This is a genomic window from Prosthecobacter sp. (genome assembly GCF_044222565.1).
Classification (GTDB): domain Bacteria; phylum Verrucomicrobiota; class Verrucomicrobiia; order Verrucomicrobiales; family Verrucomicrobiaceae; genus Prosthecobacter.
This window is the reverse complement of sequence record NZ_JBGANA010000006.1, coordinates 286,763-393,896: the sequence shown is the minus strand read 5'-3', so window position 1 is coordinate 393,896 and position 107,134 is coordinate 286,763. Positions and strand designations below refer to the sequence as shown.

At 59.9% G+C, this 107,134-nt stretch carries 95 protein-coding genes and 1 other RNA gene; 46 read left to right on the top strand and 50 right to left on the bottom strand.

The window, feature by feature from the left end; genetic code table 11:
* Positions 1 to 141: 141 nt before the first annotated feature.
* Positions 142 to 2,268, bottom strand: a complete 2,127-nt coding sequence (locus ACILSR_RS11785) for a M3 family metallopeptidase (RefSeq protein ID WP_395749968.1) — start codon at positions 2,266 to 2,268, stop codon at positions 142 to 144.
* Positions 2,269 to 2,411: 143 nt separating this feature from the next.
* On the opposite strand from ACILSR_RS11785, the gene gcvT reads away from it, so the two are divergent.
* From gcvT to ACILSR_RS11755, 6 genes are all read left to right on the top strand, one after another.
* Positions 2,412 to 3,527 (top strand): glycine cleavage system aminomethyltransferase GcvT, encoded by a 1,116-nt coding sequence (gene gcvT / locus ACILSR_RS11780; RefSeq protein ID WP_395749967.1) that lies wholly within the window; start codon positions 2,412 to 2,414, stop codon positions 3,525 to 3,527.
* Positions 3,528 to 3,548: 21 nt separating this feature from the next.
* Positions 3,549 to 3,929, top strand: coding sequence for a glycine cleavage system protein GcvH (gene gcvH / locus ACILSR_RS11775; protein ID WP_395749966.1), 381 nt, complete (start codon positions 3,549 to 3,551; stop codon positions 3,927 to 3,929).
* Between the two features lie 84 nt (positions 3,930 to 4,013).
* A complete protein-coding gene (locus tag ACILSR_RS11770) occupies positions 4,014 to 4,838 on the top strand; it encodes an aspartyl/asparaginyl beta-hydroxylase domain-containing protein (protein ID WP_395749965.1) in 825 nt (274 codons plus the stop codon).
* A gap of 54 nt (positions 4,839 to 4,892) precedes the next feature.
* Entirely contained in the window at positions 4,893 to 7,721 is a 2,829-nt protein-coding gene (gcvP, locus tag ACILSR_RS11765) for an aminomethyl-transferring glycine dehydrogenase (protein WP_395749964.1), read from the top strand.
* A 245-nt stretch (positions 7,722 to 7,966) separates the two neighbouring features.
* Entirely contained in the window at positions 7,967 to 9,502 is a 1,536-nt protein-coding gene (locus ACILSR_RS11760; protein WP_395749963.1) for a sulfatase, read from the top strand.
* Between the two features lie 44 nt (positions 9,503 to 9,546).
* Positions 9,547 to 10,017, top strand: coding sequence for a DUF3828 domain-containing protein (locus tag ACILSR_RS11755; protein WP_395749962.1), 471 nt, complete (start codon positions 9,547 to 9,549; stop codon positions 10,015 to 10,017).
* A gap of 75 nt (positions 10,018 to 10,092) precedes the next feature.
* Here ACILSR_RS11755 and ACILSR_RS11750 read toward each other — a convergent pair whose 3' ends face one another.
* Positions 10,093 to 10,542 carry a hypothetical protein gene (locus tag ACILSR_RS11750; RefSeq protein WP_395749961.1) on the bottom strand — a complete coding sequence of 150 codons (450 nt, stop codon included), beginning with the start codon at positions 10,540 to 10,542 and terminating at the stop codon, positions 10,093 to 10,095.
* Positions 10,543 to 10,651: 109 nt separating this feature from the next.
* On the opposite strand from ACILSR_RS11750, the gene rnpB reads away from it, so the two are divergent.
* An RNA gene (rnpB, locus tag ACILSR_RS11745) (RNase P RNA component class A) lies at positions 10,652 to 11,076 on the top strand.
* Positions 11,077 to 11,161: 85 nt separating this feature from the next.
* On the opposite strand, the gene ACILSR_RS11740 is transcribed toward rnpB, so the two are convergent.
* From ACILSR_RS11740 to ACILSR_RS11705, 8 genes are all read right to left on the bottom strand, one after another.
* Complete coding sequence (locus ACILSR_RS11740) at positions 11,162 to 12,136, bottom strand: hypothetical protein (RefSeq protein ID WP_395749960.1); 975 nt, start codon at positions 12,134 to 12,136, stop codon at positions 11,162 to 11,164.
* Positions 12,137 to 12,313: 177 nt separating this feature from the next.
* The gene (locus ACILSR_RS11735; protein ID WP_395749959.1) at positions 12,314 to 12,787 is read right to left on the bottom strand and encodes a hypothetical protein; all 474 of its coding nucleotides are present in this window, start codon (positions 12,785 to 12,787) and stop codon (positions 12,314 to 12,316) included.
* Positions 12,788 to 12,800: 13 nt separating this feature from the next.
* Complete coding sequence (locus tag ACILSR_RS11730) at positions 12,801 to 13,208, bottom strand: MotA/TolQ/ExbB proton channel family protein (RefSeq protein WP_395749958.1); 408 nt, start codon at positions 13,206 to 13,208, stop codon at positions 12,801 to 12,803.
* A 110-nt stretch (positions 13,209 to 13,318) separates the two neighbouring features.
* Positions 13,319 to 15,043, bottom strand: a complete 1,725-nt coding sequence (locus ACILSR_RS11725) for a DUF1549 and DUF1553 domain-containing protein (RefSeq protein WP_395749957.1) — start codon at positions 15,041 to 15,043, stop codon at positions 13,319 to 13,321.
* Positions 15,044 to 15,054: 11 nt separating this feature from the next.
* Positions 15,055 to 15,633 (bottom strand): hypothetical protein, encoded by a 579-nt coding sequence (locus tag ACILSR_RS11720; RefSeq protein WP_395749956.1) that lies wholly within the window; start codon positions 15,631 to 15,633, stop codon positions 15,055 to 15,057.
* A 5-nt stretch (positions 15,634 to 15,638) separates the two neighbouring features.
* Positions 15,639 to 17,012: a DUF1501 domain-containing protein gene (locus ACILSR_RS11715; RefSeq protein ID WP_395749955.1), complete on the bottom strand. Its 1,374-nt coding sequence runs from the start codon at positions 17,010 to 17,012 to the stop codon at positions 15,639 to 15,641.
* Positions 17,013 to 17,269: 257 nt separating this feature from the next.
* A complete protein-coding gene (locus tag ACILSR_RS11710; protein ID WP_395749954.1) occupies positions 17,270 to 17,761 on the bottom strand; it encodes a GNAT family N-acetyltransferase in 492 nt (163 codons plus the stop codon).
* Positions 17,762 to 17,955: 194 nt separating this feature from the next.
* On the bottom strand, positions 17,956 to 19,548 hold the full coding sequence (locus ACILSR_RS11705) for a trehalase family glycosidase (protein WP_395749953.1): 1,593 nt from the start codon (positions 19,546 to 19,548) through the stop codon (positions 17,956 to 17,958).
* 136 nt (positions 19,549 to 19,684) lie between these two features.
* On the opposite strand from ACILSR_RS11705, the gene ACILSR_RS11700 reads away from it, so the two are divergent.
* From ACILSR_RS11700 to ACILSR_RS11675, 6 genes are all read left to right on the top strand, one after another.
* Positions 19,685 to 21,196 (top strand): trehalose-6-phosphate synthase, encoded by a 1,512-nt coding sequence (locus ACILSR_RS11700; RefSeq protein WP_395749952.1) that lies wholly within the window; start codon positions 19,685 to 19,687, stop codon positions 21,194 to 21,196.
* A complete protein-coding gene (otsB, locus tag ACILSR_RS11695; protein ID WP_395749951.1) occupies positions 21,193 to 21,969 on the top strand; it encodes a trehalose-phosphatase in 777 nt (258 codons plus the stop codon). Before ACILSR_RS11700 ends, otsB begins: the two co-directional genes overlap by 4 nt.
* Positions 21,970 to 22,128: 159 nt before the next feature.
* Positions 22,129 to 23,208 (top strand): Gfo/Idh/MocA family protein, encoded by a 1,080-nt coding sequence (locus tag ACILSR_RS11690; RefSeq protein ID WP_395749950.1) that lies wholly within the window; start codon positions 22,129 to 22,131, stop codon positions 23,206 to 23,208.
* 102 nt (positions 23,209 to 23,310) lie between these two features.
* Positions 23,311 to 24,420, top strand: coding sequence for a sialidase family protein (locus tag ACILSR_RS11685; RefSeq protein ID WP_395749949.1), 1,110 nt, complete (start codon positions 23,311 to 23,313; stop codon positions 24,418 to 24,420).
* Positions 24,421 to 24,588: 168 nt separating this feature from the next.
* A complete protein-coding gene (locus ACILSR_RS11680; protein ID WP_395749948.1) occupies positions 24,589 to 25,137 on the top strand; it encodes a DUF6924 domain-containing protein in 549 nt (182 codons plus the stop codon).
* A gap of 92 nt (positions 25,138 to 25,229) precedes the next feature.
* On the top strand, positions 25,230 to 26,552 hold the full coding sequence (locus ACILSR_RS11675) for an RNA polymerase sigma factor (protein ID WP_395749947.1): 1,323 nt from the start codon (positions 25,230 to 25,232) through the stop codon (positions 26,550 to 26,552).
* A 46-nt stretch (positions 26,553 to 26,598) separates the two neighbouring features.
* Here the strand turns inward: ACILSR_RS11675 and ACILSR_RS11670 are convergent, their stop codons facing one another.
* From ACILSR_RS11670 to ACILSR_RS11660, 3 genes are all read right to left on the bottom strand, one after another.
* Positions 26,599 to 27,825, bottom strand: a complete 1,227-nt coding sequence (locus ACILSR_RS11670; RefSeq protein WP_395749946.1) for a Gfo/Idh/MocA family protein — start codon at positions 27,823 to 27,825, stop codon at positions 26,599 to 26,601.
* 230 nt (positions 27,826 to 28,055) lie between these two features.
* Positions 28,056 to 28,901, bottom strand: a complete 846-nt coding sequence (locus ACILSR_RS11665) for a helix-turn-helix domain-containing protein (RefSeq protein WP_395749945.1) — start codon at positions 28,899 to 28,901, stop codon at positions 28,056 to 28,058.
* A gap of 497 nt (positions 28,902 to 29,398) precedes the next feature.
* Positions 29,399 to 30,727, bottom strand: coding sequence for a LysM peptidoglycan-binding domain-containing protein (locus ACILSR_RS11660; protein ID WP_395749944.1), 1,329 nt, complete (start codon positions 30,725 to 30,727; stop codon positions 29,399 to 29,401).
* 106 nt (positions 30,728 to 30,833) lie between these two features.
* Here ACILSR_RS11660 and ACILSR_RS11655 point away from each other — a divergent pair, with 106 nt between their 5' ends.
* The 3 genes from ACILSR_RS11655 (at position 30,834) to ACILSR_RS11645 (ending at position 33,129) form a co-directional block, all read left to right on the top strand.
* Positions 30,834 to 31,547, top strand: a complete 714-nt coding sequence (locus ACILSR_RS11655; RefSeq protein ID WP_395749943.1) for an N-acetylmuramoyl-L-alanine amidase — start codon at positions 30,834 to 30,836, stop codon at positions 31,545 to 31,547.
* Between the two features lie 87 nt (positions 31,548 to 31,634).
* Positions 31,635 to 32,402 carry an amino acid ABC transporter permease gene (locus ACILSR_RS11650; RefSeq protein ID WP_395749942.1) on the top strand — a complete coding sequence of 256 codons (768 nt, stop codon included), beginning with the start codon at positions 31,635 to 31,637 and terminating at the stop codon, positions 32,400 to 32,402.
* Positions 32,392 to 33,129, top strand: coding sequence for an amino acid ABC transporter ATP-binding protein (locus ACILSR_RS11645; protein WP_395749941.1), 738 nt, complete (start codon positions 32,392 to 32,394; stop codon positions 33,127 to 33,129). The genes ACILSR_RS11650 and ACILSR_RS11645 overlap by 11 nt, the downstream gene beginning before the upstream one ends.
* Positions 33,130 to 33,184: 55 nt before the next feature.
* On the opposite strand, the gene ACILSR_RS11640 is transcribed toward ACILSR_RS11645, so the two are convergent.
* Together ACILSR_RS11640 and ACILSR_RS11635 are read right to left on the bottom strand one after the other, a co-directional pair.
* Positions 33,185 to 35,158, bottom strand: coding sequence for a hypothetical protein (locus ACILSR_RS11640; RefSeq protein ID WP_395749940.1), 1,974 nt, complete (start codon positions 35,156 to 35,158; stop codon positions 33,185 to 33,187).
* A gap of 12 nt (positions 35,159 to 35,170) precedes the next feature.
* Positions 35,171 to 35,578 carry a hypothetical protein gene (locus tag ACILSR_RS11635; protein WP_395749939.1) on the bottom strand — a complete coding sequence of 136 codons (408 nt, stop codon included), beginning with the start codon at positions 35,576 to 35,578 and terminating at the stop codon, positions 35,171 to 35,173.
* Between the two features lie 106 nt (positions 35,579 to 35,684).
* On the opposite strand from ACILSR_RS11635, the gene ACILSR_RS11630 reads away from it, so the two are divergent.
* Complete coding sequence (locus ACILSR_RS11630; protein ID WP_395749938.1) at positions 35,685 to 35,906, top strand: hypothetical protein; 222 nt, start codon at positions 35,685 to 35,687, stop codon at positions 35,904 to 35,906.
* Positions 35,907 to 35,920: 14 nt separating this feature from the next.
* On the opposite strand, the gene ACILSR_RS11625 is transcribed toward ACILSR_RS11630, so the two are convergent.
* Positions 35,921 to 36,229, bottom strand: a complete 309-nt coding sequence (locus ACILSR_RS11625; RefSeq protein WP_395749937.1) for a hypothetical protein — start codon at positions 36,227 to 36,229, stop codon at positions 35,921 to 35,923.
* Between the two features lie 314 nt (positions 36,230 to 36,543).
* Between ACILSR_RS11625 and ACILSR_RS11620 the strand changes: the two genes are divergently transcribed.
* Complete coding sequence (locus ACILSR_RS11620) at positions 36,544 to 37,089, top strand: DUF6702 family protein (RefSeq protein WP_395749936.1); 546 nt, start codon at positions 36,544 to 36,546, stop codon at positions 37,087 to 37,089.
* Here the strand turns inward: ACILSR_RS11620 and ACILSR_RS11615 are convergent.
* The 6 genes from ACILSR_RS11615 to ACILSR_RS11590 form a co-directional block, all read right to left on the bottom strand.
* Positions 37,052 to 37,336 (bottom strand): DUF6882 domain-containing protein, encoded by a 285-nt coding sequence (locus ACILSR_RS11615; protein ID WP_395749935.1) that lies wholly within the window; start codon positions 37,334 to 37,336, stop codon positions 37,052 to 37,054. The genes ACILSR_RS11620 and ACILSR_RS11615 overlap by 38 nt on opposite strands.
* Positions 37,231 to 37,683 (bottom strand): hypothetical protein, encoded by a 453-nt coding sequence (locus tag ACILSR_RS11610; RefSeq protein ID WP_395749972.1) that lies wholly within the window; start codon positions 37,681 to 37,683, stop codon positions 37,231 to 37,233. The genes ACILSR_RS11615 and ACILSR_RS11610 overlap by 106 nt, the downstream gene beginning before the upstream one ends.
* A gap of 24 nt (positions 37,684 to 37,707) precedes the next feature.
* A complete protein-coding gene (locus ACILSR_RS11605) occupies positions 37,708 to 38,622 on the bottom strand; it encodes a sugar phosphate isomerase/epimerase family protein (protein WP_395749934.1) in 915 nt (304 codons plus the stop codon).
* 399 nt (positions 38,623 to 39,021) lie between these two features.
* Positions 39,022 to 39,678 carry an ATP-dependent Clp protease proteolytic subunit gene (locus tag ACILSR_RS11600; RefSeq protein WP_395749933.1) on the bottom strand — a complete coding sequence of 219 codons (657 nt, stop codon included), beginning with the start codon at positions 39,676 to 39,678 and terminating at the stop codon, positions 39,022 to 39,024.
* 76 nt (positions 39,679 to 39,754) lie between these two features.
* Complete coding sequence (gene sugE / locus ACILSR_RS11595; protein ID WP_395749932.1) at positions 39,755 to 40,084, bottom strand: quaternary ammonium compound efflux SMR transporter SugE; 330 nt, start codon at positions 40,082 to 40,084, stop codon at positions 39,755 to 39,757.
* 147 nt (positions 40,085 to 40,231) lie between these two features.
* Entirely contained in the window at positions 40,232 to 42,025 is a 1,794-nt protein-coding gene (locus ACILSR_RS11590) for a serine/threonine protein kinase (protein ID WP_395749931.1), read from the bottom strand.
* Between the two features lie 135 nt (positions 42,026 to 42,160).
* On the opposite strand from ACILSR_RS11590, the gene ACILSR_RS11585 reads away from it, so the two are divergent.
* From ACILSR_RS11585 to rpsF, 4 genes are read left to right on the top strand one after another with little or no spacing between them, the layout of a single operon-like run.
* The gene (locus ACILSR_RS11585; RefSeq protein WP_395749930.1) at positions 42,161 to 43,099 is read left to right on the top strand and encodes a ribose-phosphate diphosphokinase; all 939 of its coding nucleotides are present in this window, start codon (positions 42,161 to 42,163) and stop codon (positions 43,097 to 43,099) included.
* Between the two features lie 59 nt (positions 43,100 to 43,158).
* Positions 43,159 to 43,857, top strand: a complete 699-nt coding sequence (locus tag ACILSR_RS11580; RefSeq protein ID WP_395749929.1) for a 50S ribosomal protein L25 — start codon at positions 43,159 to 43,161, stop codon at positions 43,855 to 43,857.
* 57 nt (positions 43,858 to 43,914) lie between these two features.
* The gene (pth, locus tag ACILSR_RS11575; RefSeq protein ID WP_395749928.1) at positions 43,915 to 44,496 is read left to right on the top strand and encodes an aminoacyl-tRNA hydrolase; all 582 of its coding nucleotides are present in this window, start codon (positions 43,915 to 43,917) and stop codon (positions 44,494 to 44,496) included.
* A gap of 23 nt (positions 44,497 to 44,519) precedes the next feature.
* Positions 44,520 to 44,810 carry a 30S ribosomal protein S6 gene (gene rpsF, locus ACILSR_RS11570; RefSeq protein WP_395749927.1) on the top strand — a complete coding sequence of 97 codons (291 nt, stop codon included), beginning with the start codon at positions 44,520 to 44,522 and terminating at the stop codon, positions 44,808 to 44,810.
* Positions 44,811 to 45,369: 559 nt separating this feature from the next.
* On the opposite strand, the gene ACILSR_RS11565 is transcribed toward rpsF, so the two are convergent.
* From ACILSR_RS11565 to ACILSR_RS11505, 13 genes are all read right to left on the bottom strand, one after another.
* A complete protein-coding gene (locus ACILSR_RS11565; protein ID WP_395749926.1) occupies positions 45,370 to 46,593 on the bottom strand; it encodes an aspartate kinase in 1,224 nt (407 codons plus the stop codon).
* A gap of 143 nt (positions 46,594 to 46,736) precedes the next feature.
* The gene (locus ACILSR_RS11560; protein WP_395749925.1) at positions 46,737 to 47,309 is read right to left on the bottom strand and encodes a pseudouridine synthase; all 573 of its coding nucleotides are present in this window, start codon (positions 47,307 to 47,309) and stop codon (positions 46,737 to 46,739) included.
* Between the two features lie 8 nt (positions 47,310 to 47,317).
* On the bottom strand, positions 47,318 to 47,860 hold the full coding sequence (locus ACILSR_RS11555) for a hypothetical protein (RefSeq protein ID WP_395749924.1): 543 nt from the start codon (positions 47,858 to 47,860) through the stop codon (positions 47,318 to 47,320).
* 72 nt (positions 47,861 to 47,932) lie between these two features.
* A complete protein-coding gene (locus ACILSR_RS11550; RefSeq protein ID WP_395749923.1) occupies positions 47,933 to 48,637 on the bottom strand; it encodes a lysophospholipid acyltransferase family protein in 705 nt (234 codons plus the stop codon).
* A gap of 122 nt (positions 48,638 to 48,759) precedes the next feature.
* A complete protein-coding gene (locus ACILSR_RS11545) occupies positions 48,760 to 49,209 on the bottom strand; it encodes a DUF3592 domain-containing protein (protein WP_395749922.1) in 450 nt (149 codons plus the stop codon).
* A 76-nt stretch (positions 49,210 to 49,285) separates the two neighbouring features.
* Positions 49,286 to 50,947, bottom strand: a complete 1,662-nt coding sequence (locus ACILSR_RS11540; RefSeq protein WP_395749921.1) for a SpoIIE family protein phosphatase — start codon at positions 50,945 to 50,947, stop codon at positions 49,286 to 49,288.
* Positions 50,940 to 52,151, bottom strand: a complete 1,212-nt coding sequence (locus ACILSR_RS11535; protein ID WP_395749920.1) for an MlaD family protein — start codon at positions 52,149 to 52,151, stop codon at positions 50,940 to 50,942. Before ACILSR_RS11535 ends, ACILSR_RS11540 begins: the two co-directional genes overlap by 8 nt.
* Entirely contained in the window at positions 52,148 to 53,011 is an 864-nt protein-coding gene (locus tag ACILSR_RS11530; RefSeq protein WP_395749919.1) for an ABC transporter ATP-binding protein, read from the bottom strand. Before ACILSR_RS11530 ends, ACILSR_RS11535 begins: the two co-directional genes overlap by 4 nt.
* On the bottom strand, positions 53,011 to 53,757 hold the full coding sequence (locus ACILSR_RS11525; RefSeq protein WP_395749918.1) for an MlaE family ABC transporter permease: 747 nt from the start codon (positions 53,755 to 53,757) through the stop codon (positions 53,011 to 53,013). The genes ACILSR_RS11530 and ACILSR_RS11525 overlap by 1 nt, the downstream gene beginning before the upstream one ends.
* Before the next feature lie 18 nt (positions 53,758 to 53,775).
* Positions 53,776 to 54,126, bottom strand: coding sequence for an STAS domain-containing protein (locus tag ACILSR_RS11520; protein WP_395749917.1), 351 nt, complete (start codon positions 54,124 to 54,126; stop codon positions 53,776 to 53,778).
* Positions 54,127 to 54,135: 9 nt separating this feature from the next.
* Positions 54,136 to 55,638, bottom strand: a complete 1,503-nt coding sequence (gene xylB / locus ACILSR_RS11515; protein ID WP_395749916.1) for a xylulokinase — start codon at positions 55,636 to 55,638, stop codon at positions 54,136 to 54,138.
* A gap of 98 nt (positions 55,639 to 55,736) precedes the next feature.
* Positions 55,737 to 56,180, bottom strand: a complete 444-nt coding sequence (locus ACILSR_RS11510; RefSeq protein WP_395749915.1) for a hypothetical protein — start codon at positions 56,178 to 56,180, stop codon at positions 55,737 to 55,739.
* 27 nt (positions 56,181 to 56,207) lie between these two features.
* The gene (locus ACILSR_RS11505; protein WP_395749914.1) at positions 56,208 to 57,875 is read right to left on the bottom strand and encodes an ABC1 kinase family protein; all 1,668 of its coding nucleotides are present in this window, start codon (positions 57,873 to 57,875) and stop codon (positions 56,208 to 56,210) included.
* A 92-nt stretch (positions 57,876 to 57,967) separates the two neighbouring features.
* Between ACILSR_RS11505 and ACILSR_RS11500 the strand changes: the two genes are divergently transcribed.
* A complete protein-coding gene (locus ACILSR_RS11500; protein ID WP_395749913.1) occupies positions 57,968 to 58,549 on the top strand; it encodes an NADPH-dependent FMN reductase in 582 nt (193 codons plus the stop codon).
* Between the two features lie 152 nt (positions 58,550 to 58,701).
* Here the strand turns inward: ACILSR_RS11500 and ACILSR_RS11495 are convergent, their stop codons facing one another.
* A complete protein-coding gene (locus ACILSR_RS11495; protein ID WP_395749912.1) occupies positions 58,702 to 60,561 on the bottom strand; it encodes an FHA domain-containing protein in 1,860 nt (619 codons plus the stop codon).
* Between the two features lie 353 nt (positions 60,562 to 60,914).
* Here ACILSR_RS11495 and ACILSR_RS11490 point away from each other — a divergent pair, with 353 nt between their 5' ends.
* Positions 60,915 to 61,556 (top strand): DNA-3-methyladenine glycosylase family protein, encoded by a 642-nt coding sequence (locus ACILSR_RS11490; RefSeq protein WP_395749971.1) that lies wholly within the window; start codon positions 60,915 to 60,917, stop codon positions 61,554 to 61,556.
* A gap of 68 nt (positions 61,557 to 61,624) precedes the next feature.
* Positions 61,625 to 63,073 carry a DEAD/DEAH box helicase gene (locus ACILSR_RS11485; protein WP_395749911.1) on the top strand — a complete coding sequence of 483 codons (1,449 nt, stop codon included), beginning with the start codon at positions 61,625 to 61,627 and terminating at the stop codon, positions 63,071 to 63,073.
* A 49-nt stretch (positions 63,074 to 63,122) separates the two neighbouring features.
* Here ACILSR_RS11485 and ACILSR_RS11480 read toward each other — a convergent pair whose 3' ends face one another.
* The gene (locus ACILSR_RS11480; protein ID WP_395749910.1) at positions 63,123 to 64,373 is read right to left on the bottom strand and encodes a hypothetical protein; all 1,251 of its coding nucleotides are present in this window, start codon (positions 64,371 to 64,373) and stop codon (positions 63,123 to 63,125) included.
* Positions 64,374 to 64,572: 199 nt separating this feature from the next.
* On the opposite strand from ACILSR_RS11480, the gene ACILSR_RS11475 reads away from it, so the two are divergent.
* The 3 genes from ACILSR_RS11475 (at position 64,573) to ACILSR_RS11465 (ending at position 68,751) form a co-directional block, all read left to right on the top strand.
* Positions 64,573 to 65,847 (top strand): MFS transporter, encoded by a 1,275-nt coding sequence (locus ACILSR_RS11475; protein ID WP_395749909.1) that lies wholly within the window; start codon positions 64,573 to 64,575, stop codon positions 65,845 to 65,847.
* A 98-nt stretch (positions 65,848 to 65,945) separates the two neighbouring features.
* Positions 65,946 to 67,256: a xylose isomerase gene (gene xylA, locus ACILSR_RS11470; RefSeq protein ID WP_395749908.1), complete on the top strand. Its 1,311-nt coding sequence runs from the start codon at positions 65,946 to 65,948 to the stop codon at positions 67,254 to 67,256.
* A 103-nt stretch (positions 67,257 to 67,359) separates the two neighbouring features.
* Entirely contained in the window at positions 67,360 to 68,751 is a 1,392-nt protein-coding gene (locus ACILSR_RS11465) for a maltokinase N-terminal cap-like domain-containing protein (protein WP_395749907.1), read from the top strand.
* Between the two features lie 5 nt (positions 68,752 to 68,756).
* On the opposite strand, the gene ACILSR_RS11460 is transcribed toward ACILSR_RS11465, so the two are convergent.
* A complete protein-coding gene (locus tag ACILSR_RS11460; RefSeq protein WP_395749906.1) occupies positions 68,757 to 71,111 on the bottom strand; it encodes a M1 family metallopeptidase in 2,355 nt (784 codons plus the stop codon).
* Positions 71,112 to 71,230: 119 nt separating this feature from the next.
* Between ACILSR_RS11460 and ACILSR_RS11455 the strand changes: the two genes are divergently transcribed.
* From ACILSR_RS11455 to ACILSR_RS11430, 6 genes are all read left to right on the top strand, one after another.
* Positions 71,231 to 72,241, top strand: coding sequence for a sugar phosphate isomerase/epimerase family protein (locus ACILSR_RS11455; RefSeq protein ID WP_395749905.1), 1,011 nt, complete (start codon positions 71,231 to 71,233; stop codon positions 72,239 to 72,241).
* The gene (locus tag ACILSR_RS11450; RefSeq protein ID WP_395749904.1) at positions 72,238 to 73,020 is read left to right on the top strand and encodes a TSUP family transporter; all 783 of its coding nucleotides are present in this window, start codon (positions 72,238 to 72,240) and stop codon (positions 73,018 to 73,020) included. Before ACILSR_RS11455 ends, ACILSR_RS11450 begins: the two co-directional genes overlap by 4 nt.
* A gap of 53 nt (positions 73,021 to 73,073) precedes the next feature.
* Positions 73,074 to 74,243, top strand: coding sequence for a hypothetical protein (locus ACILSR_RS11445; RefSeq protein WP_395749903.1), 1,170 nt, complete (start codon positions 73,074 to 73,076; stop codon positions 74,241 to 74,243).
* A 52-nt stretch (positions 74,244 to 74,295) separates the two neighbouring features.
* Positions 74,296 to 75,039, top strand: a complete 744-nt coding sequence (locus ACILSR_RS11440) for a methyltransferase domain-containing protein (protein ID WP_395749902.1) — start codon at positions 74,296 to 74,298, stop codon at positions 75,037 to 75,039.
* A gap of 48 nt (positions 75,040 to 75,087) precedes the next feature.
* A complete protein-coding gene (locus ACILSR_RS11435; protein ID WP_395749901.1) occupies positions 75,088 to 76,272 on the top strand; it encodes an FG-GAP repeat domain-containing protein in 1,185 nt (394 codons plus the stop codon).
* A gap of 134 nt (positions 76,273 to 76,406) precedes the next feature.
* Complete coding sequence (locus tag ACILSR_RS11430; protein WP_395749900.1) at positions 76,407 to 76,955, top strand: L,D-transpeptidase; 549 nt, start codon at positions 76,407 to 76,409, stop codon at positions 76,953 to 76,955.
* Positions 76,956 to 77,001: 46 nt separating this feature from the next.
* On the opposite strand, the gene ACILSR_RS11425 is transcribed toward ACILSR_RS11430, so the two are convergent.
* Positions 77,002 to 78,216: a glycosyltransferase family 4 protein gene (locus ACILSR_RS11425; RefSeq protein ID WP_395749899.1), complete on the bottom strand. Its 1,215-nt coding sequence runs from the start codon at positions 78,214 to 78,216 to the stop codon at positions 77,002 to 77,004.
* A 129-nt stretch (positions 78,217 to 78,345) separates the two neighbouring features.
* Here ACILSR_RS11425 and ACILSR_RS11420 point away from each other — a divergent pair, with 129 nt between their 5' ends.
* From ACILSR_RS11420 to ACILSR_RS11400, 5 genes are all read left to right on the top strand, one after another.
* Complete coding sequence (locus tag ACILSR_RS11420) at positions 78,346 to 79,683, top strand: hypothetical protein (protein ID WP_395749898.1); 1,338 nt, start codon at positions 78,346 to 78,348, stop codon at positions 79,681 to 79,683.
* A 246-nt stretch (positions 79,684 to 79,929) separates the two neighbouring features.
* Positions 79,930 to 83,202: a carbamoyl-phosphate synthase large subunit gene (carB, locus tag ACILSR_RS11415; protein WP_395749897.1), complete on the top strand. Its 3,273-nt coding sequence runs from the start codon at positions 79,930 to 79,932 to the stop codon at positions 83,200 to 83,202.
* Positions 83,203 to 83,442: 240 nt separating this feature from the next.
* Complete coding sequence (locus ACILSR_RS11410) at positions 83,443 to 84,834, top strand: hypothetical protein (protein WP_395749896.1); 1,392 nt, start codon at positions 83,443 to 83,445, stop codon at positions 84,832 to 84,834.
* 71 nt (positions 84,835 to 84,905) lie between these two features.
* Positions 84,906 to 85,283: a hypothetical protein gene (locus ACILSR_RS11405; RefSeq protein ID WP_395749895.1), complete on the top strand. Its 378-nt coding sequence runs from the start codon at positions 84,906 to 84,908 to the stop codon at positions 85,281 to 85,283.
* A gap of 140 nt (positions 85,284 to 85,423) precedes the next feature.
* Complete coding sequence (locus ACILSR_RS11400; RefSeq protein ID WP_395749894.1) at positions 85,424 to 87,940, top strand: c-type cytochrome; 2,517 nt, start codon at positions 85,424 to 85,426, stop codon at positions 87,938 to 87,940.
* 108 nt (positions 87,941 to 88,048) lie between these two features.
* Here ACILSR_RS11400 and ACILSR_RS11395 read toward each other — a convergent pair whose 3' ends face one another.
* Together ACILSR_RS11395 and ACILSR_RS11390 are read right to left on the bottom strand one after the other, a co-directional pair.
* Positions 88,049 to 88,924: a sugar phosphate isomerase/epimerase family protein gene (locus ACILSR_RS11395; protein ID WP_395749893.1), complete on the bottom strand. Its 876-nt coding sequence runs from the start codon at positions 88,922 to 88,924 to the stop codon at positions 88,049 to 88,051.
* A 118-nt stretch (positions 88,925 to 89,042) separates the two neighbouring features.
* Entirely contained in the window at positions 89,043 to 89,825 is a 783-nt protein-coding gene (locus ACILSR_RS11390) for a DUF1080 domain-containing protein (protein WP_395749892.1), read from the bottom strand.
* A 129-nt stretch (positions 89,826 to 89,954) separates the two neighbouring features.
* Between ACILSR_RS11390 and ACILSR_RS11385 the strand changes: the two genes are divergently transcribed.
* The gene (locus tag ACILSR_RS11385) at positions 89,955 to 91,049 is read left to right on the top strand and encodes a dihydroorotase (protein ID WP_395749891.1); all 1,095 of its coding nucleotides are present in this window, start codon (positions 89,955 to 89,957) and stop codon (positions 91,047 to 91,049) included.
* Between the two features lie 7 nt (positions 91,050 to 91,056).
* Here ACILSR_RS11385 and ACILSR_RS11380 read toward each other — a convergent pair whose 3' ends face one another.
* Positions 91,057 to 91,947 carry an alpha/beta hydrolase fold domain-containing protein gene (locus ACILSR_RS11380; RefSeq protein ID WP_395749890.1) on the bottom strand — a complete coding sequence of 297 codons (891 nt, stop codon included), beginning with the start codon at positions 91,945 to 91,947 and terminating at the stop codon, positions 91,057 to 91,059.
* Positions 91,948 to 91,998: 51 nt separating this feature from the next.
* Positions 91,999 to 93,321, bottom strand: coding sequence for a hypothetical protein (locus ACILSR_RS11375; RefSeq protein ID WP_395749889.1), 1,323 nt, complete (start codon positions 93,319 to 93,321; stop codon positions 91,999 to 92,001).
* A gap of 70 nt (positions 93,322 to 93,391) precedes the next feature.
* Here ACILSR_RS11375 and tsaA point away from each other — a divergent pair, with 70 nt between their 5' ends.
* The 4 genes from tsaA (at position 93,392) to ACILSR_RS11355 (ending at position 98,266) form a co-directional block, all read left to right on the top strand.
* Positions 93,392 to 94,066 carry a tRNA (N6-threonylcarbamoyladenosine(37)-N6)-methyltransferase TrmO gene (gene tsaA / locus ACILSR_RS11370; protein WP_395749888.1) on the top strand — a complete coding sequence of 225 codons (675 nt, stop codon included), beginning with the start codon at positions 93,392 to 93,394 and terminating at the stop codon, positions 94,064 to 94,066.
* Between the two features lie 22 nt (positions 94,067 to 94,088).
* Positions 94,089 to 94,961 carry a phosphotransferase gene (locus ACILSR_RS11365; protein WP_395749887.1) on the top strand — a complete coding sequence of 291 codons (873 nt, stop codon included), beginning with the start codon at positions 94,089 to 94,091 and terminating at the stop codon, positions 94,959 to 94,961.
* A gap of 65 nt (positions 94,962 to 95,026) precedes the next feature.
* A complete protein-coding gene (locus tag ACILSR_RS11360) occupies positions 95,027 to 96,664 on the top strand; it encodes an RNA polymerase sigma factor (protein WP_395749886.1) in 1,638 nt (545 codons plus the stop codon).
* Between the two features lie 45 nt (positions 96,665 to 96,709).
* Positions 96,710 to 98,266, top strand: coding sequence for a DUF3592 domain-containing protein (locus ACILSR_RS11355; RefSeq protein ID WP_395749885.1), 1,557 nt, complete (start codon positions 96,710 to 96,712; stop codon positions 98,264 to 98,266).
* Between the two features lie 5 nt (positions 98,267 to 98,271).
* Here ACILSR_RS11355 and ACILSR_RS11350 read toward each other — a convergent pair whose 3' ends face one another.
* Positions 98,272 to 98,865 carry a hypothetical protein gene (locus tag ACILSR_RS11350; RefSeq protein ID WP_395749884.1) on the bottom strand — a complete coding sequence of 198 codons (594 nt, stop codon included), beginning with the start codon at positions 98,863 to 98,865 and terminating at the stop codon, positions 98,272 to 98,274.
* Between the two features lie 105 nt (positions 98,866 to 98,970).
* Between ACILSR_RS11350 and ACILSR_RS11345 the strand changes: the two genes are divergently transcribed.
* Complete coding sequence (locus ACILSR_RS11345) at positions 98,971 to 99,657, top strand: family 16 glycoside hydrolase (RefSeq protein WP_395749883.1); 687 nt, start codon at positions 98,971 to 98,973, stop codon at positions 99,655 to 99,657.
* A gap of 75 nt (positions 99,658 to 99,732) precedes the next feature.
* Here the strand turns inward: ACILSR_RS11345 and ACILSR_RS11340 are convergent, their stop codons facing one another.
* On the bottom strand, positions 99,733 to 100,602 hold the full coding sequence (locus ACILSR_RS11340; RefSeq protein WP_395749882.1) for a sugar phosphate isomerase/epimerase family protein: 870 nt from the start codon (positions 100,600 to 100,602) through the stop codon (positions 99,733 to 99,735).
* A 67-nt stretch (positions 100,603 to 100,669) separates the two neighbouring features.
* A complete protein-coding gene (locus tag ACILSR_RS11335; protein ID WP_395749881.1) occupies positions 100,670 to 101,113 on the bottom strand; it encodes a YiiD C-terminal domain-containing protein in 444 nt (147 codons plus the stop codon).
* A gap of 91 nt (positions 101,114 to 101,204) precedes the next feature.
* Here ACILSR_RS11335 and ACILSR_RS11330 point away from each other — a divergent pair, with 91 nt between their 5' ends.
* On the top strand, positions 101,205 to 102,950 hold the full coding sequence (locus tag ACILSR_RS11330; RefSeq protein WP_395749880.1) for a sialate O-acetylesterase: 1,746 nt from the start codon (positions 101,205 to 101,207) through the stop codon (positions 102,948 to 102,950).
* A 14-nt stretch (positions 102,951 to 102,964) separates the two neighbouring features.
* Here the strand turns inward: ACILSR_RS11330 and ACILSR_RS11325 are convergent, their stop codons facing one another.
* From ACILSR_RS11325 to ACILSR_RS11310, 4 genes are all read right to left on the bottom strand, one after another.
* Complete coding sequence (locus ACILSR_RS11325) at positions 102,965 to 103,642, bottom strand: histidine phosphatase family protein (protein WP_395749879.1); 678 nt, start codon at positions 103,640 to 103,642, stop codon at positions 102,965 to 102,967.
* A 62-nt stretch (positions 103,643 to 103,704) separates the two neighbouring features.
* Positions 103,705 to 105,315, bottom strand: coding sequence for a right-handed parallel beta-helix repeat-containing protein (locus ACILSR_RS11320; RefSeq protein ID WP_395749878.1), 1,611 nt, complete (start codon positions 105,313 to 105,315; stop codon positions 103,705 to 103,707).
* A 29-nt stretch (positions 105,316 to 105,344) separates the two neighbouring features.
* Positions 105,345 to 106,289 (bottom strand): prolyl oligopeptidase family serine peptidase, encoded by a 945-nt coding sequence (locus ACILSR_RS11315; protein WP_395749877.1) that lies wholly within the window; start codon positions 106,287 to 106,289, stop codon positions 105,345 to 105,347.
* A gap of 21 nt (positions 106,290 to 106,310) precedes the next feature.
* On the bottom strand, positions 106,311 to 107,060 hold the full coding sequence (locus ACILSR_RS11310; RefSeq protein ID WP_395749876.1) for an alpha/beta fold hydrolase: 750 nt from the start codon (positions 107,058 to 107,060) through the stop codon (positions 106,311 to 106,313).
* Between the last annotated feature and the right edge of the window lie 74 nt (positions 107,061 to 107,134).

Sequence of the window (107,134 nt, the reverse complement as noted above, 5' to 3'; positions counted from 1 at the left end):
GGAGCTGGCGGGAGTTGAAAACGGGGTGCAATGTCCCCTGCATCGTTTGGTGCATGGTCGTCGGGTGCTTTTTGTGTCGCAACTCCAAGTAACCACGCTCTCAGCTCCAAACGATGCTTCTTTTAACTTCGGTATCCGGGCTTAAGCGAGTCCGGCACGAGCGAGGAGGGCCATGGCGTCGGGGTCGCGGCCCATGAAGTTCTGGAAGAGTTTGGCGGGGTCTTCCGAATTGCCCTTGCTGAGAATGGTGTCGCGGAATTCGCGGCCGACGGCGGGATTGAGGACGCCCTCCTGCTGGAAGCGGGTGAAGGCATCTGCATCGAGCACTTCGGCCCACTTGTAGCTGTAGTAGCCGGCGGCGTAACCGACCGGGCTGCTGAAGAGGTGGCCGAAGCGGCGCGCCATGGTGGGCTGCTCGGTTTTGAGCTCCATGACGTAGCCTTTGAGAATGGAGCGAGCGAGCTTGTCGAGGTCCACACCTTCATCGGTGGCGTGGTGCATGTGGAGATCGAGGTCGAGCTTGCCAAAGGCGAGCTGGCGCATGATGTCGCTGGCACTGCGGTAGTTTTTGGCGGCGAGCATCTTCTTGAAGAGACGCGGCGGGATGGTCTCTCCAGTTTCGTGATGGCGGGCGAAGAGATCGAGGCTCTCGCGCTCCCAGCAAAAATTCTCCATGAGCTGGGAGGGCAGTTCGACGAAGTCCCAATAGACGCTGACGCCATTGAGGGAGGGGATTTCGACGTTGCCGCAGAGCTGGTGCAGGAGATGACCGAACTCGTGGAAGACGGTGGTGACTTCGTCATGGGTGAGCAGCGCAGGCTTGCCATCCACGGGCGGGGTCATGTTGCCACAAATGAGGCCGAGATGCAGGCGGCGGTCGCGTTCGCCGTTCGCGCTTGGGGGCACGCCCATGCGGAGGTAGTTCATCCAGGCACCGCCGCGCTTGGAGTCACGCGGATGCCAGTCGGCGTAGAAGGAGCCGATGTGTACGTCCTTCTCGTTGCGCACTTCATAGAACTTCACCTCGGGGTGCCAGACTTCCACGGGGCCGGGCTTGCCGGGACGGGTGCTGACATTGGCGGGGGCTTCCGTGCCGGGTGCGACGTAAACGACTTCGCGGCTGACGATGCGGAGATCGAAGACTTTTTCCGCGAGCTGAAACATGCCGTTGAGGACCTTGTCGATGGGGAAGAACGGGCGCAGCTCTTCTTCATCGAAATCGTACTTCGATTTGCGCTGACGCTCGCTCCAGAAGGCGACTTCCCAAGGCTGGAAGAGGTCAACGGTCTGGTGGGCGTTGTCGGCGCGGAACTCCTGGAGCTCGATGGTCTCGCGTTGGAAGGCCTCGTGCACGCGCTCGTAGAGATCGGTGATGAAACGGTAGGCGCTCTGGCCGTTTTTGGCCATGCGGTGGTGCAGGATGTGATCGGCGAAGTTTGCCTTTCCCATGATCTGGGCCTTTTCATGGCGCAGGCGCAGGATATTCCAGACGAGGGCGGTGTTGTCGTGCTCGCCGCTGCGGCCGATGGTGCAGGAGCCTTCCCAAACCTGGCGGCGGATGGCTTCGTCTTCAATGTACTCCATGACAGGAATCATGGATGGGGCCTTCAGGGTGAAGCGATAGACCGGCTGCTCGGCCGTGCCGAGACCCTTGGCCAGGGCGTCTGCCTTGGCGGCGTCAATCGCTGTCTGAGGCAGGCCTTTGAGCTGGTTGACGTCGTGAATGATGAGCTCCCACTTGTTCGTGGAGTCGAGAACGTTCTCAGAGTACTTCTGAGTGCATTTGGAGAGCTCGGCCTCGATCTCCTCGACGCGCTTCTTTTTCTCGGGTGGAAGATCGGCGCCGGCTTCGATGAAGCCCTGCATCGCTTCATCGAGGGCGCGCTTGCGCACGGGCGGAAGCTTGCGTGCCTCCTCGGTCTTGCTGTAGGTGACGAAGAGGTCCCACAGGTCCTCATTGAGAGGGATCTTGGCGAAGAAGGAGCTGACCTCCGGGAGCATCTTGTTGTGCGCCTCCCTCAGGGCTGGGGAGTTGCAGAGGGAGTCGAGGTGGGTCACGAGGCCCCAGGCTTCATTTAGCTCCCGGGTGCATTCGTCCAAGCCTAAGACGACGCTGTCGAAAGTGATTTTGCCGCGGTCCTGACCGATGACGGCATCCAGATTTGCCTGCGCTTTTTCAAGGGCGGCACGGATGTCGGGTTCGATGTATTCAGGAGTGAGGGTGGACCAGCGGACGTGCAGGTCTTGAGTGAGAAAAGGTGCTGCCATGGTTGGAGGTTTTTTTGGCGGGCGTGGGGACGCGGAGTATGGACGAAATGTGTGGAGCTGCAAGATGACATTGGCGGGATGATCTTTGCTCAAAATGCCGAGCGAATTGACAAAGCGCGCATGCTTCACAACATGCGCGGACTGTGTCCGATTCCTCCCCCCTTCGCCGCACCCCCCTGCACGCCGTGCATGTGGAGCTGGGTGCGCGCATGGTGCCCTTTGCCGGATGGGAGATGCCTGTGCAGTACACGGGCATCGTGGACGAGCACAAGGCGGTGAGGCAGAGCGTGGGAGTCTTTGACATCTCGCACATGGGTCAGTTCATTGTGAGCGGGACGGGCGCCGAGGCGTTTCTGAACCGGGTGCTGACGAACAACATCGCCAAGCTGCAGCCGGGCCAGGGGCAGTACACGCTGCTGCTGAACGCGCGGGGCGGAGTGATCGATGACCTGATCGCCTACCGAACCAGCGAGCGAGAGTTTTACCTAGTGGTGAATGCCTCGCGCATCGACCAGGACTGGGCACACCTGGAAGCTCAGCTGACAAAGGATGACGAGGTGCTGATGGCGAACGCGAGTGATTTCACCGCGGGTCTGGCCATTCAGGGACCGAAGGCACGGGAAGTCGCCACCGCGATTTTTGGCGATGCAAAATCTTTTCCCGAGCACAACACGATCCTGGTGACCATGAGCGAGAGCGGGCCGATGTGGCTGTGCGGCACGGGCTACACCGGAGAGGAAGGCTTTGAGTTTTTCATGCCGATCGAGACGGCTGAGGCGTGGTTCCGCAAGATCGTGGATGCGGTGAAGGCGGCGGGCGGCATGCCTGCCGGTCTGGGCGCACGCGATACGCTGCGGCTGGAGATGGGCTATCCGCTGAACGGCAACGATCTTTCTGAAGAGCGCACGCCGCTGCAGGCGGGGCTGGGTTTTTTTGTGGATCTGGACAAGGGAGACTTCACCGGGCGCGAGGCGCTGGTGGCGCAGAAAGCGGCCGGACTGCCGGACAAGCTGGCAGCCTTCCGCATGACGGGCGCCGCGCCGCCGCCGCGTCCGCATTATCCCGTGGCCTTTGGCGGGGAGATCGTCAGCGAAGTGGGCAGCGGCACTCAATCGCCCAGCCTGGGTGCGGGCATTGGCATGGCCTATGTGCCGGTGAGCGCGGCCACGATTGGCAGTGTGCTGGAAATCGAAATCCGCGGGCGCCGTTTCCCTGCGGAGGTGGTAAAGAAGCCGTTTTATCGCAAGCCGTCCGTCTAATTTTCAACCGACATCCTCATCATGAGCAACGTTCCCGACAATCTCCGCTACCGCGACTCCCACGAATGGATCGATCCCACGCAGGACCCCTCTCCGGTGGGCATCACGGATCATGCGCAGGCGGAACTGACCGACGTGGTGTTCGTGGACCCGCCGAAGGTGGGTGCGCAGGTCAGCGCGGGTCAGCAGGTGTGCGTGATCGAGTCTGTGAAGGCCGCGAGCGACATCTATGCCCCGGTGGCAGGCGAGATCGTGGCGATCAATGAGGCGCTCAGCAGTGATCCGGGGCTGCTCAACCGTGATCCGTACGCCGCCGGGTGGATCTTCAAAATCAAAGCGTCGAATCCGGCCGACACCGAGGCGCTGATGAACGCCGAAGCCTACCGCAAGCACATTGCGTGAGCCGGGCGGTGCGCGCATGATTTACCGCTGATTTTTTCGGCTGCAATGTGTGACGAATTCGTTACTCATCCCAGTCCCCAGACCATGTCTTCCGAAGCTTCCCCTTCCATCGCCACTGTCCCTGCTGGATTCCAGCTCAAGCCGATCGACGCCTATCACCGCCGGCATCGCACCTTTCCCGCGAATGGGTGGATTGAGCGCATCACCAACAAGCTGCAAGACGTCGTCGAGGCGGTAATTGCGCACTGCTCCGTGCAGGGCGATCCGCCGATCTATGACTCGAGGCATTTTCCCTGGGTGAAAGACATCGAGGCCGACTGGCGGAAGGTGCGCGCGGAGCTGGACTCGATCATGAAGTACCGGGATGCGATGCCGAGTTTTCAGGACATCGTGAAAGAAGTGGGGATGATCCAGGGAGACGACCAGTGGAAGACCTTCTTTCTGAAGGGCGTCGGGATGGATTGCGAAGAAAATGCGCGCCACTGCCCTGAGACGATGAAGGTGCTGGAAAAGATCCCCGGCTGCACGACGGGATTTTTCTCGATTCTTTCGCCGCAGAAGCACATCCCGCATCATCGCGGACCGTGGGCTGGAGTGCTGCGGATGCACCTGGGGCTGATGGTGCCGGAACCTCGCCACCAGTGCCGCATCCGCATCGCCGATCAGGTCTATTCGTGGGAGGAGGGCAAGGCGGTAATCTTTGACGACACTTATAATCATGAAGTGTGGAATGATACGGACGGCTATCGTGTGGTGCTGTTTGTGGATTTTGAGCGCCCTCTGCGCCCGCCGTTCAACTTCCTCAACCATTGGATCCTGAATCTGGCGTCGCTGGCTCCTTTCTTGCGTGAAGCGAAGGGCAAACAAAAAGCGTCAGAGAAAAAATTCTGGGCGCTGTTTGGCAAGTGACAGCGGCCCCCGGCTTGATACCGTGGCGGCCTCCTCAAAACCGCTACGATTTCAATGCCCACGAATTTTTCCCGCCGTCATATTGGTCCCTCCGCCGCCGAGGCGGAGAGCATGCTGCAAACGCTCGGATTCAAAACGCTCGATGAGCTGATCGACCAGGTGGTGCCGGAAGGCATCCGCGTGCGGGAGCCGCTGAACCTGGCGCCACCGCTGAGCGAGGAACAGGCGCTGCGCCGGATGCGCCAGATCATGGGGCTGAACAAGGTGCTGCGCTCGTTCATCGGGCTGGGATTTCATGACACCTTCACGCCGCCGGTCATTCAGCGGAACATCCTGGAGAATCCGGGCTGGTACACCGCCTACACGCCGTACCAGGCGGAGATCGCGCAGGGGCGACTGGAGGCGCTGATCAATTTTCAGACGATGATCCGCGACCTCACGGCGCTGGATGTGGCGAATGCTTCACTGCTGGACGAAGGCACCGCATGCGCCGAGGCGCTGGGCCTGGCGGTGGCGCAGGTGGCGGGTGCGTCGCGGGTGTTTGTCTCGGACAAATGCCATCCGCACAATCTGGAGGTGGTGCGCACACGCATGGAGGCGCTGGGCATTCGCGTGGAAACGGGCGATGTGATGAAGTGGAAGCATGACGGAACGAAGGGGCTGGCCGCCGTGCTGGTGCAGTATCCGGACACGCTCGGCACCATTCATGATTATTCTGAGCTGGCTGCTGAAGTGCATCAGGCGGGTGCGCTGCTGGTGGTGAGCGCCGATCTGCTGGCCCTGACAGTGCTGCGGCCACCGGGCGAATTTGGTGCGGACATCTGCGTGGGGAACAGCCAGCGCTTTGGCGTGCCGCTGGGCTTCGGAGGACCGCATGCGGCCTTCATGGCGGTGAAGGATGCTCTGAAGCGCCGCCTTCCCGGAAGGCTGATCGGGGTGTCGAAAGATGCCTCCGGCAAACCCGGCTACCGCCTTTCTTTGCAAACACGCGAGCAGCACATCCGCCGGGAGAAGGCGACGAGCAACATCTGCACAGCGCAGGTTCTGCTGGCGGTGATGGCATCGATGTATGCGGTGTATCATGGTCCGGAAGGTTTGAAGGTGATCGCCCGGCGTGTGCATGGAGCGGCGGTGTGGCTGGCGGGGGAACTGCTGCGCGCAGGCATGGATGTGCTGAGCGACGATTTTTTTGACACGCTGAGCGTGCGTGTGCCGAATGCGGATGACCTGATCAAGCGTGCGCTGATTTTTGGCATCAACCTGCGCAAGGTGGATGCGGTCACTGTGAGTGTTGCGCTGGACGAGCGCGTGAAAGAGGAGGAACTGCTCAATCTGCTGACGGCGTTTGGCATTTCCAAGGCTCAGCAGCCACCGGTGCTGAATGACAGGCACCCGCTGCACTGCTCGGCGCAGCACCATCGCAAGTCGGAGTTTCTGACGCATCCGGTGTTCAACTCCTACCACTCGGAGACGGAGATGATGCGCTACCTGCATCGTCTGGAGTCGAAAGACATCGCGCTGAACCGCAGCATGATTCCGCTGGGATCGTGCACGATGAAGCTGAACGCGGCGGCGGAGATGATGCCGCTGAGCTGGCCGGAGGTGGGCGGGCTGCATCCGTTTGCACCTGCGGACCAGTCGGAAGGCTATCGTACAATGTTCAGCGATCTGGAAGCGTGGCTGGCCGAGTGCACCGGCTTTGACGCGGTGTCCTTGCAGCCAAATGCGGGCTCACAGGGTGAATACGCGGGCCTGCTGGCGATCAAGCGCTTCCATGCTGCGCGTGATGAGGACCACCGTGATGTGTGCCTGATCCCGACTTCGGCGCACGGGACCAACCCTGCGAGCGCGGTGATGTGCGGTTTCAAGGTGGTGCCGGTGACGTGCGACAGCCAGGGCAACATCGCCGTGGATGACTTGAAAGCGAAACTGGAGGCGAACAAGGACAAGGTGGCTGCGCTGATGGTCACGTATCCCTCCACGCACGGGGTGTTTGAAGAGTCCATCGTGGAAATCTGCCGTGCGGTGCATGACCATGGCGGGCAGGTGTACATGGACGGGGCGAACATGAACGCGCAGGTGGGGCTGACCTCGCCGGGGCGGATCGGCGCGGACGTGTGCCATTTGAATCTGCACAAGACGTTCTGCATTCCGCATGGCGGCGGGGGGCCGGGTGTCGGTCCCATCGCTGTGGCGGCGCATCTTCGGCCGCATCTGCCGGGGCACCACACGTGGCGGCCGGAGCAGCGTGAAGGCGCGGTGTGCTCCGCGCCCTGGGGCAGCGCGAGCATTTGCACCATCTCGTGGATGTATATTGCGATGATGGGGCCGCGGCTGGTGGACGCGACGAAGATGGCCATCCTCAACGCGAACTACGTGGCGAAGAAGCTGGAAGCGAATTTCCCCACGCTGTACAAAGGCAGCAAGGGACTTGTGGCGCACGAGTGCATCCTGGACTTCAGCCATTTCCACAAGGTCACGGTGGAAGATGTGGCGAAGCGGCTGATGGACTTCGGCTACCATGCGCCGACGATGAGCTGGCCGGTGACGGGTACGCTCATGATTGAGCCAACGGAGAGCGAAAGCAAAGCGGAGATCGACCGCTTCTGCGAGGCGATGCAGTGCATTCACGCGGAAATGATCGGGGTGGAGAGCAACCAGTATCATCCCACGGACAACACTCTCAAGCAGGCGCCGCACACGGCCGCCTCGGTGACGAAGAGCGACTGGCCGCATGCGTATACGCGTGAAGCCGCCGCCTTCCCGCTGCCTTGGGTCCAGGAGAGCAAGTACTGGCCGCCGGTGTCGCGCATCGACAACGTGTATGGTGACCGCCATCTGATCTGCACCTGCGTGAGCGTGGAAGAAGCGGCTGCGGGGTGAGAGCAGGCTTGTTCCCGCCTAGCGCATCCCTCTGGTCGTAGGTTTGGTGTGTTTGGCGTCGAGAGTGTTGGGATACTCCAACGTGCTCTCCGCCAAACCGCCCGACTGCGAGGATGCTCGTACGCCACAGTGCTTGCGGCACGCTGGCAGACGGGCGGGCTGTCGCCACGCCCATCCTACGATCACCTGCGTGAGCGTGGAAGAAGCGGCTGCAAGTTGAGGCATTCTGCGTCGTTTCACGGCGCATGAGATTTCCAACGTCCGTTGTCTTTGCCGCACTCGCTTTTGTTTCCAGCCTGCAACTGCGGGCTGCGGATGCGCCGCGTCCGAATGTCCTGTTCATCATTTTTGACGACTGGGGCTGGCAGCATGCAGGGGCGTATGGCTGTGACTGGGTGAAAACGCCGAACTTTGACCGGGTGGCGAAGGAGGGAGTGCTGTTCAAGAATGCGTTTACCTCCAATCCGAAGTGCAGTCCGTGCCGGGCGACAATCCTCACGGGACGCAACAGCTGGCAGCTGGAGGAAGCGGTGTGTCATGGCGGCATCTTCCCGCCGAAGTTTGCGGTGTATCCGGACCTGCTGGAAAAAAGCGGCTACACCGTGGGCCTGACGGGCAAGGGCTGGGGACCAGGGGAGTACAAGCTGGAGGGACGCACGCGAAATCCCGCCGGGCCGGCGTTTGATGAGTTCAAACAAGAGGTGCCGGCGAAGGGAATCACCACCACGGACTATCCGCGCAACCTTGAGGCTTTTCTGACGAAGCGCGACAAGGCGCAGCCTTTCTGTTTCTGGATGGGATTCAAGGAGCCGCACCGTGGCTATGAACTGGACAGTGGTGTGCGACTGGGGAAGAAACTCGATGATGTGAAGGTGCCTGGCTATCTGCCGGACAATGCGACCGTGCGTGGTGATCTGGCGGATTACGCGATCGAGGTGGAGTGGGGTGACAAGCAGATCGGGCGTGCGATGGAGGTGCTGGAGAAGGCCGGTCTGCTGGAAGACACTTTGATCATTGTGACGTCGGACCATGGCATGCCGTTTCCGCGTGTGAAGGGGCAGATCTATGAAGACGGCTACCACCTGCCGCTGGCGATGCGCTGGGGCAAGGGAATCAAGCCGGGACGTGTGGTGGAGGATTTTATCAACGTTCGCGATCTTGCGCCGACGTATCTGGAACTCGCGGGACTGCCCAAGCATGAGCAGATGAGCGGCAGCAGCCTGGCGAATCTTTTGCGCAGCGAGAAGAGCGGCTTTGTGGAAGACAGGAAGGTCATGCTCGCAGGCAAAGAGAGGCATGACATCGGCAGGCCGAATGACTGGGGGTATCCGGTGCGTGCCATCCGCACGCCGGAGTTTTTCTACAGCCACAACTACCACCCGGAACGCTGGCCCGCGTGCAACCCTGAGACCGGCTACGGCAACTGCGATGATGGCCCGACGAAGTCATGGATCGTGGAGAACAAGGGGCTGTTTTATGATCTGGCGTTCAACTACCGGCCGGAGGAGGAGCTCTATGACATCGTGAAAGATCCGGAGTGTCTGAGAAATCTGGCCAAGCTTCCCGAGTTTGCCGCCAAGAAGAAGGAACTGCGCACGAAGATGGAGGGCATCCTGAAGGAGGAAAAAGATCCGCGTGTGCTGGGCCATGAGGCGATCTTTGACACGTACAAGTACCTCGGCAACCGCAGCAAGAAGGGCTATGCGGAATGGGAGGCAAAGCAGAGGGGCATCCCGCTGCCGGAGGCACCCAAGAAGGGCAAGAAAGACGCGGATGAGTGAGATGGGGAACTCGACTTTGGAGCGTTTGCGGCGATAAGAGCTGCATGCGCCCACTGGCTCTGCTCCTGCTGTTCTTCTGCCTTGGTCTGAATCTGCACGCTGCTGACAAAGCGGCCAGCACGCCGGAGGCGCTCGTGGCCGAGCTTTACAAGGCGGAGAAGAAAAAAGCCTCGCCGTTTTTCCAGACCAAGAACCGGGCGCTGGTGGACCACTACTTCACCAAAGAACTGGGAGATCTGATCTGGAAAGATGCCATCACATCCAAAGATGAAGTCGGCGCGATCGATGGCGATCCGCTTTATGACGCCCAGGACATGGAGATCAAGGACTTCATGATTCATCCGGGGAAGTCCGAAGATGGCAAGGCGACGGTGCAGGTCACTTTTTTGAATTTCGACAAGAAGACCCGTATCACCTTCCACTGCGTGCAGAAGGAAGGGGCGTGGAAAATCAGCGACATTCAGTATGCCGAGTGGGCGATGCTGAAGCTTCTGAAGGAGAGTGTGGGGAAGTGAGCCGGAAGTGATGCAGGTGCTACTGACTGCGAGGCGAGAGCCACAGGCCGTTCGCTGCGGGCAAGAGTGGCTACATCACTTCGAACTTCCTTCCTTCGGCGCTTCCGGTGGGCGGCGGAATTTGCTGCCACCTTCGGAGGCGGGAGGGCCGGCACCGGGGATGCCGCCAGATTTGCCTTTGCGGTCCTGCATGGCTTTCATGGCGGCTTCGCGCTCTTCGGGATCAAGGACGCCGTTCTTGTTGGCGTCGAATTTTTGCAGGAGCATGGCCTGCATGGGACCACCGTCTTTGCCGGCTTCGCCGCCCTTGGGGGTGCCACCCTTGCGCTCCTGCATGGCTTTCATGGCTGCGGCTTTTTCATCGGGGTCGAGGGTGCCGTTTTTATTGGCATCAAACTTCTGGAGCAGCATCTCCTTCATCATTTCGCGGCCCTTGCCGCCGCCGGGGCCTTTGGGAGCGTCTTCGGCGCGAATCAGTGAAGCACTGACCGCAAGGGCGAGGAGGAAAGCTGGCAGCAGTTTCATGGGTAAGATGGGGTTCGGCTGCAGAAACAGCGGGACCGGAGGAAAGTTGCATGACTTCTTCTGCCAAGGCGCGGCTTGCCCTTTGCTCTGATGGCTGTACTCTAAGGGCGGGTCGGTCGGAGTGATCGCTGGTATTTTGCCGCAAGGTGCGATGCCAGAGGAAAGTCCGGACACCACAGGGCAGCATGCCACGTGAAAGCGTGGGGGCTGCGGTGCAAGCCGCGGTCACAGAAAGTGTCACAGAAAACAAACCGCCTGCGTGAAAGCGCGGGCAAGGGTGAAACGGCGGGGTAAGAGCCCACCGCCCCAACCGCGAGGAAGGGGGCACGACAAACCTCATGCGGTGCAAGACAGAACAGGAGAAACGGCCCGCCTGGCCGCAAGTCCCGCAAGGGATGGATAGCTCCGGGTAATAGTCGCACCACTGCGCAAGCAGGGGCAGGCTGGTCGCTCAGCCTGACAGATAAATGATCACAGCCAGGTGCCGAAGGGCATCGGGGACACAGAATCCGGCTTATGAGGGCCGATCCACAATGAAGGCGTCGGGAGAGATCCCGGCGCCTTCGCCTTTGTTAGATGCTGAATCCTGGATGCTAGATTCTAGATGCTGGATAGTGACTTATAGGCCGAGATCGCCTTCGGCCATGATGGTGTGCTTGGGGGCCTCGCGCAGGGCGGTGGGAAAGAGGAAGAAGTGGCAGACCCGCTGGGTGCGGCGGAAGAGGGACGGGGTGGCGTCCCAGCTGTGGTCCGCGGGAAATTTGGCGCCGGTGACGAGCCAGGCACCGCCGGGGAGGATGCGGGGTTCTTTGACCAGCAGTCCGGTGAGGGCGTGCAGCTCGCACTGGTCATCGCTGGCGGTGAAGCTCTCCACTACATCCCATGCCGGCAGCCCGCGGGTGAGGCGGCAGGTGACCAGCAGGTAGGAGCTGAGGGTGCCGCTGCCATCCACGAGGCCGAGGAAGTGATGCGTGCGGGTCAAAGAGCGGCAATACCAACGCAGGTATTCCGGGGTGATCCACTTTTCGATGCGATCAGCACGCTGGTAGCCGCGAGTGATGGCGGTGACTTCGGCGGGATCGGTGATCAGCCGCTTGTCCTGCGGCAGGGCAGGCCACCAGGAGCGTCCGCGCAGCCGGGAGGCTGCTCCCGCAGGGAAAAAGTGACGTGTCACCGTCTGCTCTGCCCGTGCGCCGAGCTTGAACAAGGCAGTCTGCACGCGGGGATTGGGGGTGGTGTGAGCGATCATGCAGTGCTCCGCCACTTCCCGCTGCTGCAGGAAGACCAAGGCTGCGGCTTTGGGAAACTGAGGATCCACGCAAAAAGTCGTGCTGTAAATCGTTGGGCAGGGGCTGGTCTGCCAAGTGTGAAGGGCAGGGATGGAGCCCCCATAGGCCACCAGACGCCCGTTGGCGTGTACCCAGCGCCCGCGTTCCGGGTTGACCGCTGCAGCGGGGTTTTCATCCCACCAGAAGCGCATGCGTTCCTCCCAGGTGTGGCCAGGTGGTGGCGGCAGATGCTGCGCCAAAAACGCCACCAGCTCTGCCCGTGCGGCGGCAGTGTCGGGGTAGGCGCTGATTTCGAGAGCAGGCATGATTAGTTATGGAAAACATGATTGTTCTCTGAATGTATCGTAAATTCAAGTGGAGGGGGCTAAAGCAAGCGCGGTTATGATATGTCGTGGTAAAAACCACAGATGGTCCCGACTATCTCTGCCACTGAGTGATATTGTGTGAGAAGCGAGGGAGGCGAGCGCGGGTGAAGACCCGTTTTAGTCGTCGAGCTTGTAGCAGGAGGGGAGCTTGTGCCTGACCGGGAGAGCCCGCATGAACTCATCCTTCTTCACGTGGGAAAAGATGAGGAAGAACAAGCCAAAGGGCAGGTAAAGACTGATTTCGAAATGCCCGAACACCAGAGGCAGCAGACTCAGAACCAAGCTCAGGGCACCAAATGAGCGCAGAAACTTGAACATCCACTTGGAACGAAAGGCGCAGACGGTGATCGTGCCGGTCACGAGCACAAGTCCGCTCAAGGCCAGCAAAGCCGCGACCTCAATGCAGGTGGTCATATCTCCTATGGCCGCAGTGAGTCTCACAGGATCGCCCGCACCGCTGGTTTTGAGTACGTCGAATGCCTCAATCACACCGAACATGGCGGCCACAATGCCGAGCACGGGAGCCGCTTGAAGCCAGGCGCCCAGCTTGGCGACGAAGGCTACTAGGGGCGATGGTGGCGTTTCGGTCATGAGCACGAAATCTTCAAGCAGCCATGGCGGGTGCCTGGGGTCGCAAGAACTCATCCTTTTTCATCAGAGCGAAGATGAGGAAAAACAGGCCGAAAGGGAGGAAGTAGCTGAAAGTGATTAGGCCGCCGTAAAGACAGAGAAACCAGAACATCCACACGGCACGGTAGCGGCACGCGGTGATGGAGAAGAGCACCAGCAGGACACCGATGAACGAGATCGCAATGCCGACGGCAGATGAGATGAGCACTTCGCCGATGGCTCCGCTGAGCACTTCAGGGTCGCCGCCGCCTGTGGTTTTGAGTGAGTCGAAGGCGGCCATCATGCCTTTCACCGTTCCCGCGAGGCCGATGAACTGGGCGAGCTGCAGCCAGGCTCCGAGCTTGGCGATGAAGGCTCCGCTTTGAGAGGGGGATTCGTTCATGGTGCGGCGGATTTAAACGGGCGGCGTTGGGTTTAGCAAGGCTTTCAGCAGCACGGGCGATCCTACCCTTGGCGAACGCGCTCGTCTCGGGCAGGATTGCCCGAGCTACTTCAGTCGAGGTAGACAAACTCGTTTGAGTTCAGCAAGGCCAGGCAGTAGTCGGCCAGGGCTTCACGGAAGCCGGGTGTGAGGACGGTTTGTTTTTGCAGGAACTTCTGGCCGATGGCGAGTTCCTGTTGCGTGGGATTGCGGGAGAGGCAGCGCAGGGTGGCGGCGGTGATGAGGGCGGTGGCATCGGAGCCATGCTGCTGGTTCAAGTCGGTGGCGAGTTTGGCGGCGATGCCGTGGGTGAACTCGGAATTGAGCAGCATCAGGGACTGCGGAGCGGTGGTGGAGGCATTGCGGCGGGCGCAGCTCATCTGGGCATCGGGGCGGTCGAAGAGTTCGAAGAGTGGGTTGCGAAGATTGCGGCGGGCAAAGGTGTAGATGCTGCGGCGGGTGTGCTCGGTCACGTCCTTGGTGGATTCTCCTTGGTTTTTGAGGAGCGTACTGGCGATCTCTTTGGGCAGGGGGAGTTTGACGCCGGGGCCGCTAGTTTTGAGATTGAGCTGGCCGCTGATGCTGAGCATGGAATCGCGCAGCATTTCTCCGGTGAGGCGTATGGGCTGGGCGGCTTTCTGCTGATAGGCCTTCGACATGACGATGACCCTGTGCAGCTTTTTGAGGCTCCAGTTTTGGCGAGGGAGTTCGGCGGCGAGCCAGTCAAGAAGTGCAGGATTGGTGGGCGCTTCGCCTTGATGACCGAGATCGCCGGGAATGGCGGCGAGAGGGGTGCCGAAGTGCTGCTGCCAGAGGCGGTTGGCCATGGTGCGCAGGAAGAGGGCGTTGTCCTTGCTGGTGAGCCATTGCGCGAGCGCGAGGCGGTCGGCCTGCGGCGGCGTGGCACCAAAGACGCGAGGGAAGGCGGGCTGGATCGCGGGGCCGGGGCGTTTGAAGTCGCCGCGCACAAAGACGGTGCTGGCGGGAATTCCTTCGGTGAAGACGCGCACGGCGGGGCCGAGGGGCTTGCTGTTCTTGGTCAGCACGGTGTTATCAAAGAAGGCGCGCAGGCGGTAGAAGTCGGCCTGGCTGATGGGATCGTAAGGATGGTCGTGGCACTGCGCACAGCCGACGGTGAGGCCCAAGCCCACGGAGCCGACGGTGGTGGCGATGTCATTGAGCAGCACGTGGCGGCGCTCATCCTGATTGTTGAGGTCCGGCATGTCCGGGCAGGCGAAGAGGAAGCCGGTGGCGACTTCATCGCCCATCAGATCTCCGGCGATCTGATGCTGTACGAAGGCATCGAAGGGCATGTCGCTGTTGAGCGCGTTGATGACCCAGTCGCGATACTGCCAGGCGCGGTTGCGTTCGGCGTCGTACTCGAAGCCGTCGGTGTCCGCGTAGCGCGCAAGGTCGAGCCACCACTGCGCCCAGTGCTCGCCGTAACGTGGGGATGCGAGAAGGCGGGTGGCTAAATGCTCGATGCTGGATGCTGGATGCTGGATGTGCTCTCGCGTGAAGGCCGTGACTTCTTCGGGAGTGGGTGGGAGGCCGGTGAGATCGAAGGTGAGGCGGCGGATGAGCGTGGCAGGATCGGCGGGCTGTGAGGCGGGTTTGGCGAGATCGTCGATGCCGGTTTTTTCGGGAGCGGGCTGGAGAGGTTTGAAGGCCCAGTGTTCTTTGTCTTCGGCCTTGATGGGGCGTTCGTCTTTGACTGGATCAGCGGAGGCACGGATGGAGACGGCGTGGGCGCAGGGCGCGATCAGCAGCAGCGTGAGGAAGAAGACGAGTTTCATTTCTTCAATGTCTATCGAGTCCAGGCCATGGAGGCCAAAATGAATTCCGCCTTCTCCGTGGAGCCGAGTTCAGAAACCATTCGATTTCGCGCACTTTCGATGTGCTGAGGTTGAATCATGTCGTCCTCGTCTGTGAGTTGGTCGGGATTCCTGGCAACAATATGTCCGAGGGTCGCAAAACAAAACACCATGTCACCAAGACGGTTGAAGATGGGTTCTGGATTCCATGACCCCTCTCCATGATACGCATGCAGGATGGTCTTCGCCGAGAGCGAGAAAATAAATGGGTCACCGCCTTCGTCGGCCACAACGAGCCAGTCTGCGTTCCAATCCGGGAATGTTTCGCCTGATTGAGGATGATATCGATAGCCGGCTTGGAAGCTCCAAAGTCTGGCCAATGAAGGGAGGAAATAGGGATTCCCATACCCTGCGATGTTCACGTCAACCGGCCCAAATGTTTGATAGTAATCGAGGATTTCCACCGGAAGCTCAAACGGGCCTGTCCATTCTGCGGCTGTCTGGGATTTAAAAAGGGCCTCGGGATAAGCCTCCTGAATATGCTGCCGGGCATTTGGATAAGAAGTGCTCATAGCAGCTACGCCAGTATTCCTTTGACGACCTCGCTGCCATCGACGCCCGTCAGTTTTTGGTCGAGGCCGTTGAGGCGGAAGGTGAGGCGTTCGTGATCGAGGCCGAGGAGGTGGAGGATGGTGGCGTGGAGATCGCGGATGTGGACTTTGTCCTGGGCGGCGCGCAGACCGAATTCATCGGTGGCGCCGTGGACGTGGCCGTGCTTGACGCCGGCGCCCATGAGGACGGTGGTGAAGCCCCAGGGATTGTGATCGCGGCCCACGCCTTTTTCGCTCATGGGCATGCGGCCGAATTCTCCGCCCCAGATCACGAGGGTGTCTTCGAGGAGGCCGCGTTGTTTCAGATCCATGAGCAAACCGGCCACGGGCCTGTCGGTGCGGGCGCAATATTCGGAGTGATTTTTGAGCACGTTTTCGTGCGCGTCCCAGCCGTTGGTATCGCCGGAATAAAGCTGCACAAAGCGGACGCCGCGCTCGATCATGCGGCGGGCAAGGAGGCAGCGGGTGCCGAACTCCTTGGTGGTGGGATCGTCGATGCCGTAGAGATGCTTGGTGGCCTGCGTTTCGCGGGAAATGTCCACGGCTTCAGGCGCGGCGCTTTGCATGCGAAAGGCCAGTTCGTAGCTGCGGATGCGCGCGTCGAGTTCGCTGTCCGCTGCGTGCTGCGCGAGGTGCTGCGCATTCATCTGCTGGATGAGATCCAGCGTGGCGCGCTGGCGGGCGCTGCTGTGCGGGCTTTGCAGATGGAGGATGGGATTGTTCCCGGCTCGCATGGTGGTGCCCTGGTAGGTGGCGGGCAGGTAGCCACTGCCCCAGGAGGGCGGGCCGCCTTTTAGGCCGCCGCCGGGATCTGGCATGACGACGAAGGCGGGCATGTCGGCGTTTTCAGAACCGAGGCCGTAAGAGACCCAACTGCCCACACTCGGCTTGCCCATCTGGATGGAGCCGGTGTTCATCTGATAGACGGACTGCGGATGATTCACGCTGTCGCCATGGCAGCTGCGGATGACGCACATCTCATCGGCGAGCTGTGCCATGTTGGGCAGGAAGTCGCTGATCTCGATGCCGCTCTGGCCATGTTTGCGGAAAGATTTGACCGGCGCGAGGAGGGGATTTTGCGCGACCTTGCGCCGCGTCTCGACTGCGCCGTAGCTCTCTGGCAAAGGCTTGCCGGCGTGACGGATGAGATCAGGCTTGGGATCGAAGAGATCGAGGTGGCTCGGGCCGCCGTGCATGAAGAGCCAGATGACGCGCTTGGCCTTTGCGGGAAAGTGCGAGCGTGTGTCCGCCATCAGATGGGACAGCGCGACGCTGGACAAGCCCATGGCCGAGCTGCCGAGAAAGCGGCGGCGGGAAAGGGTGTCGAACTCGCGGTGCATGGCATCAAGACGATGGTACGAGGGCGGTTCTAGCGGGTGGGGCGGAAAAGGTCAAGAGTGGCGGGGAGGGCATCTGGAGCGTGACGGGTTAGCGCAGGGTGCTCGGGAGCGCTCTTTGGCTTGTATATGTTACCGGCTTGCGGAAAGCGGTAGCTGCGCTCGTGCCTCGCTGCGCGACCGCACTCCAAAAGGTCTGCTTTGCCGAGTTGCTTATGCGGGTGGGAAGGCTCCAGTTGCGGCGCAACTGGGCAACTTGGCTACAGCATCTTCTGCATCCACAGTACATCGAGCCAGCGGCCGTGCTTGTGGCCGACTTCCTTGAGGTGGGAGACTTTGACGAAGCCGAATTTGGCATGGAGGGCGATGCTGCCTGCCTGGTCGGCATCAATGCCACCTAGGACGGTGTGGTGGCCGAGTTCTTTGGCGAGGCGCAGGAGCTCGCCGAGGATAAGGCTGCCGAGGCCTCTTCCCTGATGCTCGTGATGAAGATAAACGGAGTCCTCGACGCTGTGGCAGTAGGCCTGGCGGGGATGAAAGCGGCTGAGAGAACCCCAGCCGATGATGGTGCCGTTTTCCTCCGCGACGATCACAGGATGCTCGGGGCCGTGGGCGTCAAACCAGTCCTGCCGTTCCTGCGCGGTGCTGGGGACGGTTTGATAAGTGCAGGTGCTGTGCTCGACGTAGTGATTGTAGATGGCATTGATGGCCGGGAGGTCTGCGGCGGTGGCGGGTCGTAGGGTGGCGGGCATGGGGCGTCGTCCTTCTGATGATGGGATGATTAAGGAAGGACTGAAAACTGCGAACTGAAAAATGAAAACTGCAAATTGGAGGTGTGGGGGACGAATGGCACTGCCCGACCAATACGCCTAAACTCCCTGAACCCATTTATGTCAGAGCGCAGCGACTTGACCGAGGACGAGTTCGAGCAGGACGACAAACGACCTTACGCCGCGGGATTTACCGTGCGTGGAGGGAGGGTGATTTTCGACGTAAAGGTCTGCTCGGTGTCGAGGTCGCCGAGGCAGCCGAGGTAGTCGAGGAGTTCCATGGTGCAGGCGTTGGTCCAGCCAAAGCCGGGTTCGTTGGTGGGGTAGCCAAACTGGATCTTGCCGGTGACGTCGCTGGTCATGCCTTCGAGGTCGTATTTTTCAAAAAGCATGCCGGTGCGGCGGAACTCGGAGGCGACGAGGGTGACGAAGCGGCGGGCGATGCGGCGCGCCTCATGGCGGTAGCCGTAGCGGTGAAGGCCCATGACGGCGAGATAGTTCAGGGGAGCCCAGCCAAAGGGTTTGTCCCACTGGCAGCCGCTGGGGTGCAGGCTGGTGAGGAGGCCGCCGGGGGCTTCGAAGTCTGGCAGGCGGGCAACGATTTTGGCTGCCTGCTCACGTGTGGCGAAACCTGCCCAAAGCGGCCAGAAGGTGGTGGCAAAGGGGTAGGCGCGGCGGCGTCCGGAGCGGCCATCGAAGTCATAGAAAAGGCCAGCCTCTTCGTCCCAAAGGTGCTCATTGATGGCGGCTGCGCGCTGATGGGCGCGCTCCTGCCAGACATTGAGAGAGGCGGTGGCATCGAGGAAGGCGCGCACTTTGGCGATGTCCACTTCCAGCCGCCAGAGGAGGGTGTTGAGGCAGGCGGGCATGATGTCGAGCACGTCGAGATTGGCGAAGCCAAAGCGACCGCTGACGTCGAAGCCGGACTCGCGCATGCTGCGGTCTGCGTGGTAGGCGCGGGTGGTGAGGGCGCCCGTTTCGGGATCGAGAAAGTCGCTGGCGTCCTGCACGTATTCACCGCCGGCGGCGAGGTTGAGGCGCAGGCGTTCGTAGTGGTTGCGGCCATGCTCGTCCACCTCCCCCAGAGCGACTTCGGGAGCGGGCCCCTGCGCGAAGTCATAGTAGCGTGAGAGATTCATGCCGGAGACCAGGTGGGGCGGCACCGTCCAGTAGTAGTAGAATTTTTCCAGCAGCGGCAGGGTGCGCTTGAGCCAGACGAGATCCCCGCTGGCGCGATAGACTGCCAGGACCAAGCGGCCAAGAAAAGGGGGATGAGAGCGGGTGAGGTAGTAGGTGCGGTTGGCAGTGAGCACCGTGCCGTAGTGCTCCACCTGGTAGAGGCATTGATCGGCAATGGCCCGGGCCATGGCCACGCGGCCCTGACGCAGCAGGCCGAGGGCGATGAAGTAGCTGTCCCAGCCATACATTTCATTGAAGCGGCCGCCGGGCACCACGTAGCGGCCGGGGAGGAAGAGCAGGCCATGCTCGTCGATGCGCGCGGGGTCTGAGGGCAGCACTTTGAGGCGCAGGGTGGTCATCTGATTGGAGGACAGCGATTTTTCAAAAATGCGCTGTACGCGGGGCAGATCCTCCGAGCGGGAAATGTAAATGGGGCAGCCTTGAGAACCTGCCTCGCCGAGTTTCACATCGCACACGGCTTCGGCCACCTGGCGCAGGCCGCGGCTGAGTCCAGGCCATTCGTTTTGAATGTGGTGCACGAGGCGGGCGATGTCGCCTGTGGAGGGAAAGGGGTGTTCTTCCTTGTTCACGGATCGGGTGGTTTTCTACCGCCTGGTGTCATGCGAGGTGCGATTCATCAGGCGTACCCCTTATTCGGCTCACGGGCGGGCGGCAGCCGTGGGTTTAATCAGAAATCACCGACAGCCGCTCAACCGGGATGCCACTATGATCACCAGCCGCACATGGACGAAAGAACTGCTGCGGGAACTGATCGAGACGCGGCTCAGCGGGGTGAAGTTCATCGTGGTGTCCAACCGTGAGCCGCACATGCACCGTTATGGAGAGGGCGGAGAGATGGAGTGCATCGAGACCACAGGCGGTCTGGCCACGGCGCTGCGGCCGATCATGGCGGCCACGAAGGGCACGTGGATCGCCCATGGTGCAGGAAATGCCGACCGCGATACGGCGGATGAGCAGGGCCGGCTGGCGGTGCCGCCGGAGAATCCGAGCTATACCCTGCGCCGGGTGTGGCTGACGCCGGAGCAGGAGGAGGGGTATTACTATGGCTTTGCCAATGAAGGGCTGTGGCCGCTGTGCCACATCGCTTTTAAGCGCCCCATTTTTCGGCTGGCCAATTGGGAGACATACCAGGAAGTGAACCGGATTTTTGCGAAAGCGGTGATCGAAGAGGCGGCAGGTGAGCGCGCCATCATCTTCATCCAGGATTACCATTTCTGCCTGCTGCCACGCATGGTGAAGGAGTTGGGCGGGAGCAACCTCGTGGTGGCGCAGTTCTGGCACATTCCCTGGCCGAACCGGGAGATGTTTCGCACCTGCCCGTGGTCACATGAACTTGTGGACGGGCTGCTGGGAAACGACCTGCTGGGCTTTCACATTCGCAACCACTGCCAGAACTTTTTTGAGACGGTGGACAGCTCTCTGGAGGCGATGGTGGATCGCGAGGGGTGGCGCGTCACGCGCGGGGGACATGTGACGAACGTGCGTCCGTTTCCCATCAGCATTGACTATGAGGCCAACGAGACGCTGGCAGCGAGCCCGGAGGTGGATGCGGTCATGGAAAAGTGGTGCCGCAGGCTGCGGCTGGGCGACAGGCTGCTGGGAGTGGGCATCGAGCGGCTGGACTACACCAAGGGCATTCCCGAGCGCCTGCGCGCCCTGGATTTTTTCATGGAGGCGCACCCGGAGTGGCGGGGCAAGTTTTCGTTTGTGCAGATCGCCGCTCCGAGCCGGTCTCACCTGCCGGAGTATCAGGCGGTGGAAGATGAGATCGACAAACTGGTGGAGAAGGTGAACTGGCGCTGGGGGCGGATGGACTGGCAGCCGGTGACGCTGATCAAGAAGCAGCACGGGTCCGTGGACATGGTGGCGCTGCATCGGCTGGCGCGCTTTTTCATCGTGAACTCGCTGCACGATGGCATGAACCTGGTGGCGAAGGAGTTTGCCGCCAGCCGTGCGGACAACGATGGCGTGCTGATTCTGAGCAAATTCACCGGGGCCTCACGGGAACTGGACACGGCACTGGGCGTGAATCCCTTCTCCATTCATGACACGGCGCAGGCGATGCACCAGGCGTTGACTATGGAGCCTGAGGAGCGGCAGAGGCGCATGAAAAGCATGCGTGAAAAAGTGGCGGACAACAATGTGTACCGCTGGGCGGGGAACATTCTCAGCCATCTGATGAAACTGGAAATTTCCGAAGCCACTGTGAACGAATGATTCCCCACTGGACTGAACAACGCGAAGCCCTGCGGCACTGGCTGCTCACCCAGCCGCACATCATGATCGGCTGCGATTTCGATGGCACATTGGCACCGCTGGTCTCGCATGCGGATGATGCGTGCATGGCGGAGCGTACCCGGGCGGCGGTGCAGCGGCTCATTGCAAAGCCGGGAGTCATGTTTGCTTTGATCTCGGGGCGCTCCATTGCTGATTTGCAACAGAAGGCGTCTGTGGATGGAGCGCTGTATGCGGGCAATCACGGACTGGAGATCGCGTATGAAGGCGTGACGACGGTGGCCCCCGGCACAGCTGAGGCCGGGCCTGCGCTGCGTGCGGTGCTGGAGCAGCTCGCGCCAGCTATGGCACGCATTCCCGGAGTGTGGATCGAGGACAAGACCTGCAGTGCCTCCATTCATTTCCGGCTGGCTGCGGATGATGCCCACGCCGAAGTGGAGGAACGGGTGAGGGCCGCACTGAGGGAGGTGGCCGCGCTGAGGCTGCGGCCCGCCAAACGCATCTGGGAAATCCGGCCCGCCACCGAGTGGGACAAAGGCAAGGCGCTGCGGTGGTTCATGGAACGCTGCGAGATCCCCACCCGTGCGGCCGCTTTTTTGGGAGATGACATCACCGACCTAGATGCTTTCCGCGAGCTGCCCGATGGCTGGACCTTTCTGGTGGGAGATGAGGTGAAATGCGACGCGAGAGCGTGGCTGCGTGATCCGGAGGATACTGCGGAGCTCCTGGAGTGGATGGCGGGAGTGAGGGGGTAGTGGGGAAGCGAATATGTTGGGACGCTCGGCCTGCGGGCAGGAGTGCTCACATCACTTCGGAGAGGCGCGGCCATTTCGCGCCTTGACTCTGCGGCTCTGAATCTCCATTCTCGCGCCCCTCGGACAAATTTACCAACCACACCTTAGAAAATCACCTTTATGGCCATCAAAGTAGGAGTCATCGGAGTCGGCGGCATGTTGCAGTATCACGCGGCAGGATTCCGCAAAGCAGGGGCGGAAATCATCGCCGTGTGCGACGCGGCTCCCGGAGCAGCGGCCAAGGCGGCGGCGAAGTGGGGCATCACCACCCCATATGAAACGGTCGAGGCCATGCTGGCCGCGCCGGATGTGGACGCCGTCAGCGTCATCGTGCCAAACAAATTTCACAAATCCCTGGCCATTCAGTGCCTGGAGGCCGGCAAGCACGTCTTCTGCGAAAAGCCCCCGGCGCTGCACGCGGATGAAGTGAAGGAAATCATCGCCGCTGCGCAGAAGGCGAACAAGCAGGTGCTCTTCAACTTCAACAACCGCGCCCGCCCGGAATCGCAGGCCATGATGAAGTACATCAAGCAGGGCGCCGTGGGCACCATCAACTCCGCACAGGCGAAGTGGATCCGCCGAACGGGCATCCCTGGCTTCGGCGGCTGGTTCACTACCAAAGAACTGGCCGGTGGCGGCTCGCTCATCGACCTCCTGCACATGGTGGACCTGGCGATGTACTTCATGGGCTATCCTGAGCCAGCGCATGTGCTCGGCCAGACCTTCTCCGACTTCATCACCGACAAGCAGTTCAAGGGCCCCTGGGGCATCCCGGACCGCGTGGGCGGCATCACCGATGTGGAAAACGCAGCGCACGGCTTCGTCACCTTCAAGAGCGGCCAGGTGCTCTCACTCCAGGTTTCCTGGGCGGAAATGGTGAAGCGCGAGGAAGTGTCCGTGGTCTTCCAAGGCACCAAGGCCGGCGGTTGCGTGCAGCGCCTCTTCGGCATTGACGGCCTGGACAACACCGCCATCGACGCCTGCGAATTGTACGTGCAGGAAAACGGCCACAGCGTGAACCGCAGCATCACCACTCCTGCGTGTGAAGACATGGGCCGCATTGATTCCGCCGCGAACTTCATCGAAGTGCTGGAAGGCAAGGCCGAGCCGCTGAACACGCTGGAACAGGCGCTGCGCCTGATGCAGGTGATTGATGCGATCTATGCTTCTGCAACAAGCGGGAAGCCGGTTTCGATCTGAGAAGGATCGATTGAATGATTGAGCGGGGAGAATGAGCGATGGTGCTTGTTCTCCCCGTTTTGTTGGACTGAGCAGGATCCCTGAAGTTATCCGCCCCTCACCATGAAGCGCGCCGTCTTTGTCATCTTGCTTGCATCCTCGTTCGCGCCGTGGGCTGCTTCTGAGAGCGTTAGCCCAGTGCCAGCCGTGACTGTCGTTGAGCGTTCAGGAATAACTGGTGCAGGCTGGGCGGTGGTCGCGGGTGAAACGGAAGTCCGAACGGTGGCATTGATCTACGCCAACCATCCCGATGATTTTGGCGGCACGGCCGGGACAGGCTCCAGCCATTCCATTGATGGCGGAAAAACTTGGACCCAAGGTCCGGATGACTGGCCGATCCCGCAATGCATTGACCTGTGGCAGGATCGCATGAGCGACGGAAGCCTGGTGGCCTTTGGCATCTGCTGGGCGCCGGATCCGAAAAAGCGTGGTGAGCAAACGGGTGCGGATGTGCCTGCGGATGCTTATGCCATCGCCATCTCAAAGGATCAGGGACGTAGCTGGACCACCTCTGCCGCGGCGTTGCATTGTCCGCCGGAGCTTGAGATCATCGCGCGGCCGCTACCGCATCTCTTTGAGGATGGCAAGGGGGCGTGGCTGATGCCTGCGTATGCGTGGGGAAAGGGTGGCACAAGGGCGCTGCTGCTGCGTTCGGAGGATCGAGGGCGGAACTGGTCGGTTCTCTCCACCATCACCACTGCAGCAGATATTCAAAAATCCGGCGTTGCTGTTACCACACCCTGGCTTGAGACCAGCGTGGCACGCACCGCAGATGGATCGCTGCTGGCTGTCGTGCGCACAGGCAGCAGCGAACTCTCGGCCCTCGTCGCAGCGCGGTCGGTGGATGAAGGGACTACTTGGACGCCGGTGGAGAAAATCGTGGCAGGTCCGCAGAGGCAGATAGTGGCGGGAAAACTGCCAAGCTTGTTGCTGATGCGCAATGGTACTCTTGTTTTGCTGACGGCACACACGAAGCTTGGCTGCTTCATTCATGTCTCGCATGACGGCACTGGGCGCGAGTGGAGCGCAGCACAACTCGTGACGAAAGTCAGCGGGGGAAACACCAGCATGGCTGCACTTGATGCGAGCACCGTGCTGATTTTCACTCCCAGCAGCAAACGCATCTCGTGCTGGCAGGTCACGCTGCCGCCGGTATTGTCTGCGCGGCCATGAAAAAGCTGATACCGCTCCTCCCCATGGTTCTGCGCCCATTGAAGGATTGGAAGAGAGCCGCGGTCGCGATGCTCGTACCGGTGGCTGTTCTTTTAAAGTGCGGCGGGCTGACTTTGACAAGAAATCCTGATGACTGGCGGTGTTCTTTGGCCTTATCATTTTTCACCCATGAAACCACTGCCCGACGCCAAGGACCCCATCGTCCTGCGCACTGACTTCAGCGATGATGATGCGTGGAGCCGGTTGTGCGCTCTGATCAGCAGCCCGATCGGCAGGGATGGTTTCGAGGCTCACGTCGTCTTTGTGGATGATGCCAGTTTTGCCAACGTCACCCCGGAGGCCTTGTGCGTGAGCAATTCCGGCAAGCAAGGCCATTCCTTTATTGTTCTGGCGGATGCGCGGACATTTTCAGAGCGTGAGCAAAGCCTGCTGGTGATGGATCTCCGGGACGAACCTGGCCGGACGTTTCGTGCGTTACCGACGCGGATTCAGGCGATCGAGAACAACCTCTCCATCGCGAACATGGACTTCGCGGAATTTGCCGATGCTGCGGAAGGGGACACCTTCCGCGGGTTTCCAGGAGAAAACAAAGAAACCTATGAGGTGTCATCTGCGCCGCGTCCTCCAGTGCGGAAAAAGCCCTCTCCGCCGAAGACGCTCCTTGGCCGGGCGCTCATCTATTCCTACAAGATGCTGCGTGGCAGGCCGAGGGCCTGAGCAGATTTTCAGGGGGATTTTTTCACTCCGGTGCATGAAGCACACAGGACCGGTGTCTTCCATGTACAACGAACAACCTTCTCCGGCTCCGCATGAATTCACAACGGCATCTGCTTCTGCGCTACCTTTCCGATGGGGACGCCGAGGCATTTGCGGCCCTGGTGAGGGAGCATGGGGGAATGGTCCTGGCAACGGCGCGACGTATCACTGGAGATGCGGCGCTGGCGGAGGATGTGGCGCAGGAGACATTTCTGGAACTGGCACGCAGCGCGCAGGGGAATGTGGAGTCCGTGGCGGCATGGCTGCACCGGGTGGCGTGGCGCAAGGCCTGCAACGCCCTGCGTGGCGAGTCGCGCCGCAGAAGGCATGAGGTGCGGGCTGCAGCGGAAGACGAAACTCAAGCAGGGGCCACCGAGCCTGCCTGGGAGGAACTGGAGCCGCAGATCGATGCCGCTTTGAATGACCTGCCGGAGGAGGTGAGAGAGCTGCTGGTGGCGCATTATCTGGAAAGCTGCACGCAGCAAGAACTGGCGTCCCGCCTTGGGGTGAACCAGTCCACGGTTTCGCGTCAGCTAGAGTCGGCTGTGAGGGAATTGCGCAAGCTGCTGCGGGGCCGCGGAGTGCTGTGCGGTTCGGGGCTGGCCATGGTACTGAGTGCGCAGAAGGCGGAAGCGGTGCTGCCCGCGAAACTGGGCAGTTCTCTGGGCAAGCTGGCCTTGAGCGGTGCGGGCAGCAGCGGCGCCGCTGCGCCTGCCACGACTTTCACGACGACCACCATCCTAGCCATGACCACGACCACGAAAATCCTGATAGCCACTGCCACAGCGGCCGCGGCACTGAGTGTGCCGCTGGTGCTGCACGATGATGTTGAGAGGCCATCTGCAACTCCCCGCCGGACTTCGGTTCAGCCTTTACCCGTGGCGGGCAAAGTGCAGGCGTCCGCCGCTACAGCCACCGTAGTGCCGCACTACCGTCCGGCGATGGTTTCACCCCAGGTTCAGCAAAAGGTGGAGGGCATCGTGAGACGCCACGCCGGGATGAGCAAGGAGCAACTCAGCAAGAGCGTGGAACTCAACAAGCTGATGGAACGCTTTATTGCCGCGATGGAAGCTCCGGAGTTTGAAGAGCAGATCTTGAAGCGGATTTCCGCACTGCCACCCACAGGGCACAATGGCATGGTGAAGATGGACTTTGAAATGCTGGATGACGCCAAAGGCCGGGCATGGCTGGAGGCTGCCGTGGCGGACGATGCGGAACTCATGCGCGACTGGGTGCTCAACACCCTGGACGGCGCGATCTTTGAGTTTGCCTTTGATCCGAACCTGGAGCGAAGCAGCAACGGTGTGAGCCTGCACCCAGGGAATTTACCGGCGCAGACCCAACCGGCTGCGGCGCCGGACCGGCCAGATGAGTGATGCCCACCTGTGCGAGCATCACTCCATTATTTCATTGCCAAGTCGATTACGACAGGCCGCCGCGGTCGCTGCTCAGCGTGGCATCGCCATACTTTGCGCGGGTCGTGGGCGTGTAGTCCAGCGGGGTCCAGGCGGCGTTGTTGGCCGAAGAGGCAACGACGGCCTCGATGAAGGCCATGCCGGCGACGCCTTCCTCGATGGAGGGGTAATCCATGTCGAGGGGATTGGGCTGGGTGCCCGCATTCACGGCGCGGATGTGGTTGGCGAAGTTGCGGTAGATGTTCGCAAAGCCTTCCAGGTAGCCTTCTGGATGGCCGGAGGGGGTGCGGGTGGCGGCGGCGGCGGCGCTGCCGAGGTAGCCGAGGCCAGTGCGATAGATCTGCTTGGGTTTGTCCAGGGAGGTGACGATCATCGTGTTGGGATCGAGCTGGGACCACTCGATGCCACCCAGGGAGCCATAGACGCGGAGGCTGAGATTGTTTTCACAGCCGACGCTGATCTGGCTGGAGTGCAGCACGCCCTTGGCGCCATTGGTGAAGCGAAGGAGCACATTGCCATCGTCTTCGAGACGGCGGCCTTCTTTGGCGAGGAAGATGGTGAGGTCTGCGGCGAGTTCCTTGATGTGCAGGCCGGTGACGTATTCAGCGAGATTGATGGCGTGGGTGCCGATGTCTCCCATGCAGCCGGCGGCGCCGCAGATGGCGGGGTCCACGCGCCAGGAGGCCTGCTTCTGCCCGGTGTTTTCCAGCATGGTGGCGAGCCAGCCCTGGGGATATTCGACCACGACTTTGCGGATTTCGCCGAGCTTGCCTTCCTCGATCATCTGGCGCGCCTGGCGCATGAGGGGGTAGCCGGTGTAGTTGTAGGTGACGCCGTAGAGCTTGCCGGTGGCCTTGACGATGCCTGCCAGTTCTTTGGCCTGGGCGAGATTGAAGGTGGCGGGCTTGTCAGAGAGCACGTGGAAACCGGCTTCGAGTGCGGCCTTGGCGGCAGCGAAGTGGACGTGGTTGGGGGTGACGATGGAGACGAAGTCCATGCGCTTGTCCGCCGGGAGGGCGGATTCCGTGCGGAGCATTTCTTCAAAATTGCCGTAGCAGCGCTCGGCGGGCAGGAAGAAATCCGCGCCGCTGTCCTTGGAGCGTTGGGGATCGGAGGAAAACGCGCCGCAGACAAGCTCGATCTGCTGATCGATCGAAGCTGCAATGCGATGGACGCCGCCAATGAAGGCGCCGCGTCCGCCGCCGATCATGCCATAACGAATTTTCCGGCTCATAAAGAAGTGTTCGGGTTTTCTAGTTTCTCGGTTCTGGGTTGGGGAAGAGTGAAGCGCGAGTGTGCGCAGAGGGTGCGGGGGGTCAAGTGCATCTGCGCATGAGCTGGGAGCAGACGATGGCGAAGTCTGGACACAAAAAACCCCGGAAAGGGTGGCCCAACGCGCTCAGGCGTCCTTTCCGGGGCTATGTCGTCGAAACACCGCAGTGCGGTGCACATGGCGACAAAGGGTTAAGCGGCCATCAAGGCCGGTCCGCTGTGCTTCATGCGGCTGCGGAATTCCGTGGGGGATTCATCAGCGATGCGGCGGAAGCTGCGGTTGAAGTGAGAGAGGCTCTGGAAGCCGACGTCGTAGGCCACTTCGGTGATGCGTGCGGCGGGCTTCATGAGCATGCGCTTGGCTTTTTCCACACGGGCGCGGTTGACGAAATCCGTGAAGGTCAGGCCGGTGGAGCGCTTGAAGAGCTTGCAGAAGTGGAAGGGGCTGACATTGACCGCGCTGGCGACGGCCTCAAGGGACATCGGCTCGGCAAGATGAGAGTGGATGAAGGTTTTGGCATTGCGCACGGCTTCAGGCTCATGAGTAGCGGTGGCAAAGAGAAGGCGGTGTGCGCTTTCTCCCAGCTGAAGGGCAAAGGACTGGAGGATTGCCAAAGCAGCTTCGTAGCGTTCAGGAGACATCACCGGCACCTGGTCAAACTGAACCTTGGCACCGCGGATCTCCGCAGCGGTGCGGTCCTCATCCAGCAGGGCCTTGGCGACCGGAGCAAAGGTGACTGCGTTTGCAGGCTGAAGGCGGACGCTGCCGGTGAGCATGGTGGCGATGGTGTTTTTCCCCACGCGGACCGGCACCTTTGACTCGACCACGCCGGCCACTCCTTTGCGGGTCAGGACGACTTCGATGTGTTCATCTTCGCTGGCGGCTTCCAGACTCAGCGGCAGGCTGGTCAGCGTGTGGAAGGCCTTCTGGTAGTGCCGAAACAACTCGCTGTCCGCGAGGTTTTGGATGAAACGTTGGCGGGGGGTGATCTGGGCGGAAGCAGTGTGGTTCATAGCGCGTTCGTGGTTTGTGTTCACGGCTGCTAGGATGCCCCGAAGAAAAGAATCCGATATTGTCGTCCGCTACGGTACGCATGCTGGTGAAGCACCGCAATTTAGGTGTAGTGGTTTCCAGTAGTGAGGACGGCAAAGTAGCTGCGCTACGAAGGAAATGTGAGTGGCGGACGGACGGCGAGTTTTAGACCAACTCTCAAAAACCTTGTCACATTGCCCGCACGGCGGAGCGGCCCCATTGGCTGCGTTAGTCGCTTGCCTGTTATCTTCAAATAGCAGACGGCGCTCCCGCCTTGCCACTGGGGCCGCTGCGCTCGCCGGTCAAAATGACAATCTTTTCGAGAACTGGTCTAAGCGTCCTGACAGCAGCTGCGCAGTGTCTGCGCACCCGGCATCAAAGCCACGCGGAGGCTTGTCTGGTTCAGAATCTCACAGACTTCCCGGACGGCAGCAAGGAATGACAAGGGCGTGCTTGTCGTTCTGTCCGGCCGAGCCGCAGTGTGTGGTGGAACCGCGTGATTTCAGCGATTGCTCACTGAGACCGCGCCCATGGCTGGCACCATGATTTCATCTCCAGCTTTGAGTACAGATCCGGGAGCAAGGCGGTTCATTTCGCGGATGTGATCCGGGGTGGTGGTGAACTGGGTGGCGATGGTTTCGATGGTGTCGGAGCGGTCCACGCGGTAGGCGAGAATGCCGCGGTGGGAGTCGGACAGGTCAGGCCCTTTGGGAGCAGCGGGAGGTGGAGCAGGCTGGGGGGGCGGCTGCTGCATGGGTGGTGGAGGTGCCATGCCCAGGCCTGCGGCAGGCGGGGGTGGTGCGCCAGGGACGCCGTAGCCCGGAAGAGGTACGGTGTCAGGGTATTCCGGACGAGGGGCTGGTGACTTGGATGCCACGGTGACCGTGGTGGTGCGGCCGGGGATCTTGAGGCGCTGACCGATGGTGATTTTGTTGACGTCCTTGATCTTGTTAGCGCTGGCGAGCGTGACGGCGGTGATCTTGTGCTTGAGGGCGATCGCTTTGAGGCTGTCGCCTTTTTTCACTGTGTAATAGAGAGGAGAGGTCACCACTCGGGTGGTGGTAACCGGGGCGGAAGCAGGGCCGGCATGGCCGCCCGGAGTGGAGGGTGTATAGTTGACCTGTGTGGTGGGAGGATCGAGGCGATGAGGTGAGGGGATGAGCAAAGCCTGGCCCACACGGACTTCCTCTTCGGTCATGCGGTTGAGCTGCTGGATTTCACCGACGCTGACACGGTGGGTGGATGCGATGCGCCAGAGGGTGTCCCCCGGTCGGGCGATGTAGGTGGTGTGGGCGGCGAGGTCGGACCCGCCGTCGTAGCGGGTGGTGCCTTTGCCGCCTCGCTTGATGCTGCTGACATCGCGTTCAAGCTCGCCGATGCGGATGTTTTGCACCTTGTCGCTCTCACGCAATTTGGTGACCTGATTGGTCAGGTCGCCAGTGGGACCGTAAACTTTCGGCTGCGGCGGTGCGGGCGGAGGTGTGGGGGATTTTTTCGCCGAGGTTGTTTTTGAGCCGGGCTTTGTGGCAGCCGTTTTAGGCGCCGCGCCTTTGGGTGGCAGCCCGTAACCGGGAGGCGGGTAGGTGTAACCAGCGGGTGGTGGGTAGGTGGGGGGATACTGGGTCACCGGAACCTGAATAGCAGCGGCAGACTGCCGGGTGGCTCGGGTGGAAGGCTGTTTGAGTCCAGTGCCCGCAGCCGGATACCCGGGAGGAGGCGGCTGGTTGAAAGTATGAGACACCCCCTGTGCCAGGAGTGGCGATGCAGCAGCGATTCCCAAGGAAAGCACGAGAAAACTCAGCACGCGTGATGCAGGACAAGGCGTCTTCATAATATGGTTATTGTAGAAAATCCTGTTGTTAATTCAATCAAATATTTTATATTTCCGAACATATTTTTTGAAATTTTGTCGATCTATCGCTCTGAGTCTGCAAACCTTGGCCGCCTTTTCGGCCTTGGGTGGCAGTGCCTATTCGCTGGTCTGGCTGCATCAGGAGCAGGAATCTGCGCCTCTGCCGAGGGAGGCCGTATGGAGTGAAACTGCTCCGCTCGTCGTGGTGGATGCGGGACATGGCGGGCATGACGGCGGGGCGGTGTCTCACGGGGTCATTGAAAAAAATCTGAGCCTGGACATTGCCATCCGCCTGAAAAAGGAGCTTCAGGCCGCTGGACTGCGGGTGGTGATGACCCGCAGCAGCGACTGCTTTCTATCGCTGGACGAACGGGCGGCGCTGGCGGGCGCGCACCGGGCAGACGCCTTCGTGAGCGTGCACCTCAACACGGATGGGGAGGGGAGCGAGGCCGAGGGGATAGAAACGTATTTTGCCGAAAACAAGGGGCTATCCGCCCGGCTGCTGGCACCGACGGAAGGCGCCAAGGAGCAGGCTGACGAGAGCGGGGCTGAGTTTGCCAAGGTGGTGCAGAGACTGGTCTGCGGAACGACCCGTGCGGAAAATCGCGGAATCAAGGCCCGCGACTATGCCGTGGTGGCGCGAGCTGCCTGTCCGGCCGTGCTGGTGGAGTGTGGCTTCATCACGAGCGCGAGCGAATCGGTGCGGCTGAAGAAGGAGGGATACCGGGACCAGATTGCGAACGGGATCGCCCGCGGGGTCGTGCTTTTCCTGCAGGCGCGTGGGGAGCAGGGGAGCTGAGGGTGACTTCGCCCGCCGGTCTTTGTCTTCTGGATCTTCAAAATTGGGCGGGACAAAAAGGGGAATCGTGGCGTAAGTCATGGCGTCTTGCCTGAATCTCATGCCAGTTCTGTCTCGAAGACGCGCTACGCGCTTTATGCGGTGGGGCTGTTTGCTTTTTTGTCGGCGGCCTTTTACGAACTGTTTAAGGCAGTGGAATATCCGTGGAACTGGAGCGGGGTGTGGCAGTACCGCGGGCAGTTTGGCTACGGCTGGCTGATGACCATGGGGCTCTCTCTGGTGGCGATGATCGTGAGCGTAGGCTTTGGATTTTTGCTCATGCTGGGCAGGCGTGCCGCGTGGATGCCGGTGCGGATGATTTGCGGAGGTGTAGTGGAGCTGGTGCGCGGATCTCCGCTGCTCGTGCAGCTGCTCATCGGCCATTACATCATTGCTCAGAGGCTGCACGTAGATAACCCCATCTTTACCGGCGTGATTCTGCTGGGCTGTTTTGAAGGAGCGTATCTGGCGGAGATTTTTCGCGGGGCGGTGGAAAGCATCAGCGCCTCGCAGCTGGAGGCAGCGCGTGCGGTGGGCTTCAGCAAGGCGCAGACGTATCGGTTTGTGATCATCCCGCAGGCGCTGCGGCGCGCGCTGCCAGGAACGACGGGGCAGCTGGTCTCGCTAATCAAGGATTCCTCGCTGCTGTCGGTGATCGGGATTGAGGAACTGGTGCAGAAGGTCAAAATCTTGAATGCGGCGAACTACACTCCGCTGGAGGGCTACCTGCCGCTGGCGCTGGCGTACATAGTCGTGACGCTGCCGCTCTCGCACCTGGCACGGCGGCTGGAAGGGAGGTATGCGTATGAGACTTGAAACGCATGGTGTGACGAAACGCTATGGAGCGCACGCGGCGCTGGATGGTGCCTCTTTGTGCACCGGGGAGGAGGCCAGCGTGATCGCGCTGCTGGGGCCGTCAGGGGGAGGAAAGTCCACGCTTTTGCGTGTGCTCGGCAGCCTGCTGGTGCCGGACGCAGGGCATGTGAGCATCGACGGGCGGCAGCTGCCCCACGATGAGGAGGGCGCTCTTAACGAGAGGCGCGGCAACGGTTTCGTATTTCAAGGCTACAATTTGTTTCCACACCTGACGGCTCTGCAAAACATCACGCTGCCGCTGCGCGAGGTGCATGGAGTGGGAGAGGGGCAGGCGGAACAGCGTGCGCTGGAACTGCTGCACCGGCTGGGCCTGAAGGGGCATGAGCACAAACGGCCGAGCCAGCTTTCGGGTGGTCAGCAACAACGGGCAGCGATCGCCAGAGCGCTGGCGCCAAAACCGAGGCTGCTGCTGCTGGACGAGCCGACTTCGGCTCTAGATCCGGTGATGACGGGAGAGGTTTTGGATGTGATCCGCGAACTGGCGGAGGCTGGGCAGAGCATCATCCTGGCCACGCATGAGATCAGTTTTGCGCGGAAGGTGGCCAATTGGGTGGTTTTCCTGGCAGCTGGGAAGGTGCAGGAGTCGTCCAGCGCGGCGGATTTTTTCACGAGGCCGCAAACGGAGCTGGCGCAGCAGTACCTGGCAGGGCTGTCGAAGTATCGGTGAAGAAGAAAGCGGGAGTGCTTTCTGATCTGGGAACGAGATGACCGCTGCCGAGCGCTCAGTTGTTCAGAGCGGACGTGGTTTCGGGAGCTGCGGTGGTGACGGGAGGGGGATTGTCGCCATTCTTGATGACTTCGACGAGGCGCTTGATGCCTTCGCGGGCCATTTCGCTCATGGGGTGCATGCGCTTGGCCCTGAGATACCAGGCGAGGGAGGAGCCGACCTGCTGCTTTTCTTCCTGCTGGCGGGCGTTTTCGATGGCGGTGACAAACTCGCTGGCTTTCACGCCGAGGTCGGCGCGGAGCTTGCTGAGGACCGGGTCGTCGGGGTAGAGCTTGGACTCTTTTTCCACCTTTTCCCACGCGGCGGGCGGGCTGCTGGCGGCAAGTTCCTTGGCACCACCGACGATGAGCTCCAGACGACCCATGTCATTGAGTACTTTTTCGAGCTGCTTCTGGCGGGCGAGGTCACCGTCAACGGCGGCGATGAACGGGGCTTTGTTTTCGAAAATCTGGCGGTAGTTGCGCTGGCTCATGAGGCGGTCGAACTCCATGAGGGTCTTGGACTTGACGTCCGAAGACTGCATCATGGTTTCGCTAAGCTGGGTGACTCGGGGATTGGTGGGCCAGATTTCCGCGGCGGCCTTCATCTCTGCCTCGACGGTCTTGACGTCTTTGCTGCCCATGGCGGCATTGGCGTTGTTGACGTGAAGATTGCTCATGGTTTTGGCGGTCTGAATGGCGGCCAGGGGCTTGGCGTATTCGAAGTCGTCGGAGGCGGAGCGGAGCTCCATGACGGTGGTCTCGGCGCTGGCGTAGTCCTTCATTTCGAGGAAGGAAAGAAGCTTGTTTTTCTTGCGCACGAAGTCGAGGACCTTGGTTTTTTCGGTCATGGGCAGGCGGCGGACACGAGGAAGGTATTCGCCTATGGCGTAGGCTTCGAGGAGCCGATTGCTGGCGCTGTCGACATCGCGGCGGGCGACGAGATTTTCGAACGAGACGAGGGATTCATCGACGCTGCGAATGGCTTCGAGGGAGAGGCCGTCGATCATGCTGACGGTGGGGGGGACGCCGAAGCTGCTGGAGAGGAGCTTCTGGACATCGCTGCCTTTGTCGAGCTGGAGGATGCTTTCGCCATCGCGGAAGAGATTGGGGTAGAAGCGGCAGGCGATGACGGCATGCTCAAAACGGCGCTGCATGAAGAGCTGGATGATGAGGGCCTGGAACTGGATCTTGCTGCTGATCTCGGAGAGGCCCATGGCGGTCTCGTTGAGCTTGGTGCGGGCTTCAATATCGGCGATGCCTTTGATGTAGCCGGATGTGCGGCCGACGGCGGCGCTGGTGGCGGCTTCCTGGGACTGCTGGCCGTTTTGCTGACCCGCGCTTTTGCTGGAGGTGGCGCCGGATTTTGAAAGCGGGGCGCTGTTCAGACCCATTTCCGCGTTCCATTCGAGCTGCTTGCGGCGCTCTGCCATGGCCGAGTTGGCGAGTTTGCGTTCATTAACACGCTTCTGGGCCGTCCAGACGTCCCAGATGGCATTGGCGACCGCATTGCAAAGACCGCCGTCGATCTTGGCGGCACCCGCTTCTGGAAGGAGGGCAAAGGCCTTCATGACTTCCGGACCGCGGGCCTGGGCTTTGGTGACGGGGTCAGGGGCCTGCTTGTGCGTGGGGGCGAGGAGCTCCATGATCATGGCCATGAGATCGCGGTAAGCCTGGTCTTCAGGGCCGTTGGCCTCGGGGGTGGTAAGGTAGGTCTCGAAGCGGGAGCGCATGAGACGGTTGTTTGTCACGTTCCAGATCTTGCCATTGAACGTGACATTTTCTGAACCGGGGTCCCCCATGGGCATGTTGCCGAGCGCGGTCTGGGTATCAGTCTGGCGGTCGGCCGCGGAGCCGGGCACCATGTTGAAATTATTGTTGGAGTTGGTGGTGGTGGGAGGTGGTGCACCGACACCGGTGCTGCCGGGCAGCACCTGGGCGCTCGCTGACGAAAGTCCGGCGACGACAAGGACAAGAGTGAGGCGCTTCATAGGAAGGGGAGGTTACGCTTTGATGAGGCCAAGGACTTTGAGGACACCATTTTCGAGGACATGGACCTTGAATATATACCGCTGCTGACGCTGAATATTGGGGCCTTTGTACTCGGGAGGGACCCAGACCGGGACAAAAGTGCTGTCCGAGCTGTCGCTGAGCTTGAGGCTGAAGAGACGGCCGGCAGTGCTACGCCAGTTGTCGAGGCGGTCATCAATCACGCCTTCGACCTTGTACTCGTTGCCACTGAGGGCAGTGGCATTTTCCATGAACTCGGTGGCGCTGAGGTCGGTCAGGCCGTTCATGGGATCGATGGTCCGGTTCATCAAAGCGAAACCGCCGCCGACGACGACGGCAAGGATGGCGATCAACCCCAGCCAATGGGTGGGACGGACTCCAGATTGGGCACGGCGTGACATGGGAGGAGGATAGGGAGAATTGGGTGGAGGGATCAGTGAAAGCGTGCGGCTAAAAATCGTCTGCAATCGCTGGCTGTCCAATCCAAGATGGCACAGGATGCCATGCATGGGGGAGTCTGCCAGAACCAATATCCGCACTTATCGCGATTCGTTTCAAGGAATCGGCTGCCGAACGGGATGTCTTATCCACCTGGCAATCCTGGGAGTGCTGGCGGTGGCGGCGCTGATTTATGCCATTCAAATTCGTGCGTGGGAGCTGAATGTGACGGTGGAGATGCCGGCGGAGAAAAAGAAGGAAGAGGCGCAGGCGGAGAAGAAGCAGGATTGAGGCAGGCGAGGACTTCAGCGGCTGCCATGCGGACGGGTGGCCGGGTCGTCCTCAATATCAAAGAAAGTGCCCCCGACGCCCCAGGCGAGATCGGTGCGGGGGAGGATGCCGTCCCCGCCGATGTAGTAACGGCTGAAGAGGAAGTAATTGTCCCGCGAGACACCGGTGCTGGTGCCTGCGGAAAAGATGGAGGCGACTTTGAGGCTCAGGGAACCGGCGATGCCGTATTTCTGCTGCATGTGGGCCCGGAACTCGGCCTCATTGGGATTGGTGAGGGCGAGGATGACAAGAAGTGAGATGAGCAGGAAGACGATGAGTCTCATGGTCTGGTCTGTGAAGAGGTGGAAAACCGGAACTGCAGCAGGCGGGGCTGAGAAGAAAGAGTGGCGTCCAAATGATGGTCTGAAAACAGCCCCGGCCTGATCCTTGGTGTCCGGCACGATGCTGTGCAGAGACGGAAGCGCCGATGCCGGTGGCTGGACATGGGAGGAGCGGTGAAATTCACTGAATTAATTGTACCATAAAGGTTTCAGCAGGCCGGCGTCCACCTTTTTAGCGTGCAGGGTGGCGGGGGGAGACAGGGCGTAAAGGGGCCTGCGGCTTGCCTGGGCAAGGTTGCGGCCTAACGTGTGCGGGCATGCGCTTTTTGCCGTTCATCTTTTACTTTCTGGCGGGTGTTCCCCTGCATGCGCACGCGGTGCACACCTCCACGGCAGAGGCGGAATACAATGCTGAAACCAAGAGGCTTGAAGTAAGCCTGACGGTCTTTGTGAGTGATCTGCAACTGGCGCTGGTAAGACAGAGCGAGAGGGAGATGAAGATCGATCAAACGCCGGCGGCGGAATTTGATGCGCAGATTCAGGCGTATCTGGCGAAGACCTTTGTGGTGACGGATGCGGCGGGGAGGGCGGGCAAGATCCGGTGGGTGGGAAGGGAGATGGAGAAGGAGAGTGAGAAGAGTGGGGATCCGGCGGTGGTGCTGTTTTTTGAGGTGGAGGTGCCGGGGGGCGTGGAGGGGGCGGCGGTGAGGGACGCGGTGTTTTGCGACTTGTTCGAGGACCAGATTAATTTGCTGAATCTGATGATTCTGTCCACAAAGGTGGAGATGCAGTTTAAACGTGGAGATGAATCCAAGAAGATCGATGCTACCGACGCGGGAGGATCTCTACGTCATGGAAAGTGAAAAAGGCGCGCATGTCACCTTCTCCGCCGCCATAGGCACCTTCAGCGTTCGTCAGATAGCAGGCAAGCGATGCGAAGGCCCAGGCATCCTGCTCATCGACAAAAAGCTCTTCATGATCGAAGCCGGCAACACGACGTTTGGTCATGTGAGCAAGGACAATCTTAGCATCTGACTTTGAGTCTTCTGGTATCGTCTTATTGGCCCACGCCCATAGCCAGGATCTGCGCGAATAGACATAGGAGCCCACCAATTGAGCGCGAGTGCGCCTTTAAAGGTGAAAATCAAAGTGGCTTTGTCGCCATCCCAATCCCAGCGTTCCTCCTCTCCCAGTTTCCAAACGCTCGCATGGACGGAGGTTTTTACCTGAAGATCATTGAGCGCTCTTTCCATGATCTGTTCATGGGTCATTTTTTCATCCTGAGCGCGGTGCTCTGCATGGATTCCGGCGATGTTAGCTTCACTTGGCATCGGTGCATTAAACGCATCCATCGAAGCATCTGAAACTTGAACGGGACGGTTTAGCCAGAGAACCGCCAGCACGACCAACACGACGGCAATAGAAAGGATTGCGGTCATATTCATTTTAGTTTTCAAGCATGTGAAGGGCTTGATCTAATGTCAGCCAAAGTAGGGTGCGAGGATGTTGCGGGCGACTTTGATGGCTTGCATGCGGCCTTCGAGGGTTTTGCCGAAGGTGTCGTCTTCGACTTCGATGCAGAGGGGGCCGGTGTAGCCGATGCGCATGAGTTCGGCCATGAAGGAGGGCCAGTTGATGTCGCCGTAGCCGGGGATGCGGGGCTGGTGCCACTGGAGGGGGAAGTCAAAACGGCCGACTTCGTTGAGGGCGGCTCGGTTGATTTTGACGTCTTTGGCGTGGACGTGGAAGAGCTTGGATTTGAACTCGGCGAGGGGGCTGAGGGGATCCATGTCCTGGAGGATGAAGTGGGAGGGGTCGTAGTTGAGACCGAAGGAATCGGAGTCGATGTCGTTGAAGGCACGGCGCCAGATGGCGGGGGTGGTCATGAGGTTTTTGCCGGCAGGCCACTCGTCGCGGGTGAATGACATGGGGCAGTTTTCGATGCCGATTTTGACGCCGTGGTCTTCGGCGAATTTGATGATGGGCTGCCAGGTCTTGAGGAAGCGGGGCCAGTTTTCATCGACGGTTTTGGTCCAGTCACGGCCGACGAAGCCGGTAACGAGATTGACGCCGAGCTTGGGTGCGGCTGCGATGACTTTTTTGAAGTGGGAGACGGCGGGGCGGGAGACGGCGGGATCGGGGTCGAGCATGTTCGGGTAGTAGCCGAGGGCGCTGATGCTGACGCCTTGATCCTGGCAGTGGCCGAGGATTTCCTGGGCCTTGGTTTTGGTGAGGGTGGTGACGTCGATGTGGGTGACGCCGGCGTATTTGCGCTCGGCCTTGCCAACGGGCCAGCACATGACCTCAACGGTGGAGAAGCCTTCGTGACGGGCGAAGTTGAGGACGTTGTCGAAGGTGAGTTCGGGGAGGATGGCAGTGACGAAGCCGAATTTCATGGGGGAGTTTGCGATTGTTGGCGGTGGTTTGCGATGGATTGCCGTTGTTTTCAGAGGGGATGGTGGATGCTGGAGGGGGGCGCTAATCTTCTGAGCTTATGTGTGCCATGGGAGTGCGTCATTGACGATTGATGAGTAAGGATTGCTGATTTCTGAGGGCAGACCAGGCGAGAAGGCGCTGGGCTTGCGATGACCTTCCTGCGATCAGTATGTGGCCCCTCACCCAGCCTCTCCCCAAAGACGTCTTGGGCAATGTCATACTATCGATGGGGAGAGGGGATTTTGCTTTGAGGCCGCAGGATGTTGTGGGCGAGGCTCAATGCTGTGCTTAAAAGGGAATGGCTTATGGGCACAAAAAAGGGCGGGAGGTTGAGTCCCGCCCTTTTGAAAGGGATCTGGTTATTTGGAGTCGGAGGGAATGTCCTTTTTGCCTTCGAGGACTTTGTCCACGAGGCCGTATTCGGCGGCCTGGGCGGCGGACATGTAGTTGTCGCGATCGGCGTCGCGTTCGATTTGTTCGACAGACTTGCCGGTGTGGTGGGCGAGGATGCGGTTGAGGCGCTTCTTGAGGCCGAACATGTATTCAACAGTACGCTCGACATCGCTGGCAGTGCCGCGCGCGCCACCGGAGACCTGATGGATCATGATGTCGGAGTTTGGCAGGGCGTAGCGCTTGCCTTTGGTGCCTGCGGCGAGGAGGACGGCGCCCATGGAGGCGACGAGGCCGATGCTGTAGGTGCAGACATCGCAGGTGAGGAACTGCATGGTGTCATAGATGGCGAGGCCGGCGGTGACGCTGCCGCCGGGGCTGTTGACGTAGATGTTGATGTCCTTTTTCGGGTCCTGCATCTGGAGGAACAGAAGCTGGGCGATGATGATGGAGGCCATCGTGTCATTCACTTCGCCACCGAGGAAGATGATGCGGTCCTTCAGGAGGCGGGAATAGATGTCGTAAGCGCGCTCGCCACGGCCTTCGGATTCGATGACGGTGGGGACCATGTAGCTGTTTTGAGGGGCGATGGAGGTGGGAAAATCGGAGTATTGGCTGGGGGTCATAGGATGAATGAAGAGGTGGGGGGGAGGATTGTCAATGAAGGGAAAAAGGATGAATGATGAAGGATGAATTATGAAATTATGAAGGGGAGGTGGTGGAGGCGAGTTTTAGACCGATAACGCCGGAGACGATGAGGAGGATGCAGATGAGCCGGGCGGCGGTGCGGGGTTCATCAAAGATGAAGATGCCGACGAGGGCGGTGCCGACGGCGCCGATGCCGGTCCAGATGGCGTAGGCGGTACCTAAAGGCAGGGTGCGAAGTGCGAGCGAAAGGAAGAAAAAGCTGGCGATCATGAGCGCCACGGTGATGACGCTGGGCCAGAGGCGCGTCCAGCCGTCGGTCTGTTTCAAGCCGATGGCCCACGCGACTTCAAGAAGTCCGGCGATGATGAGATGGAACCAGGGCATGAGGTGGGCGGCAGTAACGCTGAATTGATCTAACAACGCAATCCCTATGAGACCTGAAGGAGCGCGGTTTCCGCTCCGGATAGAGAATTGCAAATGCGAGCTGCAGGATGCCCGAGCCTGCCGGCCGGCATCCATGCCGCAAGATCATTACGGCCCGCCCGATGCTTTGGCTGCACGGTGGTTGCGGCGGTTGGTGACGTCTTCCAGTTTGGTGCGGACTGCGGCGGCATCGGCGGAACTGCCTTGAGCGAGAGCTTCCTTTTCCAGCGTACCAAGAAGGCCGATGAAGCGGTCATAGAGAGGAAGCGAGTCCGTGTCCTTTTTCTGCGCGAATTTTTTTTCGGCAGTGCGATAGGAATTCCGCAAGGTCACCACGCTCTTATGCAAATTCGCCGGGTCGATCGAAGGCATGAACTTGTGGGTGGCGAAGCGCTGTTTTTCCTCACGCAGGGCGATGCTTTCATCAAGACGCCCGGCTTTGGTGGCTTCCTGAAGAGAGCGGTCCAAGGCTGCGGCGTAACCCGCGTCCAGAGTGGTCACCTGTTCGGTGTAGGGGGAGTTTACCTCCCTTTCAAAAGCGGATTGAAATTGAGACTCCAGCTTGACCAGACGACTGGCGAAGGATTCGCCAGGAGTGGCAGGAACGCCCGGCATGGGGGGCGCCGATGGAGGCGCTGTGGAGGTTGTGCTCTTGCGGCCGCTGCTGCTTTTGGGTGAGGGGGCTGCGGGTGGCGGCGTTGAAGGTCTGGCCGGGCTGACCTTTGGAGAGATGGGAGCCGAAGGCGTGGCAGGCACGGAGGACTCGGATGTTTCCGTTGTGGCGGAATTTTCGCTGCTGGCGATGAACCAGCCGCCAATCCCGAGAACGAGCAGGGCGGCGATGACGTAGGGCATCGTCGAAGAGGGGGCGGGCTTCTGTGGCTCAGGTGGCTCATACGGCTCGTGCCGCGGGATCGTGCGCTGCTGGGTGGAAGAGCCCGGACTGCGAGAGGATGGCACCACTGTGCGACCGGGTGTCTTCGCAGGCGGAGGGGGCGATGACCCGCCAGACTGCGGAGCGGGTTGCGCGCGCGGCGTGGTGAGGATCACATCAAGATCGAGGCGCAGTTCATGGCTGCTCTGGTAGCGTTCCTCGCGGTCATGCTCCAAGGCGCGGCGGACAATGGCATCAAAGCGTGGATCAATGCTCTGAAATTTTTGCGAAGGCATGCGAAACATGCCGCGCGGGATGTCTCCGGTGAGCATCTGATAGAGCATGACGCCGACGGCATAGATGTCCGCGCGGCCATCGACATCCGCGCCGAAGGTGAGCGTCTCCGGGGCGACGTAGTCAGGCGTGCCCATGGCCATGCCGGTCTGGGTGATGCCAGTGCTGCGGCTTTTATCGGCCAGTTTTGCAAGGCCGAAGTCGGCCACTTTGACCCGGCCTTCGATGTCGATGAGGACATTGGAAGGTTTGATGTCGCGATGGATGATGCCCTGCTTGTGGGCATAGCCGAGGGCGTCACACAAATGGGCGGTGATGGCGAGGGCGTGATCGGGAGGGAGCTTGCCCTCACGGGCGATCATGCGCTGGACGTCAGTGCCATCGACGTACTCCATGACGAAATAAAGCTGGCCATCCGAAGTGCGGCCAAAATCATAAACGCTGACGATGGCGGGGTGATTCATTCGGCCCATGAGGCGGGCTTCGTTTCTGAAGCGTTCGGCGAAAGCCGTGTCCTGCTGCTCAATGGCGGGCGGAAGCAGTTTGATGGCGACCGCGCGGTCAAGGCTGAGCTGAATGCCTTTGTACACGGCGCCCATGCCGCCACGACCGACCAGGGTGTGAATTTCATACTGCGGCAGGAGCTCCTGCAGTTCCTCCGGCAGCGGAGGCTCCCAGCGCCAGCCGCCGCCGGTGGTCTTCGGCGGAGGGGCGGAACTGGAGAACTCGCTCATGGCAGGGGAGGGGGGCTGGCTTGAAAGCAGGATAACCTCCAGACATGGGAGAAGTTGTCACGAAGAACCAGCAATGAGCGGCGGAATGACGCGACAGGTTGATTTCTGTGACAGACTCGCCTAACTCCGCGCCCCATGAATGAAAGTTTGAAGATTTTAAGCGGCTCAGCCCACCCGACTCTGGCGCAGTCGATCGCCAAGAACCTGAACATCGCGCTGTGCGCCGCCGAGCTGACCACTTTCCCAGACGGCGAGACTTTTGTGCAGATCCATGAGAACATCCGCGGGGGGGACGTCTTTATTGTGCAGCCGACCTGCCCGCCGACGAATCAAAACCTGATGGAGCTGCTGATCATGGTGGATGCCGTGCGCCGTGCGAGCGCCGCCCGCATCACCGCAGTGCTGCCCTTTTTTGGCTACGCACGGCAGGACCGCAAGGACCGGCCGCGGGTGCCGATCACCGCGAAGCTCGTGGCGAACCTGCTGGTGGCGGCCGGGGTAAACCGGGTGCTGACCGTGGACCTGCACGCCGGACAGATTCAGGGGTTCTTTGACATTCCCGTGGACCATTTGTACGCGGCCCCCGTTTTGATGAAGACGATCCGTGAGCGAGAGATCAAGGACCTGGTGGTGGTGTCTCCGGACGTGGGCGGCATCAAAATGACGCATGCCTTTGCGAAGGCGCTGGGTGCGCCGATGGCAATTGTGGCGAAAAATCGTGTGAGCGCGGAGGAAGTGGAGGCGCACAGCGTGATCGGGGACGTGGCTGGAAAAAATGTTTTGCTGGTGGATGACCTGACCGAAACCGCTGGGACGCTGACGGCGGCGGCCGACCTGCTGCTGAAGCACGGAGCAAAGACGATCTATGCGGGAGTCTCCCACGCGGTGCTGGGGGAAAAAGGACGGAATCGGATCGCCAAATCACCGATTGTCGAGCTTCTGGCGACGAATTCCACCCCCCAGGCGACGGGGGATAAAGTGACTGCTTTGGACATTTCTCCCCTGCTGGCGCAGGCCATCGCCCGCATTCACGGGAATGAGTCTGTCACATCCCTGTTTGACACGAGGGGTTAGGCGTGTATTCTCCGCGCCCTTTTTCCAAAACTTAATCTCCTCACTGAGGAACCCCGACCATGGCTAAAATTCTCGATCTCCAGGCAGAAGTCCGCACCCAATCCGGTACCGGCGCCGTCAAACGCATGCGCAAGGCAGGCAACATTCCAGCCGCCCTCTATGGTCGCAAAGTGAAGCCATCCAGCATCCAGGTGCATGGCAAGACTTTCTCGAAGCTCCTCGAAGGCAGCGCCTCGGACAACATTCTGGTCTCTCTGAAGATCGCTGGTGAAGAGCAGCTGGCGCTCGTCCAGGAAGTGCAGCACGACTATCTGCGCGGCGGCATCCTGCACATCGATTTCCACGCTGTGGCAGCCGATGAAGAAATTCATGCCAACGTGCCGGTGATCACCGTGGGTGAAGCCAAGGGCCAGAAGCATGGCGGCATGGTGGAAGCCATCCACCACGAAATCGAAGTGCGCTGCCTGCCGAAGGACCTGCCTGAGAGCATCCAGATCGACGTTTCTGCACTTGAGCTGGGCCAGGGCATCCACGTCAGCGAAATCACATTCCCCGCAGGTGTCACCTGCCGCCTGGGTGGCGATGTGGTGATCGTGATGTGCGAAGAGCCCAAAGTGGAGGCCGAACCCGAGCCTGCCGCTGCAGCCGCCGCCGCTCCTGCCGCAGGCGCCAAACCCGCCGCCGCTGCTCCTGCCGCCGCCGCTGGTGCCAAGCCTGCCGCCGGTGCCGCTGCTGCGAAGCCAGCCGCCAAGAAGTAATCACCCCCGCACCTATTCCACGATGTGGCTTCTGGCGCGGACACAAAGAGCAGCGGCGTGAGTGCGCCGCGCCTCATTGTCGGCCTCGGCAATCCCGGCGAAAACTACCGAGACACACGCCACAACATCGGATTTATGGTGCTGGACGAAATCGCAAGACGAATGGGAGCCGCTTTTCGAGAGGAAAAGCGGTGGACCGGTCTGGTGGCAAAATTTGCCGGCGGATATCTGCTGAAGCCGCTGACGTTTATGAACGAAAGCGGTCGCTCCGTGCAAGCAGTGGGGCATTTCTACAAGACCACGCCGGAGCAGACGCTGGTGGTTTACGACGACGTGGATCTGACGCTGGGCCGTCTGCGTTTCCGCACCAATGGCTCAGCCGCCGGACACAACGGCATTCGCTCGCTGATTGCAACGTTTGGCACGCAGGAGTTTCCACGCCTGAAAGTGGGCATCTCGCCAGAGGGTGGACGGCCTGCCGGAGAACGCATGGTAGGCCATGTGCTCGGAAAATTTCGCGCCGAAGAGCAGACTGAACTGCAGATCGTGATCCAGCGAGCTGCAGATGCGGTGCTTTCCGCAGTTGATCGCGGCCTGGAAGCGGCCATGAATGTCTTCAACCGACAACCCGAATCTTAATTAACCCCCGAAAATACACACCTATGAACCGCAAATACGAGGCACTCATCGTGCTCGACACCAAAGGCAAAGAAGAAACCGTTGAATCCCTGGTCAGCACGATCAGCAAGGACATGGAAAAGGCCGGTCTGAAGCTTGAGCAGATCGACAACATGGGCAAACGCAAGTTCCCCTTTAACCCACGTCACGTGGAAGGCGGCCACTTCATCAACATCCAGTTCAATGGCGAGCCTGCCGCTCTGGACAGCCTGCGCTCGAAGCTGAAGCTGAACGAAAACGTGTACCAGCAGTATTACCTGAAGCGCAGCGCGTAGTCTGACGCGTCGGTGTTTTTTCATCACCCCGGTTTCGTGCGAGAGCGCGGACCGGGGTTTTGCGTTTTTTTGGGTGGGGGAGACGGTGGCTAAGCCCTTGGTGAGAGAAGGCACGAGTGCCCGACAATCTGAAGAGCGTGCCAGCTTCACTGGCGGCGTGAAATCGATTGATCTAGCCCGCAATTCATTGCGGTTTTGGTGCAAAAACTATCTCGATTCCTTTCTGCGAGGGCGGATGATGGAGCCGAGAACACCTCCGACGAGCGTGCCCATGATCACAAGAAGGACCCAAACCTGCACCATTCCGGCATCGTTACGGAACATCAGGGTGATTACAAACAACCCAAATGGGATCAGACACCCACATCCGAATGAGCCACGTACACAGCCTGCCAAGGGAGTGCGCTGCCTCGGCTCTTGTGCGGTAGCGACAGACGACTGCGGTGGTTGATAAGGATTGTGTTCCTCACTCATTGCTGAACAGGATGGTCCCGCTCAAGTTCACTTGAGGAGATGCGAACTGGGCTGTTTTGCTGTCGGAGTGACAGCACCTCTTTTCTCAAGCATCCAGCCCAAAAGCCGTATGCACCACGCGGGCGGCGTTTTCGACTTCGGCTTCTTCGACGATGACGGCGGTCTTGATCTCGCTGGTGGAGATCATCTGGATGTTGATCTTTGCGTCTGCGAGGGCCTTGAACATCTTGGCGGCGACGCCGCTGTGGCTGCGCATGCCGATGCCGACGACGCTGACCTTGGCGATGCTGCCCTGGGTGCGAAGCTGGGCTTTCTCACCGAGGGTGGGGAGGACGGCCTTGAGGGCGGTCTCGGCCTTGGCGAGGTCTGCGCCGCTGAGGGTGAAGGAGATGTCGGTGATACCGTCGAAACTGACGTTTTGCACGATCATGTCGATCGTGATGTTGGCGGAGGCGATGGCGCCGAAGATGGCGGCGCTGATGCCGGGGCGGTCGGCGACGTCGTCGATGGTGACCTTGGCCTGATTGCGCTCGAGGCTGACGCCGCGGACGACGACAGATTCCATGCCGGGGGATTCTTCTTTCACGATGGTACCGGGGTTGTTGTTCATGCTGTTGCGCACTTCAAAGCGCACACCAAATTTGTTGGCAAACTCGACGCTGCGGCTCTGCATCACCTTGGAGCCGGAGGAGGCCATTTCGAGCATCTCTTCGTAACTGATCTCGGGGATTTTTTGCGCGGTCTTCACAACGCGCGGGTCGCAGGTGTACACGCCGTCCACATCGGTGTAGATCTGGCAGAGGTCTGCCTTGATGGCGGCGGCCATGGCGATGGCGGTGAGGTCGCTGCCGCCGCGGCCGAGGGTGGTGATTTCGCCGCTGGCGGTTTCGCCCTGGAAGCCGGCGAGCATGACGATGTTGCCTTCATCGAGCATCTTTTTCACCGCGTCCGGGGTGATATTGACGATGCGGGCTTTCGTGTGCACGCGGTCGGTGGAGATGCCTGCCTGAGCGCCAGTAAGGGAGACGGCCTTGCCACCGAGGGCATTGATGGCCATGGCGGTAAGGGCGATGGTGGTCTGCTCTCCGGTGGCGAGGAGGACGTCCATTTCCCGCTCGATGGGCTCACGCTCAGGGGAAACTTCCTTGGCAAGGCGGATCAGATTGTCCGTGACGCCCGACATGGCGGAGACGACGGCGACGACTTGGTTGCCTGCGCGCTGGGTTTCCAGAATGCGGCGTGCGCAATTGCGGATTCGCTCGGGATTGCCGACGGAGGTGCCGCCGTATTTCTGGACGATGAGGGCCATGCTGGGGTTGGGGGAAAAGGGCGCGGAAAATGGCATGGTGGCGCGGGTGCGCAAGGGGGATTTGGGGAGCAGGGAGGGGAGTTGGCAGTTGTTTGCTGTTGTTGGCGATGGTTTGCGGTTGTTTCCAGAGGGGCTGAGGGCGATTAAGCGCCGAGGACCCGCTGTTGTTCCGTGGCGGTCAATTCGCGCCACTTGCCGGGTTTGAGGGCTAGATCGGGGAGATTGAGGCCGCCGATGCTGACGCGGACGAGGCGGAGGGTGGGGTGGCCCACAGCGGCGGTCATGCGCCGGACCTGGCGGTTTTTGCCTTCGGTGAGGGTGAGGGCCAGCCAGGAGGTGGGAATATTTTTTCGGAAGCGGACAGGGGGATCGCGCGGGGGATAGACAGGCTCGGGGTCAAGGCGCTGAGCTTTGCAGGGAAGGGAGCGGAAGTCTTTGAGGTCAATGCCGGAACGGAGCTTTTTCAGGGCTTCTTCGGTGATGGTGCCATCGACCTGAGCGTGATAGGTGCGGGGGTGGGCGTGGCGGGGATTGAGGAGGCGGTCGTTCCAACGGGCTTCATCGCTGAGAAGCAGGAGGCCTTCGGAATCGCGGTCAAGGCGGCCGATGGCGTAAACGTCCGGAGGGAAGCCGAACTCGGCGAGGGTGCGGTGAGAAGGATGCTCCTGGGTGAACTGGGAGAGGACGTCGAAGGGCTTGTGAAATGCGATGAGCATGCGGGCCATTACTTGTCCGAATAAGACGCGAGCTTTTTCAAAAGGTCCTCGCGCTGGGTTTCGTAGCTGCTGCGTTTGGGTTTGTCGGAAGCGCCCGAGGCGGCTTTGGAAATCATGGCGAAGAGCGAAATGATTCCAATAAGGGCAAACCCGCCGCCAAAAAGAGGAAAAATAGCGGGGGCGCCCATGTTCGAGGAGGAGACGGCAAAAAACACGCCAAAGGACGTGAACATGAGAAGGATGATAACGCCGATGCAGCCTCCCGCGAGTCCGGCTCCAGGCGCCACTTTTGTGACATGGGACTCGGCGAGCGCCTGCGCATTCTCGCGGTCGAGGCGCTCGATCTCATTTTGAATGGTGAGGACTTCGAGGCTGTCGGCCATTTTGCCGGTGTTCTCGGCAATTTTGGCGACTTCCTCGGTGAAGATCGAGCTATCGGTGCGCTTCACCTCCAGGCTGCTGTGGCAGAACTGGCAGGTGACGAAGCGAGTCTTATCGGCGACTTGCAAAGGAGCCCCGCAGTGGTTGCAGCGAACGGAGAGCGTATCCATATCGCGAGGCTAGCGAGAGCGGCGGAGATATTCAAGGGTGGTTCCAAAACGAGATGCATGTTCTAATGCAGCTCAACGTGAGGGGAGAGGTGCCTTCGGGGTGGCGGAGACGGGTGCGCTGAGACGCTGTTGGAGGTATTCGGGATCGTTGCCTCGAAGCATGGCACTCTCCAAGGCCAGGCGCTTTTGCTCAAACTCGTCCTCGGTCATTCGGCGGGGGATGTAGAGCGGAGGATCCAGCACGAGAGTGATGGTGGAGAAGGGCAGGGGCAGCATGAATTTGTCCCAGGTTTTGAAATGCAGCGCGTGGCTGTAGTGCATGTGGGCGGGGATGATGGGCACGCCGGTGAGCTGGGCCAGCTTGATGATGCCGGGCTGCACTCGATAAACAGGGCCGCGGGGGCCGTCTGGGGTGATGCCGATCTCGTGGCCTTTGCGCGCTTTTTCCGCGAGGGTGATCAGGGCGCTCATGCCTTTCTCGGGCTTTGAACTGGAACCGCGAGCGGCCTCGATGCCGAAGCTTGCACACAAATCCGCAATGATCTGGCCATCGCCGCTGGGGCTGGTGAGAATGGTGCCGTCGATGTTGGGAAACCATTCCTGGTGGGTCCAGGGGAAGAGGAACATGCGGTTGTGCCAGAAGCCCCAGATGCAGCCGAGCCGGTTGGCATCGAAGACGCCGGCATCATCACGTATTTTCCAGCGCACGGTTGAGGCGATGGCACGCATGAACCATGCGAGGATTTTACCGGCGGATTTGATGCGGATTTTGGCCATGAGCGAATGATTCACGCATGGCGGTGTTCTGAAGCGTGGTCAAGGCGAGGGATGCAGTGCCGAGGCACGAAAAAGGCGGGAGATGCCTCCCGCCTGCGGTGATTTCAGGTCATGGATTCAGCCTAGCTTTTTCGCAGCGTCATGACGCCGAGAGTGCACAGACCGAGGGCGAAGGCCCCGATGCCGACAGGAAAGAGCGCGGCGTCATCCGTGGATCCTCCGACGATGACGGCGCTGTCGTGAGGATTGTCAGGGAGGTAGCGGACCTGGATCTGCGGATTGGTGACGGTTGTTTCGTTAGTATGGGAAGAGAAGAAGGAGGAAGACACCTTGTAGCTTTTCTTCACCGGAGTGCTGGCCCCCTGGGGTGTGAAGACGGCATCAAAAGTGTAGCTGCGGGAGCGCTTGCCGCTGCGGCGTGATTCACCGTCTCCAAGAAGACCCTCCACGGTGATGCCGTCTTTTTCCAGCCTTGCGAGGCGCTCCTTTTCCTGATGACCGTTATAAGCAAGGAAGGGACCGGCAAGGATGCCGATGGCGGCAACGATTTTGATTTTGGTAGGCGTTTCCATGTGTTTTGTGGAATTACGCCGCCGTTTTATCTAAAGGAGGTACAGGGGTCAATACGAATAATACCGGACCGATAAGTTAGATAGACTTAACCAATTCGATGACGGAGCGGCCTTCTTCACGACGGAAATCCACCCGGTCAAAAATCTCGCTGATGACGTGGAGACCAAGGCCGCCGATCCGCTTCTCGATGGTAGGGGGCGTGAGAAGTTTTTGGAAGTCCTCGTTGGTGATGCCAACGCCATAGTGCTCGATGAAAATGTGAACCGAAACCGGATCTGATGTGATGCGGCAGGTGGCGGGGCGCTCGGTGCTGGAGGAGCAGTAGGCGTATTTGCAGATGTTGCTCATGACCTCATCGCAGCCAAGGATGAGGAGTCCGGTGATCTCGTCGCTGAGCCCGTGATAGGCGGACCAAGACTCGATGAACTCGCGCACAAGACGCAGCGTGTCCGGATGACAGGTGAGGGCTATCTCGGCGGCGGGGGCGGTGGAATGGTCCGAAATCATCAGCACGGTGGCATCGTCCTGGTAAGTCGCGCCCCTGGCGAAGGCCCGCCACTGGGTGACGAGATGGTTGAGGAAACCCTCACCTGTGTGCTGCATGACCGCAGAGAGGGACTTGTCCTCGAAATATTCTCCCGAACTGTTTTGGACTTCGAGAATGCCATCGGTGTAGAGCATCCACTGGCGTCCGGTGCTGAAGGGGAGCGCCGCCTGCTCGTAGCGCGCGGCACACGAGATGCCGAGGGGGGCATTGCCGGGTGCTGCGACCTCTTTCCAAGTGGTGCCGTCGTACACCTGCGCGGCGGGAAGACCGGCGCAGCAGAGCCACACGCGGCGCGTTTTTGGGCAGACGAGCATGGCATTGATGGCAATGAAGCGGCCTGCCTTCATGACGCCGCAGAGGCGTTTGTTGAGCGTGGCCATCCATTCGGCGAGATTCATGGAGACGCACAAATGCGCGGTGGAGGCGATGAGCGTGGTGCCGCGCGCCATGTCGAGCGCAGCGGGCAAGCCCTTGCCGCAGACATCGCCGACACCGAGGAGGATTTTTCCATCGTCGATCTGGTGCCAGAAATAAAAGTCGCCACCGACCTCACTGGCGGGCTCGTAAAAGGTGTCCACTGCCACATTGCCAAGAGTCACCTGCGACGCGGGAAGGAAGGAGTTTTGAATTTCCGTGGCGAGGGAGAGCTGCTGACGGTTTTCAGCCTCCAAAATAGCCTTCTTTTGTGATTCAAGGCGCATCAGAGTCACGGCAATGAGGCTGCCAAAGGTCTCAAACAGCTCCACATCCTGTGGGGTGAAGGCTGCACCGTGGTTGGGATTGATGGCCTGCATCACGCCCAGGCAGCGATCCCCATCGAGCAGGGGGATTGTGACCATGGCGCGAGTGACGAGATCTGACTTATCAGAGGCGGGCCGGAAATGGCGGGGATCACTGAGTGCATCCTCAATATTGACGGCCTTTTTGGTAAAGTACACATCACCGGCAATGCCCTTGCCTTTGGGCACGCGGACCTCCATCGCATTGATGGGATCGAGGGTGGACCGGATGAGGAGGTCTTCGCTGGGGCCCTCAGGAAGGAGGATGGAGCAGACTTCACAGTCCATCACCTCACGTGATTGCTGCAGGATGTGATCGACGAGTTCGACCAGATCGTGGGTGCTGCTGAGACGGCGTGCGACTTCGAGCAGAATATTCTGACGGGAGGTGATGGGCTGGGAATTACTCACGGCGTTTGAAGATTTCGAGAATGCCTTTCTTCTTTTCTTCGGGTGGGGCGCTTTCGGGGGGCGTCGGAGTGGGGGCAGAGGGTTTGGAAGTCGATTCGAGTTCTTTGATACGCACGGGGTAGGGCGTACGGTTATTGCGCAAATGCTCGATGATCTGCTCCTTGGTGGGGACGTCGTTGGGCTTGTTGCCAAAGATGAGGCGGCTGGGCTTGCCGGCGAGGGTGCCGGTGATGTACTCGCCCCAGACGATGAGGGCATTCATCTCTTCGGCGAGGGTGTTGATTTTGCGCATGGTGGAGTCTAGATGCTTTTCAAGACCGGGACCGGAGGCACTCTCGCCGCCTGCCAGAATGCGGTGAAGATCGGTGGTGATTTCCTCGATGCGCGCTTTCAAGCCGGGCTTGCCGTCGGGGGTGCCGGCAATGGTGAGATTGAGCTCTTTGGAAAAGCTTTCGAGGTTGGCGAAAATGGCGTCGGCACGATTGGCGAGGCCTTTGTCCGCGGCACCTTTGGGACCTTTGATGAGTTCCTGGATGCCGGATGCGGAGTCTTCAAGCTTGTCGGCGACGGCATTGAGCTTCTGACCAAAGCCGGGTGTTTTGCCATCTCCTGTGAATGTGGTTTTCAGCTCCTGAGTGAAGGCTTCGATGTTGGCGAGAGAGTCGGTGATTTTTCTGGAAGCATCTCCCTCGCCGAGAGGGGAGGTGATTTTTTTGAGGTCGGCGGTGATATCGCGGATGTTGGCAAAGATGGCGTCGCCGCCGGGCAGCATCATTTCGAGAAGGCTGCCGAGGCTGGTGGAGGTGAGCTTTGCGCCATCGGCCAGCAGGCCTTCCTCATCGTCCACGCGAATGAGGGCAATGTGTTTTTCCCCCAGCATGGAGGCGGCGCTAATGATGACCTTCAACCGTGCAGGAATGGGGGCGGGGGAAAAGACATGGACATGCACACGAACGGTGCTGCTCTCGATGATGCGGTCCGCCGGGGCGAGGTGCTCGATGCGATCAACCATGCCGATTCTGTCGCCAGCGAAGAGCACGTCCGTATTGCGGTGAATGCCGGTGACGTCCGCGAAGTCCACGGAGAAGCGCAGATGGGGTTTGTGCCAGGGATTGCCAGCTACGGCGAATATCAGAGCCCCGAGCAGCATGAGGGAGCAAAGGATGACGAGAGTCGCCACGGTGGCATCTTGCTTGTTTTTCATGACTGTGGGGATGATGGAGTGTCAGCGAGGCCGAGCAGCGTTTCGCGGTAAAGCATTTCGCCAGAGTCATCGCCGCCATCTCCCTGGGGATCGCCATTGATGAACTGCTGAACGGCGGGATTGGCACTGGCGCGGATTTCAGCGGGTGTCCCAGAGGCGATAACTTTGCCCTGATGGTGGCCGGTGCCGAGCATGATGATGCGGGTGCCGATGCGGAAGACGCTGTTCATGTCGTGGGTGACGACGACCACGGTGGCGCCGATCTGGCGCGTGAGGCGCTGCGTGAGCTCATCGACAACAGCGGTCATGATGGGATCGAGGCCGGCGGTGGGTTCATCGCTGAAGATGAGCGGGGGATCGAGAGCCATGGCGCGTGCGAGAGCTGCGCGCTTTTTCATGCCGCCGCTGATCTCGGAGGGCTTTTTGTGGCCGTGGCCCGTGAGGCCGACCTGCTCAAGCTTCATTTTGACGACAGTATCGATTATTCCGGTCTCGAGCGCGGTGTGTTCGGTCAAGGGGAGCGCGACGTTTTCCGCGATGGTGAGAGATTGAAGCAGCGCGCCGGACTGAAAGAGCATGCCGTAGCGGCCGCGGAGCCTGCGCAGGGCATCCGCATTCATGGTGGTGATCTCCTCGCCGAAGATCTTGATGCTGCCGGAGGTGGGTTTTTCGGTGCCGATGAGATGGCGAAGAAGGGTGCTCTTGCCACAGCCGCTGCCACCCATGATGATGAAGGTGTCTCCGGGATAGACTTTGAAGCTGACGCCATTGAGGACCTTCTGCCGACCAAAATGACGCACGAGGGAATCGACCTCGATGATCGGTTCGCCAGCGGCTGAATCTGGAGAGGCAGATGACATCAAAAGAAAAAGAGTGCTGTGAGGAGGGCGTTGGCGATGAAGACGCAGAGCAGGGAGGTGACAACGGAGCGGGTGGTGGCGAGGCCGACGCCTTCGGCACCGCCAGATACGTTCAACCCAATGCTGCAGGCGATGGTGACGATGAGCATGCCGAAGACGCCGCTTTTCAACATGCTGATGCCGATGTCCCGCAGAGAAACATAGTGCAGGGCATGATTGACGAAGAAGGCGGTGGACATGTGGAGCGAGAAATGGCCGATGAGCCAGCCGCCTGCCAGGCCGACATAGATGCTGAAGACGGTAAGCAGCGGCAGCATGATGACCATGGCGAGAAAGCGCGGCACGATGAGCCAGGACATGGGGGGAATGGCCATGACTTCGAGCGCCTCGATCTCCTCCGAGACCTTCATCGTGCCTAGCTCCGCCGTGACGGCAGAGCCGCTGCGCCCGATGACGATGACAGCAGTGACGAGCGGTGCGAGCTCGCGAATGAGGCTGGAGGAAACGAGGCCTGGCACGTACACCTCAGCGCCGAGCTTGGCGAGCTGTGCAGCAGACTGCATGGCCAGAACGACGCCGATGGTGAGAGCGGTGAGTGCCGACATCGGGACGGCGTGCACCCCAATGCGGACAATTTGAGCAAAGATATGCGCCATGCGCCAGCCACGGCCGCGAAACGGAGCGATGAAGAGCCAGTAGAGCAAATTTCCGCACAGCTCGAAGTATTGGCGGAATGCTTCGGTCATCGGCGGAGGGTGGCGTTGCTAGCGTTTGCTGGTGAGATCGGTGGAGTTCAAGGCTGCGTCCACCGATGGCAGATGGGTGATGAAGTCGCCCAGGCGCACGATTTTGAAGGAAGCCTCCACGCGCCCCTGGATGCCAGTGAGCGCAAATTCCGTGCCCGCGCCGCTTGCGTGCTGAAAGTATTCCACCACAACGGCCCAGACGGGGGTGTTGACGAAGGTCACCTTGGAGAAGTCGATGATGAGGCGTTTCACGCCGGCCTTCATCTGCTCGCGCACGACTTTTTGAAATTCGGGCACCGTGGCAAGATCCGCCTCGCCCTCGAGCTGGATCACAACGGCATTGGGATGGGTCAAAACGGTAGGTTTCATGAAGATCGATCAGAGCCAGCCGGTTTGATTGAGACGGCCGGTGAGTTCCATCTGCCGTTCGAGCTGTGCAGCATAGAGCGTGGCATTTTCCGCATTCGGCTTGCAGCGGGTGGATTCGTCGAGAGTAACGAGCCTGGCGCAGAGCTGCTCGTAGCTGACGCGTTCAGTGCCGCCTTGGTTGGCGTGAGCATAGGCGGCTTGGATGGCGCCGCCAAGAGCTGCGCCCTCACTGGTGCTGAGAGTGACGACTTCAGCATTGAAGCAGTCCGCGGCGATCTGACGCCAGACACTGCTCTTGCTGCCGCCGCCGGTGAGGCGGATTTCGGTGGGGTTCATGCCGAGATCCCGGAATCGTTTCAGGCCGTAGGCGAGGCCGAGGGTAGCACCTTCGACGGCAGCGCGGGCGATGTTGGCGGGAGCCATGTTGGTGGGACGCAGGCCGTGGATGACGCCGGTGCCATTGGGGAGATTCGGAGTGCGCTCCCCATTGAGGTAAGGCAGGAACATGACGCCGTCTGCACCTGCGGGCGCGGTTTTCACGGCGGCTTCAAGCTGACGGAGATCCCAGCGGAACATCTCGCGCACCTGCTCGGTGACGACGGTGACGTTCATGGTGCAGACGAGAGGCAGCCACTGGTCGGTGCTGTCACAGAAGGCGGCTACTTCGCCCTGGCCATCCACAACAGGAGAACCTGCCACGCCGTAGAGAGTGCCACTGGTGCCAAAGCTGGCGGTGACGACGCCGGGCTTGATATTGCCGGTGCCGATGGCGCCCATCATGTTATCACCACCGCCGGCGCTGATGATGACATCGAAGTTCAGCCCCCATTTTACAGCGAGGTCTTTGCGAATGGTGCCGTGTACGGATTTGGAGGAGCCGAGTGGCGGAAGCATGGAGCGCACGCTGGGATCAATGAAGTCACAGATTTCATAGGCCCATTGGCGGGTGTTTACATTGAGGATGCCCATGCCGGAGGCGTCTCCGTACTCCATGCGCTTCACGCCGCTGAGCCAGAAATTGATGTAGTCGTGCGGGAGCAGGATGGTCTTGGTTTTGGCGAAGTTCTCAAGCTCGTTCTGCTTCATCCAAAGCAGCTTTGGAATGGTGTAGCCGGGAAGCATGGCATTGCCGGCGGTGGCGATGACGCCCTGCTGGCCGCCGAAGTGATGGGCGATCTCCGCACACTGCGCTTGGGTGGAAGTATCGCACCAAAGCTTGGCCGCACGGACAGGCTTGTCGTCCGCGCCGAGGGCCACAAGGCCGTGCTGCTGACCGCTGACGCCGATGCCGGCGATCTTGACCTTGTCCTTGCCGATTTGCTCAAGGCACTGCTGCACGGATGAGTCCACCGCATCAAGCCACGACTGCGGATCCTGCTCGAGGTGGCCGGGCGGCAGGCCATCGATCAATTCGTAAGAGCTGTGGCCAGAGGCAATGATTTTGCCTGAGTCGAGGTCGAGGACGATGGCCTTGGTACTCTGAGTGCCGCTGTCGATGCCGAGGAAATACATGGGGAGTCTGAGGTTGGTGTCGGCGAAAGGATTACGGTGGGAAGGGAGGGGAGGTCAAGGAGTCAAGACGTCAAGAATCGGTCATGATTCAGGTGAAATCAGACAAAGGGATCGCTTTTGGGCCGGTCGAAGAGCGGAATGACGGAGTCCTTGGTGAGGGCGAGGAGCGTGAAGATGCCGAGCAGGGTGCCCAATGGCATGTGCAGGCAGTTTAATCCGGCTATAACCATGCAGAAGGTGCGGTGTACGCGTCGCTGAAGGAATCGGCCGGAAACCAGATTGAAGATGCCAGAGATTACCAGCAAGCCTCCGAAGATGAGGTAGAACCAAACGAAGAATTTGAGGAACTCCTGGGGATTGAAGGGGGGCGGCGATTTCGAATGCTCCCATAGCTGAGCATTGCCGAAGAACATGTTCATCATCGAGTAATGGAAGAACAGAAAAGCGATGCCCACGATGGAAAGGCCGCCATTGACATAGTGGCAGATCGCAAGGGTGCGCAGGTGTTCGGCGTCTTTGCTGGGAATGGGCGGTGGTTGCATGGCAGATGCGCGTGGTGTTCGGACAAATCAATCCTTCGACTGGATGTTGCCTGATTTGCGGATGGCGCGCAGGAGACGCCAGCCTAGGAAAAGGGAAACCACATAACCCAGGGCGCCAAAGATGGACACGCCGTAGAACAAAGGGGCAGCCTGACGGCTCCACAGCTCTGTGGAGCCGAGAAAAATGGCTGCGGTAAGAATACCGAGCACGAGGCGATTGATGATGGGATCGAGGTGTCGGTGGTCGAGATGTACAGTGAATGAGCCATCCCGAAAGCGGGCCAGCATGTCGGTGAGGTCACGAGGAAGCGCGGTAAACAGGCGGTCCCACACGCGAAAGGTGCGGCGGGCACGCCTGGCGATGCGTCCGGGAGAGAAGCGGCGCATGATAAGCCGGGAGCAATATGGCTTCATCAGCTCTGCCAGGCTCACGTCAGGACTGAAGCGACGCGAGGTGCCTTCCAGAACGATGAGCGTTTTCAGCAGCATGGCCAGCGCGGGGGGCAGGACGATGTGATGGCTGCGGATGATCTCGACAAGACTGCTCAAAGCTGCGCCTACGTGGATGTCACTGAGGGGATGGCCGGTGTAATCCGCCATGAACTCCTGGAGATCGGCCCGCAGTTTTTCGCGTTCGCAGTCCGGTGGCACATGGCCGAGCCGAAGAACCTGCTCGGCCACGAGTTCGGAATCGTTTTCGACCACGGCAAAGAGCAGTGCTTCGACCTCATCGCGCAGATCTTCTTCTATCCGGCCAACCATGCCGCAGTCGATGACGCCCACGATGTTGCCAGGCAGCAGCATGAGATTTCCAGGATGTGGATCGGCGTGGTAGAAGCCGTCGCGGAAAACCATTTCGAGGTACATGTTGGCACCGCGCCTGGCAAACTCGCCCAGGTCTTCTCCGGACTGTTTCAGCATTTCGATGTCTGTTCCGATGATGCCCTCCAGACGCTCCATGGTGACGACCTGGTGTGAACACAGGGTGCTGAAAACCTCGGGGATGCAGACGGTGGGCTCATCGGCGAAGCTGCGGGCAAACTCCTCGAGGTTCTGGCGTTCGTAGGTGAGATCCAGCTCTCGAAGGAGTGTGCGGCGGAACTGGCGCACGACGGCGAGAGGCTGGTAGGCGCGTAAAGCGGGCGAGTGCTTTTCTAGAAGCTCCGCGAGCGCCTGCACGATTTCGACATCCGTGGCGGCCTGCTCTGCCACACCGGAGCGGCGCACTTTGACAACGACGCTCTGGCCGGAATGGAGCTGTGCCCCATGAACCTGCGCGACGGAGGCGGCGGCGAGTGGCGTTTCATCAAAAGAGGCAAAGAGCTGCTCGATGGGAAGGCCGAGTTCCTTTTCAATCGTGGCCCGGGCCACCGTGGAGGGATCCGGTGGCACATTCGACTGCAGCTGGGAAAGTTCTTCAGTGAGTTCCGCGCCGAGCAGGTCGGCGCGGGTGCTGAGCATCTGGCCGAGCTTGATTGAGGTGGTGCCCAGCTCCGTAAGGGCCATGCGCACGCGGGCGGCCTGGGTGACGCCCAGAGTCAGGGACTGACCGTCGGCGCTTTTCAGACGGTCCTGCAGCCAGGAGTATTTGAAGCCACCGAACAAATCGGCGAGGCCATACTTGCCAAGCACCGCAGCGATTTCCGCAATGCGTTTGGCATATCGTTCGAGGCGGGCCAGAGCGTCGATCTTCATTCGGGTGCAACCTCCGCACGAAAAAGGCTTCTGACAATGCGGAATGCACACTCTTGGCTGGCAGACCGGGCCCAGGTGAGTATGCATCTGCCATGAGAACACCCAAGATCCTTGCCTTTGCGGGAAGCACCCGCAGCGCCTCCTGCAACAAACAGCTCGTGCGACTCGCTGCTGATGAGGCGCGTGCGGCTGGCGCCGAGGTAACGCTGATAGATCTCCGGGATTATCCGCTGCCGTTGTATGATGGTGATCTGGAGGAGCAGCAGGGACTGCCTGAGAATGCCAAAAAGCTCAAGGCAATTTTCCGTGAGCATGACGCCCTGCTGATTTCCGCGCCGGAGTACAACAGCTCGATCACCGCAGTGCTGAAGAACACCATCGACTGGGTTTCACGCGCGGAAACAGATGATGAGCCTGCTCTGGTGGCCTATCGCGGCAAAACGGCGGCCTTGCTTAGCGCATCACCCGGAGCGTTGGGTGGTCTGCGGGGGCTCGTTCATGTGCGTGCGATTCTGGGCAACATCGGCGTCGTTGTGCTTCCAGACCAGGTGGCTCTGCCCAAGGCCTACGATGCTTTTGATGAGAAGGGCGGGCTCAAGGAAGAACGCATCGCCAAGCAGGTGACGCGGCTGGCACAAGGGCTGGTGGATTTCTTGAAGAAACATCTGGCCTGAGGCAGCCAGATGATGCTCAAAGAGGGAGGCTGGTCTTGTCGGTGCAGACGAGGAGGCTGAGCTGAATGATGTCGGAGCGCATGACCCTCATTGCTGCCTCCAGCAGCTGTTCGTCAGGAGGGCATCCTATGGTAATCAGCCTGCGAAAGGAGTTATCTTGTGGCGGCTTTTTTGGTGCCGGGCCCACGAGCGCGCTCGGACTTGATTGGCACAGGAGTGAGCCGGATGGTTTCCACCTGAACAACCAGAGGCCGGGGAAAGGTTTCGGCTGCCGGAGAGGATTCACTGCCATTGGCAGGCTGGCTTTCCCGCAGGGAGGCAATGCTGGCCTCAAGCCCGGCAAGTTCGCGCCGGGCATTTTCGATCTTGGAAGCAAGGTCCGCGTGCTGGGCGAGCTGTTCAGGATCTGGCGCCTTAGCAGCCTTGGGCGCAGCGATGTGCGAGCCTGCCTGGGCGCCGCTGGCTTGTACGTCCCGATAACGCTGTTCCACGGCGGCGAGGCGCTGCCTGGCATCGATCAGCTGCTGTTTTGTGCCGGCGAGCTCCTGGTTCTGCTGCTCGATTTCGGCACGCTGGGCCTTGGCCTCTTCAAGGCTTCGTCTGGCATCCGCGAGCATCTGGTCCAGATTGGCGAATTCACGGCTCTGCCTGCCCAGCTCGGCACGCTGCGCTTTGACCGCAGCTAGGTGCTGGGTATCCGTGGCAAGCTCCGCCCGACATGCGGCAAGGCTGCTTTCGCATGTGGCGAGTTCGTCATTGCGGGCGGCGAGTGCGGCATTTCGCAAAGACAGTTCTCTTTCATGAGCGGCGAGCTCCTGCTGAACACGCTGCAAGGAGCCTTCCGCTGCGGCGCCGTTTTGCTCCAGGGTGATGAGCAGAGATTCGAGATCCCTGACGGCGGCTTCATCGCGCTGATGTTTTGCCCTGAGCTCCGTACAGACCGCATTGAGCTCGGCATGCCGGGCCTCCTCTCCGGCGATACGTTTCTCGTGATCGATGATCTGCTGGCGAAGGGAATTGAGCAAGGCCTCGTCCTGCTCACACTCATTCCGCACCTGAGTGAGCCGCTCAGCAGCTTCTGATTTCTGCGCATCCAGGGCTTCAATTTCCTGCTTCGCTTCGGAGATGGAGGTATTGAGCCGCTGCACCTCGGTGGACTTTTCGTAGTGCTGGGCGTTGAGACGCTCGAGCGCGGCGGTTTTGTTTTCGTGCTGGCTGGAAAGGGCGCTGACGGCTTCCAGCCAGTCGTGGTGGGCTGTTTCCGCCTGTTTTAGTGCGTCCTTTGCTGGAGCGAGCTTTTCCTCCTCAGCGCGCAGAGACTCCACGCGTGCGAAGTGGAGAGCACGCTCCTTCTCCGCCCTCTGCTGCCAGTCACGCAGTTCTCTTTCTGCTGTGTCCACCTCGGACTTGAGTCGAGCTTTTTCGGCCTCCAGCTTGGCCACGGTTTCCGCGAGCACAAGGTCTGCGGGTGAAACCGCAGGAGGGGCGCTTGGTTCAGGGATCGTTGGTTCGGAGGCCTGGGGTTCAGGCACCAACGGTTCCTGGGTGGGAGGCTCAGGTGTCGGAGGTTCTGGAGCAGGAAGTTCGGGCGTCGAAGGCGCAGACGTCGAAAGCCCAGGCGTGGGTGGTTCGGGCGTGGGTGGCGGTGGAACTGGCGGTTCAGAGGGCTGCGCTGCTTGCGCAGAAGCAGGAATTTCAAATGGCAGCGGGGATGATGTGGCGGGGTGCTCAAGGTCGAGCGTGCCAACAAGAGGGCCGAAGGCGATCGTGTCTCCATGGAGCAGCGTGCAGCTGATCTGACTCTCCCCATTTACGAAGGTGCCGGCGGTCGATTTTAAATCAAAGACCTGCAGGCTGCCGTCGGCGTTTTGAACAATCTCAGCATGGTGTGCCGAGATGCGCTCATCATCGACTACGATGTCATTGCCTTCGTCACGTCCGATGGTGGTGTGTTCCTTGAGGGGAACCACCACTTCCTGGCCGTCTTCAAGCACGAAAGTTAGTTTTGCCATGGGGGTATAGCGCTGCAACTGGCGTAGCAAAGTCGATGATACGCGTGGAATCAAACGCGCATTTGAATCGCGCATCAAAATGGTGCAGGATTAATGCCTCACGCCGCAGTTTTTTTTGTCTCCCGGTCGATGGCAGGTTCGTAGCCTTCACTTCGGCAAGCGCGGAGTCGCCAGATCTACCTCCGTGACCCGGTTTCATGCGCCGTGCGCCCGTGCTCTCGTTCGGCAATGGGATGGGCCGAACTTGGCGAGCACAGATTCGAAGGCAAACAGGAGGTGAAGGGAATATGGTGCAGTATCTGCGCGGACTGGCGCTCCTTTTTGATTTTGAGAGCCGAATCAATCTTGCAAAGATTACGATGTCGCAATCCAGTCAAGGCATGCACACCGAAGCCGAAGCCCATCTTTCCAAACGCTGCCCTGTCATGCGCCGGCTGATCAAGGTGCACGGTCCGTGTCTTCTGGTGCCACAAAAGAGATCGCCGTATGAGGCGCTTGTCAGCGCGGTGGCGCACCAGCAGCTGCATGCGAATGCGGCAGAGGCGATCCTGAGACGGTTCAAGGCGCTGTTTCCGCAAGTGCGCTTTCCAAAGCCGGAGCAGGTGATGACGGCGAGTGATGAAGCGCTGCGTGCGTGCGGTTTTTCCACGGGAAAGATGCTGGCCATCCGTGACATCGCCGCCAAAACACTCAGCGGGCAGATTCCTGGGCGCGCCGCGGCGCTGAAGCTGAATGATGAAGAACTGATTGAACGACTCGTAGCGGTGCGCGGTGTTGGCCGCTGGACGGTGGAGATGCTGCTCATCTTCACTCTGGGCAGGCCGGATGTGTTTCCCAGCGATGACTATGGGGTGCGCAACGGCTGGCGCGTGGTGAAGAAAATGGCGGAGATGCCGAAACCGAAGGAATTTCGTGAGATGGCCGAACGCTGGCAGCCGCATCGCACCCTGGCGGCCTGGTATTTGTGGAGAGCTGCGGATGCCGCGAAGGCGTGAGGATCCGGCCATTGCAAGGGGAAACGCGTCGTTGCTAAGCAGGCCATCGGCGGCTAAGGGCTTGGGACATGTCATTCAAGCCCCTCGGTCTCGACCCAAACATCCTTACAGCCATTCAAGAAGCCGGTTACACGGAGCCCACACCCATTCAGGCGGCGGCGATTCCGGTCATCATTCAGGGTGGAGATGTCATTGGCATCGCGCAGACAGGCACGGGCAAAACGGCGGCCTTCACGCTGCCGATTTTGACGCGCCTCACTTCAAACCCGATCGCACAGGGGCAGCGCCGCCGCACGCGCGTGCTGGTGCTGGCGCCGACGCGCGAGCTGGTGGCGCAGATCGAGGAAAACGTGCTGGCGTATGCGCGGCATCTGCCGCTGAAGATTGCCAAGGTGTATGGTGGTGTGGGTGAGAAACCGCAGAAGGATGCGCTGCGTGCGGGCAGTGATATTGTCATCGCCTGCCCTGGGCGCCTGCTGGATCTGATGGGACAGCGCTGCGCGGATTTTTCGCAGCTTGAGTACCTGGTGTTGGATGAAGCGGACCGCATGCTGGACATGGGCTTCCTGCCGGACATCCGCCGGGTGATCAATCAACTGCCGAAGAAGCGGCAGACGCTGATGTTTTCCGCGACGCTGTCGAAGGAGATCGAAAGCCTGACCCACGAGTTTCAGCATTCGCCGAAGATCGTTCAGATCGGCAAGCGCTCGAATCCGGCGGAGTCGGTGACCCAGCTGGTGTATGAGGTGCACAAGCATCTGAAGCTGCCGCTTCTCTCACATCTGCTGAAGGATGACAAGATGCAGATGGTGCTGGTGTTCAGCCGTACGAAGCATGGGGCGGACAAGATCGCGCGCAAGCTGGAGCAGACGGGCGTGAAATGCGCGACACTGCATGCCAACCGCTCGCAAAATCAGCGCCTGCGCGCGCTGGATGATTTCAAGACGGGCACTGTGCGCGTGCTGGTGGCCACGGACATCGCCGCGCGCGGAATCGATGTGGACGGAATCTCGCACGTGGTGAATTTTGATTTTCCGCACATTGTGGAAGATTACGTGCACCGCATCGGTCGTACGGGCCGAGCGCAGGCCATCGGGGATGCGATCAGCTTTGTCTCGCCGGATGAGGCGGCGGATGTGCGCAAGCTGGAGAAGTTCATCAACCGCGGGCTGGTGCGCAAACGTGCGGAAGGCTTTGATTACAACGCAGCGCCGCAGGCGGTGAGCGATGAACGTCCCGAAAGGCGTGAGCAGCAGCGCCAGTTTCAGCAGCGCCGCCCGCAAGGGCAGGGAGGACCACGCCATGGCCAAGGTGGTGGCGGTGGCGGACGCCAGGGTGGTTATGGTGGCGGCCAGGGCGGAGGACGTTCGGGTGGCCAGGGTGGTGGTGGACGCCAAGGGGGCGAGCGGCGCTCGTCTTCATCCGGGACTGCATCGCGGCAGCCGGCTCAAATGCCACAGCAGGACACCTCGCCGACCGGCGCGCGGAGCCTGTGGAAGAGGCTCACTGGGCGGTAGTAGCTCATGAATGGTCGGGCTCTCGCCACAACCATTCCATGGCCGAAAGTCATTTCGTAAACCAGCCTTTCGCGAGGGGGCTGGTGGCGCAGAATTCGAGAAGTTGTTTGGCGACTTTTTCGCGGCCGGAATTGCTGGGGTGGGTGCCATCGGGGCCGAGGTCGTCCTTGAGGTATTTGAGGTCGTCGAGCTTGCGGCCTTTTTCCCCATCGGCCCAGAGATAAGGGCCCCAGACAAGGAGAGGGGATTTGCTGAGGGCCAGGGATTCGTCTCCGCTGGCCTGCTGCTGGATAAGGTGACGCACGGCGAAGGCGCCTTCGTATGCGTAGGGCTCGGGATTGAGTCCGGTGCTGGCATATCCGGCGTAAATGCGGCTGCCGAGATAGGCGATGCGGAGATTGGGGAAGCGCTCTTTGAGCAGGTGCAGGACATTGATGGTGTCGGCTTCCAGGATGGCCAGATGCTCGGTCTTCGAGCCGGAGGGGCCGGCATTGGCGAGTTTGATCCACGCAACCTGAACCTGCTGCGGGCTTATTTCGGCACGCTTCAGGCGGTTCATGGCCTCGGGCCAGGGTCGGCCCTCAGGCTGAGCCCATGCGGCCATGGTCTGGCCCCCCTGGGCGCAATCGACGATGGTGAGCTTGTCGGATTTGCGTGGGTCTTTGTCGGCGATGGTCTTGAAGAAGGAGAACTCCTGGGTGGCGTTTGACATGCTGATGGAAACGAAGGCGATCTTGCCGCTGTCGGAAGGCTTGCCCTCGGCGTCGAGAGGTTTGATCTGGGCCAGGGCGGTATCAGCAGACTTTTTCAGGGCTTCGGGGGGCTCGTTGCTGCCTTTGCCGTAGAGGCCGCCGTCTTCGCCTTCATACCTGTCCTCGGCAGTCATGTCGGTGAGGGGCTTGAGGCCCTCGGGGGCTTTCCGCTGATTGGCCTGGCCGCTGCCACGATTGCCACTACGGCTGCGGACCTCCTTGGCGTGGTCGAGATACTTCTGGTCGGCTTCGCTGAGCTTCTCGCCGTTTTGTTCGCGACGGTGAAGTGCCTGAGCTTTCTGCCAGTCGATTCCGTCCTGCCCCTGTGTCGAAGGTGCGCTGCCGCCCGATTTTGACTGCTGGGCCGCATGGGCGGCCTTGGCCCGTTCAAGGAAGGCTGACTCATCGGCTGTGAGAGTGCCGCCATTCTGGCGCTTCTCGAAAAGCTCGCGGGCTTTGGAGAAATCGACAGGTGTATCGGCGGACTGGCTTCGCAGAGCGACGGTGCCGAGAAGGGTGGCCAGGGCGAGGAGGATGGTTGTCTTCATGGTGAGCGTGGAACCCCGCGGCGGACACTTGGATTCATTTTGGATGAAATTTCGCGCCGGGGTGGAGAGATCAAAAGGGCATGTGGCGTGGGAATCATATGAAAAAGCTTTCATCGTGGGCGGTAGCGGCTGCGCTTGGAGAGTTGTGTTTTCGTCTTGTCATGCGCGGGGCAAACCTTCAGCCTGAGGAATTCAAATCATGTCCGATTCCAACAGCACCCGCCGCGTCGTTCTGGCCAGCTTTATTGGCACCACCATAGAGTGGTATGATTTCTTTTTGTACGTCACGGCTTCCGCCCTGGTGTTTGGCAAGCTGTTCTTCACCAGCATGGATCCGCTGGCGGCGACGATGGCGTCGTTTGCGACGAACGCGGTGGGGTTCTTTGCCCGGCCGCTGGGAGGCATCGTTTTCGGACACTTCGGTGACAAGCTTGGACGGAAATCAATGCTGGTGACGACCCTCATGATGATGGGGCTGGCGACGTTTGGGATTGGCCTGCTGCCGACGTATGAGCAGGCGGGCATCCTTGCTCCGATTTTGCTGGTGCTGCTTCGCTTTATTCAGGGGCTGGGCGTAGGCGGGGAGTGGGGAGGCGCGGTGCTGATGGCGGTGGAGCATGGCAAGGCTGGGCAGCGCGGATTTCTGGCGAGCTGGGTGCAGGCGGGGGTGCCAATCGGGCTGCTGATCGCTACAGGGGTGTTTCGCACGCTGTCGTCGATCATTCCTGAGGAGTCGTTTTTGGTGTGGGGGTGGCGCATTCCGTTTTTAATCGGCATTCTGCTGCTCGGGGTGGGCATGTTTATCCGGCTGCGGGTGCTGGAGAGTCCGGTCTTTACCGAGGCAAAGAAGAGCAGCAGCGCGAACGAGATGCCGATCTTTGAAGTGATCCGCAAGTATCCCGGGAACGTGCTGATCGCAATGGGGGCGCGGTTCGCGGAGAACGCCTTCTTTTATGTGATCACGGCATTTGTGCTGACGTATGCCACGCAGCAGGCGGGATTTACCAAGGATCAGGTGCTGCAGGCGGTGCTGATTGGGTCGGCGGTGCAGTTTTTTGTGATTCCGTTTTTTGGCTGGCTTTCGGACCGCATTGGGAGAAGGCCGGTTTACCTGGGCGGGACGGTGCTGGTGGCCTTGTTTGCGTATCCGTTTTTCTGGCTGATCGACCTGAAATCCATCCACATGCTGTGGCTTGCGGTGACGCTGGGGCTGATCATTCACAGCGCGATGTATGGGCCGCAGGCGGCGTTTTTCTCCGAGCTGTTCGGCACGCGGGTGAGATATAGCGGGGCGTCTCTGGGGTATCAGCTGGCCTCGCCGCTGGCTGGAGGGCTGGCACCGCTGATCGCGACGGCGCTGCTGGATCGAAGCGGTGGAAAACCGGGGCCGGTTTCGGTGTATCTGATTGTCATGGCGGTCATCACTTTGGTGGCGGTGTGGATGGCGGAGGAGACGAACAGGAAGGCGCTGTGAGGCTGAGGTCGTGTCCAATTTAGCCTAAAAACTGTCCACTCACAGAATGACGAACCAGTTGCAGAGCGGCGGGTTTCGTCTCCCTTGGCTGCCCTACCATGAACGACGCCTTCCCAGACATCCCCAAAATCCAGTACGAAGGACCCAAGAGCCGCAATCCGCTTTCCTTCAAGCATTACAACCCGGACGAAATCGTTGGCGGAAAGACGATGCGTTCGCAGATGCGCTTTGCCGTGGCCTACTGGCACGCGATGCGCAACTCGCTGTCCGATCCATTCGGCGGCGGCACGGCCCAGCGCCCCTGGGATGACGGCAGCAATTCCGTGGCGAATGCACAGCGCCGCGTGTGGGCCTGCTTTGAGTTCATGGACAAGCTGGGCGTGGACTACTACTGCTGGCATGACCGCGACGTGGCTCCTGAACTTGCCACACTGGCAGAGAGCAATGCGGCGTTTGACGCAGTGGCTGATGAGCTGGAAAAAGCTCAGAAGCAAACCGGCAAGAAGCTCCTCTGGGGCACGGCCTGCCTTTTCTCCCACTCTCGCTACTGCCAGGGTGCTGCCACGAGCCCGAACGCCGGCGTGTTTGCCTATGCGGCGGCACAGGTGAAGAAGGCCATGGATGTGACGCACCGCCTCGGCGGCGAAGGCTACACCTTCTGGGGTGGCCGTGAAGGCTACGCCACGCTGTGGAATACCGACATGAAGCGCGAGGTGAACCACCTGGCGCGCCTGCTGCACATGGCGGTGGATTACAAGAAGAAGATCGGCTTCAAGGGCCAGTTCTACATCGAGCCAAAGCCACGTGAGCCTTCCACGCATCAGTATGACTCCGATGCGGCGGCCTGCCTGAACTTCCTGCGCGAGCACAACCTGCTGGAGCACTTCAAGCTGAACCTGGAAACCAATCATGCCACGCTGGCCGGACACACCATGCGCCATGAGATGCAGGTGGCCGTGGCGGCGAATGCGCTGGGTTCCATCGATGCGAACACCGGTGACACGCTCATCGGCTGGGACACCGACCAGTTCCCGACCAACATCTATCTGACCACCGAGATCATGCTGGAAGTGCTGAAGATGGGTGGCCTCACCACGGGCGGCCTGAACTTTGACGCGAAGTGCCGCCGTGAATCCTTTGAGCCCGTGGATCTTTTCCACGCACACATCGGCGGCATGGACGCCTTTGCACGCGGCCTCAAAATTGCGCATGCGATGATCGAGGACGGCCGCATCGACGCCTTCATCAAGCAGCGCTACAGCACGTTTGACAGCGGCATCGGCGCGAAGATCGAGAAGGGCGAAGTGGGCTTTGCCGAACTGGAAGCGCACGTCCTCGCGAATGGCGAGCCTCTGCTGGGCAGCGGCCGTCAGGAGATGATGGAGAACCTGGTGAACGACTACCTGTAACAGGTATCCGTCGATTGATGCAATCTCGTGAGGCGGTCGGAAACGGCCGCCTCATTTTTTTATGATGCGTTGCGCTCGGAGCTGATTTGCAGCAACGGTCGGGATGGCCGGACGGGCGAGCAATGATGATGACTGGGCGCGGGCGCTCGAGGCGCTGCGCGGTGAGGCTTTTGCCGAGCATCTGCGTGGCTGCCGCTGGTTTGGCGGCAAGGCGCACACGCTGCGCGGAGTGGAGGTGGTGGATGTTCTTGTGTTGGGAGATGCGGGGCGGATGATCCTGCTGCGGGTGGATTATGTGGAAGTGGCGCCGGAGACATACCTGCTGCCGCTGCAAGTGGGGCCAGATGGCAAGATGTTTGATGCGCTGGAGGATGAGAATTTTCGCGCGATGCTTATGGAGATAATAGCGGGTGGGCAGCGCGTGATGTGCGGACGAGGAGAGTTGGTGGGAATTTGTGGTGCGGGGTTTACGGAGACGAAGCGGACGGTGGCTTCGCGTGTGCTGAAGGTGGAGCAGAGCAATTCGTCCGTGCTGTATGACGAGCTGTATTTTCTTAAGCTGTACCGCAGGCCTGAGCCGGGGGTGAACCCGGATGCGGAGCTGCTCCGGTATTTCAGCGAGGGGCACAAGTTTGAGCAGGTGCCGGGTTATTGTGGAGCCATTGAGTACCGCGCGAAAGGGGAAGAGCCGCGGGTGCTGGCGCTGCTGGTGAAGAATGTGGTGAGCGATGGAGATGCGTGGAAGAACACGCTAACTGCGCTTGGGCAGGAATGGACTGATGAAAGATTTGAACGGATGCGTCTGCTGGGCAGGCGCACCGCGGAGATGCATCTGGCACTGGCGGCGGAAACGACAGACCCAAACTTTGCACCCGAAAGATTTGATGTGATCCATCAGAACGCGATGCGCAGGTCGATGGGTGAGGCCATTCAGCGGATGATGCGGATGCTGGAGGGGAATCAGAATGTCTTGCCCGCGGAGTGTTATGATGAGGTGGACGGATTGTTACTGCGGGAGGCGGACATTTTGCGATATCAGGAGGCGTTGATGGCGCGGCCATTTTGTGCCGAGCTTATCCGCCACCATGGCGACTATCACCTGGGACAGGTGCTGGATATGCGAAATGACTTTTGCATCATCGACTTTGAGGGGGCACCTGGCAGGCCATTGAGCGAGCGGAGGGCCAAGCATACGCCGCTGCGGGATGTGGCGAGCATGCTGCGGTCGTTTGATTATGCCGCGCATGCAGTTGGTGCGCGGCAAGGTGATGAGTGGGTGGCGCGGGCCAGCCAAAGTTTTCTAGACGGCTATTTGAGCGCGGCCGAGGGAGCGCCGTTTTTGCCGGGGAATGAGGAGGAGATGGGGAGGTTGCTGGAGGTTTGTCTGCTGGAGAAGGCGGTGTATGAAGTGTGCTATGAACTAAACAACCGGCCCGACTGGGCGGTCATTCCGCTGCGTGGCATTCTGCGCATTTTGGGCCGGAGCAACGAATGACCGGATCACTTCTTGGGTGCCTCGTCCGTCTTCTCTCCTTCCTTTTTCTCTTCTTTCTCGGGCTTCGTCAGCTCGCGCATGGGATTCACGGGCTTCTCGTCTTTGTAGAGCTGGAATTTGCTTTTCACGGGACGGCGGGGCCAGTAGTTGTTTTCGATGTCGGTGTCCACAAGCTCCTGACGGGGGTCGAAGGTGACGGATTTCAGCTCTTTTTTGGTGAAGAGCATCTTGGCGGCCTTCTCGGTGTTGAAGCGCCAGATTTCGGCGGGGAGTTTCATTTCTTCGGTGCTGCCGTCGGTGTATTCGATCTTCAAGATCACGGGGGTGACGAGTCCGCCGACGTTGCTGAATTCGATGAGGTAGAAGTTGTGCTTGGTCTGCAGGAGGGCGGGATCGATCTTATCTTCTTTGAGCTCTTTGATGAGGGATTCGAATTTCTTCTTCTCGCTCGGCAGCACGGTGGCCTTGTCGTAGCTGTCGTAGAAGTCTTTGAGTTCGGGGTAGCGGTCGATGCGCTTGGAGAGGGAGTAGTTGCGCTCGCGGGTGGTGGTTTTTGGGAGGTCGTCTTCCTCCTTTTTCTTTTTGGGCTTTTCGACAGAGGGATCGCGGGAGTCGAGCTGCAGCCACTTCACTTCATCAATGGAAATATCGACGTGATCGGTGCTGTAGAACCAGCCGCGCCAGAACCAGTCGAGATCGACGCCGCTGGCCTCCTCCATGGTGCGGAAGAAATCGGATGGCGTGGGGCGCTTGAACATCCAACGCTTGGCGTAGGTTTTGAAGGCGTGGTCAAAGGCTTCGCGGCCGAGGATGTGTTCGCGCAGGATGTTGAGGGCCACGGTGGGCTGGCCGTAGGCATTGGGTCCGAGGTCGGCGATGGATTCAGAGTTGGTCATCACGGGGGCGCGATCTTTGAGGCGCATGTAGTCCGTCATGCCGCGCTCGTTGCGGCGGTGCTTCCAGTCGTTCTCCCATTCTTCTTCGGTGAGGAATTCGACGAACGAGTTCAGCCCCTCGTCCATCCAGGTCCACTGGCGTTCGTCGCTGTTCACGATCATGGGGAAGTAGTTGTGTCCGACTTCGTGGATGACGACGCCGATGAGGCCGTATTTGGTTCTCTCGGGATAGGTGCCGTCTTTCTCAGGACGTGGGCCGTTGAAGCAGATCATGGGGTACTCCATGCCGCCGATGGGGCCGTTGACGGACCACGCGACGGGGTAGGGATACTCGAAAGTGTAGCGCGAGTAGGTCTGAATGGTGTGGGCGATGGCGTGGGTGGAGTACTTGTCCCACAGCGGCATCCCTTCCTTGGGGTAAAGGGACATGGCCATAACGGGCTTGCCCTTCACACTGGCTCCCTCGACGGCCATGGCGTCCCAGACAAATTTGCGCGAGGAGGCGAAGGCGAAATCGCGGACGTTGTCGGCCTGGAAGATCCAAGTCTTTTTTCCCGCGGGTTTGCTCTTTTCGGCGACCTTTGCCTCCTCGGGAGTGACGATGAAGAGAGGCTTCTTTTTCTCGCCTTCGGCTTGCTTGAGGCGATCACGCTGAGTTTGGGTCAAAACCTTGTCAGGATTCTGCAACGTGCCGGTGGCGGCCACGATGTGATCGTCCGGCACGGTAAGGCGCACGTTATAGTTGCCAAACTCCAGGGTGAACTCCCCGGTGCCCAGGAACTGCTTGTTGATCCAACCGGCGTAGTCGGTGTAGGCGGCCATGCGGGGGAACCACTGAGCGATAGTGTAGATGGTGTTGCCGTCCTCCTTGAAGAACTCGTAGCCGGTGCGTGCATTGATGCGCTCGCAGTCGTTGATAGGATAGCTCCAGGCGATTTTGAAGACGTAGTCGGCACCAGGGGCCAGAGGTTCGTTCAGGTCGAGGCGCAGCATGGTTTTCACGACGGCATGCGGCAGGTCCTTTCCCTTGGCATCGGTGAGTTTGGTGATCTTCATCTCGCCATCGTAGGATTCGTAGGCCAGCAGACGGTCGAGAGCAGAATAAGTGATCTTGCCTGGGTCAATGCCGCGCTTGGTGTTTGGCACGGAGCGGGAGTCGGCATTGTGGGAGAAATAATTCTGATCCAGCTGCACCCAGAGGTAGGTGAGGGGATCCGGGGAAAGATTATGGTACGTCACCGTGGCCTCGGCTGTGATGGAGCGCTTCACATCATCGAGTTCCACGTTGATGTCGTAGTCGGCGCGGTTTTGCCAGTAGGCGGTGCCGGGGGCGCCGGAAGCGTTGCGCTGCGCAGAGGGCGTCGGAATCGTCTGGTCAAGCTGCTGAAATTTGCCGACGGGTGCGCCGGACTCGGCGGCGGCGAGGGAGAGGGCGGCGAAAAGGAGGGGGGTGAGCAGCTTCATGGCGGGCGATTGTCCAAATACGGGAGCCAAAGGCAAGTTCATCCTGCTCACCTGATCTGGGGAGGTGCCGGCTGTTTCTTCCTCTTGCCTTCGTTTCCGGGTTCTGGTTGCATCACGCCATGAATCCGCCTGCCGACTCCCTTTCCCGCCGTGATGCCCTCAAAGCCACGATCGCCTCCGTTGGACTCAGCGCCCTGGCTTTTGAGCCCGCCCGTTCGGCACCTCTTGCAGCGCCGGATGCGCGGCGAGGGGCGGTGAAAAAGTACCGCATGCTGAAGTCGATCAATCTGTGGGCTTTTCCATACCCGGAGCGGATGACCCTGCGGGAGTGCATGCAACTGGCGAAGGATGCGGGGTTTGACGGGATCGAGCTGAACTACGACCTGGACAATGATCTCTCGCCGAAGCACGGCACGGCGGATTATGTGAAGATCCGAAAGATGGCGGATGAAATCGGCATTCAGATCAGCGGGCTGTGTTCATTCCTCTTCTGGCCGTATCCGCTGACTAGCAATGATGCTGCCAAACGTGCGCAAGGAATGGAGCTGGCTGGAAAAATCGCGCAATGCGCGCATGATCTGGGCGTGGAGAATGTTCTGGTGGTGCCGGGGGCGGTGCACATACCGTGGCGCACGGACCATGAACCAGTGGCGAATGATGTTTGCGATCAGCGAGCCCGAGAAGCCGTGGGACAACTGGCTAAACAGGCGGAAAAGCTGAAAGTCTGCCTGAACATCGAGAACATCTTTTTCAACGGCTACCTCATGACGCCGATGGAGATGAACGCGTTTGTGGACAGCTTTGGCAGCGAGCATGTGCGGGTGCACTTCGACACGGGAAACATCAGCATGTTCCAGTTTCCTGAGCACTGGGCCAAGGTGCTGGGCAAGCGCACGAAGAATGTGCATCTGAAGGAGTTTACGAAGAAGGGGACGGATTTCAGCCTGGAAACCTTCCGCCCGCTGCTGGATGGCACGACGAACTGGCCGGCGGTGACGGATGCGCTGGCGGACACGGGTTACGACGGGTTCCTGACCTTTGAATATTTTCATCCTTATGCGCACTATCCGGAGGCGCTGATTTATCAGACGTCGGATTCGCTGGACCGCATTCTGGGGCGCAAATCATGAGCTGGGAGACGATCACGCTGCTTTTTTTAGCGGGGCTGAGCGCGGGCTTCATTGATGCCGTCGCAGGCGGTGGCGGCCTCATCTCAGTGCCCGCTCTGCTATGGGCAGGACTGCTGCCGCAGATGGCTCTGGGAACGAACAAGATGCAGGCGGTGTGGGGCACGCTGATGGCGGTGCGGAAGTATGCAAAGGCGGGATACGTCTCGTGGCCGCAGGTGAAGCTCACGGTGCTCATCACCTTTGTCTTTGCCTGTCTTGGCACATGGACGGTGACGCATGTGAGCAATGAGGTGCTGAAGAAGATCGTGCCGTGGATGCTGCTGGGGATTGCGGTGTATGTGCTGCTGAGTCCGGGGCTGGGAAAGACTGCGGCGAAGGCGCGGATCAGGCTCGGAGCCTTTGCCTGTCTGGCAGGCAGTGTGCTGGGATTTTATGACGGATTTTTCGGTCCGGGCACAGGCACGTTTTGGACGCTGGCCTGCATCTCGCTGCTGGGGCTGGAACTGACGCGCGCCACGGCCTTCACCAAGGTGGTGAACCTGACGAGCAATGCGGCTTCGCTGATCGTTTTTGTGCTCAGCGCGAGAGTGAATTATGAGATCGCCGCGGCGATGATCGCCGGACAGCTCATTGGGGGAAGGCTTGGGGCGGGAATGGCGATCCGGCATGGAGCGCCGTTTATCCGGGTGATTTTCATCACGGTGGTGCTGGCGATGGTGGCGAAGCTGCTGTGGGATCAGTTTGGATGGGGGATAAACAAGTTCCCTGAATCCATCTGAAAATGCAGGGCGTATTTGCCTGACACTCTCCCATGCCTATGATCGCCGCTCCCATGACCACTGTCCAAACCACTGCCCAAGGGCGTCAGTTTCCTAAATTCGATCTCTCACGCCTGCTCGGTACCGTTTTCAAGCCCACGTTTGGGCGGAAGATTTGCATCCTCATTGATCTGCCGGATCTGGCAGAGGCGAAGGATTATGCCTTTCTGAAGAACCCAGCGCGTGCCATCCAGCAGAAGGCGTATGAGGCCTTCTATCAGGGGCTGAAAAACGGAGTGGCCGAGGAACTGGCGCTGCAGGGCGGCGAAATGTATGCCTACAAGCAGACCACGGGCAGCAATCTGGACCTTCCGGATCTTTGCGTGGACATGAGCGGCAAGGAGCTGAGCCTTGAAAAGGACATTTATCCAAACCACGACATCATCCTTTGCATCTCCACCTTCTCAGCCACGGCGCCGCTGACGGCGTTTGCGAAGCAGTATGGATTCCGCGGCGCAACGCTGCATGGAGTGAATGATGTCATCCTCAATTCCGGTCTCGCGGTGGACTACAATGATGTGAGCCGCGATGCTGAAAAGCTGCGCAAGGCGATGACACGTGCAGATGCGGTGGAGATCGATTTTACGGTGGAGAATGGACCGGACATGACGGTGCGCCTGGAGTTGAGCCAGCAGGAGGCGCAGAAGAGCCATGGCCTTTGCCAGGGCGACACACCCGACATTGCGAATCTCCCTGCGGGCGAGGTTTACTTCGTGCCGACGGGGGCGGAGGGAACTTTCCCGCTGAAGTACGAAGACGGCACTCTGGGAAAGCTCACGGTCACGAAGGGCTGCATCATCAAGGCGGAACTCATTGCCGGAAATCAGAGTACGATTGACGAGCACAACGCCAAGCTGGCGGATGATCCAATGACAGGCGTGCTGGGTGAGCTGGGTTTTGGCACGCAGGTGCTGCCGGTTTCAGGCGCGGACATCCAGGATGAAAAGGTGCTGGGCACCTGCCATCTGGCCACGGGGCGTGACGATCATCTGGGGGGGCACATCACGCCCGCGCAGTTCAAACGGCACCAAAACGCGACGCATGACGACATCCTCTTCGCGCCGCACAAGACGCCGAATTTTGACATCAAGCAGACGCGCATGTTCCGCGATGGCAAGGTCACGGTCTTGAACGAGCACTTCCAGCCGTCGAAGTATTTGCTGGAGGCGCTGGCGGCGGACTAAGAAACTGAGGCCGGAGTGTCAGGCTGGAAGCCTGACCTCCATGACCACCTGCATGAACATCTACGAAACCCGTCGCCTGCTCGACGAATACCTTCTGTTCCACTACGGCCAGCCTGCGGAGATTCTGCCTTGGGAGCAGGGGCCGCGGGAGGCGCTGGGGTTTCCGGTGCGCACGGTGATGGAGCTGATCGATCTGCCGCGCACGCCTTGTGAGGCGGTGGCGCTGGACCTCGGATGCGCGGTGGGGAGATCGAGCTTTGAGCTGGCGACATTTGGCGTCAGTGTACTGGGCATTGATTATTCGCAGAGCTTTGTGGATGCAGCGGCGGCGCTGGCGCACGATGGCAGCATGGCCTACGAACGTGTGGATGAGGGCAGCGCCAAGACGGCGCTGGTGGCGCGGGTGCCGGAGAATCTAAGGCGTGACAGAGTGTGTTTTGAGCAGGGGGATGCGATGAATCTGCGCGGCGATCTGGGAGACTATGACATCGTGCATGCGGCGAACCTGCTGTGCCGGCTGACCGATCCCCTGAAATTGATCGAGCGCCTGCCGAGCCTCGTGCGGCCGGGAGGGCAGCTGCTGCTGACCACGCCCTGCACGTGGCTGGAGGAATTCACTCCAAGGGGCAACTGGCCGCAGGGTTCGACGCGGGAATGGCTGGCGTCTTTGCTGGAGCCGCACTTTGATCTTTCAAAGACGGTGGACATGCCTTTTTTGATTCGTGAGCATGCGCGCAAATACCAGTGGAGCGTGGCTTTGGGGATGAGATGGCGGCGGAAAGTGGATGAGGTGTGAGTTTGAGCGATTGATTTCTGCGGGCGTTTGCGTCTAGGCTGGGTGATCATGAAAAAAGCGCTCCTTCTGGCCTCCTTGTTCGCCGCCACTGTGCAGGCGCAGTCTCCAAATTTCAAAGAACAGCAGATTGATGACGCGGTGGGTATTGGCTACGGGCTGGCGGTTGCGGATGTGAACGGAGACGGGCGCACCGACGTCCTGTTGGCGGACAGCAATGTCATCGTCTGGTATGAAAACCCCACATGGAAGAAACACATCATCGCCGAGAAACTGACGGAGAAAGATCATGTGTGCATCGCAGCGCGCGACATCAATGGCGATGGCAAGTGTGAGATTGCCGTGGGGGCGGAATGGAATCCTGGGGACACTGTGGGCAGTGGTGCGGTGTTTTATCTGATCCCGCCGGCGGACCGCACGCAGAAGTGGGAGCCGGTGAAGCTGACGCATGAGCCGACCACCCACCGCATGAAGTGGGTGCGCAACCGCGGCGGACGTTATGATCTCGTCGTGGTTCCGCTTCATGGCCGTGGCAATGACAAGAACGCCGAAGGTGCGGGCGTGCGTGTGCTGGCCTATCACATGCCGGACGATCCCCATAAGGAATGGAACACCACGCTGGTGCAGGGGACGATGCACAAGACGCACAATCTCGACATCATTCCAGCTCCCGCCAGTGAGGCCGAGAGTTTGCTCCTGTGCGGACGCGAGGGCGTGGTGAGGCTGGACCAGACGGACAATGGCTGGAAGGAGCAGTGGATAGCGCAGCATCCGAAAGACTCTGCGGATCTGCAAGGTGCGGGAGAAGTGCGCTGGGGTGCCTTTGCAGGCGGACAGCCCTATGTGACGACGATCGAGCCCATGCATGGTGACAAACTTGTCATCTACACGCCACCGGCAGACGGCCCCAAAAATGGAGCCTGGCAGCGCAACGTGCTGAGCGAGCAACTTGTGGATGGCCACGCTATCGCCACACATGATTTGCTTGGCTTGAACAACCGGCAGATTGTGGTGGGATGGCGCGCGCAACAGAAGGTGGGCAAGGTGGCGGTGAAGCTGTTCTGGACCACAAAAGAAGACGGCAGCGGCTGGAAGGAGGCCTTCATCGATGATGGTGGGATGGCGTGTGAGGATGCCGTTTGTGCCGATCTCGATGGTGATCGCGACTTGGAGATTATTGCGGCTGGTCGTCGCAGTAAGAATGTTAAGATTTACTGGAATCAGCGAAACCAGTAGAAAGCAAAACTTGCTCCGAACTCTAGGTGGAGAGTTGCATGGGTGTGGAATTTGCTCCTAGAATCACGGTTGCTATGAAAGCCAAACGTCTTTTTGCTTCTGCCGTTGGTGTCCTGCTGTTGAGTCAGTGTGCCATGCCGGAACTCCCTCTGTTCTCCTCGCGCAGAGAGGTCTCCCGCCGTCCGCTGATGATCATGCCGCCACTGGCCTCCCAGCCTGTATTGTACGTCTGGAATGGCAGCAGCAATCCCGGTCCGCTGAGCGTGAACATCGACCTGAGCGAGCAGAAGGCCTACCTATTCAAAGGTGGTCAAAATGTCGGCTGGACCTATGTAGCCTCCGGAAGGAGCGGCTATCAATCTCCCACCGGGACATTCCGCATCATGGAGAAAATTGTCGACAAGCGGTCCAATCGCTACGGAAGCATTGTGAATGCCAATGGCGATGTGGTGAACAGCAATGCCACTGCTGGCGTATCGCGAGTTCCTCCAGGGGGACGCTTCGTGGGGGCCAAAATGCCGTATTGGATGAGAATCACGGGTTATGGCGTTGGCATGCATGCAGGCGCGATCCCCAATCCGGGCTCTCCGGCCTCCCACGGGTGCATCCGTCTCCCACGAGACATGGCTGAGACGATCTTCCAACATGCCTCAGTTGGCACGCGCGTGACGATCATGCAGTAGGCAAATGATCGTTGATGATGGTCGAAGGCGGAAAGGAAACACGCGGTCAACTCTTCGTTGCTTCCATCAGAATTTCCTCAAAACGCTGGAGCCAGATCTGGGTGGTTGTCTCACGCAGCAGCCACTGACGTCCGGCACTGCCAATGACGAGACGCGATGTGGGCGGGGTGGCTTCCATGGCGAGGACGTCTTCTACGATGCCCTTCACATCTCCGGGCTCGTGCTGCAAACCCGTGACTCCATTCTGGACGATTTCGGTCAAGCCCCCGGATTTGGCCGCGAGCACGGGCTTGCGGTAGTCATACGCTTCATACACCACCAGCCCCAGCGGCTCCCACCAGGTTGAGGGCACGATCACCGCACGGCAGCGGCGGAGGGCTTCGCGCTTCGTTTCACCGCCGATGTGTCCGAGCTGGCCAATGTAGGGATTGGTGCGCAATCGCTGCTGCACCGTGGCGTTCAGCGGTCCTTCACCGGCAATGTGAAGGAGGGGGGTGTTCTTGCCGAGCCGACGGTGGAGTTCATCCCACGCATCCAGCAAAGGAATGACACCTTTCGTTTCAGCCAGGCGGCCCATGAAAAGGTAATAGCCTGCATCTTCAATGGCGGGCAGCTGGGGCATGGGAGTCCACGCATGGCGGAGGGTGTGCACACGAGCCGCAGGAAGCGCCCCGGTGGAGACGAGCTTTTCCCGCATGAAATCGGAGACGGCCACCCACGCCTTGACACTTTTCAGCCAGCCGCTGCGATGCAGTGCCTTCAACATCAGCGCGAACAGGGTGCTCTTCACGACGGAGTCCTGCCAGGCTCCCGCGCGCACCTCTTTCCAGTAGCTGCCATACAGTGCATCGGGCGTCAGCTTGCCATCGATCTGGAGCGTCCCACTGACGGAGAAAGGACGGAAGTTATGCAAAAACTGCACGACTGGCAGCCCGCGCTTCAGTGCTGAGTGGTACAGGGATGGGGAGCCAACAGGGTGAACATTGTGAAAAACAGCCGCACCTGCGTCGCTGCGATCTAGGGCTGCCTCGAAACGGTTGCGCGCATCACGGTTGTAAAAGAGGCGCCGAACCTGGTCCAGCTTTGAGGGGGCGTTTTCCCTGGTCCACTCAGCGCTGTCATACTGGCACCACGTCATCTCGTGCTGGGTGGAAAGATCCGCGTGGATCTTGTCTGCGATCAATTCTTCGCCACCTCGGAACAGGTAGCGGTTGAAAACATGCAGCAGTGCGCGGGGTGTTTGAAAAGGGGCGGAAACCATCGAAAGATTGGGAGCACAGAGACCAGCGCGGCCTGATTGCCAAGCAGGAGGCGGGCCACGCGGCTGATTCTCGCATGAAATGCAGGCCCGTCTTGCCTAATTTCCATCCTCATTATATTCAGAAGTTCCATGAAGCCTGCCAGCCTAAGCCTCTTCATAGTGACTGCTTGTGTCGCAATCACTGGTTACGCACAGCAGGCGGCGCTGCGTCCTTGGAAAGACGTGCAGGGCAGGGTGATCCAGGCCGACTTCGTAGAAGCTACGGCGGACACCGTGACCCTGCGCCTGGCTGACGGCAAGGAGCACACGCTCCCCATCGCACGACTTAGTGCGGAGGATCAGGCCTTTGTGAAAAGCAAGGTGGCTGCAGTCGCACCGGCGGCTTCGGCCACCCAGGCCATTGTTCAAGGCGTCACTCCTGCGGTGGCAGCCGCCTCAATGGACCGCCTTCCTGCGGAAAAGCGCAGCTGGCCGGAAAACGTCGTTGTGCCCACCAAGTCCATCGAAATTCACATCGTGGAGGAAAATCCCGCAGCGCGTAAATATGTCTATCGTTCCGAGGGGTTTGAGTTCACTTCCCAGGCAAAGCTGGCAGGAAGCGTGATGAAGGAAGTCGCACGTACCTTCGAAGCCACCAAGAGTCTGGTCTCCTCGCTCCCGTGGGGGGTTGTGTGCCGGCCGCCGGAGGGATTTGAACGCTATCAGGCTCAGCTCTTTGAGACGCGGAAGGATTACATCGCCGCCGGTGGGCCGGAGAACTCGGGCGGTGTCTATTTTACCAGCGATAAAATATTCCGCGTTCCCTTTCCAAGCATCGGCCTCAAGCAGGTCGGCAAGACCTATGCAAAGGATGAAGGCTACGATGGCGGCACCTTGATCCACGAGATCACCCATCAGGTGATGGACGCTTTCATGATTTTTCTGCCTCTCTGGGTCACGGAGGGGACTGCCGAATACACTTCAATGCTACCCTACAATGCCGGCAAGTTCCGTGCCGACGCCCATCAGAAAGGCCTGCGAGATTACATTCAGCAAAGAGTGAAGAATGGTTTCACCCTTGAAATTGGCAGTCTGGAAAAGCACATGACCATGAACGAAGACACATGGAGCGGCATCGCGGACAGCTCCGACAAGAAGATGGGGGAGCTCTACTTCCGCTCGGTGCTGACCGTGTATTTTTTCTGCCACCTGGACGGTGACGGAAAGGGGACCCGATTCATCAAGTTCATGGATGCTGTTTACGGGGAGACGGAAGCCCAGCGCACTTTCTTCAAGGACCCCCGCGTTAAACATTATCCTGATGGCCGTTTTACCTATCCCGCCGATTTCCCGCCCCCGGACATGGACAGCGCCACGGCCCCTTTCAAGCACCTGGATCTGCTGCTGGACGGCCGCAGTTATTCACAAATCGCGCAGGAGATGGCGGAGAGGTATAGGAAAATCGGCTTCAAAATCATCGTGAATTGAGGCACCGAGGCGAAAAGGGCTCAAAAACTCCTCTTCAGGAGGGCAATTTCGCGTCTTTTCCACCCCCGCGTTTGACGCACCGCACCGACTGTGCAAGATGCCGCGCTTTCCGGCCCCGCGATGCCGTAGCCCTGGCCTGCCGCCTGTGGTTCCCTCGCTCTGAAAGCGCCCAGATCATACGCTTTCACCCACCAACCTCCGACCTTCGTCATTCCGCACCCGGAATTCGTCACTTTCCCCTCCCCCATGCCCAAAGACACCACCATCCATCGCATCCTCGTCATCGGTTCCGGCCCCATCGTCATCGGCCAAGGCTGTGAATTTGACTACTCTGGCGTCCAGGCCTGCAAAGCCCTGCGCGAGGAGGGATACGAAGTGGTGCTGATCAATTCGAATCCGGCCACGATCATGACGGATCCGGAGTTCGCCTTCCGCACCTACATCGAGCCGATCACTCCTGAGATGGTGGAGAAGATCATCATCAAGGAAAAGCCGGACGTGCTGCTGCCCACGCTGGGCGGCCAGACCGCGCTGAACTGCGCCATGGCGCTGCATCGCGCAGGCACGCTGGAAAAGCACGGCGTGCGCATGATCGGCGCCAAGCCGGACGCCATCGAGAAAGGCGAGGACCGCCTGCTTTTCAAAAACGCCATGCTCAAGATCGGGCTGGACCTGCCGCAGTCCGGCGTGGCCCACACGATTGAAGAGGCGCGCGAGATCGCTGCACAGATCGGCACGATGCCGCTCATCATCCGCCCTGCTTATACGCTGGGTGGCACGGGCGGTGGCATCGCGTATAACAAGGAGGAGTTTGAAACCATCACGGCAAGCGGCCTTGATCTCTCGCCTGTGACGGAAGTGCTCATCGAGGAATCGCTGCTCGGCTGGAAGGAATTTGAAATGGAGGTGATGCGCGACAAGGCGGACAACTGCGTGATCGTCTGCTCCATTGAAAACCTTGACCCGATGGGCGTGCATACCGGGGACAGCATCACCGTCGCGCCGATCCAGACGCTGACGGACCGCGAGTACCAGATCATGCGTGATTTCTCCTTCGCCTGCATCCGCGAGATCGGCGTGGAGACGGGCGGGTCCAATATCCAGTTCGCCATTCATCCGGACACGGGGCGCATGATCGTCATTGAAATGAACCCGCGCGTGAGCCGCAGCTCCGCGCTGGCATCCAAGGCCACCGGTTTCCCGATCGCGAAGATCGCGGCGAAGCTGGCGGTGGGTTACACGCTGGATGAGCTGAAGAACGACATCACCCGCGAGACACCGGCGTCCTTTGAGCCCTCCATCGACTACGTGGTCACCAAGGTTCCGCGCTTCACATTTGAAAAGTTCCCTGGGGCTGACGAGACGCTGACCACGCAGATGAAATCCGTGGGAGAGGCCATGGCGATTGGCCGCACGTTCAAGGAGAGCCTGCAGAAGGCCCTGCGCAGTCTTGAGATCAAGCGCTTCGGTTTGATCGGTGATGGTGCAGACAAGGAAGTGGATGATGAGACGCTGACCTCGAAGCTCACGGTGCCGAATGCGGAGCGCATTTTCTTCCTCGGCCAGGCTTTTGCGAAGGGCTGGAGCGTGGAGAAAGTGTTTGAGCTGACGAAGATCGACCGCTGGTTCCTGAGGCAGATTGAGGAGATTGTGAAAGACTGGCAGAGCTTTGCCGAGAAGAACGAGGCCGTATGCGCGATCAACACGCAGCCTGAGCAAGATGAGGCCTGTGGGGCCATGCTTCGGCACTACAAGCGCCGTGGCTTCTCCGACCTTCAGCTCGATTTGATGATGTCGAAAAGTTCGGCTTCCAAGGGGGCTATGACTCGTGAGGCACGCAAAGCCCTCGGCATCACCCCGACCTACCGCCTCGTGGACACCTGCGCGGCTGAGTTCGAAGCCTACACGCCCTACTATTACAGCACCTACGGCATCGAGGACGAAGTGCGGGACAACGACCGCAAGAAGGTCATGATTCTCGGTGGTGGGCCGAACCGCATCGGGCAGGGCATTGAGTTCGACTACTGCTGCGTGCATGCCTCGTTTGCTCTGCGTGAGCTGGGGTATGAGACCATCATGGTGAACTCGAATCCCGAGACTGTTTCCACCGATTACGACACCAGCGACAAGCTCTACTTTGAGCCGCTCACGCTGGAGGACGTGCTGAACATCTACGAGCGTGAAAACCGCCACGACCAGGTCCTCGGCGTCATCGTGCAGTTCGGTGGGCAGACGCCGCTGAACTTGGCGAAGGGGCTCGAAGAAAACGGCGTGCGCATCATCGGCACCTCGCCGAAGAACATCGAACTGGCGGAAGACCGCAAGCTTTTCGCCGCGCTGCTGGATGAACTCGGCCTTTCGCAGGCTCCCAGCGGCACTGCGACTTCGCTGGAGGAGGCTTTGGCCATCACCGCAAAGATTGGCTACCCCAGCCTAGTGCGCCCGAGCTTCGTGCTCGGCGGCCGGGCCATGCAGATCGTTTATAGCGATGCCGAACTGACGCACTACATGAAGAACGCCGTGGAGGCCACGCCGGACCGTCCGGTGCTGGTGGACCGCTTCCTGGAAGATGCCACGGAAGTCGATGTCGATTGCATCAGCGATGGCGAGACGACCGTCATCGGTGCGATCATGGAGCACATCGAAGAGGCTGGCATCCATTCCGGAGACAGCGCCTGCGTCATCCCACCATTCAGCCTCAGCGCATCCATGCAGGATCGCATTCGCGATGCTGCCAAGAAGCTCGCGAAGGCTCTTGGTGTGCGCGGCTTGATGAACATGCAGCTCGCCGTGAAAGGCGATGATTTGTATGTCATCGAGGTGAACCCGCGTGCCTCGCGCACCGCGCCATTTGTGAGCAAGGCCATTGGTGTGCCGCTGCCAAAGCTGGCTGCCAAGATCATGGCCGGCAAGACCTTGAAGGAACTCGGCTTTACGGAAGAAGTGCATCCGAAGCACCACAGCGTAAAGGAAGCCGTCTTCCCCTTCAGCAAGTTCCAGGGCGTGGACATCATCCTTGGCCCTGAAATGAAGAGCACCGGCGAAGTCATGGGCATCGACGACGACCTCGGCATGGCCTTCGCGAAGAGCCAGATGGCCGCCGGCGGTTCCCTGCCGACCAAGGGCAATGTCTTCATCAGCGTCAAGGAAAGCGACCGCCCGAATGTGGTCCGTATAGCCAAAGGCTACGCCGACCTCGGCTTTACCCTCTACGCCACCAGCGGCACAGGCGGCGTGATCAGCGAGGCGGGAATCGCGGTGAACATCCTTCCTAAACTCGCCAGCGGCCAGCGCCCCAATGTCATTGATCTGATGAAGAACAAGGACATGGCCCTCGTGATCAACACGCCAAGCGGCAAAAATCCACGGGAGGATGAAATCAAGATCCGCACCGCCTCGATGCAAAACCGCATTCCGATCATGACGACCCTGCGGGGCGCAGATGCGGCACTGCGGGCGATCAAGTCATTGCAGGGAACTGAAGTGCAGGTGCGAGCGCTACAAGAGTATCATAAATAGCATGATACTTCATTAGGCTGGCTTTTGAGCGGCATTTTGCCTAGCATTTCAAAATTAATGATTTGCTAGCATTCTGCCGCCTTGCCCAGCTTCCTCTCATTCTCCCTCGTCACACCCTTAGGACGCCGTCTTCACGGCCAGCAGGGGGTGAACGCCTCTATGAGCCCGCGAGATCAAATGCGGTGGCTGTGGAGGCCGTTGCTCCTGATCGCGTGGACAGGGCTTCTGTCCTATCTTCCCATGATGCAGCCTTATGTCTGGGCCTTGGACGATTTTCCATTGTCCCAGATGGCCCGGCCCGGCGTCACGGAGTATCTGGTCAATGCCTTTCAGGAGCGGGGATTCTGGCGGCTCTTACAGCATGGCACGGTGGGCTGGATCCTGAATTGCGGCTCATGGTTCCCGGGGCTTCTCGCCGTCTGCGCGCATATCCTCACCTGCCAGGTCTTCTACTTGGTGCTCTGCCGCCTGTGTGGGAATCGGAACGGGGTTCTATGGCTGGCAGTCATTGCTGCCTGCTCGCCTTTCGGATTCCAGGCCCTTGCTTGGCTGTCCGCGGTGCCTTACGTCCTCAATTCACTGGTCCTGTGGGGCTCGGTCTGGATGTTTCTGCATACAGGTTCCATTTCCAAGTGGGCCTGGCTGGGCTGGGGCATCCTGTTCACGGCATCTCTGTTGTTGCATGATCATCTGCTCTTCGCCCTGTCTTTTGTGGCGGGTGCGGCGTGGATGATGAAAGCCCGGCCAGCTTCTTGGAAGACGTGGCTGAAACCATCCATTGGCTGGGTTCCTCCATTGATGGCATGCCTGTATCTGGCTGCTTATGTGATCTGGAAACCAACGGATCACCGTCTGTATATGGAGCCTCACTTCCACTGGCCGTCTTTGCTGAGCCCGCTGGTCAATCTCCGGCACTGGCTGGACATATGGGCCCCTTTTTCCAGTCTTGAACTGTGGCAAATCGCCGTCAGTGAGTGGCCGTTGGGGTGGGTCGGTCTGGGCTTGGGTCTTGTGGGAGCAGCGGCCGGCGTGTGGCTGGCTCCCGCAACTGCGAATGAAGGCGGGGAAATCACACGATTTCATGCCAGGAGAGTGATGACGGCCATGCTCCTGCTGTTTCTGCTGGCGAGCTTGATTTATGTGCCTGCCGGGGGATTTTCTCTGGATTCACGGAAGCGATACCCGCTGCTTCTGTTTTTGCTGGGTGGCGGCGGGGTGGCCGCTTTTTGCTGGGGCCGGTCATTCCTGCTCCTCGTGAAGCGATGGCAGGGAAAGACCGCCATGATCTTGCTGGTAGCGGCGTTCATACCCGCATGCTGGCTGCATATCGGATTATGGAGGGCGGAGGCCAGGGCGACACGGCTCCTGTCTGATTTTCTGGCGGCGAATCCGGGCTATCGTCAGGTCCATGCCGCCAAAGTGGCTGACCCTGCGAAGATTTCTCCCGCCACGGCGCATCTGCATGGCCAGGATTGGATTTTGAATGTCTATGTTGATCAGCCCTTTGTCATGGACCATCCCGGTCAGATTCTCCCTGAGATAAAAGAGGCTCCCAGCCTTGATGTGCCATCATTGATCTACGACTACAAAAGCCGGGAGTGGAAGGTGTCATCTCCATCCAGTGACACATGATGCGGTTTCGAATTTCGCAACTCGATCTGCCGCAGCGCCGTTTCACATTGGGTCTGCCTTATTGAACAGCCATGAAAGACCACCCTCTGCCAGTCCTTCGCAATCAACTTCTCGATCTGCACAAGCTGCTTATGAATGCAGAGCGTGCTGCATACGAGAAGGAAGGGAATGTGATCGCTTCTCCGATGCAGTTTCTGCAACTGCTGATGGAGCACGAGCGCTTCGCGTGGCTGAGGCAGCTCTCGCAACTGGTGGTGGTGATGGATGAGGCGATGGAGGAGAAGCCTCCAGTCACGAAGGAGCGAATGGATGCGCTGGTGGCTGAGGCCAAACATTTGCTACTGGGTTCGGAGGAGCCGGGAAGTTTCGCGGTGCGCTACTTAAAGGCCCGCGAGCGCGAGGCTGCGGTGGCGGCGGCGCATGCGGAGATCAGCCAAAACTTTGAGTAAACGAGACTAGGCATGAGTCTCCTTCTGGTCTTGGCCCCTGAGGGCGTTGAACCGTCCAGATGCACTGCGACTGGCTTATGATGCTGAAGATCACAGGGGGCATGGCCGTATTGAAATGAACGCCGCGTTCGCAGCCATCCATGAATTTCACACGCCCCCCTCTCTCCCGGATCCTCGCTCTGCCTGTCTTGTTTTTTGTCTCAACGGTCTGCGCCCAAAATGGGGACGTAACGGCGAAGGTGCCGCCCTCGTTGGTGCCGGCGGAGCTTGTTCCGGATACGCGGGCTTTGTCTGCGGCTGAGGAATTGAAAAGCTTTCAGGTGGCACCGGGCTACCGGGTGGAACTGGCAGCCAGTGAGCCGCTGGTGGGGGATCCGATCTTTGCGCAGTTTGGTCCGGATGGGCGGCTCTGGGTGGTGGAGATGCTCGGGTATATGCCGGACATTCAGGGCAATCGTGAGGATGAGTCGGTGGGCCGGATCGTGATTCTCAAGGACACTGATGGCGACGGGCGCTTTGATCAAAGCAAGGTCTTCCTGGATCAACTCATCATGCCCCGCACGGTCCTGCCGATTGGCGAAGGCGCGCTGGTGGGCGCACCGCCGATGCTGTGGTATTGCCCGGACAAGAATGGCGATGACAAGGCGGATGAGAAGATCGTGGTGGCGAAGGATGCAGGCGCACAAACCATCCCTGGCCGCCCCGAACTGGCGAACCCGGAACATGGCGCGAACTCGCCGCTCTGGGCGCTGGACAACTGGATCTATTTTGCGGAATACGCGGCGCGTTTTCGCTGGCGTGGCGCGGGCGCTTTCGAACGCAGCCTCTCGTCCATGCGCGGCCAATATGGGCTCAGTCAGGATGACTTTGGCCGTCTCTTTTACAACTTCAACTCCGGCCACTTGCAGGGAGACATGTGGCCCTCGCATTACCGTCTGCGCAATCCGAACTATGAGAGGTCAGGGGGCCGCATCAGCCCGCCGGTGAACCAGGCCGTGTGGCCCATCCGTGTGACCCCCGGCACGAACCGTGCCTACATTCCTGAGAACATGGCGGGTCACAAACTGAAGAACTTTACCGCCGCGTGCTCACCCTGGATTTACCGGGGCGATCTCTTCCCGACGGATGCTCTTGGCAATGCCTTCGCCTGCGAACCGGCTCTGCATCTCGTGAAGCGGGACATTCTCACCCTCGAAAAAGGCAGGCTCGTGGCGCGTGAAGCCTACAATCAGCGTGAGTTTCTTGCGTCCACGGATGAGCGCTTCCGTCCTGTAAGCATGACCACGGGACCTGATGGAGCGCTTTACGTCGTCGATTTTTACCGGGGCATCATCCAGCACCGCATCTCACTCAGTCCCTATCTGGAAAAGTATATCCAGGAGCACGATCTTGTGAATCCACGCGGCCTGGGACGGATCTGGCGCATCGTTCCTGAAAATGCCAGGACACGCCCTGCACCCAATCTGGCGAAGCTTGGCAATGCAGAGCTCGTCCCCGTCCTCGCTCACACCAATTCCTGGCACCGGGAAACCGCCCAGCGCCTGCTTGTCGAGCGTGCGGATGCAGGGGTTGTCCCCGCACTGGAAGCTCTCACGCGCAGTGATGTCGCGCTCGGCCGACTGCATGCCTTGTGGACGCTCGATGGCATGGGCAAGACCACCTGGCCGGTGATTGAGGCAGCGCTCGCTGACGTCGATGCCCGGGTGCGCAACAGTGCTGTGCGCATCGCTGAAGTTTTCCTGGCCGGGGAAAGGCGTGCCGCTGTGGTGACCAGGCTCATCGCCCTCTCCACCACCGAACCGGATTCGCAGGTGCAGACTCAGATCGCCCTGACGCTTGGCGAGTGCCAGGACCCGGCGGCCGATCTGTCCATGGCTGCGATGGCCACCCGCGTGCCCGATCACCCCTATTTGGCCGAAGCCATCCTCAGCGGGGTCAAAGGCCGCGAGCTGGAACTGCTGGAGCATTGCCTTGCCACAGGAAGCGGCAAGACTCTGATCCCAAGCCTGGCAGGCTGTGTGGCCAGCGAGCGCAATCCAGCCCGTGTCTCACGGTTCCTGGCACTCGCGGAAAAGTCCGGTGCCACGCCTCGCAAGACGCTGCTCGCTGGCTTCACCGCCAATTCGGCGGACTTCACACGCCGGAAAGTGAAGCTCGAAGCCAGACCCGCTTTTCTCGACACTCCCGGCACCGAAAAGGTGGAGGCCATGCTGACTTGGCCGGGCAAGCCTGCGCCCGCCGGGTTCAAGCCGCCGCGCCCGCTGACGGCTGATGAGCAGAGCCGTTTTGAGATGGGCAAGGCGCTGTATTCCGGCATCTGCGCTGGCTGTCATCAGCCAAGTGGTTCAGGCCTCGCTGGCATCGCCCCACCGCTGATTGATTCCGAATGGGTCAATGGCTCGCCCGACCGGCTCAGTCGCATCGTCCTCCATGGCGTGCGCGGCTACATCACGGTCAAAAAGACGCGTTACCAGCTCGACATGCCTCCGCTGGGTGCTCTGGGCGATGAACCTCTGGCGGCCATTCTCACTTATCTCCGACGTGAGTGGGAGCATGGTGCGGAGCCCATCTCCCCGGACTTTCTCAAAGCGGTCCGCGAAAAAGAAGCGCGACGCACCGATTCCTGGACGGAACAGGAACTGCTCAAGATTCCGTGACCGAGCGTCTCTCCGTCCTGCATCTTTCGGCGTTCTCCAAAACAACAGGCCTCGGAGCCGCATCAAGCGACTCCGAGGCCGTGACTTGCTGAAAGGAGCAAGGCTCGCTTACGCCAGCGCTTCTTTGCAGTACTGCACGCACTTCTTCACTTCAGCGATAGCGTCAGAGCCTTCGGGGATCTTGTATTCCAGCTCCACTTCGGCGGGGAAGGTCCACTTCTCCTTTTTCATGAGCTGCAGCACTTCCTTGATCGGGGTCTGGCCCGTGCCCCAAGGGACATTGCCACCGTCGGCGGTGCGGTCCTTGAGGTGCAGGTTCGTGATGCGGTCGTGGTACTTCTCCAGCACAGGGATGGGTGATTTACCTTTTGTGCCGGCGACGTAGTGGCCGATGTCGAGGTTCAAGCCGATGTACTGGCCGAGTTCCAGGATGGAGTCGAACTTGTCCATCTCCGGCAGGTTGTTGGTGTGGTTGTGAAAACCGACCCAGATCTTGTGCTTGTCCGCAAACGGGGCGAGACGCGCGGCGAGGATGGCGTTGCGCTCGGTGGTTACTCCGGTGCATCCCAGCGCCTTGGCCACGAGGAAGCTGAAGTCGATTTCTTCATCCGACTGCCCGAAGCCCATCTTATGGATGTGGATGTTGACGCCTGCATCGTTGTACATTTTGCGCAGCTCACGGCACTTCGCGAGCTGCTGCTCACGCTCGGCGTCGGTGGCTTTGCCTTTAATGCCCGTGAAATCCTGAATGGGGCCGCCCATGAGTTCGGTCTCGCTGAGGCCGTCATCAAGCAGCGCCTTGAGCGTCTCCTCGGCGGTCTTGGCCATGCTGCGGTAGCTGTAGGTAATGCAGCCGATGCGCACACCGCCGAAGACCGAGTTAGGTTTGTCTGCGGCAGAGGCAAGACGGGGGAAGGTGAGTCCTGTAGCGGCGGTGAAGGCGGTGCCGAGGAAGCCGCGGCGAGTGAACGAGGTCGATGTCATGGGTGGAAAAGGTGATTGATTAATAATGGTCAGTTTCGGCTCTGTGTTTGGCACATTTGCGTCATGAAGTCACGCCAAACTGCTGCGCTGAAACCGTAAGCTTGAAAAGAGGCGCCCGCTATTTGGTGTCTTTTTTCACCGGTGCTCCTTGCGGGACGACCTTGACGGCATCTGCTGGGACCGGGGCCTGGGCGGCGGTGGTGAGGGGCAGATCGTCTGGCAGGCTCTTGAGGAAAAAATCCTTGTACTGAATCTTCATGACGGGGCCGCGATGCACCTGGACGGCGATGACACCTTCGAGGGCGCGGCCTTTTTCGTCGAGGTCAATAACATCCACGGTTTGCACGCCGTCGATCCAGTGCTGGTGGTGGTTGCCCTCAACGAGGACGCGGTAGTCGTGCCATTGCTCGGAGGGGAAGCTCTGGATGGGGAATTTGCCGACCACCCAAGGCTGCGCTTGGGCGTCGATGATGACTTTTTCGCCAGTGTGGGCAAGGATGCGTCGGCCACGTTCTTCGTAGAGCATGCCGTTGTAGTCATCCTTGTCGGGCACCACATCGCACTGGTAGCCGGTGACGACCCACTCACCGAGGTCGGGGCGCTCCAGGCCGCGATACTGAAGACCGCTGTTGCCACCTTTGGTGGCTTTGACCTTCACGCGGAGTTCGAAGTTTTTCACCTTGCCGTCCTTCCAGGTGATGAAGCGGTTGTAGTCGAGCTTGCCGTCAGTGACGCCAGTGAGGCAGCCGTCTTCGACGGACCACCAGGTGCTGCCGCCACTCCAGCCAGTGAGGTCTTTGCCGTTAAAGATGGCTTTGAATCCTTCCGGCGGGCTTTCGCCACGGAGAGAAAGTGCAAAGGTTAGCAGCGACAGGACAATGCAGTGAGCGGTGCGGAGCATGGGGGTGTACGGGGAAAACGTGAGGGAAGTGGTTTCTAAAACGAGTCGATGAGCCGTCTGTTTATCAATGTTTCAGCGGCACCGCTCCCTCGCTTGCCGTCGGGGTCACTCCACGCTAACAAAAACAGCATGACTCTCACGCTTCCCCAATGGTTTGATCTCCACACGCATTTCCGCCAAGGCCCGGCGATGGCCGCTTATGTCAAAGCGCATCGGGACATGGGTTGTGCGGGAGCGCTGGCGATGCCAAACACTCAGCCGCCGGTTTCGCGCATTTCAGGGTCGGCGCAAAGCGATGGGTGGTCAATCGAGAGCTACTCGGCAGAACTTCGGGCGGCGGGAGCAGATGCCTTTGAGCAACTCATTGTGCCGCTGTATCTGACGCGGCAGACCACCGCCGCGATGATTCGCGAAGGCGCTGCTTCCGGGCTCCTGCGTGCCTGCAAGTACTACCCGCCTCATGGAACGACAAACTCAGAACATGGCGTGCCGATGGATCATCTGATCGGCGGTGAGGTGCTGCGGGAGATGGAAGAGTGCGGCGTGGTCTTGTGCATCCATGGCGAGCAGCATGCGCTGAGCGGACCTGATTACATCGATGCGCAGCAGAATGCGGAAACACGATTTTACATGGAGCGCATGCCAAGGCTGCTGGCAGCGCATCCAAAGCTGCGCATCGTGTGCGAGCACATCACCACGCGGACGGCGGCGGAGTTCGTGGCGAATGCGCCGGAACATGTTGGCGCGACGATCACGCCGCAGCATTTGCTATACACCCTGGGGCATCTGATCCAGGGCCTGAAGTATCACCTGTACTGCCTTCCAATTGTGAAGTTTCAGGACGATCGCGCCGCACTTCGGCAGGCCGTCACAAGCAGGGGGCAGATGAAATATTTCGCCGGAACCGACAGCGCCCCGCATACCACCAAGGCGACGGCCTGCGGCTGTGCGGCGGGCTGCTTTACGGGAGGCTGCGCACCTCAGCTTTATGCCATGGCGTTTGAAGAGGCAGGTGTGGAACTCGGCACGGCCGAGGGGCAGGCCATGTTTGAGCAATTCCTGTGTCTCAATGGACCTGCGTTCTACGGATTCCCGCCGTCGGAGAAAAGGTTCACCATGGAAAAAATGGGGCAGCAGATGAAGGCGCTGGAGACGCCTGCAGGTCCGGTGACGCCGCTGCCAGTGGGCATGGGAATCGACCTCACATGGCGGCTCTCGGCTTGAGCCGTCTTCAGGGTGTGTTGGAACGCAGGTGTTTGATAAAAAACCGGGAGACTTGGTCCCGCATGGGCGGGGTGAAATGCGCGGCTCCCCCGTGGCCGCCACCGGGAACGACTTGCAGCGCCACTTCGAGACCCGCCTGACGATACACGTCCACCATGCGCTGAGATTGATCGAGGTGCACGGTCGCGTCCTTGTCGCCATGAATGATGAGCAGCGGAGCGTCTCCCGCGTTCACTTGGAAAACAGGGCTGGCAAAGCGGGCGAGTTCGAGATTTTTCTTCACCGGACCGCCCAGCAGCAGGAACACAGTTGATTTGGGATCTTCCGTTTTGATGGGCTGATTCTCCGAACGCAGGATGAAGTCGCTGGGGCCAAAATAGTCCGCCACTGCCTGCACTGCGGAGCTTTGATCGAGGTTGCCTCCCACGGTGCCTTCGTATTCTGGGACGCCACCGGTGGTGCCCAGCAGCAGCACCAGATGACCGCCCGCCGAGGTGCCTGCCACACCCACGCGCGTGGCATCATAGCCGTATTCAGCAGCATGCGCGCGCAACCAGCGGATGGCGCCTTTGCAGTCATGGATCTGAGCTGGAAACACAGCCACCTGGGAGAGGCGGTAGCTGATGCTCGCCACGGCAAAACCGCTTTCAGTGAGCCAGGAGGTCGAGCAGCTTTTGTAGGAGCCGGCCTTCCAGCCGCCGCCGTGGATGAACACCACCAGAGGCGGTTTTTTTGCATCTTTCGGAAGATACAGGTCCAGCTTCAGCTCGCGATCATCCACCTTGGCATAAACGATGTCGGCGTGAGTCGGCGCGAGGTCCGGAGCGGAATGACCAAGCTTCGGAAGCGTCAGCAGCAGGGCAGTGAGAAGAGTCAGGATGCGTGGAGGAAGGAGCATCTTCGAACAACGCCAGAACGGCGAAAAGATTTCCAAAAGGAGAGGAAGCCATCACTTCTCCGAAGCCGCCAGCCTGATGCTGCGCACCTTCATCCATGCGCCGGGTTCGCCACTGCCCACGGGGTCGATCCTCAGGCGAAGCATGCCTCCCTGGTAGGAGGCTGCCGAGGACAAAGGGATGACATGCCGGTGAAAGTGACCATCGGCAACGAGAGGAAACGTCAGCAGGTTCGCAGCAGAAAAGCCCTTCTGTCCAAATGACTGCCACATGACGGTGCCCTGCTTTTGCTGCGTATGAAAAGCGGCGTCGATAATGAGAGACGGCGCATCTGCCGCCTGCCAGAAAGTCATGGGGCTGATAAGCTGCGGATCGTCTTGCTCCAGCACCACGCTCAGGCAGTCCTTCACCGGCCATCCGCTGTCGCTGGCGTTTTGATAGTGCCATCCCTGGCGGTCTTGTGCAAAGCTCCACGCGGGTGTTCCCTGCACACGATGCACAGCAGCCCGGGTGCGGATCTCCTGGAGATTTCCCAGTACCAGCTCGTAGGCAAAATCATAGACGATGTTGTGGTCCAGAATCTCCTGCCCTTGACCGGCAAGGTAGCCTGTACTGTTGCCATGCGTGTCATTGGGTCCGGGCTTGCCGGCAAAGCCGCCTGTGAAATGCACCCGCCCCGGTGTGATGAGGCCGAGACCGTAGTCGTGCTCATCCAGAAGTGCCGCCCAGCACTCGGTACCCGGCCAGAAAGACCAGGGATGTTTGCCATGAGGCGCCGGCGCCGTGGACACCGCATCCTGCGTGAAGGGCTTGTCATGCATATAGCTCACCACGCGGTGAAACGCGGCATTGGCATAGACGGCGGGAAGCTCCTGCAATCGCGCCGGATACTGCGTGGCATCACTCCGAGTGTTGGTCAGTCGCGCGCGTGCCTTCACCACGGAGCCGTCCAGTTCCAGCCATGAGTCGAAGCTGCATTCTCCCGGCACATGGTTGAGAGGCCATTGCAGCGGCACGCAGCTTACGTGGATGCGCTTTCCATCGTTTTCATGGGAGAGGATGCGACTGGCGTTTTTAAAGTCGTCTCCTGTTTGAATGGGGTTCCACCCGATGTGACGCCAGTGCTCCGCAGGTTTCTGACCTTGGGCCTCAAATGGCACCGGACCTGAGAAAAACGAAAGCTGCACCTGACGCCCCAGGTCATAATTATTGATCACATTCGCGCCGTCCTTCACGTCTGCCAGAAACGTGATCGCGCCGCCGCGGTCCAGGTCCACACCCAGTTTAATCCGGTCATTCTCCAGCCAGCTCATGCGCTCTGCCTGTACGAACGAAGAAAAGGTCAGGAGCGGGAGCAGCAGGCGGGCGGCGGTCATGGTTCCATGAAAATGAGGATGCTCAGAAAAAATGCATGCGGAAAAGAGAGAGCGCGCTCATTTCGAGCACATGATTTCACTGAACGTCATTGCCACGCTGCGCACCTGCTACACCGACAAGTTCGGCGTGCCCCGGCAGCCTGGCCTCGTGCCCAGCGCATGGGGAGTGGTGGAGTTTGAACCGGCCTATCGGCGCGCGGAGGCGGTTCGTGGCATCGAGCAGTTCAGCCACCTGTGGCTGATCACCCAGTTTCATCTCGTCACGGAAGAGCCGACCTCGCTTCTGGTGCGCCCTCCTCGGCTGGGTGGAAATGAACGGCGCGGGGTGTTTGCCACGCGCTCGCCTTTTCGTCCCAACCGGCTAACCCTGAGCGTGGTGAAGCTGGACCGCGTGGAGCTTGAAGGCGAAGCCGCACCGCGATTGCATGTCTCGGGCGTTGATCTTGTGGATGGCACCCCCATTTTGGACATCAAGCCCTACGTGCGCTATGCGGACTCCATTCCCGAGGCACGCAGCGGATTTGCCCATGAGCCACCGCAGCGCCTTCCCGTGCGCTGGGAGTGCGCAAGCCTGGTGCCGGATGACGTGAGGATGATCATTGATGAATCCCTGTCTCTGCAACCCCAGCCCGCTTATCACGATGATGCCGGCCGGCAATACGCAACGGAGATTGCCGGATGGCGCGTGAGCTGGGCTGCCAAAGCCGAAGGCGCATGTGTTAAATCATGCGAGCGGGTGGAATGAACCTTAAGCGCTCCCTCACTCCATGCCCGACCCTGATCTCGCCATCCGCGCCGCCACCGAAACAGTCATCGCCCACGGCATCACGCCGGACCGCTGTGACATTCTGCAAAACGGCAGCACTCTTGTGCTGCGCCTCACGGATACGCTGGTGGCGCGAGTGGTTCAGGATGTGGACGGGCCTCGGCAGGGCACGGGGTGGTTCGCACGGGAAAACGCCATCGCGCAGCATCTGACTGAGCATGGTGCGCCGGTGATCCCGTTGCACCCGGACCTACCGGCAGAGCCGCATGAGCATCTCGGGTATCCGATCAACTTCTGGCAGTTCGTCACACGCATTGAGGCCGAGCCTGAGCCGAGCGGGATCGGCCGCACCTTGCGCCGGTGTCATGAAATCATGAGCCGCTTTGCGGAGCCGCTGCCGCACCTGGCCATCATCACAGAGAGCCTTCAAATTCTGCAAGACCGTGAATTGTTTCCGCAGACCATCCAGCGGATGCTGAGGCATCGCCTCGAGCATTCCATGGTGGTGCTCAGTCAATATCCTCACCAGCCTCTGCACGGGGATGCCCATCTGGGCAATCTCATGAACACCACCCATGGTCTGCTGTGGACTGACTGGGAGGATACATTTTCCGGCCCGGTGGAGTGGGATGTGGCGTCCGCCATCTGGAATGCGCAGATTTTAGAAGAAGATCACGCCACAGTTCAGGCGGTCTGTGATGCCTACTACGCAGCGGGAGGTCGCATTGATGCCGAGGCGCTGAAGCACAGCCTCATTGCCCGTGCGGCGGTGATGACGGCCTGGTATCCGATCTTGTATCCCCGACCGAATGCGGAGCGCCAGATGAGGCTGCAGCGCCGCATCGATTGGCTGCAGGACCAGTCCGGTGATTGACGCAGCCGGGACAAAACGCATATTTTTTGTCACCGCAGGCGTGCCGCCGACCACTGATGGATGACATGAATACTGCAACTCTCATCCCCGGAACTTCAGACGATGCCCATCTGGTGGAACTCAGCCTGCGCGGCGATACGCAGGCCTTTGGCAATATTGTGGAGCGGCATCAGTCGCTCGTCTGCGGACTGGCCTACAGCGCCTGCGGCAATGTGCATGTGAGCGAAGACCTTGCTCAGGAGACCTTCATCACTGCGTGGCAGCAACTGCGCAATCTGCGCGAGAAAAGCAATCTCCGCGGCTGGCTGTGCGGCATCGCGCGGCATGTGATCAATAACTTCCTGCGCAAGCAGCAGCGCACCCCCACCGCGATGGCGTCAGAGCTGGATGAGCTCGCCCATCCAGCTTCGGACGAGCTCTCGCCAGACGAAAGTGCGATCAACGAGCAGGAGAGCGCCATGCTCTGGCGCACACTTCAGACCCTCCCTGCAAACTACCGTGAACCCATGGTGCTGTATTATCGCCAGCATGAGTCCGTGGCTGAAGTGGCGGCGTCGCTGGAACTGTCCGAGGATGTGGTGAAGCAGAGGCTGGCACGCGGTCGCGCCATGCTGGCGGAGCAGGTGGAGCGCATGCTGGGAAACACGCTGCGCCAGACCATGCCCACCGCGGCTTTTACCTGCTGCGTGCTTGCGGCTCTGCCCCTGGCCACAACCTCTGCCACGGCTGCGACCGTGGGCGTGACGACCCTAGCCAAAGGGAGCGCGGGCGGCAAGACTGTGCTCGTTTCGACGCTCAATGGCCTGCTGAGCCCGCTCATGGCGCTGCTGTTTGCAGGGGTGGGTTACAAAGTGAGCATGGACAGCGCGCGCTCAGAAGAGGAGCGGCGGCTGATCAAAAAATTCTACTGTGTTTTGGCGGTCGTGACTCTGGTGTTCGGGGCGATGCTTCTGGCGCTGACGTTCTCGGGGAGGTGGCTCTCACAAACGCATCCGGCTTGGTTCGTTGCGCTGCAGCTCGGGCTGGTGGGAGCCTGTCTGCTCTTTGCGCTTAGTGGAGTGGTTTGGGGCTGGAGAAAAAACAAGCAGATGCCGATGCGAGAGGCCGCGCTGGAGGAAACTCTCCCAGTAGGAAAATGGGGAGTACCGCTGCTGGAGTACCGCAGCAGGCTCACTCTCCTCGGTCTGCCCATTCTTCACCTCCGCTTTGGCAGGAAGCGCGGCGAATCCGTTCGTCCAGTGAAGGCATGGTTTGCCGTGGGTGACTTTGCCATCGGGGTGATCGGTGCCTTCGGTGCCATGGCGGTGGCGCCTTTCAGCCTGGGGGCCTTCTCGGTGGGGCTCATGTCGGTCGGGGGCATGGCCGTGGGTGTGGCCTGCTGGGGTGGCATCGGCCTCGGCATTTGGGCCATCGGTGGCTGCGCGCTCGGCTGGACTGCCTACGGTGGCTGCGTGGTGGGTTGGGAGGCGGCGCAGGGAGTGCTGGTCACCGCCCGTCATTTTGCACTCGGCACGGTCGCAGTGGCTGAGCATGCGAACGACGCGGCTGCCAGGGCTGCAATGAACCAGAACCCCTTTTTCCAATTCACGCGTCAGGTCATGAAATATGCCTCTCTGCTCAATCTCACCTGGTTTGTGCCGATGCTCCTGCTGTGGTGGAAGGCCCGCCAAATGAAGCGCAGGGAGAGCGCCGCTTCCATTTGATTGCTTTCTTCGGCAGATAGGGGACTTTGATGGCGGATTCGCGCCATGAAAAAGAAACAGCCAGGCCCCCGGGTGATGCTGCGATTTCAGCAGATGCTCGGTGTGTTTGTCATCATGGCGGTGCTCGCCTTTATCTCCTGGGAGGTGCAGGATTTTGCGGCTTCCTTCGCAGCGACGGAGATGACGACGGAGACCCGGCTGAGAACAACGCAGGAGCGTGACGATGCGCGGGTGCTTCGGGCATTTGAAACAGCCAGGCAGTCCGTGCGCAGCCAGGCGAAGCTGGAGACGGAGACGAACCCGCAGCAGCAGACCCGGGATGCCAGGCTGACACTAACGGGAACAACCAAGAAGGATGTACTCGCTGAGAGGGAACTCATGGTGCAGGCCATGCAAAACGCCTTTGCACGTGAAGGCCCGGGTGAACTCTTTGACATTGGCAGCGCACCCTATGCACAACCAGTGCCGAACGAAACCATGGCCCTGATCAAGCAGGCATGCCGCGGTCTGGCGCTCACATTGCTTCTGGCAGGGCTGTTGACGCTTTTCACTCAGTGGAAGCGTTCGCGGCTTCCGGTGGCGGCGTTGCTTGGCATTCTCGCCACCACATTGACGATTTTTCTGCAAGGGCACCACGACGCCGCGATCGCTCTGCCGCTGGTGATCTCGATTGTCCCTTTTCTAATCCTTGTGCTCATGATTTACGTGACGCGCCGGGTCAAAAAGGCGGAAGCGTGGATCGAGGGCCGCGCGCGGATCACGCAGTCTAAAGTGGAGGTAGAACATCATCGCTTTGTCGGCGACACGACCAAAGTCCGCAATCTGCCGTGTGTCGCCTATGACTTCAATGTCGGCGGAAAAGTGTTTCATGGTGACCGCATCAGCGTCGGCATCGCACCGGCGGACAACGTGGACCAGGTGCTGAAGCGCTATGCAGTAGGTGCGGAGGTGCCTGTCTTTTACGATCCTGAAAATCCCACAGACTGTGTGCTGGAGCGCAAGCCGCCGGTGAGCCTCGGCTGTCTCTGGACTGGCGCAGCCATCGTGCTGCTCGTGTATGCGGTGGTGGTCGCCAGCTTTTGGAATGTGGCATCCATCAGCGAGTCTTTTGATTCCGCGTTCCCACAGATGCACCATCCGCTCATCGTGGTGGTGGCAGGATTGCTGGGCTTGTTTTGCCTGGCGGCGGGCATCTGGAATCGCCTGCACCCACGCAAGGCCTTCCCATGGTCGCGCACGACGGGTATCATTGTATCCAGCACCGTCGAGGCATGCAAAGAGTCCGTTACTTCATCGAACAGTTCGATGCGGACGTTTTACAAGCCTGTGATCGAGTTCAGCTACAAGGTAGAAGGGCAGGAGTATCATAACATTGTGGGAGCTGGCAGCCCGGTGACAGTCTCGATCTCGGGCGGCCAGTCCTTTGCGGAGGCAGAGGCTGCCAAGTATCCCGAGGGCACGGCTGTGGAGGTCTGTTACGATCCGAAAAATCCCACCCAGTCCGCTTTGAACATCGACACGGAGATGATGATTGATGGAACGCGCTCGCTGATCGTTGCCGCCATCCTCATCGCAGTGGCGGTCTATGCGGCGATGCATTGAGCGAACTACTTCGCAGTGCCCGCCAGCCCTGGCACGAGCTTCGGATCATACGTCGCTCCCTTGGAAACCTGGATGAGAGTCATGCGCACTTTGGTGGGAAAGAATTTTTCGGGATCCGGGCGTTTGTGCGCGTGGAGGTTGTGATCGTCTTTGAGCACGAGGTGCATTTCCTTGATGCCCTCGGTCCAGATAATGTCGTTGTTTTGCCAGAATGTGGTCATGGACAGATCCTTCTCATGCACGCCTGTGGTGGTGTAAGGCCCGGTGCCAATGCAGCCATAGCCGTGATTCTGACCCTTGTAGGGGATGTAGCAGACGCTCCAGGAGGTGGGCTGACCACCCGCAGGTTTTTCGAGGACTTCCAGGCGCAGATGCACCGTGCCGTTGCGGTAGTCCACAGGCGAGGTCCAATCCTTGGGACGCTCCGGATTCAGCCTGTCGCTCTTAACGTAATAGTGCGACTGACTCGGCTTTGAATTGAGCGCGTCTTCCTGCGTAAAGGTAAATGTCACGTCAAACAGCACAAATTGATCAGCCCGGCTGGACGCAGTGAAGATGAAATTAAAAAGGAGGGAGGCGAGCAGGATGCGCTGGTTCATGGCGGAATCATTGATGGAAGACGAAGCCGGGTCAATGGCAGACGCTGCGTGAGAATATTCCGACGCCGATGGCAACAGTGGCTGTGATTGCTTCGTTTCGAAGTCATGCGCCTGCCCTTGCTCCTGTTGTCTATTTCACTCCCGGCTTTTGCCGGTGAACTGATCCACGAAGATTTCTCGGCTTCCAACCTGCCCAAAGGCTGGACGACTGGAGGACGTGCTCAGTCGTGGACTGTGCAGGATGGAGCGCTCCAAGGCATCTGCGCCAAGGATGACGACCATGGGCCGGCGGTGTTTGCGCCTCTTTCGGGACGCGATCTGAATGTGAGCTGCAAAGTAAAGCTGGATGAGAAAGGAAACTGCCTCATGCTTGTCGATGGTGAATCCGCCTTTGGAGGTCAGGCTCATCTGCTGCGAGTGTCCATCTACGGCAATACGCTGGCCATCGCACAAGATCGCGGCTCGCCGCAGTCACACATCGAGCACGGTAAACTGCGCGCCGCGCTGGCGAAGGAGGGGAAGAAACTGCCGCCACCAACCGCGGAGGAACTGGCAGATCCCAAATACTACCGTACCGAGCGACTGGCCTCTGCGCCGCTGCAGGCCAAGCCCGGAGAATGGGTGAAGCTGGACGTGGCGCTGAGGGGCAATCAGGTGACGGTGACAGTCAATGACGCTCAAAAGCTTGAGGCAAAAGGAACAGTGTTTGAGGTGGAGAAATCGCGTCTGGTGTTTCTCGTGGGGCAGGGGAGGAAGCTGTGGATCGATGATGTGAAGGCTGCGAATCCTTGATTCATCGGGGAAAAAACAAAGCGGCGAAGGATGGAACGTCCTTCGCCGCTGCGGGTTAAAAAGTGAGCTGTAAGACTACTTCGCGGAAGTGGGCTTGAAGTTCTTCACGAATTCCAGGCACTTGGTCACGTCGGGCTGGCTGGTTTCCCAGTCCTTTTCCCACTCGGCATCCAGAGGGCCCATGAAGCCCTGTTCGGCGTAGAGATTCAGCACGGCGGGGATGTCTGACTGGCCGGTTCCCCAGACCATGTCCTTGGCCTCGCGCACACCGAAGGCGTCGAGATCTTTGATGTGGCTGTCAAAGATGCGGCCTTTGAGAATCTTGATGGCATCCGTGGGCTTCACGCCAGAACGCACCCAGTGGCCGATGTCTGCGCAGGAGCCCATGCGGGGATCGCGGTCCTTCACCAGGCTGAGTACATATTCGGGATCCCAGTAGCGGTAGCTGCGGTCCAGAGGCTTCTTCGGGTGGTTGTGGATCGCCATCTTAATGTCGTACTCCTTCACCAGTTTTTCGATGAGATCGAAGGCGTCTTCGGCGGGCTCGCTGACGACGATGCCCACGCCCATGTCCTTGCAGAAGTCAAAGATCTTGCGGCACTCTTCCTCATTGTTCTGTAGGCGCACGACACCGTAGCCCACTGGTGTTAGACCCAGTTCCTTGAGCTTGGCCTTCACCGGGGCGCGCTGCTCGGCGGTGGTGTTGTGGTCAAACTTGGATTTCGGATCGGTCTTGGACATCAGGTGGCCGGGGAAAAACTCCACCGTCTTGCCACCGCAGGCCGCGATCTTTTCCAGCGCCGTCATTAGATCAAAGGCCTTGAACGTGTAGGCCTGGCAGCCGGCGTAGAAATGGCCGACTTTGGCACTTTCAGGAAGGGCCTGTGCTGCAAAGGCCACTGAGGCCGTGCCGAGAAATATGGAGAGAAATGTCGTACGAATCATGGGAGCGTTTCAACGGGCTGCAGACAGGGTTCTTGCATGCATGCAGGCAGACCGACCGTTTGCAATGTCACCGCAGAGCTACAAAATCTCCTTCGTACAGCACGCAGTCCTTGCCTTCGAACACGATTTGCACCCGGAGTCTCAGGTGGGCCCTGCCAGTGCCTTCGAAAGCTGCCTTGAAAGTCGCAAAGTCTGCGTCGTCAGGCTTCTTGCAGACCGCCCGCAGTGTGCCGCGCACGGGGTGCTTGTAGCGGATGGTGCTCTCGCGGACGACGATGTGTGCGTTCCGGTCGCCCAGCCGGAGCCAGAGCATGGCATAGCCGGCGAGGGTGGTCAGTGCGCTCAAGCTGCCGCCGAAGGCCGTGCCGAGGTGATTGTGGTTGGGCCCCAGCGGTGCTGTAAGGACGAGCTGGGAGTCATCATAGCTCTCCACCTGCACGCCCATGGCGCGAGTGAGGGGGATCTGCTCATGCAGAAAGCTCTCGGTGTCACGCAGAAGGTCTTCGTTCATGGAAGGGGGGACTGTCGGGATGCCGGGCAACTTCGCAACGATCTTCGCGATAGGCCGGGATTTTCAGACCGTTTTCACTCGCCCAGTCACCATGAAATCTCTTCCGCTCCTTTTTGCCGCCCTCTGCATGGGCCTGCCCGCGAGTTTGCAGGCCGAACTTTCACTGCCGCACTTTTTCAGCGACCACATGGTGCTGCAGCGCGAGCGAGCGGCGGCGATCTGGGGCAAGGCCGATCCGAAGGCAGAGGTGAAGATCGAGTTCAAAGGAGGGACGGGCACGGCCACTGCAGATGAAAAAGGCCGGTGGCACGCCACCATTGAAACGGGAAAAGCGGATGTCAAAGGTGCGGCTCTTACCATCAAAGCCGGCAGCGACAGCGTGACGATCAATGACGTGCTGGTAGGAGAGGTGTGGCTGGCCTCAGGGCAGTCGAACATGTTTTACACCATGAACCGCACCCCTGCTTATGCCGAGCTGATGGCAAAGGCGGATCACCCCGGCCTGCGCATGTTTAACGCTCCGCTCGTGACGGCGGTCGAGCCCCAGGATGACATCGCGGGAGAGTGGACATCCAGCAATCCGCAGACGGTGCCGGGCTATTCCGCCGTGGCGTTCTTTTTTGCCCTGAAACTGCATCAGGAATTGGGCGTGCCTGTGGGCGTGATCAAGACGGCCTGGGGCGGCAAGCCCGTGGAAACCTTCACCAGCCGCGAGGCGCTGAACACACTGCCTGGCACAAAGGCCATGGTGGAAAAAGTGATGGCAGATGCCGCTTCATATGATCCCACGAAGGCCAAGGCCGTCTATGAGACCAATCTGGAAAAATGGAAGACCACCATGGCTGCAGCCAAAGGAAAGTCCGCCGAGGAGCGCAAGCGCCTGCCGAAGAAACCTGATGCACCCAAGCCCCCGCTGGAGACCGAAGGCAAACCTGGCGTGCTCTTTAATTCGATGATCAACCCCTTCGCCGGCTACACCATGCGCGGAGCCATCTGGTATCAGGGCGAAGGCAATGCCAAGGCGGGGGCGGTACCGTATGACGAGACTCTCCCTTTGATGATCCGGGACTGGCGCAAGCGCTGGGCGGATGAGTTCTCCTTCTATTTTGTGCAGCTCGCAAACTTCCACGCGCCTTCCACCGCACCCGGCACGCCGGATCCTTGGGCGCTGCTGCAGGATCGCATGCGGCACATCCTGACGTCCACGCCGAAGACCGGCATGGCCATCATCAATGATGTTGGCGAGGCGAATGACATCCACCCGAAGGACAAAAAATCTCCCGGAGAGCGTCTGGCACGCTGGGCGCTGGCGAAGGACTACGGGCGTGATTTGATCTACAGCGGCCCTTTGTTCAAATCGAGCAAGGTTCAGGATGGAGCCGTGCGTGTGACCTTTGATCAGGCTGGGGCCGGGCTGAAGGCGCGGGATGGCGGCGCTTTGAAGCGCTTCGAGATCGCCGGAGCGGACCATGTCTGGCACTGGGCGGACGCAAAGATTGACGGCACCGACAGCGTCGTGGTGAGCAGCACCGAAGTGAAGCTGCCCGTGGCTGTGCGTTATGCCTGGGCGGCCAATCCTGAGGGAGCCAATCTGGTGAACAGCGACGGCCTTCCCGCCTCAATCTTCCGCACGGATGACTGGAACGATGTGGAGGCTGTGCCACAGCCCACGGCAGCGGACAAAGCCATGGAGGAACGCCGTGGCCTGGCCACTGAGATCAAAACACTCAATGCAAAGCTTCAGGGCATGGACCGCAAAAGCGCCGACGCGATCGAACTGCGCAAAAAGGTGCAGGAATTACTGACGAAATTCAAAGCCGGTGCGGCCAAGAAATAGACTAAAGCTGCGCATCACTTGGCCCACCAGCTCGAAAGGCAGGCCTTCGGCGTGTCCGGCTTGATCAGCGTATCCTCGGAGTAGTGCGAGGTGTCGTTGAACAGCATCAGACGGGCGCGCACCGGGTCTTTGAAATCCACGACATTCAATGCTGCCGGGTTTTGATCCAGATTGTCCCTGTATCGACGAGGATCAAAACCGAGGAGTGAACTGAGCAGCAGCCGGATCGTCGCTTTGTGAGACACCACGATCACCGACTCGCCTTCGTGCTGTCTTACGATGTCGAGCAAGGCGGGCAGGGCGCGTGCGGTCACCGCGAGTCCGCTTTCGCCGCCAGCGGGTGCAAAGGTGAAGGGATCTTCGTCCCACGCGGCGGCTTCGGTGGGAAACTGCTGCTCCACCTCGGCACGCGTCATCTGCTCCCAATGTCCATGCGAGATTTCACGCAGGCCGTCTCTGGGGTGAACCTCCAGCTCATGGGCTGCAGCCAGAATGCGGGCTGTTTCCATGGTGCGGTCGAGTGGCGAGGCATAAACGGCCGCCATCGGCAGGCCTTTGAGACGCTGCGCCAGATGTGCGGCTTGGGAGCGTCCTTCCTCTGACAGGGGCACATTGGTTGCGCCGGCAAATCGGTCTTCGGCGGTCAGCACAGTGGCACCATGACGAATAAGGTAAATGCGGGTGAGGGCCATGAGAGAGCCCTATAGCACATGGCTCCCGTGTGTTTCGAGCAATATTACAGACCCGCCTCTGTTCACCGCCTGCCGTGGTTGAAGTCCACCGGTCGGCTGATGGTTGTGGCTCCCTGGTTGTTTTCGATCAACGCATTCTTGCAGGTGGGATCTACGACAATGGTGGTCGCCTTGTTTTGAAATGTGTTGCCACTGAACTGCAAATCGTGGCCGTTGGGAGCAAATGTCACTGCTTCAGCAGGAGCGGAATCGCCCAGAACAAAGATATTGTCCCGCACAATGACGGGGCCGTAGGTCGCATCGGGTTCATAAATCGTGAAGTAGAGTTCGGGAAACTCGCCCGGCTTTGCAGTGCGGTAGGCGATCCGGCCGCGCCGCATGTCCGTCTCGTTCTTCGTCGTGTTGTTGACGAAAATATTGCCGGTCATGATAAAGTTCACCGGCTGGTTGATCCAGGCGCCACGTCCGCCGTTGCGGAAGGTGTTTCCCGTCATCGTCACGTCCGTGCAGCTTTTCTCCACGCTGATCACCCGTGAGCCATTCGTGCCGTCCACCAGATTGCCGGTGATCGTGGCATTCTGGCAGTATTCCGCCAGAAAGAATGCACCCATGCGGCTGCCGATGATGTGGTTGTTTGCGAAGATCACGTTATGGCAGCGCTGAATGTGCATGGTGTCGCCGAGGGCGCTGAGCTGGCAGCCGGTGACGCGCACGTCCTTCGCTCCCACAATGTCAAAGGCTCCCTTGCCCGGGCCGCTGCCGGTGGGTGCATAGGCACCCAGGTAGGTGCCGCTGATGTTGAATGCAAGACTGCCGCTGGCTTCACCTTCGAATTGCAGCGCGGCGCCTTTGGGCTGCTCCGCAATCTTGACATGGTCCGGGGTGGACTCGATGACAAAATACTGTCTGCCCCGCACAATGTTTTTCGGCAGATGTGAACCCATAAATGTGATTGCTTCTTTGGGTTCGTCCGTTTCGCTCACGACCAGTGGACGGTTCGTGTTGTCAAACTTCACCAGATCTACACTGAAAGTCACCTCCCTCACCAAATCAGTGCGGAAGTACTTCTTTGCCCGTTCGACCTCCCAAGACTCGTAAGATTCCGGAAACGTCATGATCTGCCAGAGATAGCCGTAGTCCCACATGAACTTGCCGCTTCGCAGCAGGGTGCAGCTTTCCACCGCCACACGCTCCGTGTATGCCATGACCTCACTTTCCTTTTTTCCGATCAGGCCGTGCACGCCGATTACCGCGCCAGCCATGCCATTGGATTTCACTTCGCGAAAGAGGACGTCATGGGTGCCGCCTGCCTCCTTCGTGGTGATCTCGATGCCCTTGGTGTTGGCATTCGGCTCCCAGAGATTTTCATTCTGAGCCGGATCAAACACATGGCCGACAAACTCGCCTCCATGCCATGTGAAGTGGGAAATGTCCGCTCCGCTAAACAACACCACACGTGCCTTCTCTGGCAGCGTGTCAGGCAGAATGAACCTCGCCCCATGAGCAAATACCGTCATGTTTGAGGCGAGGGGCAGGGGCTTAATACCATCGAGATGGTAATCACCCGCCGGAATCGTCACCACACCGCCTTTGGCCAGCAGGGTTTCGAGCGTTGCAGAATCATCCGCCCAGGAAGTGGTGGCAAGCAGTAGTAGGCAGAGCAGAGGCTTCATAGGCGGAAAGTTTGATCAGATGGTTCGGTTCATGGCTTCTTGGCCTTCTGCACCGGAGTGCTGGGCAGCGAGGAAACATCCAGCTTAAAGGCCTTGGCTGGTTGCTTGCCCAGCAACTGAAGGTCAAACCACTCCACCATCCGTTCCGTATCCTGCGCCATCTCCTGCCAGCCTCCATGGCCCGCACCTTCGCGTATCACCAGTTCGCACACTGCGCCCTCCTCATGGCAGCGCTTGAGAAAACGCTGCGACTGAGTGATGGACACCTGCGGATCGGCATCGCCATGCACGATGAAAATGGGCGGCTGCCCTTTGTGAACCCAGTAAATAGACGACAGCTCCCGCCCCAAGGCTGCACGGCCCTCTTCCGTCGCAGCCTTCGGACCAAACGCCCCTGCGTACGCTGCCAGCTTGCCGATGCCCACGGCATTGTCCCCGGGCTCAAACCAGTTGAGGTAATCGGTTGGCGGATAAAAGCAGGCCACCGCATTCACAGCGCTGCTTTCGCGGTCAATGGGATCAGTCGCTTTCACATCGCCCGGGCCACCGCGCGTGGCCAGCATGAGGCTCAGGTGACCGCCCGCGCTGCTGCCGGTGACGCCGAGCTTCTGTGGGTCTACGCCGTAATCTGCCGCGTGGGCGCGCACAAAGCGCACCGCACGGTTCAGGTCCGCCACGATCTCCTCCACCTGAAAGCGCGGCTGCGTTCCATGCACGACGACAAAGGTGGTGTAGCCAGCCTTCGGCCAGCCGCCGTCGCTGATGCCATTGTGGTTCGATTTCCAGCCGCCGCTGATGATCTTGATGATGCCAGCCCCGTTAGGCTTCGCCGGCTTGAACACGTCCATGGTCAGCGCCACGCCATCATGCTTGGTGTAGATGATGTCGCGGATGCGCTCCGGCTCCTGGGCAGGCAGTGTTACGGCAAGCAGGGCAAGGCAGGAGCAAAGGAGAATCGGCAGGAGTGGTTTCATGGTCAGGTGCAGAGATGTGTCCTACTTTTCAAAGCTCGCAATCGCCTTCACCACCTCGTTCCGAAACTCCGGCTTCATCACGCAGGTCAGGTGGCCGGCTCCTTCGATCCTTTTCAAAGGCCAGTCAGGGCGGATTTGGGTGAGCGGCTGGACGTAGAGCCTGTCCACCGGATCGTGGTCGCCTACGATGATGGCGGCTGGCATTTTGAGCGCTTTCACCTGGACCTTGGTCACCGCCAGACGTGCCATGCCCTTCATGCAAGCAGCGCCGCTGCTGCCGCCGATAAGGCGTTCGCGCACGGGAATGCGCTCCCAGAAGGCCTGAAGCGTGCTGCCATCCTGCAGCCAGCCCATGCCGCACAGCAGCAGTCCCTGCACCCTCTCGGAGTGCAGCACCGCGGTCTTCAGGGCGATCATCCCGCCCATCGAATATCCCGCGATGTGTGCCTTCCGGATGTCGAGGTGATTGAGCAGCGAGACCACATCCTCCACCATCGCTTCACCGTACTCGGCGTCGGTCTGTGGCTTGTCAGACTTCCCATGGCCGCGGCAGTCCATGACGATGACACGGTGACTCTGTGCCAGTGCTGCCGTGGTGCCCGGAAGCGTCCAGTTCATCGCTCCGCTGGAGTGCAGGCCGTGAATCAAAACCACCGGAGAGCCGCTGCCCTGCACCGTGTAAAAGATTTTCACCCCATGGGAAGTAAACTCATCCGCGCCAGCTTGGACGGCGGCGAAAAGGAGGCAGATCAAACCGAAGCAGGTCTTCATGGCAGGGAGCGTAATAATGACACTATCGACAAGCCGCACGTGCGCTCTTTCTCAGGAAAAGAGTCGGCGTCCGC

Excerpts from the sequence above, each read along its gene's own strand:
- ACILSR_RS11785 (WP_395749968.1), bottom strand. The coding sequence starts at position 2,268 with ATGGCAGCACCTTTTCTCACTCAAGACCTGCACGTCCGCTGGTCCACC.
- gcvH (WP_395749966.1), top strand. The coding sequence starts at position 3,549 with ATGAGCAACGTTCCCGACAATCTCCGCTACCGCGACTCCCACGAATGG.
- ACILSR_RS11770 (WP_395749965.1), top strand. The coding sequence starts at position 4,014 with ATGTCTTCCGAAGCTTCCCCTTCCATCGCCACTGTCCCTGCTGGATTC.
- gcvP (WP_395749964.1), top strand. The coding sequence starts at position 4,893 with ATGCCCACGAATTTTTCCCGCCGTCATATTGGTCCCTCCGCCGCCGAG.
- ACILSR_RS11760 (WP_395749963.1), top strand. The coding sequence starts at position 7,967 with ATGAGATTTCCAACGTCCGTTGTCTTTGCCGCACTCGCTTTTGTTTCC.
- ACILSR_RS11755 (WP_395749962.1), top strand. The coding sequence starts at position 9,547 with ATGCGCCCACTGGCTCTGCTCCTGCTGTTCTTCTGCCTTGGTCTGAAT.
- ACILSR_RS11750 (WP_395749961.1), bottom strand. The coding sequence starts at position 10,542 with ATGAAACTGCTGCCAGCTTTCCTCCTCGCCCTTGCGGTCAGTGCTTCA.
- ACILSR_RS11740 (WP_395749960.1), bottom strand. The coding sequence starts at position 12,136 with ATGCCTGCTCTCGAAATCAGCGCCTACCCCGACACTGCCGCCGCACGG.
- ACILSR_RS11735 (WP_395749959.1), bottom strand. The coding sequence starts at position 12,787 with ATGACCGAAACGCCACCATCGCCCCTAGTAGCCTTCGTCGCCAAGCTG.
- ACILSR_RS11730 (WP_395749958.1), bottom strand. The coding sequence starts at position 13,208 with ATGAACGAATCCCCCTCTCAAAGCGGAGCCTTCATCGCCAAGCTCGGA.
- ACILSR_RS11725 (WP_395749957.1), bottom strand. The coding sequence starts at position 15,043 with ATGAAACTCGTCTTCTTCCTCACGCTGCTGCTGATCGCGCCCTGCGCC.
- ACILSR_RS11720 (WP_395749956.1), bottom strand. The coding sequence starts at position 15,633 with ATGAGCACTTCTTATCCAAATGCCCGGCAGCATATTCAGGAGGCTTAT.
- ACILSR_RS11715 (WP_395749955.1), bottom strand. The coding sequence starts at position 17,012 with ATGCACCGCGAGTTCGACACCCTTTCCCGCCGCCGCTTTCTCGGCAGC.
- ACILSR_RS11710 (WP_395749954.1), bottom strand. The coding sequence starts at position 17,761 with ATGCCCGCCACCCTACGACCCGCCACCGCCGCAGACCTCCCGGCCATC.
- ACILSR_RS11700 (WP_395749952.1), top strand. The coding sequence starts at position 19,685 with ATGATCACCAGCCGCACATGGACGAAAGAACTGCTGCGGGAACTGATC.
- otsB (WP_395749951.1), top strand. The coding sequence starts at position 21,193 with ATGATTCCCCACTGGACTGAACAACGCGAAGCCCTGCGGCACTGGCTG.
- ACILSR_RS11690 (WP_395749950.1), top strand. The coding sequence starts at position 22,129 with ATGGCCATCAAAGTAGGAGTCATCGGAGTCGGCGGCATGTTGCAGTAT.
- ACILSR_RS11685 (WP_395749949.1), top strand. The coding sequence starts at position 23,311 with ATGAAGCGCGCCGTCTTTGTCATCTTGCTTGCATCCTCGTTCGCGCCG.
- ACILSR_RS11680 (WP_395749948.1), top strand. The coding sequence starts at position 24,589 with ATGAAACCACTGCCCGACGCCAAGGACCCCATCGTCCTGCGCACTGAC.
- ACILSR_RS11675 (WP_395749947.1), top strand. The coding sequence starts at position 25,230 with ATGAATTCACAACGGCATCTGCTTCTGCGCTACCTTTCCGATGGGGAC.
- ACILSR_RS11670 (WP_395749946.1), bottom strand. The coding sequence starts at position 27,825 with ATGAGCCGGAAAATTCGTTATGGCATGATCGGCGGCGGACGCGGCGCC.
- ACILSR_RS11660 (WP_395749944.1), bottom strand. The coding sequence starts at position 30,727 with ATGAAGACGCCTTGTCCTGCATCACGCGTGCTGAGTTTTCTCGTGCTT.
- ACILSR_RS11645 (WP_395749941.1), top strand. The coding sequence starts at position 32,392 with ATGAGACTTGAAACGCATGGTGTGACGAAACGCTATGGAGCGCACGCG.
- ACILSR_RS11640 (WP_395749940.1), bottom strand. The coding sequence starts at position 35,158 with ATGAAGCGCCTCACTCTTGTCCTTGTCGTCGCCGGACTTTCGTCAGCG.
- ACILSR_RS11635 (WP_395749939.1), bottom strand. The coding sequence starts at position 35,578 with ATGTCACGCCGTGCCCAATCTGGAGTCCGTCCCACCCATTGGCTGGGG.
- ACILSR_RS11630 (WP_395749938.1), top strand. The coding sequence starts at position 35,685 with ATGGGGGAGTCTGCCAGAACCAATATCCGCACTTATCGCGATTCGTTT.
- ACILSR_RS11625 (WP_395749937.1), bottom strand. The coding sequence starts at position 36,229 with ATGAGACTCATCGTCTTCCTGCTCATCTCACTTCTTGTCATCCTCGCC.
- ACILSR_RS11620 (WP_395749936.1), top strand. The coding sequence starts at position 36,544 with ATGCGCTTTTTGCCGTTCATCTTTTACTTTCTGGCGGGTGTTCCCCTG.
- ACILSR_RS11605 (WP_395749934.1), bottom strand. The coding sequence starts at position 38,622 with ATGAAATTCGGCTTCGTCACTGCCATCCTCCCCGAACTCACCTTCGAC.
- ACILSR_RS11600 (WP_395749933.1), bottom strand. The coding sequence starts at position 39,678 with ATGACCCCCAGCCAATACTCCGATTTTCCCACCTCCATCGCCCCTCAA.
- sugE (WP_395749932.1), bottom strand. The coding sequence starts at position 40,084 with ATGCCCTGGTTCCATCTCATCATCGCCGGACTTCTTGAAGTCGCGTGG.
- ACILSR_RS11590 (WP_395749931.1), bottom strand. The coding sequence starts at position 42,025 with ATGAGCGAGTTCTCCAGTTCCGCCCCTCCGCCGAAGACCACCGGCGGC.
- ACILSR_RS11585 (WP_395749930.1), top strand. The coding sequence starts at position 42,161 with ATGAATGAAAGTTTGAAGATTTTAAGCGGCTCAGCCCACCCGACTCTG.
- ACILSR_RS11580 (WP_395749929.1), top strand. The coding sequence starts at position 43,159 with ATGGCTAAAATTCTCGATCTCCAGGCAGAAGTCCGCACCCAATCCGGT.
- rpsF (WP_395749927.1), top strand. The coding sequence starts at position 44,520 with ATGAACCGCAAATACGAGGCACTCATCGTGCTCGACACCAAAGGCAAA.
- ACILSR_RS11565 (WP_395749926.1), bottom strand. The coding sequence starts at position 46,593 with ATGGCCCTCATCGTCCAGAAATACGGCGGCACCTCCGTCGGCAATCCC.
- ACILSR_RS11560 (WP_395749925.1), bottom strand. The coding sequence starts at position 47,309 with ATGCTCATCGCATTTCACAAGCCCTTCGACGTCCTCTCCCAGTTCACC.
- ACILSR_RS11555 (WP_395749924.1), bottom strand. The coding sequence starts at position 47,860 with ATGGATACGCTCTCCGTTCGCTGCAACCACTGCGGGGCTCCTTTGCAA.
- ACILSR_RS11550 (WP_395749923.1), bottom strand. The coding sequence starts at position 48,637 with ATGGCCAAAATCCGCATCAAATCCGCCGGTAAAATCCTCGCATGGTTC.
- ACILSR_RS11545 (WP_395749922.1), bottom strand. The coding sequence starts at position 49,209 with ATGGAAACGCCTACCAAAATCAAAATCGTTGCCGCCATCGGCATCCTT.
- ACILSR_RS11535 (WP_395749920.1), bottom strand. The coding sequence starts at position 52,151 with ATGAAAAACAAGCAAGATGCCACCGTGGCGACTCTCGTCATCCTTTGC.
- ACILSR_RS11530 (WP_395749919.1), bottom strand. The coding sequence starts at position 53,011 with ATGTCATCTGCCTCTCCAGATTCAGCCGCTGGCGAACCGATCATCGAG.
- ACILSR_RS11525 (WP_395749918.1), bottom strand. The coding sequence starts at position 53,757 with ATGACCGAAGCATTCCGCCAATACTTCGAGCTGTGCGGAAATTTGCTC.
- ACILSR_RS11520 (WP_395749917.1), bottom strand. The coding sequence starts at position 54,126 with ATGAAACCTACCGTTTTGACCCATCCCAATGCCGTTGTGATCCAGCTC.
- xylB (WP_395749916.1), bottom strand. The coding sequence starts at position 55,638 with ATGTATTTCCTCGGCATCGACAGCGGCACTCAGAGTACCAAGGCCATC.
- ACILSR_RS11510 (WP_395749915.1), bottom strand. The coding sequence starts at position 56,180 with ATGCAACCACCGCCCATTCCCAGCAAAGACGCCGAACACCTGCGCACC.
- ACILSR_RS11505 (WP_395749914.1), bottom strand. The coding sequence starts at position 57,875 with ATGAAGATCGACGCTCTGGCCCGCCTCGAACGATATGCCAAACGCATT.
- ACILSR_RS11500 (WP_395749913.1), top strand. The coding sequence starts at position 57,968 with ATGAGAACACCCAAGATCCTTGCCTTTGCGGGAAGCACCCGCAGCGCC.
- ACILSR_RS11495 (WP_395749912.1), bottom strand. The coding sequence starts at position 60,561 with ATGGCAAAACTAACTTTCGTGCTTGAAGACGGCCAGGAAGTGGTGGTT.
- ACILSR_RS11485 (WP_395749911.1), top strand. The coding sequence starts at position 61,625 with ATGTCATTCAAGCCCCTCGGTCTCGACCCAAACATCCTTACAGCCATT.
- ACILSR_RS11480 (WP_395749910.1), bottom strand. The coding sequence starts at position 64,373 with ATGAAGACAACCATCCTCCTCGCCCTGGCCACCCTTCTCGGCACCGTC.
- ACILSR_RS11475 (WP_395749909.1), top strand. The coding sequence starts at position 64,573 with ATGTCCGATTCCAACAGCACCCGCCGCGTCGTTCTGGCCAGCTTTATT.
- xylA (WP_395749908.1), top strand. The coding sequence starts at position 65,946 with ATGAACGACGCCTTCCCAGACATCCCCAAAATCCAGTACGAAGGACCC.
- ACILSR_RS11465 (WP_395749907.1), top strand. The coding sequence starts at position 67,360 with ATGGCCGGACGGGCGAGCAATGATGATGACTGGGCGCGGGCGCTCGAG.
- ACILSR_RS11460 (WP_395749906.1), bottom strand. The coding sequence starts at position 71,111 with ATGAAGCTGCTCACCCCCCTCCTTTTCGCCGCCCTCTCCCTCGCCGCC.
- ACILSR_RS11455 (WP_395749905.1), top strand. The coding sequence starts at position 71,231 with ATGAATCCGCCTGCCGACTCCCTTTCCCGCCGTGATGCCCTCAAAGCC.
- ACILSR_RS11450 (WP_395749904.1), top strand. The coding sequence starts at position 72,238 with ATGAGCTGGGAGACGATCACGCTGCTTTTTTTAGCGGGGCTGAGCGCG.
- ACILSR_RS11445 (WP_395749903.1), top strand. The coding sequence starts at position 73,074 with ATGACCACTGTCCAAACCACTGCCCAAGGGCGTCAGTTTCCTAAATTC.
- ACILSR_RS11440 (WP_395749902.1), top strand. The coding sequence starts at position 74,296 with ATGAACATCTACGAAACCCGTCGCCTGCTCGACGAATACCTTCTGTTC.
- ACILSR_RS11435 (WP_395749901.1), top strand. The coding sequence starts at position 75,088 with ATGAAAAAAGCGCTCCTTCTGGCCTCCTTGTTCGCCGCCACTGTGCAG.
- ACILSR_RS11430 (WP_395749900.1), top strand. The coding sequence starts at position 76,407 with ATGCCGGAACTCCCTCTGTTCTCCTCGCGCAGAGAGGTCTCCCGCCGT.
- ACILSR_RS11425 (WP_395749899.1), bottom strand. The coding sequence starts at position 78,216 with ATGGTTTCCGCCCCTTTTCAAACACCCCGCGCACTGCTGCATGTTTTC.
- ACILSR_RS11420 (WP_395749898.1), top strand. The coding sequence starts at position 78,346 with ATGAAGCCTGCCAGCCTAAGCCTCTTCATAGTGACTGCTTGTGTCGCA.
- carB (WP_395749897.1), top strand. The coding sequence starts at position 79,930 with ATGCCCAAAGACACCACCATCCATCGCATCCTCGTCATCGGTTCCGGC.
- ACILSR_RS11410 (WP_395749896.1), top strand. The coding sequence starts at position 83,443 with ATGATGCAGCCTTATGTCTGGGCCTTGGACGATTTTCCATTGTCCCAG.
- ACILSR_RS11405 (WP_395749895.1), top strand. The coding sequence starts at position 84,906 with ATGAAAGACCACCCTCTGCCAGTCCTTCGCAATCAACTTCTCGATCTG.
- ACILSR_RS11400 (WP_395749894.1), top strand. The coding sequence starts at position 85,424 with ATGAATTTCACACGCCCCCCTCTCTCCCGGATCCTCGCTCTGCCTGTC.
- ACILSR_RS11395 (WP_395749893.1), bottom strand. The coding sequence starts at position 88,924 with ATGACATCGACCTCGTTCACTCGCCGCGGCTTCCTCGGCACCGCCTTC.
- ACILSR_RS11390 (WP_395749892.1), bottom strand. The coding sequence starts at position 89,825 with ATGCTCCGCACCGCTCACTGCATTGTCCTGTCGCTGCTAACCTTTGCA.
- ACILSR_RS11385 (WP_395749891.1), top strand. The coding sequence starts at position 89,955 with ATGACTCTCACGCTTCCCCAATGGTTTGATCTCCACACGCATTTCCGC.
- ACILSR_RS11380 (WP_395749890.1), bottom strand. The coding sequence starts at position 91,947 with ATGCTCCTTCCTCCACGCATCCTGACTCTTCTCACTGCCCTGCTGCTG.
- ACILSR_RS11375 (WP_395749889.1), bottom strand. The coding sequence starts at position 93,321 with ATGACCGCCGCCCGCCTGCTGCTCCCGCTCCTGACCTTTTCTTCGTTC.
- tsaA (WP_395749888.1), top strand. The coding sequence starts at position 93,392 with ATGATTTCACTGAACGTCATTGCCACGCTGCGCACCTGCTACACCGAC.
- ACILSR_RS11365 (WP_395749887.1), top strand. The coding sequence starts at position 94,089 with ATGCCCGACCCTGATCTCGCCATCCGCGCCGCCACCGAAACAGTCATC.
- ACILSR_RS11360 (WP_395749886.1), top strand. The coding sequence starts at position 95,027 with ATGAATACTGCAACTCTCATCCCCGGAACTTCAGACGATGCCCATCTG.
- ACILSR_RS11355 (WP_395749885.1), top strand. The coding sequence starts at position 96,710 with ATGAAAAAGAAACAGCCAGGCCCCCGGGTGATGCTGCGATTTCAGCAG.
- ACILSR_RS11350 (WP_395749884.1), bottom strand. The coding sequence starts at position 98,865 with ATGAACCAGCGCATCCTGCTCGCCTCCCTCCTTTTTAATTTCATCTTC.
- ACILSR_RS11345 (WP_395749883.1), top strand. The coding sequence starts at position 98,971 with ATGCGCCTGCCCTTGCTCCTGTTGTCTATTTCACTCCCGGCTTTTGCC.
- ACILSR_RS11340 (WP_395749882.1), bottom strand. The coding sequence starts at position 100,602 with ATGATTCGTACGACATTTCTCTCCATATTTCTCGGCACGGCCTCAGTG.
- ACILSR_RS11335 (WP_395749881.1), bottom strand. The coding sequence starts at position 101,113 with ATGAACGAAGACCTTCTGCGTGACACCGAGAGCTTTCTGCATGAGCAG.
- ACILSR_RS11330 (WP_395749880.1), top strand. The coding sequence starts at position 101,205 with ATGAAATCTCTTCCGCTCCTTTTTGCCGCCCTCTGCATGGGCCTGCCC.
- ACILSR_RS11325 (WP_395749879.1), bottom strand. The coding sequence starts at position 103,642 with ATGGCCCTCACCCGCATTTACCTTATTCGTCATGGTGCCACTGTGCTG.
- ACILSR_RS11320 (WP_395749878.1), bottom strand. The coding sequence starts at position 105,315 with ATGAAGCCTCTGCTCTGCCTACTACTGCTTGCCACCACTTCCTGGGCG.
- ACILSR_RS11315 (WP_395749877.1), bottom strand. The coding sequence starts at position 106,289 with ATGAAACCACTCCTGCCGATTCTCCTTTGCTCCTGCCTTGCCCTGCTT.
- ACILSR_RS11310 (WP_395749876.1), bottom strand. The coding sequence starts at position 107,060 with ATGAAGACCTGCTTCGGTTTGATCTGCCTCCTTTTCGCCGCCGTCCAA.